Origin of the sequence: Acinetobacter colistiniresistens (assembly GCF_000413935.1) — a bacterium.
Classification (GTDB): domain Bacteria; phylum Pseudomonadota; class Gammaproteobacteria; order Pseudomonadales; family Moraxellaceae; genus Acinetobacter; species Acinetobacter colistiniresistens.
In genome coordinates this window covers 567,938-654,178 of sequence record NZ_KE340379.1, presented here as the reverse complement: position 1 = coordinate 654,178, position 86,241 = coordinate 567,938, and the positions used below count along the sequence as shown (strand labels likewise).

The 86,241-nt window shown below is 40.3% G+C and carries 78 protein-coding genes, 2 pseudogenes and 1 other annotated feature (1 of these 81 running past the window's edge); of the genes and pseudogenes, 31 read left to right on the top strand and 49 right to left on the bottom strand.

All coding sequences use genetic code 11. The features are described 5' to 3' along the window. Positions 1-238 precede the first annotated feature (238 nt). Positions 239-1,870 (bottom strand): inorganic phosphate transporter, encoded by a 1,632-nt coding sequence (locus F907_RS10435; RefSeq protein WP_032861958.1) that lies wholly within the window; start codon positions 1,868-1,870, stop codon positions 239-241. 438 nt (positions 1,871-2,308) lie between these two features. Between F907_RS10435 and metH the strand changes: the two genes are divergently transcribed. Next, positions 2,309-5,995: a methionine synthase gene (gene metH / locus F907_RS10440; protein ID WP_016651981.1), complete on the top strand. Its 3,687-nt coding sequence runs from the start codon at positions 2,309-2,311 to the stop codon at positions 5,993-5,995. 205 nt (positions 5,996-6,200) lie between these two features. Next, positions 6,201-7,154, top strand: a complete 954-nt coding sequence (locus tag F907_RS10445) for a Shedu immune nuclease family protein (protein ID WP_016651980.1) — start codon at positions 6,201-6,203, stop codon at positions 7,152-7,154. A gap of 354 nt (positions 7,155-7,508) precedes the next feature. Here F907_RS10445 and F907_RS10450 read toward each other — a convergent pair whose 3' ends face one another. The 3 genes from F907_RS10450 to def form a co-directional block, all read right to left on the bottom strand. Beyond that, a complete protein-coding gene (locus F907_RS10450; RefSeq protein WP_016651979.1) occupies positions 7,509-7,982 on the bottom strand; it encodes a hypothetical protein in 474 nt (157 codons plus the stop codon). A gap of 173 nt (positions 7,983-8,155) precedes the next feature. Continuing rightward, entirely contained in the window at positions 8,156-9,433 is a 1,278-nt protein-coding gene (locus tag F907_RS10455; RefSeq protein ID WP_016651978.1) for a glutaminase, read from the bottom strand. Between the two features lie 115 nt (positions 9,434-9,548). Beyond that, entirely contained in the window at positions 9,549-10,031 is a 483-nt protein-coding gene (gene def, locus F907_RS10460; protein WP_005273808.1) for a peptide deformylase, read from the bottom strand. A gap of 133 nt (positions 10,032-10,164) precedes the next feature. Between def and F907_RS10465 the strand changes: the two genes are divergently transcribed. Further along, on the top strand, positions 10,165-10,368 hold the full coding sequence (locus F907_RS10465) for a hypothetical protein (RefSeq protein WP_032861955.1): 204 nt from the start codon (positions 10,165-10,167) through the stop codon (positions 10,366-10,368). A 43-nt stretch (positions 10,369-10,411) separates the two neighbouring features. On the opposite strand, the gene F907_RS10470 is transcribed toward F907_RS10465, so the two are convergent. Beyond that, positions 10,412-10,903, bottom strand: coding sequence for a DUF2505 family protein (locus F907_RS10470; protein ID WP_016651977.1), 492 nt, complete (start codon positions 10,901-10,903; stop codon positions 10,412-10,414). A 107-nt stretch (positions 10,904-11,010) separates the two neighbouring features. Then, the gene (locus F907_RS10475) at positions 11,011-11,301 is read right to left on the bottom strand and encodes a hypothetical protein (RefSeq protein ID WP_016651976.1); all 291 of its coding nucleotides are present in this window, start codon (positions 11,299-11,301) and stop codon (positions 11,011-11,013) included. Between the two features lie 248 nt (positions 11,302-11,549). On the opposite strand from F907_RS10475, the gene F907_RS10480 reads away from it, so the two are divergent. From F907_RS10480 to F907_RS10490, 3 genes are all read left to right on the top strand, one after another. After that, positions 11,550-11,990 carry a universal stress protein gene (locus F907_RS10480; protein ID WP_005242829.1) on the top strand — a complete coding sequence of 147 codons (441 nt, stop codon included), beginning with the start codon at positions 11,550-11,552 and terminating at the stop codon, positions 11,988-11,990. Positions 11,991-12,246: 256 nt separating this feature from the next. After that, positions 12,247-13,488, top strand: coding sequence for an OmpP1/FadL family transporter (locus F907_RS10485; RefSeq protein WP_016651975.1), 1,242 nt, complete (start codon positions 12,247-12,249; stop codon positions 13,486-13,488). A gap of 154 nt (positions 13,489-13,642) precedes the next feature. Continuing rightward, entirely contained in the window at positions 13,643-14,005 is a 363-nt protein-coding gene (locus F907_RS10490; protein WP_016651974.1) for a hypothetical protein, read from the top strand. 53 nt (positions 14,006-14,058) lie between these two features. On the opposite strand, the gene F907_RS10495 is transcribed toward F907_RS10490, so the two are convergent. The 3 genes from F907_RS10495 to F907_RS10505 form a co-directional block, all read right to left on the bottom strand. Next, complete coding sequence (locus tag F907_RS10495) at positions 14,059-15,222, bottom strand: alanine racemase (protein ID WP_016651973.1); 1,164 nt, start codon at positions 15,220-15,222, stop codon at positions 14,059-14,061. Between the two features lie 329 nt (positions 15,223-15,551). Continuing rightward, entirely contained in the window at positions 15,552-16,838 is a 1,287-nt protein-coding gene (locus tag F907_RS10500) for a D-arabinono-1,4-lactone oxidase (RefSeq protein ID WP_016651972.1), read from the bottom strand. Further along, a complete protein-coding gene (locus tag F907_RS10505; RefSeq protein ID WP_016651971.1) occupies positions 16,835-18,586 on the bottom strand; it encodes a neutral/alkaline non-lysosomal ceramidase N-terminal domain-containing protein in 1,752 nt (583 codons plus the stop codon). Before F907_RS10505 ends, F907_RS10500 begins: the two co-directional genes overlap by 4 nt. A 65-nt stretch (positions 18,587-18,651) precedes the next feature. Here F907_RS10505 and F907_RS10510 point away from each other — a divergent pair, with 65 nt between their 5' ends. After that, the gene (locus F907_RS10510) at positions 18,652-19,752 is read left to right on the top strand and encodes an AraC family transcriptional regulator (RefSeq protein ID WP_016651970.1); all 1,101 of its coding nucleotides are present in this window, start codon (positions 18,652-18,654) and stop codon (positions 19,750-19,752) included. A 275-nt stretch (positions 19,753-20,027) separates the two neighbouring features. On the opposite strand, the gene tauD is transcribed toward F907_RS10510, so the two are convergent. From tauD to tauA, 4 genes are read right to left on the bottom strand one after another with little or no spacing between them, the layout of a single operon-like run. Then, positions 20,028-20,873 (bottom strand): taurine dioxygenase, encoded by an 846-nt coding sequence (gene tauD, locus F907_RS10515; protein WP_016651969.1) that lies wholly within the window; start codon positions 20,871-20,873, stop codon positions 20,028-20,030. Between the two features lie 16 nt (positions 20,874-20,889). Then, the gene (tauC, locus tag F907_RS10520) at positions 20,890-21,771 is read right to left on the bottom strand and encodes a taurine ABC transporter permease TauC (RefSeq protein WP_016651968.1); all 882 of its coding nucleotides are present in this window, start codon (positions 21,769-21,771) and stop codon (positions 20,890-20,892) included. After that, positions 21,768-22,559: a taurine ABC transporter ATP-binding protein gene (locus F907_RS10525; RefSeq protein WP_016651967.1), complete on the bottom strand. Its 792-nt coding sequence runs from the start codon at positions 22,557-22,559 to the stop codon at positions 21,768-21,770. Before F907_RS10525 ends, tauC begins: the two co-directional genes overlap by 4 nt. 9 nt (positions 22,560-22,568) lie before the next feature. Then, positions 22,569-23,609: a taurine ABC transporter substrate-binding protein gene (gene tauA, locus F907_RS10530; protein WP_171068370.1), complete on the bottom strand. Its 1,041-nt coding sequence runs from the start codon at positions 23,607-23,609 to the stop codon at positions 22,569-22,571. Positions 23,610-24,016: 407 nt separating this feature from the next. Between tauA and F907_RS10535 the strand changes: the two genes are divergently transcribed. From F907_RS10535 to F907_RS10550, 4 genes are all read left to right on the top strand, one after another. Continuing rightward, complete coding sequence (locus F907_RS10535; protein ID WP_016651965.1) at positions 24,017-24,526, top strand: rhodanese-like domain-containing protein; 510 nt, start codon at positions 24,017-24,019, stop codon at positions 24,524-24,526. Positions 24,527-24,587: 61 nt separating this feature from the next. Continuing rightward, complete coding sequence (gene epsC, locus F907_RS10540) at positions 24,588-25,526, top strand: serine O-acetyltransferase EpsC (protein WP_016651964.1); 939 nt, start codon at positions 24,588-24,590, stop codon at positions 25,524-25,526. A gap of 237 nt (positions 25,527-25,763) precedes the next feature. Continuing rightward, positions 25,764-26,696, top strand: a complete 933-nt coding sequence (locus F907_RS10545) for a family 2A encapsulin nanocompartment shell protein (protein ID WP_005273780.1) — start codon at positions 25,764-25,766, stop codon at positions 26,694-26,696. Further along, entirely contained in the window at positions 26,671-28,623 is a 1,953-nt protein-coding gene (locus F907_RS10550; RefSeq protein WP_016651963.1) for a family 2A encapsulin nanocompartment cargo protein cysteine desulfurase, read from the top strand. The genes F907_RS10545 and F907_RS10550 overlap by 26 nt, the downstream gene beginning before the upstream one ends. Positions 28,624-28,670: 47 nt before the next feature. On the opposite strand, the gene F907_RS10555 is transcribed toward F907_RS10550, so the two are convergent. Further along, the gene (locus tag F907_RS10555) at positions 28,671-29,312 is read right to left on the bottom strand and encodes a LysE family translocator (RefSeq protein WP_016651962.1); all 642 of its coding nucleotides are present in this window, start codon (positions 29,310-29,312) and stop codon (positions 28,671-28,673) included. Positions 29,313-29,405: 93 nt separating this feature from the next. Here F907_RS10555 and F907_RS10560 point away from each other — a divergent pair, with 93 nt between their 5' ends. Beyond that, positions 29,406-30,350, top strand: a complete 945-nt coding sequence (locus F907_RS10560) for a LysR family transcriptional regulator (protein WP_016651961.1) — start codon at positions 29,406-29,408, stop codon at positions 30,348-30,350. 108 nt (positions 30,351-30,458) lie between these two features. Further along, positions 30,459-31,802: a chromate efflux transporter gene (gene chrA / locus F907_RS10565; protein WP_016651960.1), complete on the top strand. Its 1,344-nt coding sequence runs from the start codon at positions 30,459-30,461 to the stop codon at positions 31,800-31,802. Between the two features lie 41 nt (positions 31,803-31,843). Here chrA and dmeF read toward each other — a convergent pair whose 3' ends face one another. After that, entirely contained in the window at positions 31,844-32,776 is a 933-nt protein-coding gene (dmeF, locus tag F907_RS10570; protein WP_016651959.1) for a CDF family Co(II)/Ni(II) efflux transporter DmeF, read from the bottom strand. A gap of 58 nt (positions 32,777-32,834) precedes the next feature. Here dmeF and F907_RS10575 point away from each other — a divergent pair, with 58 nt between their 5' ends. Further along, positions 32,835-33,101: a metal/formaldehyde-sensitive transcriptional repressor gene (locus F907_RS10575; RefSeq protein ID WP_016651958.1), complete on the top strand. Its 267-nt coding sequence runs from the start codon at positions 32,835-32,837 to the stop codon at positions 33,099-33,101. On the opposite strand, the gene F907_RS10580 is transcribed toward F907_RS10575, so the two are convergent. From F907_RS10580 to F907_RS0117995, 13 genes and pseudogenes are all read right to left on the bottom strand, one after another. Beyond that, positions 33,096-33,713, bottom strand: coding sequence for an ATP-binding cassette domain-containing protein (locus F907_RS10580; protein ID WP_016651957.1), 618 nt, complete (start codon positions 33,711-33,713; stop codon positions 33,096-33,098). The two genes, F907_RS10575 and F907_RS10580, sit on opposite strands and share 6 nt — an antisense overlap. Next, entirely contained in the window at positions 33,710-34,405 is a 696-nt protein-coding gene (gene modB, locus F907_RS10585; RefSeq protein WP_016651956.1) for a molybdate ABC transporter permease subunit, read from the bottom strand. The genes F907_RS10580 and modB overlap by 4 nt, the downstream gene beginning before the upstream one ends. Positions 34,406-34,409: 4 nt before the next feature. After that, positions 34,410-35,180, bottom strand: coding sequence for a molybdate ABC transporter substrate-binding protein (modA, locus tag F907_RS10590; RefSeq protein WP_016651955.1), 771 nt, complete (start codon positions 35,178-35,180; stop codon positions 34,410-34,412). 434 nt (positions 35,181-35,614) lie between these two features. Then, positions 35,615-35,878: a PAAR domain-containing protein gene (locus tag F907_RS10595; protein ID WP_016651954.1), complete on the bottom strand. Its 264-nt coding sequence runs from the start codon at positions 35,876-35,878 to the stop codon at positions 35,615-35,617. Positions 35,879-35,912: 34 nt separating this feature from the next. Further along, positions 35,913-36,686 (bottom strand): OmpA family protein, encoded by a 774-nt coding sequence (locus tag F907_RS10600; protein WP_016651953.1) that lies wholly within the window; start codon positions 36,684-36,686, stop codon positions 35,913-35,915. Further along, complete coding sequence (gene tagF / locus F907_RS10605; RefSeq protein ID WP_016651952.1) at positions 36,683-37,642, bottom strand: type VI secretion system-associated protein TagF; 960 nt, start codon at positions 37,640-37,642, stop codon at positions 36,683-36,685. The genes F907_RS10600 and tagF overlap by 4 nt, the downstream gene beginning before the upstream one ends. 37 nt (positions 37,643-37,679) lie before the next feature. After that, positions 37,680-41,492 carry a type VI secretion system membrane subunit TssM gene (gene tssM, locus F907_RS10610; protein ID WP_016651951.1) on the bottom strand — a complete coding sequence of 1,271 codons (3,813 nt, stop codon included), beginning with the start codon at positions 41,490-41,492 and terminating at the stop codon, positions 37,680-37,682. A gap of 28 nt (positions 41,493-41,520) precedes the next feature. After that, positions 41,521-42,945 carry a hypothetical protein gene (locus tag F907_RS10615; protein ID WP_016651950.1) on the bottom strand — a complete coding sequence of 475 codons (1,425 nt, stop codon included), beginning with the start codon at positions 42,943-42,945 and terminating at the stop codon, positions 41,521-41,523. After that, the gene (gene tssG, locus F907_RS10620; RefSeq protein WP_016651949.1) at positions 42,945-43,940 is read right to left on the bottom strand and encodes a type VI secretion system baseplate subunit TssG; all 996 of its coding nucleotides are present in this window, start codon (positions 43,938-43,940) and stop codon (positions 42,945-42,947) included. The genes F907_RS10615 and tssG overlap by 1 nt, the downstream gene beginning before the upstream one ends. Then, positions 43,904-45,712, bottom strand: coding sequence for a type VI secretion system baseplate subunit TssF (tssF, locus tag F907_RS10625; RefSeq protein ID WP_005273746.1), 1,809 nt, complete (start codon positions 45,710-45,712; stop codon positions 43,904-43,906). The genes tssG and tssF overlap by 37 nt, the downstream gene beginning before the upstream one ends. Positions 45,713-45,724: 12 nt before the next feature. Next, on the bottom strand, positions 45,725-46,201 hold the full coding sequence (tssE, locus tag F907_RS10630) for a type VI secretion system baseplate subunit TssE (protein WP_005273745.1): 477 nt from the start codon (positions 46,199-46,201) through the stop codon (positions 45,725-45,727). Positions 46,202-46,278: 77 nt separating this feature from the next. Further along, complete coding sequence (locus F907_RS10635; protein ID WP_005151564.1) at positions 46,279-46,782, bottom strand: Hcp family type VI secretion system effector; 504 nt, start codon at positions 46,780-46,782, stop codon at positions 46,279-46,281. Positions 46,783-46,833: 51 nt separating this feature from the next. Further along, positions 46,834-47,343, bottom strand: a pseudogene (locus tag F907_RS0117995) (type VI secretion system contractile sheath domain-containing protein); the annotation flags it as partial. A 49-nt stretch (positions 47,344-47,392) separates the two neighbouring features. On the opposite strand from F907_RS0117995, the gene F907_RS10645 reads away from it, so the two are divergent. The 5 genes and pseudogenes from F907_RS10645 (at position 47,393) to F907_RS10665 (ending at position 52,025) form a co-directional block, all read left to right on the top strand. Next, positions 47,393-48,612 (top strand): IS3-like element ISAba19 family transposase gene (locus tag F907_RS10645; RefSeq protein WP_087486619.1). Its coding sequence is split into 2 segments (ribosomal slippage): positions 47,393-47,669 and positions 47,669-48,612, totalling 1,221 coding nucleotides; the frame shifts between segments, so codons are not numbered across the junction. Continuing rightward, positions 47,668-47,784: a sequence feature (AL1L pseudoknot), on the top strand. Its footprint overlaps the gene before it by 117 nt. A gap of 36 nt (positions 48,613-48,648) precedes the next feature. Further along, a pseudogene (tssK, locus tag F907_RS10650) lies at positions 48,649-49,620 on the top strand (type VI secretion system baseplate subunit TssK); the annotation flags it as partial. Between the two features lie 10 nt (positions 49,621-49,630). Further along, the gene (icmH, locus tag F907_RS10655; RefSeq protein WP_005242904.1) at positions 49,631-50,437 is read left to right on the top strand and encodes a type IVB secretion system protein IcmH/DotU; all 807 of its coding nucleotides are present in this window, start codon (positions 49,631-49,633) and stop codon (positions 50,435-50,437) included. Between the two features lie 10 nt (positions 50,438-50,447). Further along, positions 50,448-51,053 carry a hypothetical protein gene (locus tag F907_RS10660; protein WP_016651946.1) on the top strand — a complete coding sequence of 202 codons (606 nt, stop codon included), beginning with the start codon at positions 50,448-50,450 and terminating at the stop codon, positions 51,051-51,053. 3 nt (positions 51,054-51,056) lie between these two features. Further along, entirely contained in the window at positions 51,057-52,025 is a 969-nt protein-coding gene (locus F907_RS10665) for a M15 family metallopeptidase (RefSeq protein WP_164743266.1), read from the top strand. Positions 52,026-52,166: 141 nt separating this feature from the next. Here F907_RS10665 and F907_RS10670 read toward each other — a convergent pair whose 3' ends face one another. Beyond that, positions 52,167-52,727, bottom strand: a complete 561-nt coding sequence (locus F907_RS10670; protein WP_016651944.1) for an undecaprenyl-diphosphatase — start codon at positions 52,725-52,727, stop codon at positions 52,167-52,169. Between the two features lie 159 nt (positions 52,728-52,886). Here F907_RS10670 and F907_RS10675 point away from each other — a divergent pair, with 159 nt between their 5' ends. Further along, positions 52,887-53,648 (top strand): COG4705 family protein, encoded by a 762-nt coding sequence (locus tag F907_RS10675; RefSeq protein ID WP_016651943.1) that lies wholly within the window; start codon positions 52,887-52,889, stop codon positions 53,646-53,648. A gap of 94 nt (positions 53,649-53,742) precedes the next feature. Here the strand turns inward: F907_RS10675 and posA are convergent, their stop codons facing one another. The 3 genes from posA to F907_RS10690 form a co-directional block, all read right to left on the bottom strand. Next, entirely contained in the window at positions 53,743-57,741 is a 3,999-nt protein-coding gene (gene posA / locus F907_RS10680) for a delta-poly-L-ornithine synthetase PosA (protein ID WP_016651942.1), read from the bottom strand. Positions 57,742-58,487: 746 nt separating this feature from the next. Continuing rightward, positions 58,488-59,177, bottom strand: coding sequence for an LrgB family protein (locus F907_RS10685; protein ID WP_016651941.1), 690 nt, complete (start codon positions 59,175-59,177; stop codon positions 58,488-58,490). Positions 59,178-59,188: 11 nt separating this feature from the next. Further along, positions 59,189-59,623 carry a CidA/LrgA family protein gene (locus tag F907_RS10690; protein WP_016651940.1) on the bottom strand — a complete coding sequence of 145 codons (435 nt, stop codon included), beginning with the start codon at positions 59,621-59,623 and terminating at the stop codon, positions 59,189-59,191. A gap of 113 nt (positions 59,624-59,736) precedes the next feature. Here F907_RS10690 and F907_RS10695 point away from each other — a divergent pair, with 113 nt between their 5' ends. Beyond that, entirely contained in the window at positions 59,737-60,663 is a 927-nt protein-coding gene (locus F907_RS10695) for a LysR family transcriptional regulator (protein ID WP_016651939.1), read from the top strand. A gap of 102 nt (positions 60,664-60,765) precedes the next feature. Then, positions 60,766-61,617 carry a glutathione-dependent disulfide-bond oxidoreductase gene (yghU, locus tag F907_RS10700; RefSeq protein ID WP_081402438.1) on the top strand — a complete coding sequence of 284 codons (852 nt, stop codon included), beginning with the start codon at positions 60,766-60,768 and terminating at the stop codon, positions 61,615-61,617. Positions 61,618-61,725: 108 nt separating this feature from the next. On the opposite strand, the gene F907_RS10705 is transcribed toward yghU, so the two are convergent. Next, positions 61,726-62,043 carry a hypothetical protein gene (locus F907_RS10705; RefSeq protein WP_016651937.1) on the bottom strand — a complete coding sequence of 106 codons (318 nt, stop codon included), beginning with the start codon at positions 62,041-62,043 and terminating at the stop codon, positions 61,726-61,728. Between the two features lie 300 nt (positions 62,044-62,343). Continuing rightward, positions 62,344-62,964, bottom strand: a complete 621-nt coding sequence (locus F907_RS10710; RefSeq protein ID WP_005271697.1) for a thiol:disulfide interchange protein DsbA/DsbL — start codon at positions 62,962-62,964, stop codon at positions 62,344-62,346. A gap of 377 nt (positions 62,965-63,341) precedes the next feature. On the opposite strand from F907_RS10710, the gene F907_RS10715 reads away from it, so the two are divergent. The 4 genes from F907_RS10715 (at position 63,342) to ubiG (ending at position 66,234) form a co-directional block, all read left to right on the top strand. Further along, positions 63,342-64,040: a DUF1826 domain-containing protein gene (locus F907_RS10715; protein WP_016651935.1), complete on the top strand. Its 699-nt coding sequence runs from the start codon at positions 63,342-63,344 to the stop codon at positions 64,038-64,040. Between the two features lie 291 nt (positions 64,041-64,331). Further along, on the top strand, positions 64,332-64,721 hold the full coding sequence (locus F907_RS10720; protein WP_032861947.1) for a hypothetical protein: 390 nt from the start codon (positions 64,332-64,334) through the stop codon (positions 64,719-64,721). Then, complete coding sequence (locus F907_RS10725; protein WP_016651933.1) at positions 64,721-65,521, top strand: AraC family transcriptional regulator; 801 nt, start codon at positions 64,721-64,723, stop codon at positions 65,519-65,521. Before F907_RS10720 ends, F907_RS10725 begins: the two co-directional genes overlap by 1 nt. Continuing rightward, a complete protein-coding gene (gene ubiG, locus F907_RS10730; protein WP_016651932.1) occupies positions 65,518-66,234 on the top strand; it encodes a bifunctional 2-polyprenyl-6-hydroxyphenol methylase/3-demethylubiquinol 3-O-methyltransferase UbiG in 717 nt (238 codons plus the stop codon). Before F907_RS10725 ends, ubiG begins: the two co-directional genes overlap by 4 nt. A 401-nt stretch (positions 66,235-66,635) precedes the next feature. On the opposite strand, the gene F907_RS10735 is transcribed toward ubiG, so the two are convergent. Genes F907_RS10735 through F907_RS10755 form a run of 6 tightly spaced genes read right to left on the bottom strand, consistent with a single transcriptional unit; the run spans position 66,636 to position 74,234 of the window. After that, positions 66,636-66,965, bottom strand: a complete 330-nt coding sequence (locus F907_RS10735; protein ID WP_016651931.1) for a hypothetical protein — start codon at positions 66,963-66,965, stop codon at positions 66,636-66,638. Positions 66,966-66,994: 29 nt separating this feature from the next. Further along, on the bottom strand, positions 66,995-67,321 hold the full coding sequence (locus tag F907_RS10740) for a hypothetical protein (RefSeq protein ID WP_016651930.1): 327 nt from the start codon (positions 67,319-67,321) through the stop codon (positions 66,995-66,997). A 38-nt stretch (positions 67,322-67,359) separates the two neighbouring features. Beyond that, a complete protein-coding gene (locus tag F907_RS10745) occupies positions 67,360-67,866 on the bottom strand; it encodes a hypothetical protein (protein ID WP_032861942.1) in 507 nt (168 codons plus the stop codon). 8 nt (positions 67,867-67,874) lie between these two features. Beyond that, the gene (locus F907_RS19230) at positions 67,875-68,870 is read right to left on the bottom strand and encodes an RHS repeat domain-containing protein (RefSeq protein WP_308464602.1); all 996 of its coding nucleotides are present in this window, start codon (positions 68,868-68,870) and stop codon (positions 67,875-67,877) included. Positions 68,871-68,893: 23 nt separating this feature from the next. Next, positions 68,894-73,852 carry an RHS repeat protein gene (locus F907_RS10750; RefSeq protein ID WP_016651927.1) on the bottom strand — a complete coding sequence of 1,653 codons (4,959 nt, stop codon included), beginning with the start codon at positions 73,850-73,852 and terminating at the stop codon, positions 68,894-68,896. Positions 73,853-73,883: 31 nt separating this feature from the next. Further along, the gene (locus F907_RS10755) at positions 73,884-74,234 is read right to left on the bottom strand and encodes a hypothetical protein (RefSeq protein WP_016651926.1); all 351 of its coding nucleotides are present in this window, start codon (positions 74,232-74,234) and stop codon (positions 73,884-73,886) included. A 697-nt stretch (positions 74,235-74,931) separates the two neighbouring features. On the opposite strand from F907_RS10755, the gene F907_RS19225 reads away from it, so the two are divergent. From F907_RS19225 to F907_RS10765, 4 genes are all read left to right on the top strand, one after another. Beyond that, positions 74,932-75,081 (top strand): hypothetical protein, encoded by a 150-nt coding sequence (locus F907_RS19225; protein ID WP_228129551.1) that lies wholly within the window; start codon positions 74,932-74,934, stop codon positions 75,079-75,081. A gap of 16 nt (positions 75,082-75,097) precedes the next feature. After that, on the top strand, positions 75,098-75,427 hold the full coding sequence (locus F907_RS18445; protein ID WP_081402437.1) for a hypothetical protein: 330 nt from the start codon (positions 75,098-75,100) through the stop codon (positions 75,425-75,427). A gap of 18 nt (positions 75,428-75,445) precedes the next feature. After that, complete coding sequence (locus F907_RS10760) at positions 75,446-75,772, top strand: hypothetical protein (RefSeq protein ID WP_016651923.1); 327 nt, start codon at positions 75,446-75,448, stop codon at positions 75,770-75,772. Between the two features lie 387 nt (positions 75,773-76,159). Beyond that, positions 76,160-77,431 (top strand): tyrosine-type recombinase/integrase, encoded by a 1,272-nt coding sequence (locus F907_RS10765; protein WP_004699746.1) that lies wholly within the window; start codon positions 76,160-76,162, stop codon positions 77,429-77,431. A 21-nt stretch (positions 77,432-77,452) separates the two neighbouring features. Here F907_RS10765 and F907_RS19460 read toward each other — a convergent pair whose 3' ends face one another. Continuing rightward, positions 77,453-77,560, bottom strand: a complete 108-nt coding sequence (locus F907_RS19460; protein WP_407636686.1) for a hypothetical protein — start codon at positions 77,558-77,560, stop codon at positions 77,453-77,455. Between the two features lie 120 nt (positions 77,561-77,680). On the opposite strand from F907_RS19460, the gene F907_RS10775 reads away from it, so the two are divergent. After that, a protein-coding gene (locus F907_RS10775) for an IS3-like element ISAba22 family transposase (RefSeq protein WP_085944217.1) occupies positions 77,681-78,846 on the top strand; the annotation gives its coding sequence in 2 pieces (ribosomal slippage) (positions 77,681-77,939 and positions 77,939-78,846; 1,167 coding nt in all). 199 nt (positions 78,847-79,045) lie between these two features. Here the strand turns inward: F907_RS10775 and trxB are convergent. The 8 genes from trxB to F907_RS10815 form a co-directional block, all read right to left on the bottom strand. Further along, positions 79,046-79,996: a thioredoxin-disulfide reductase gene (trxB, locus tag F907_RS10780; protein WP_004699744.1), complete on the bottom strand. Its 951-nt coding sequence runs from the start codon at positions 79,994-79,996 to the stop codon at positions 79,046-79,048. Positions 79,997-80,014: 18 nt separating this feature from the next. Next, a complete protein-coding gene (gene arsH, locus F907_RS10785; protein ID WP_004699742.1) occupies positions 80,015-80,719 on the bottom strand; it encodes an arsenical resistance protein ArsH in 705 nt (234 codons plus the stop codon). 5 nt (positions 80,720-80,724) lie between these two features. Continuing rightward, positions 80,725-81,765, bottom strand: a complete 1,041-nt coding sequence (gene arsB / locus F907_RS10790; RefSeq protein WP_004699740.1) for an ACR3 family arsenite efflux transporter — start codon at positions 81,763-81,765, stop codon at positions 80,725-80,727. 7 nt (positions 81,766-81,772) lie between these two features. Further along, positions 81,773-82,246, bottom strand: coding sequence for an arsenate reductase ArsC (locus F907_RS10795; protein WP_004699737.1), 474 nt, complete (start codon positions 82,244-82,246; stop codon positions 81,773-81,775). A gap of 6 nt (positions 82,247-82,252) precedes the next feature. Beyond that, on the bottom strand, positions 82,253-82,573 hold the full coding sequence (locus tag F907_RS10800) for a metalloregulator ArsR/SmtB family transcription factor (RefSeq protein ID WP_004699734.1): 321 nt from the start codon (positions 82,571-82,573) through the stop codon (positions 82,253-82,255). A 59-nt stretch (positions 82,574-82,632) separates the two neighbouring features. Further along, complete coding sequence (gene arsC / locus F907_RS10805) at positions 82,633-83,067, bottom strand: arsenate reductase (glutaredoxin) (protein WP_004699732.1); 435 nt, start codon at positions 83,065-83,067, stop codon at positions 82,633-82,635. 146 nt (positions 83,068-83,213) lie between these two features. Further along, on the bottom strand, positions 83,214-83,576 hold the full coding sequence (locus F907_RS10810) for a copper-binding protein (protein WP_004699729.1): 363 nt from the start codon (positions 83,574-83,576) through the stop codon (positions 83,214-83,216). Positions 83,577-83,609: 33 nt separating this feature from the next. Then, positions 83,610-86,241 carry the 3' portion of an efflux RND transporter permease subunit gene (locus tag F907_RS10815; RefSeq protein WP_004699728.1) on the bottom strand. 503 nt of this gene lie beyond the right edge of the window, so 2,632 of the gene's 3,135 nt are visible here — the last part of the coding sequence; the start codon falls outside the window, past its right edge; it ends in the stop codon at positions 83,610-83,612.

The following is an 86,241-nucleotide window of genomic DNA, read 5'->3' as shown; positions in this document are numbered from 1 at the left end:
TATTCAGCTATTCAGCTATTCAGCTATTCAGCTATTCAGCTATTCAGCTATTCAGCTATTCAGCTATTCAGCTATTCAGCTATTCAGCTATTCAGGGCAGCATACGCTTACCTATTTCGAAAGACCAACTGATACCCAAAACCAGCCAATCTTAAAGAAACCCCGATAACAGGCATAAAAAAAGCTTTGCCGAAGCAAAGCTTTTAAATTCCGTCTTAAACGCAACAATTTATTAGCATTATGAAACGAACTGTAAGAATAACCAGTATAAGCCGCCCGATAAAGCAATCGTCGCTGGCAAAGTAAAGATCCACGCTGAAAGGATGGTTTTCACCGTTGCGAAATTCAAGCCTGATTTATTCGCAACCATAGTACCCGCAACCGCACTGTTTAATACATGTGTCGTTGATACAGGCATACCTAAGCCATCTGCTGCTGCAATGGTACTCATCGCGACAAGCTCAGCCGACATCCCCTGACCGTAAGTCATGTGGTTCTTACCAATACGCTCACCAACAGTCACCACAATACGCTTCCAACCCACCATGGTACCAAGACCCAATGCCAATGCAACTGCGACTTTCACCCAGTTCGGAATGTATTGAAGGAATGAATCCAAGCTACTACGGTATTCTTTGACCACTTTCGCTTGGTCTTTATCCATTTCTGGTAAAGCTTCTGCTTTATCTAAACGCTTGAACGTCGTGGTACTTAAATACATGTCGTTACGCATTTCACTGACAACTGCTTCAGGAATCGCCTTAAGATCGCCATAACCGGCAACACGGTTACCCAAGTGTGCAGTCATGCTTGCAAGTGCAGGTACAACTTCATCTGTTTGTTCTTTGGTTTGGATATATTTGGTTAATACATCACGTGCCTTTTCATCCGTCAGCTCATTTTGGTTAACATTCAACACGGTTGCTGTCTGTGCAGAAAGCTGTTCAAAAGACTGTAATTGCTGGGCATCTAAATTTTTATTTAACGAATAAGCCAATGGCACCAAACCGATCAAGATCAACATGATCAGGCCCATACCTTTTTGACCATCGTTTGAACCATGGGCAAAACTTACACCCGTACAGGTGAAAATCAGGATGGCGCGAATGAGTGGTGGTGGTGGCTTATTGCCTTCAGGCGGCTGAAACAGCTCCATTTGGCGTTTAAAGACTTTCTTCACCAATAAGAATAAGATGGCTGCAAATGCAAAACCAATCAATGGAGAGAATAATAGCGCCTTACCAACTTTAATCACCTGATCCATATCAATACCACTGCTGGTCGCACCAACTGAAGCATTCAAGAAATGGTTCATGATACCCACACCTAAAATCGAACCGATTAAAGTGTGTGAACTTGATGCAGGAATTCCTAAGAACCACGTACCCAGATTCCAGAGAATTGCTGCGATTAACAATGCAAAAACCATCGCGAAGCCAGCGCCGCTGCCGACATTCATGATCATTTCTACAGGAAGTAATGCAATAATACCGTACGCAACTGCGCCACTTGCCACCATAACTCCAAGGAAGTTACAGAAACCAGCCCACATCACTGCTGCTGGAGCAGGTAATGCATTGGTATAAATAACCGTCGCTACAGCGTTTGCCGTATCGTGAAAACCATTTACAAATTCAAAGCCTAAAGCAATGAAAAGTGCCGTCGATAAAAGAATAACTGAATATAAACTTAAAGGCGGTACATATGCCAAATCAGCGCTGAGCTGAAAACCGATATAAATCAGTGTTGCAACAATAATTGTCAGGAACACCGGCATAAAAAATTTCGGTGTTGGTACATGTACATTCGTCGATTTTGCCTGAGAGCTGGCAAGCGGTGAATCCGAAACAGGAGGAAGATTAGAATTCATGTAGACGGTTAGGGGATAATAAAATCCCCTGTATTGTTTAATTAAATTATGACAATTATATGACAAAGGACTGTCACATAAAGCCAAAATTTCATGTTTTCCTCACATTTTTTTGTATTTTCTTACAGTAAATCTGCCCTATATTATATTTTAGTTAATAAAAAACAATACATTATAAAAATAAAAACACCATAAGAACTGTTTGTCTGATTTTGCAACAAATGCTACGAAATATGACATCGAATTGTCACATTTCGAACAACCTGTTTTCTTTTTAAGCATTATCCAATTCAATTATGACAACTTCGTGAAGCTTTTATGACATTTCATGAATGAACTAATGGAATCATCTTGCTGACTGCTGAAAATACGCGCTTTGGCGTAGCTTCTGTTACAATGCCCCTGCTTTTTATCTTCATCAGCTACTGGGGTTCCTGAATGTCCACGCTTACCACCCTACAATCACTTCTTGCCCAACGTATCCTGATTATTGATGGCGCAATGGGAACCATGATTCAACGCCATAAATTAGAAGAAGAAGATTATCGTGGTGAACGTTTTGCAGATTGGGCATCAGACCTAAAAGGCAATAACGACTTATTGGTATTAACACAGCCAAAAATTATTCAAGGCATCCACGAAGCCTACTTGGATGCAGGCGCAGACATTATTGAAACCAACAGCTTTAACGGCACCCGTGTTTCAATGTCGGATTATCACATGGAAGATCTTGTTCCAGAGATCAACCGTGAAGCGGCACGTTTAGCGCGTGCAGCATGTGACAAATACTCAACCCCAGAAAAACCACGTTTTGTGGCAGGTGTACTCGGCCCGACCTCACGTACCTGTTCAATTTCACCGAATGTCAATGATCCAGCTTTCCGTAATATTACTTTTGATGAACTCAAAGAAAATTACATTGAAGCTGCCCATGCCCTGATTGAAGGCGGTGCTGACATTCTCTTGATCGAAACTGTATTCGACACCTTGAACTGTAAAGCTGCAATCTTTGCGGTGAAAGAGGTATTCAAGCAAATTGGTCATGAACTGCCGTTGATGATTTCAGGCACCATTACCGATGCATCAGGTCGTACCTTAACAGGCCAAACCGCAGAAGCGTTCTGGAACTCGGTGCGTCATGGCGATTTACTCTCGATTGGTTTTAACTGTGCCTTGGGTGCAGATGCCATGCGTCCACATGTGAAAACGATTTCTGATGTTGCAGATACCTTTATTTCTGCCCATCCTAATGCGGGTTTACCGAATGCCTTCGGTGAATATGATGAAACGCCTGAACAAACGGCAGCATTCATTAAAGAATTTGCTGAAAGTGGTTTGATCAATATCACGGGCGGTTGCTGTGGTACCACACCTGACCATATTCGTGCCATTTACAATGCAGTCAAAGACATTCAGCCACGCCAAGTGCCTGAAACTGTTCCTGCCTGCCGTTTAAGTGGTTTAGAACCATTTAACATTGATGAAAATTCACTATTCGTGAATGTTGGTGAACGTACCAACGTGACGGGTTCAAAAAAATTCCTACGTTTAATCCGTGAAGAGAACTTTGCCGAAGCTTTAGAAGTGGCTCAGCAACAGGTTGAAGCTGGCGCACAGATCATCGACATCAACATGGATGAAGGCATGCTCGATTCGCAAAATGCGATGGTGCACTTCCTCAACCTCGTCGCATCTGAACCAGATATCTCTCGTGTGCCGATCATGATTGACTCATCGAAATGGGAAATCATTGAAGCGGGCTTAAAATGCGTTCAGGGTAAACCAGTCGTCAACTCAATTTCCTTAAAAGAAGGCTATGACGAGTTTGTCGAAAAAGCACGTTTATGTCGTCAATACGGTGCTGCGATTATTGTCATGGCCTTTGATGAAACTGGTCAGGCTGATACCGCTGCACGGAAACGTGAAATCTGTAAACGTTCTTATGATGTTTTAGTCAATGATGTCGGCTTCCCTGCTGAAGATATTATTTTTGACCCGAACGTATTTGCAGTGGCAACAGGGATTGAAGAACATAACAACTATGGCGTCGACTTTATTGAGGCTACAGGTTGGATCAAACAAAACTTGCCGCATGCCATGATCTCAGGCGGTGTCTCTAACGTATCGTTCTCTTTCCGTGGTAATGAGCCCGTGCGTGAAGCGATTCACTCGGTATTCCTTTACCATGCCATTAAACAAGGCATGACCATGGGGATCGTGAACGCTGGTCAAATGGCGATTTACGATGATATTCCCAAAGAACTGAAAGATGCGGTTGAAGATGTGGTTCTGAATCAGAACCAAGGTGAGTCTGGCCAAAATGCGACAGAGAAGCTGCTTGAAGTGGCAGAAAAATTCCGTGGTCATACTGGCGCACAACGTGAAGCGGAAAACCTTGAATGGCGCAATGAATCGGTAGAAAAACGTCTTGAATATGCTTTAGTCAAAGGCATCACCACGTATATCGATGAAGATACCGAAGAAGCCCGTTTAAAAGCCAAACGCCCACTCGATGTGATTGAAGGCGCATTGATGGATGGTATGAACGTAGTTGGTGACCTGTTTGGTTCAGGTAAAATGTTCCTGCCGCAAGTCGTGAAATCTGCACGTGTGATGAAACAAGCCGTGGCATGGCTGAACCCGTACATCGAAGCTGAAAAAACAGGTAGCCAGTCGAAAGGTAAAGTGTTGATGGCAACTGTAAAAGGTGACGTACATGATATTGGTAAAAATATCGTGGGCGTGGTCTTGGGTTGTAACGGTTATGACATCGTTGACCTTGGCGTGATGGTTCCTGCGGAAAAAATCCTGCAAACTGCGATTGATGAGAAATGCGACATCATCGGTTTGTCTGGTTTAATCACCCCATCTTTGGATGAAATGGTGTTTGTTGCCAAAGAAATGCAACGTAAAGGCTTTGACATTCCACTGTTGATTGGTGGTGCAACCACATCGAAAGCACATACCGCAGTGAAGATCGATCCACAGTATCAAAATGATGCAGTGATCTATGTGGCTGATGCTTCGCGTGCAGTTGGTGTTGCAACTACCCTATTATCAAAAGAAATGCGTGGCAATTTTATAGCAGAACATCGTGCTGAATATGCCAAGATCCGTGAGCGCTTAGCCAATAAGCAACCGAAAGCAGCCAAACTCAGCTATGCCGAATCGATTGAAAATGGTTTCAAGGTAGATGACAACTATGTACCTCCGATTCCAAATAGTTTAGGCACGCAAGTCATTACCAATTATCCATTGGCAACCTTGGTTGAATATTTTGACTGGACCCCATTCTTTATCTCTTGGAGCTTAGCGGGTAAATTCCCGAAAATCCTGACAGATGAAGTCGTTGGTGAAGCAGCTACTGATTTGTATAACCAAGCGCAAGAAATGTTGAAAGACATTATCGAGAATCGTCGTTTTGATGCGCGTGCGGTGTTTGGTCTATACCCTGCACAACGTACAGCTGCGGATACAGTCAGCGTGTTTGATGAAGCTGGTCAAAAAGTGACGCATACTTTTGAGCATATTCGCCAGCAATCTGACAAAGTGACAGGCAAACCGAACTTATCTTTAGCGGACTTTATTAGTACTTCTAAAGACAATACCGATTACCTCGGTGGTTTCACTGTGTCGATCTTTGGCGCTGAAGAATTGGCAAATGAATATAAAGCTAAAGGTGATGATTACTCTGCAATTTTGGTTCAGTCTTTGGCTGATCGTTTTGCCGAAGCATTTGCCGAGCATTTGCATGAGCGTATCCGCAAAGAATTCTGGGGCTATAAAGCTGATGAGACTTTGGGCAACGAAGAATTGATTAAAGAGAAGTATGTCGGTATTCGTCCTGCACCAGGTTACCCTGCTTGCCCAGAGCATTCTGAAAAAGCGGTGTTATTTGACTGGTTAGGTTCAGAAGCGAAGATCGGCACCAAGTTGACTGAACATTTTGCGATGATGCCACCTTCGTCTGTCAGTGGTTTCTATTATTCGCATCCTGAAAGTGAATACTTTAATGTAGGCAAGATTTCTCAAGATCAGCTTGAAGATTATGCAAAGCGTAAAGGCTGGACCCTGGATGAAGCGAAGCGTTGGTTAGCGCCGAATTTAGATGATTCGATTGCTTAAGTTAGAATTTTAATCTCCCTTTACGAAGCAGCGCTTCTCACCTCTTTAAAAAAGAGGGGAACTTTTGCGTATCAAATGAATTACGTGACAGCTCCTCCCTTTTCAAAGGGAGGTTTGGAGGGATTAAATAATTTTGAACAATAGTAGTTATTTAGCTTCTTTTGAATATAAATTATAAATATCTTAGTAAATTTAATTATAAATAATGAGCCTGTCTGATAAGAAATTGACTATTCTACGAGATAAACAAACTGTTATTACACGAGCAATTTTTTGGAAAGTTGAGAGAAGTGATTGCAATGAAATTCATTTAAAATTAGGAAGATACAAAAAGCCTAAATTTTTCTTAGATTCCCAATCATTAGAAAATGAAACTCCAAAGAGTGAGTTAACATTAGATCATGAAGAAATGACTAATTTAATGAATTTTTTACAAGCTCATTACGAACACTTTAAAATTGGTGAAAAAGAATATATACCAATACCTAATGATATAAACACCCAAGCAAAAGTAAAAATCCAGCAACTAATTAATAATATTGAGATTTCCGACTTAATAGAAATTTTAATTGAAAATCAAATTGATCGTCATGATTTAGAACTTAGCATTAGCTATACAAACAGATTAAAAGCTATAGATGAGTTCAACCAACTACTAGAGTACGATGAAACTGAAAATGTATGGCAAAAATGGTTTGAAAATAATAGCTGGGTTTTAGGTAGTGACTTTGTTAAAACAATAGATGAACGATCAATAGATACTAGAAATATTTCTGACTTTTTGATGCAAAGCTATGATGGTTTTATTGATATTGTAGAAATAAAACGCCCTGATGGAAATTTAAAATTTTGGCAATCACAATTAGACCATGGAAACTATATTCCTCATAGTGACTTGATCAAAGCTATTACTCAATCATTAACGTACATACATGAGATAGAGCAAGAATCAAATAGTGTAAAATTTTTAGAGCGCACTGAACATATTAAAACAATTAAACCTAGGTGTACTTTAATCTATGGTCGCTCTAATGATTGGAATAAAGATCAAATCAAAGCATTTAGAATATTAAATTCAAGTTATCACAATCTAAGTGTCATAACTTTTGATCATGTATTAGAAAGGGCAAAGAGGATTCTCGGCCAAAAAAATTTATAAATAAATATTTATAATAATCTATAGACTTTCAACTCTATATCAAATTAAAAAGAGATCAAAGGTAATCAACCTAAGATCTCTTTTCATGATCATTTCTTCTCACCAAAGAGAAGTAGAGTTTCTAGTGAACAACATAATAATTCTGCTTTACATGTGTATTATCCACTATTAAAATTTAACGGTAGATAAAACCATGAGCTCTAACGCTCTCAAAATTCACATCGCTATCTTGAATTGCTTCTAAATCTTTTTATGTTAAATAGGAGGTTTTCATCTCATAAATTCCGCTCAAGAATAATAAATCCCAAATAGCTAAATCTTTATCTCGAATAGCATATGTACTCAGTCTCAAAACTAACAATCATCAAAGAACAACTTATATTTTAGAAGTTTTCCATTTTTAAAAACAAATTCTATTGAATCATTTCCACTTTCAGCCAGCCCACTATAAACAACATTCTTATTTTCAGCGTCCGTCCACAATTCATATTTTTTGAATTGTTGCATAAAACTCTTTTGATCTATCCCACTACGAATCTTTTGTCCATGAAATACTAGCGCATTGTTCTGACTAAAATAAACCTCTTTAATGACACCCGTGTCTAAAAGTTTAAAACTGCCATAATCATATTCATCTGGGAAATAGCCACCGTTACATTCATCTGGTTTTCCTTTAACAACACTTTTCGGTTTACCCAATGAACGTAGTATAGGCACCTCCCAATTATTGTACGTTTTACCCTGAATGACAGGTTGAGCAAATGGAGCTGCAAACAGTGGCTGTGAAACCAGACACATCAATGCTAAACCCAATATTTTATTTTTCATTCTAGATATTCTTCAAAAACTAATCGGCTCAGTATAAATAAAATTTGAAGTAAATACGCCCCACAAGCGACAATTCATCCAACGATATTATTTAATACGATGTTTAAACCTCACATCGGAAAAACATCGCACTAATTTAGAACCTATATCATTTCAATATAGGCTCTCTACTTCTACAGCTCTTTATGCTTCTCAATCAAATCTTCAAGATTCTGATAAACATGCAACACCCGATCTTTATGCGTTCGCGCATGATCCAAACGCTGCTCAGGATCAACCAACAACAAGGTGTGACCATCATCAATCAAACGATCAATGCCTTCCAAAAACATCCGTTTCCCGACATCATGGATCAATGAAATCTGAGTTAAATCAATCACAATAGAACTTTTATTGACAGGTTCACATTGCAAGGTCCGTAACAACATTTCCGCTTCAGTAAATTTCAAGACACCGCGAAGCACATACACACTTAAAGAAGCATCTTTACCAGTGCGATAATGACTCTGCACAATGGTTTGAGCTGAAGGTGTGCCTTCCATCAAATGCAAGCCCATATCACGAGAGAGCCGTTCCAAGATATCAATGCCACGTACACTATTGCCATGTTCATCGAGGCGAGGAGAAAAAGCAGCAATACTGACCTGCCCGGGCAACACGCCCAAGATTCCACCTGCGACACCACTTTTGGCAGGAATACCCACCGTTGTGAGCCAATCCCCCGCGGCATCGTACATCCCACAGCTCATCATCACACTCAGAACTTGGCGTACCACGGCACGATTCAATAAGCGTTTACCCGTTTTAGGATCGACCCCGCCATTGGCAAAAACACTGCCCATCCGTACCAGATCTTTGACCGTCACCAAGATCGCGCATTGGCGAATATAACCATTCACAATATCGACAGGATCAGATTCTAAAATCCCCACGGTTCGCAACATATAACCAATTGAGAGATTACGATAAGCCGTTTTCATCTCAGATTCATATACCGCATTATCAAATTGCAGTTCACGTCCTGCCAGTTCACTCATAAATCGACGTAAAATTTCTGCGCCTGATACATCTTCTTTTGCTGGTATTAATGAATGCGTGGTGATTGCACCCGAATTAATCATCGGATTTTTAGGACGGCGGTCTTTACCCAATGAAATTTCATTAAAGGCTTCGCCTGAAGGTTCAACTCCAACTTTCTCTAATACCGCGTCTATACCAAGCTGTTGTAGCACGTAGGCATACGTAAATGGTTTAGACATCGATTGAATGGTGAATTCAATCTCATCATCCCCAATGGAATAAATCTCACCATCAACTGTGGATAAGGCCAGTGCCAGTCGATTCGGATTGGCATTGGCTAACTCAGGAATATAGTCTGCGAGATGCCCACTATTATCGATATCGCAGGCATCTATCACATGTGCCAAATAATCAGGAAGTGGAGTTTTCATGGTCATCTAGCCTTTAAATGTTTCAAGTTTTAATTTAGATGAAAGTTATAATACAGATCACTGATCATATAAAAATTATAGCTTTTGTAATGATTTTATGAGCTTACAAACATAACTAACTCAAACGCTCAACAAATAAAATACCATCCAAATGATCCACCTCATGCTGAACAATACGCGCAGGAAAACCCTCAAAAGTGGTTTCAATCACTTCACCCTGTAAGGTGTAATAGCGAACTTTGACCGCTTGTGCCCGTTCTACCTGCCCACGTTCATCTGGCACACTGAGACAGCCTTCCTCACCTAAACAAGACTCTTGAGAAAACGCTAAAATTTCAGGATTGACCATCACCACCGCATCCATTTCAGGCGCATCGGGATAACGCGGATTGGGACGCGATGCCACAATAATCAATCGCTTCGAGATATAGACCTGTGGTGCGGCAATCCCAACACCATTACGCTCCAGCATGGTCGCATGCATGGCAGAAGCCAATTGCAATAACCATTCACTGTTAAATTCCCCGTTCGCGACCGTTGCCGCTTTAATTTTTAGAACTTCTTCACCACGTTGTGCTACAGGTAGAATTACACTCATCCCACGCCCTTATAATTGTTTTGACCAAATAGTGAATAATATCGTATTGGATATTTTATCGCGTTACCATAATTTTCATTTAAGAATCTTGTCATAATATATGCGCGATAAAAATAACCGATGGCAAACCACAATGAATGCAACGCAACTCTTTCTTGGTGTGATCTTTAGCTCAATTGGCTTAGGCTATTTTATGTATGGCAAAAAGCAGAAAATGACCGTGCCCTTGGTCTGTGGTTTAGTTCTGATGCTCTTTACCTACTTCATCGATAGCAACACCGTGGTTGGTATCATTGGTGTGATTGTTTCAATTATTCCCTATTTCCTGCGCTTCTAAAAACAAAAACTCTCCACTTGGAGAGTTTTCTATTGATGGAAAATTAAAGGTGCTTCTTTAACTCATCAGCAACAATCTCGATTTCAAGCGTACTGAATTTACGGATCTCCCCTTCGGCATGCTTTTCCAACATCCCGCCAATCAAGGGGACTTTGACTTTAACAGTCCACGTTAAAGCGATATGTACTTTCTCACTATCCCCAGTCACACTACGTTCGCCCTTCGCTTCCAAAGGCAGATTTGCACCAAGCTCAACTGTCGAGGTTAAGTTTTTCAAATGGGTAATATCTGCACGTTTTAGACGAAATGCATTTTTTAATAATTTTTTGGCGACCTCTGGAATATTCACATCCAGATTATATTCACGGCGTAGCGTATAAATATCGCCCTTAATATTCGATTCAATAATTTCCAAGTTTTCACCCGGAATACGTTTGCATACAGCTTCATGCAATGAAGTATCCGCCACCAGTCTTGAAAAATCTTCAATTGAAACACCATGAATTGTTTCATTCACCGTAAATTGATGTGCCATTTTTAAATGTCCATTTTGTTTTATTAGGATTTCATCATTGCGCAAAAGTATAGCACCCAGACTTAGATCTCAAAATCTGGGTGCTCAAAAATAGATGACTGTTCGGATTAGTTATTTTGATTGTAATGATGTCGGATACCTAATTTAACCGTGACCCGCTCCATGCGACTGATATATAGATAATGGTCGCCATATTCAATTACCGCATAAAATTGTTCCGCACCATCATCCAAACCTGTTGCTGACCACGTGGTTCCTTGTGGAAATTCATCTAACCATGTGGCTTTATAAAAGTCTGAAACGGACTCAAAGTCTAGATAAAAGGATGGATTTGCCATAATTTTGGCTGCCATCTGGTCAAATTTTTGTTGCTTAAATGCGTCTAAACTAAGTAACACGAACCTTCCTTATCGTTTCAAATCAAGCTTAAATTTCATTGTTCAATCTAAAGTTAATCTTAAGCAAAATTACAAAAATACAGTGATTTTCTGATCGCTCTATTTTGCGCGGGAATACGCTGTTTTTCTAGATTATTTTCAGTTTTATCATACATTTTCCGGTACTGCGGATTTGCTCACGCGGACTCAATATGTTATCAACATATTATGCTTTATTATTTTTTATAACCATAAAGGAGCAATATAAAATGTCATATCAGAATATATTAGTCCCTGTTGACGATTCTCCAATTTCTTATGCAGCGGTTGAACATGCACTGTCTTTAGCAAAATTATCAGGGGCAAAAGTCACGATCTTGAGTGTCGTTGTCGTTGATCCTTTTGTGGGTGTGGATTTCTATCAGTTTGCGCCTGCGGTAACAGATTATTTTATGCAAGCCGAAGCGCATGCCAAAACCCAGCTACAAGATATTTCCCAATCCTTTATCCGTGACGGTATTGAAGTTAATACCAAGATTCATCACGGTTCAGCCAGTGAAGGGATTATTTTTGTGGCCGATGAAGTCGGTGCAGATTTGATTGTGATGGGGTCTCATGGCCGTACAGGAGTAAAACGTTTACTGCTTGGTAGCGTGGCACGTGCCGTTTTAACCGAATCACATATTCCTGTGCTGATCGTTAAGCAATAAGCGCCTGCTTTAACTGAAAAACCCTGTGTCTCGATACGGGGTTTTTTATTGCCTGAAATCTCCCAACCAGACCGATTAGCCCCCCATGTTGATCATTTACAACCCTATACCATGATCTAAAAAGATGCTTCACTTGTAGCTGGACATTCATTTTAAAATCAAAATAGTGTGTGGAATCAGCTCGCTATCATTCAAAAATGACTGTTCATCAAGAACACTTTTAATAATAAGACATAATATTGCAAGGATGATCAATATGAAACTCAATCCAATGGTGATTGCCCTCTGTGGGATGTGTATCACAACATTAAACCACGCTGCAGCACTGGATCAATCAGGACAATCCATTCTCCCTTTTCTGGAAAATGGCAATTATGTCGAGGTCAATGCCACTGCAGTAGATCCAAGTATTTCGGGGAAAATTCGTAATCGCCCAGAACTGGTCAATGATCCTCAGAATCTTAACTCAGGCAATATGGGCAATAGTTTTCAATATTATAGTGCCGCACTCAAACTACAGCTAACGAATCAAATTAGCTTTGGACTGCTTTACGATCAACCGTTTGGTGCTAATATTACTTATCCTATGCAATCGAATAATACCTTTTCGGATAATCAGTTTACCCAACAAGGGACATCGGTCAATGTCGATACCGAAAGCATCAGCATGATTTTGGGTGTGAGTCCTTTTCGCAATTTTCAACTCTATGGTGGTGCCGTCTATCAATCTGTCAAAGGTGATGTAGCACTACGTGGTAATTCATACGGCGAAGCCTTTAATGGCTATGATGCCAAATTTAAAGCCAATCATGCGGTCGGTTGGTTGGCCGGTCTGGGTTATCAAATTCCAGATATCGCCTTAAAAGCAGCGGTGACCTATCGTTCTAAAATCGACCATGATATGCAAGCAACTGAAACTATGTTGGGTCAACCTTTGGAAGTCACCACAGCAAGTAAAACCAGAATTTCCACTCCACAATCCGTCAATATTGATTTTCAAACAGGCGTATATAAAGACACGCTACTCTATACCAATCTACGTTGGGTCAACTGGAAAGATTTTCACATTCGTCCCGCTCAATTTGGCGCAGTGACCGAATATCTAACAGGCTTGATCAGCGAAGGAAGCTATACAGGCGGTTTTGATCTGGACAGCTATCAAAAAGATCAATGGACGGTAAATGTCGGACTTGGGCATCAGTTTACTGAAAAATGGAGTGCATCGACGGAAGTCAGTTGGGACTCAGGTACAGGCGACCCTGCATCTACCTTAAATCCAACCAAAGGCTCTTGGGGGCTTGGCTTAGGTGTTCAATTCAACCCTGCTCAGAACTACTTTATTGCAGCTGGAGTTAAATACTTCTGGTTAGGCGATGTCGTTGCCGAAGATGGTACTTATTACATCCCTGTGCCTGGCATTAAACCGATTGCAGAACAGGCTGATTTTAAAAATAATAGTGCCATCGCTTATGGTCTAAAAATTGGCTATCGTTTTTAGCAAATCATTTCAATCGGCTATTCAGCCACGTAGGAACATGATTCGCTTCAAATCCTGTTCCTACTTCATGATTTCCTATGCTTGAAGAAAACAGTTAGATTAGAATCTCGGCAATATTATTCTGATAATGAACTCAATCGCGAGCAAAAATCCAATGCAAAAAATGTCCCTTGTCTTTTTTATATTTAGCTTACTTTTTCCTTTCACTACTTTTGCCAATTCAACTGAACCGCAAGAAAGTATGGATATTTTTATTGGCACCTTAACCATAAAGGATAAAAAAGCCACTTTGACGCGATGTGATAGTGTAGAAAATGAATATGTGCTGAAAGATGCAGATTGGTCTAAGGAAAAGGCGGTATCAAGTTTTATCTCCAAAGCCTCAAAACTCAAACAGCCCATTTATGCAGAAGTGATTGCAGCCTATAAAAGCGAAAAAGATACCAATGTTTTACTGGTCGATTCCATTGAAAATCTGACTGAAGCGAAAAGCTGTCATTTGGCAGATTTCTTTTAAGGCTCAAAATCGTTAACAAACTTTTAGGGCGGCTATTGGCAATCGCAATGCCGTTACTCACTAAACGTTTGCCATGTCTCAAAAGCATGTTTGCTATACAGCTTTAACTTGGAAAACTGAGGAATAATTGCTTCACTTTGTGTCGGTCTTAAAAACACAAAATCATCGACTTGAATATCACAATCCTTCGGCACATTGACCAACTCCTGATTACTACTACGACCATACAATGCATGGGTATGCGCTTGGTCAGGATAGACATAATCAGCCAGCCAATAGCCACCATAAATAAACAGCGCCTTACACTTATGTGGCAATTTATCCAATAATGACATCGATGGCAGTTGAGTAAATGGCAGGATTTTTAATACCGGTGCAGCAATCCATAAGGCGGGTTGCAAGGCTCTTAAAAAATCACTGTCAAAATCACTCGGTTTGAGCAGCATTGAACCAAAAGACAAATCATTGCAGACACTTTCAGTCGTATGAAAGCTAAAGGTTGGACTGCCTCCGCCATTAAAACACAAATCCTCTTGCCACAACGTTGGGAATTGCTTTTGGATCAGTTGCTGATAACTGGCATAGGTCTGTTGTGAGCTTTGATAAGCCAATTCAGGCTTTTTAATTATGGCTGGGATTTTGCTGACATGCGCATCATAGCCCATCAAACCAGAAAGTTTTAAATACTGTGGATACTGCTGAATCAACTTTAATATTTCGACCATTTGCGCTGTCGACTGCACGCCACCACGATGTAAACCGACATCAATCTCAATATTTACATCCAAGCATAGCGAATAGAGCTGAGCAATCTCTAGGTATTGCTGTAAACGTTGCTTGCTATCAATCAGCCACTGAATATTGGCATTCGACCATTCTGGATGCTGTTCAAAGAAGTGACGTACGGCTTGAGCGGGCATCGGCTTACCCAACAAGATATCGGCTTCAGCAAAATTTTCTAAGATTGAAACGATATGTGGTTGATGAAACACCATAAAGCGCTGTGTATCAATCTGCTCAGATAACAATTTGAGTAAGTCTAGGCTCGCTAATGACTTCACCACCAAGCGCGCTTTTAAATGCGGTGCATGAGACAATCGTACTTGCACATGCTGGATATTCTGTTTTAAAGCCGCTGCATCGATGATGAGTTGCGGAGTCGCAATCCCCTGTTTTTTTAGATCGAGATTGAGTTGTTTAAAATAATGATCCAACATGTCTTTCCATCCTTTTATCTAATAGGGATATGCTAACTCCACGGAGTCCTGTTTTATTCTCATCCTATTTCAAAATAAGCCACTTCGTCTTGTGCATGACCAAAGCTTTATTCGCTTTGGTTTGCTCAGGCTCGACCTGAGAAGCTTTAAAGCTTCGAAAGAGAAAACCACCTTGTACAGCTACATCACTGCTCCCTGCAAAACTCGACGACTACCCTCTCATATCAAAATAATCACAGAACCTTTATATAATGGATGTAGTCCTGCCTCAAACAGTTGCAGATGAGGTTTTCGAGCATCAAAATAATGAGAAAGCTTTGATATCAAAACTAACCTAAAAACAGCTTTTCCAAATAGGGATTTAAAAACTTAGCTTCTGGATCAAGCTGCCGACGCAAAGCCATAAAATCATCCCACTTGGGATATAAAGCCCGAAGCTGTGTCTTGTTCATTTGATGCATTTTACCCCAATGTGGACGCCCCTGATATTTTTGCAAGATTGGCTCAACCACATCAAAAATCAAACGCGGGTCTTGCTTATGATATTGATGCACCGAGATCGAAATGGAATCCTGCTGATAAAAAGGACTGAGCCAGATATCATCGCCTTTAACAAAACGGAATTCGAGCGGAAAAAAGGTCGCAACTTTATACGTTCTTAAGGCATCCAACACTTCATCCAGACACTCAATTCCACGATCAACAGGGATCTGATACTCCATTTCATTGAACTTGGTATTGCGCGGTGTTGGAAATATCTTGCTCGACCAATCGACATAAGTGGTTGGTTTAACAAAAATGCCGAGTAGCTTCTGTAAGTACGGATTCAACGAAGGAAAATTTTTGGTCAGCTCTGAACAAAAAGTCAGTAAGGCATCATCTGATGGAAAATTTTCCTTACGAGGCAAAACAGCTTCATCCGTCTCATCCAAGGTTTTCAACATCAACTGCTTTTCATGGGAAAACACAAAGCACTCAATATGTCGATGCTGATGTTTCCATTGCTGAATGTGTTGCATCATGTCCTCTACAGGACAAAGTTCAATGTGTTCTTTGAGTTTATAGCGTGGGCGATTTTGCATGGTGATCTGGGTCAAGATGCCTAAGCACCCCAAAGAAACTCGCCCTGCGGCAAAAACTTCAGGATGTTCTGTGCGACTACATTTTAGGATTTCACCCGAAGCCGTCAATAACTCAAATGCTTCAACATAGGCCGAAATACAATGCAAATCTGCACCTGTGCCATGTGTGCCTGTAGAGACCGCACCCGCCAGACTTTGCTGATCAATATCGCCTTGATTCATCAAAGCCTGATTGATGGATTGCTGTTGTAAATGCTGATCTAGGTCAAATAAGCGTGTACCCGCATAAATACTGCTCTGACATCGATTAAGATCAGTCGATGCAATTCCCGCAATATGGTCCAAAGACAATAAGGTTGCATCGGTACACACCAACGGCGTAAAAGAATGCCCAGCACCGACTACCCGTATTTTTTTCTGCGCCTGAACAATCGACTGTAGTTCTTGAATATTGGCAGGTTGCAAAATCAGTTGCGGCATAGATTTTTGAAAACCAGACCAGTTTGACCAAATGCCTTGTGTTAAATCACTCATACTGCCTCTCCTTGGCTAACGGCAGTTTTTAAATTGCCATGATTAGTGCGTTTTGCGAGTTCCTGCACAGGAATATGCGGTGGTCGTGTCATTTCATCGTAATGACGTTTATCTTTTTCTAATAATAACTGTTCTGCTAAGCCTTGGAACTTGCTCTGACAGGCTGCCAATGTCCATTGACCAAATAAGGTATGCCCACCTTCATACGCCTGCACTTGGTATTCTTCATAGGTGGTGACATAGCCCATGTAATCATTGCAGTACGATGCTAACCAAACTCTTTCAATCGAAGAAGCCTGTGCAACAAGCATCTGTTTAACCGTATCAACCACACGCTGCCCTGCAATAGTCGTAAATTCTCCTGGGCAGCAAATCAAAGCCAATTGACCTAATCGCACAATTTGTAAGGGAACCACACTTGGGACTAAAGGACTCTGCTGAATCGCCCCTGCTTTCACTTGTCGGTTCATTTCGGCAATCAGCGGATCAAGCATACTCGGCGGAAAACCAATCGGTTGACCTAAAATCTTTTTGGCACCTGCTTCCAGTAAAATCTGTTTCGGCCCTTGAGATGCATACAGCTGTTGATAGTCTGCAAAGTCTGCTGCTTTGGGATGCTTGTTTTTTTGTTTGCGAAATTGATCGGCTAAAAATTGCATCCCCATGATTAAAGGTTTGGGTGCACCTAGACCATCCACAGGTGTGCCTGCAAAAAATGCAGTGCCATGACAGGGCTGGCTGGTCTTTGCATGCTTTTGCCCTGCTACGAACACCTCTGGAATCTCAATATTACTCAGATCAACATAGGACAAAACAGCATCGACCTTGCCTTCAACCTTTTCTAAATTTTTAGCAATATCCTGCTGTAAGGTACTCAAAGCCAGTTCACTTTGATAACGCCCATTTTGTTGCGCGTAATGATATTCCTGCTCACCTTTAATTTGATTACGAATCTTCAGCTGATCTTTACCATGAAAATGTGGCGATACATCGCCAGCGGTTGCTTGGGCAAAAATCGTAACTGGATTTTCAATTCCTTGTTTAATTAAAGCCTTCTCAGAAAATGCAGCCGCATAACCTTTGTTATCACCGTCATAGGCTTTTAAGGAGTTTCCCAAACAAGTCGCATGTACCCCAAATAATGAAATAAAGGACTGCAATTTTTGTTCACGATAAAAACCAAGCAATTGCATTTCACGGTTTAAAGCCAAATGCGTTTCAGTGTCAGTGCGTGGCTGAACCTCTGGGTTACGATTATACGCTTTGATTGAGCGATTCCATGCGACAGGTATTGGTTCTGGAAAATGCTGCGTCCCCAAGAAAATCTCAGTGTCTTGTTCCGATGCAATCGCATTTTGAATACTCAGTACAATTGCCTCGACAATTGCATTGAGATGCTCAGGCACAAAACCAGGTGTCGGCAGATTATATAAGGCTTCATAACCGCAGCCACCTGGCCCAGAGTGGGTATGGGTCGCCATTAACACCAATTGATTTTCATCAAATTGTGAACCTAGGATCTGCGTGAGTCGTGTTACTGTTTGATTTCGTATGGCATGGGTAATACAACCTAAATCAAGACAACAAAGCAGTAGTCGATGATCGGATGAATCGACGATGCTCACACTACGGGCATATAAAGCCGTACGCTGTTCATAGGCACGATGCGACCATTGCCCATAACCAAACATGGCATAGCCTTTTGCTGTAACTTTGATTTGCTGTTTATCCCAGCCCGCTTGATACATTGGCGCGTCCCTTTCTCAATTCTTTTTCTAACTGTATTAAAGCCTGTTGAAAGTTAATCAAAATTATGCGATACCCAACAGGGTTAAAGACACTTTTCTTTGGGGGGCAAAACGGACTTATGCCTAAACAATTCATCAATAGCGCTGAAGCACAGCAGTACATCCCACCAACTATTCTGGCCAGTCTGATTCACTATGCTGAGCAACAGCAGTGGGAGTATGCTGCATGGTTTCAGGATTCAGGTTTAGATATTGCTCAAATACAGCAAACCCAAGGCGTGGTTCGCTTCCCTCAACTATGTGATGTGATACGTCAGGCCATTGCCGCCTACCAACAACCCGACCTTGGTTTAAAACTTGGCAGTAGTGAAGGTTTAATTTCAATGGGGATTCTCGGTTTCGCCATGCAGTCCTGCAAAACCGTTGCAGATGCCTTAGATATTGCACTTCGTTACCATCGTATTTCAGGTAGTGTCTTGAATATCAACTTTTCCATCCAAGGTGATCTCTGCGAGTTGGAAGTGACTGAATCCTCTCCCTGCAATGAACTAACAGCTTTTTTCTATGATGAATTATTTAGCAGCATCATCACCTGTTTAAATGCGATGCTAGGCGATCATGATGATGTGGTGAGTCTTGAGCTCAGCTATTTTCCAAGCGAATACCAAGCACAATATAACGATATTTTTGGCTGCCCAATCCAATTTAACCGTGATAAAAATATCATGCGTTTTAGTCGTCGCCTATTGCAGCGCAGCTTAAAAAATTACAGCCCTGCCAACTATGCAACTGCGATCCACATCTGTGAACAGGCCTTAAAAGAAATCGACCAGCTCAATCAAGTCGGTTACGCCCATTTACTTGATCATTTAATTGAACAGCATTTACCTGAACGTTTTGAGATGCAGCATGCTGCTGAACAATTGCACCTCAGCGAGCGGCATTTAAGACGGCAATTATTGGCAGAAGGTTTGAGTTTCCAACAAATTCGGCAAAATGTGTTAGAACGTAAAGCCAAACAACTCCTAGAACAGAACCTGTCTATGAGTGAAATTAGCCTGCAATTGGGTTTTAGCGAATTACGTGAATTCCGACGTGCCTTTAAACGCTGGACTGGGCAAGCGCCTTCGGTTTATAAACAAGAGAGCATTTTACTTAATGCCTAAGAATAAAACGGTCTAGAAATTTCCAAGCGCAAATGCAGATAAAACCGAACCGTAAATGCTTTTTCTTGTAATTTTAAATTCTCGCAAATATTCACTACCGCGCTCGGCGGCATGGATGCCGCCAGTTTGGCTGTGATACAAGGAAGTATCATCAGCCAAACAAAGGATTTTTGTTACTTTTCATCCCTGAAAAATCAGAGAGAAAACGGATGCTTATCTAAAATAAGATGAGATCTCTGAAAGATTCCACCGAAACAAACAATTAAAACTAAATTCTAACTTGCTGCTTGATAAAACGGCACATCACCGTTAATCGTGGCACGATGCATAATCCGATGCGCCTCACCATAATCAAATAAAGCCTTATGCTGCGTGCAACGATTATCCCAAATCGCCACATCACCCGCTTGCCACTGCCAACGCAAATGGAACTGCTCATTGGTTGCATGTACAAATAAATATTGCAGCAATTCAGCACTTTCAGCCTCATCTAACTCATTAATACGCGTGGTAAACCCTTCACTTACAAACAAAATCGGCTGACCTGTCACAGGATGTGTTCTCACCACAGGATGAACAACAGGAGGATTGCGTTTAAAGGTTTCTTCCAGTTTTTGACGCTCAACATCATTATGCGCAAAACGCTCAATCGGGAAAGACTGACGAATGTCATGCGTTGCGGTTAAGCCTTTTAACTTTTGCTGCAAACCTTGATCCAAGGCTGCAAATGCCGCCGCCCCACTTGACCAGAGCGTATCACCGCCCACAGGTGGAATCTTGATGGCTTGTAAGACACAACCCAACGGTGGTTTCTGGCTGAAAGTGACATCGGTATGCCAAAGTTCATTGTCACGCAAATCTTGTTTCCAACTATCCAATACAATAATTTCAGGCACATTTGCTACGGATGGATAAATGGGATGAATATGCAAAGAACCAAAACCACGCGCCAACTCTGCTTGTGCCTGAGGTGCAAGTTGCTGATTGCGGAAGAAGATCACATGATGATCCAGCAAAGCTTGTTGAATTTGTTGCGTAGTATTTTCATCAGCCGTATTTAAATCAACATCGTGAATAATTGCACCGATTGTTGGTTTAATAACTTCAATATTTAAGGTCATCGTCTACTACTCACACTTATAACTGTTGGCCATACCAAGGAGATAATTGCTTCTGTAACCAACGCAAAAACAATTCAAAACTAACTGCAACAATGGCAATCACAATAATGCCGAGAACAACCGTGTCGGTAATCAGAAACTGGGCTGCTGACTGCACCATAAAACCAATACCACGATCAGCTGCCACCAATTCCGAAGCAACCAAAGTTGACCAACCCACACCTAAACCAATACGAATACCCGTCAAGATGTGCGGTAAAGCAGTTGGTAAAATTACATGCCAAAACACTTGTGACTGGCTCGCGCCTAAAGACAATGCCGCTCGCTCACGATTGAGCTGATGGCTAAGTACGCCATGGGTGCTGCTGATAATCACAGGTGCAAGGATCGAAAAGAAAATCAAAAGCACTTTAGTGGTTTCACCAATCCCGAACCAGATCACCAATAATGGCAAATAAGCCAAGGGTGGAATTGGACGCAATAACTCAACCAATGGATCAAGCACCCCACGCACCCACTTGTTTAAGCCCATCCATAAACCGAGTGGCACACCAATGGCAATCGCGGCAAGTAAAGCCAGCAAGACACGTGAAATACTCGCGGCCAAATGCTGCCATAAAGTGGCTTTCATAAAACCTTGCTGGCTGACTTCAAGGAACTTCTGCCACACCGCTTGTGGGCTTGGTAAGAATAGGCTTGGGACAATTTTTAATGCCGTAATCAGATACCAGATCACCAAGACACTGAGTACGCTAGAAAGACTGAGCGCTAAACTACGATACCGAACCACGAAAGCCCATATTGGACTTAAAACCGAGGCAGGCTGTGACTGGTTGATCTGCTGAGGTTCTTCTGCCTTACCCAGTTCATAGGCCGTATTTTTTGCTTGACCCGTCATACAGCCACCTCATGTCCTGCCTGTTTCTGCACACGTAAACGTTCAAACAGTTGCTCACGTAATTGGATAAATTTCGGATCGGATTTAATCGTACGAATCGATTCACCCTGCTTATAACGCTCTGCAAAATCTAGCTTTAAAGTTTCGACAATCTTGCCGGGACGAGCCGTCATCAGCACCAATTGATTGCTCAGCAACAAAGCCTCTTCAATATCATGCGTGATCAGGAAAAAGGATTTATTTTGTTCAATCCATAAATCTAGTACCAGCTGTTGCATGGTTTCACGGGTAAAGGCATCAAGCGCAGCAAAAGGTTCATCCAACAAAATAAACGCTGCATGACTCACCAATGCACGTGCGATACCGACCCGTTGTTTCATACCGCCCGACAATTCCCAAATATTGGCTTGAGCGACATGGCTTAAACCGACAATCTTCAGGATTGCATCGACTTGCTGTTGAATGTCTTGTGCTTTCAAACCTTTAAGCTGCAAAGCAAAACCGATATTTTCGGAGACATTTAACCACGGCAATAAAGCATGATCTTGGAACACCACCGCACGACGTGCGTCAGGAGCAGTCACCACTTCATAATCCAGTTTGATCTGACCTGAACTCGGTTTTTGGAAACCTGCCAAAATATTCAGCAATGTCGTTTTACCACAACCCGACTCACCCAGAATCACAGTTAACGTCCCTTCTTCAATCGTTAAATTGATATCTTGCAATACAGGCACAGTCTGCTTTGGAAAAGTTAAATGAAGATGCTCGGCAGCTAATACACTCATTTCGATCTCCTATGGCTGTAGAAAGTGGGTCGTGACATTGTCTTGATAATCAGGTTTGACTTGATCAACCTTGCCTTGGCTCTTTAAGAAAGTTGCGGTATCAAAGATATTCTTGGCAAATTCACCCGATAATGTGGCTTGCTGTTGCTGACGATCCAGATAGGTATTGCCTGAAAGAAGTAATGGAATATCTTTGCTGTCCGATCCCGTCAATTGGGCAATTTTCTGGATGTTTTCTGCATTTTGCTCAAATGCTTTTGGGTCTTGGTTATAGCTTTCAATCTGCTTTAAGCTGGTTTGCACAAAAGCTTTTAAGAACTCTGGATTTTTCTCGGCAAAGTCTTTACGAACCACCCATAAATCATAGGTGGGTGCGCCCCACTCGCCGACTTGTTTCGAGTCTGTTAAGACATGACCACTGGCTTTGACTTTGCTCAATGCAGGTTCCCAAACATAAGTCGCATCGATATCACCACGTTCCCAAGCGGCTGTAATTTCCGGTGGGCGTAAATTGATGATCTTGACTTGATTATCTGCAATATTCCAATGCTTGAGTGCCGACAATAAGCTGTAATGCGTGGTTGAAACGAAGGGTACGGCAATGGTTTTACCAATCAAATCTTGAGGCGTTTGAATCCCAGATTTATTACTCACCACCAAAGCTTCTGAACCACCCAATTTTGCTGTCACCAAAAATACTTCAATCGGTAAATCGCGACTTGCTGCGGCTGCCAATGGGCTAGAACCAATGTTACCAATCACCACATCACCTGAAGCGAGTGCATTGACCACATCTGATCCTGCATCAAACTTACGCCATTGAATTGCCTGTTGGCTATCACGCTCATAATCACCATTGGCCTGTGCCACTTTGGTTGGATCAACACCCGTTTGATAGGCAATCACCACTGCCTTGTTGTTTTTAGACTGAACAGGTGCAGCATCTTTTTGATTTTGATAGACAATAAAAGCAACAATCGCCACAAGGACGATCGCTGTAACAATTAACGGCTTGGTGTTCTTGATGCCCATAATTAGATGATCTTTCAACAATATAGACTTATGGTATGCGCGAGGCTTTATGATTAAAAATAAGAAAAAGTGAGTTGCTTATTCTTTTATAAGATAAGAATAAGGCTTAGACAATTGTTGCTGCTTTTATCATCAATTTTGATATTTTTACTGTTCTTGCATTTTATTTTCCAAATCACCCTTTTAAATATTTATCATTCAACTTAATTGAAAAGTAAAATATTTAATCCTGATAACGCTATATTTAAACTAAATAAGTAAACTCATTTTATAATACAGTTAAAAACCATATTATGAATCAGCTTATAAAATCCTATTATTGATCAAAAATAGATATATAAATAAATTTTGCTTATTTTCCTGAATATAAAAACAGTCCTAAGATAAAAAACATCATCCCGCTGATATATATAAAGGTTATAAAAATGAACGCTCAATTTGATTCTGCTCAAGCTGTGGAATCCAACTTTAGTTCTCACGGTTCTTCAAACGATCCACTAGTCATCCTGCAACGTGCACAACACTATGCAGAAGAAAATGAGCTTGATTTTACAGGCAGCATTCCTCCTGCTGAAGCATGGTTTCTTGTTCAACAGGGCCATGCAGTTTTAGTGGATGTCCGTACCAACGAAGAACGTAAATTTGTCGGTTATGTGCCTGAGAGTATCCATGTGGCATGGGCAACTGGAACGTCATTTAACCGCAATCCGCGTTTTCTAAAAGAACTCGATAGCAAAGTCGGTAAAGACCAAATCATTCTATTACTCTGCCGCAGTGGAAAACGCTCGGCATTAGCAGCGGCAGCAGCGTTTAGTGCAGGTTTTGCTCAGGTCTATAACGTACAGGAAGGCTTTGAAGGTGATTTAAATGAACAGCAACAACGTAATCAAAGCAATGGCTGGCGCATCCAACAATTGCCTTGGTTGCAAGATTAGGGCTGCTTTCTTGAACAGTCCTTTACGATTTATTTAAGCCCTGTTTTTACAAGGAACTCTCGTGAGCCAATGGAAAATACAGCCTGTTGTCGAAGGCTTACAGCAAGCACGACATGAATGGCGGGAGCGCCAACATCGCATCAAGGAATTTGGTGGACGTGAACTCCCATCTAAGGATGCGCTGAAGTCAATTTTAGATGATCTGTGTGGGATCTTATTTCCAATGCGACTTGGGCCGAGCGATCTACGCCAAGAAACCGAGGATTACTATATTGCCTATACCCTTGACCGTGTCTTGAATGAACTGTTTGCACAGGTCAAGTTGGCTTTAAATTACGAAGCCAAAAGTCGAGTCAAACCAGTCCCTGTTTCAAGTAATGAGCGTCTGCTGTACGAACAGCAAGTTGCTTTGGCACAGACCATCGTACAAGACTTTGCCAATACCCTGCCTGATATCCGTCGCTTGTTGGATGCCGATGTCTGTGCAGCTTATGAAGGTGATCCTGCCGCACATAGTGTTGATGAAGTCCTGCTCTGCTATCCGGGGATTTTAGCGATTATCCATCATCGTGTGGCACATCAGCTCTATCACAGCGTCCCCCTGCTCTCACGAATTATTGCTGAATTGGCACACTCCGCTACAGGGATTGATATTCATCCAGGTGCCCAAATTGGTAAAGGCTTCTTTATCGATCATGGCACAGGTGTGGTGATTGGCGAAACCTCAGTGATTGGCGAATATGTGCGCATCTATCAGGCGGTGACGCTCGGGGCAAAACGCTTCGAACTGAATGAGGATGGTGCCTTGAAAAAAGATTATGCCCGTCACCCAATTGTTGAAGACCATGTGGTGATTTATGCAGGAGCAACCATTTTAGGCTGCATCACCCTTGGTAAAGGGTCAATTATTGGCGGCAATGTCTGGCTCACCCATAGCGTTGCAGCAGGCAGCCAAATTTTACAGTCACCCAGTGAATCATTGCATAACAGTAAAGTTTAATTAAGTGAGGCTGATATAAACTCCATCAAATAAATCACCTTATTCAGGTTTTATATTTATTATTTATAAATATATTCTTATGAGTCATATAATCATAATTTAGTATTATTTATCTCATATTAATATTTTTCAAAATAATAAATCAGCTCTAGTCTAATTAAAAAAATGATGAAGCAACAATGAAATAAAACCAACCCTTTTATTCACAAAGCCAAAAAACAACAGGAAAATTGATTCATGGCAAAAACCACTGACAAAGCCCAACTTGCACTTGGTGATCATGCAGCCAGACAGCTTGCCAATGCCACCAAAACCGTTCCACAACTCTCGACCATTACCCCACGTTGGCTTACGCATTTATTGCAATGGATTCCTGTTGAAGCAGGTATTTATCGCGTTAACCGCGTCAGCAATACCGATGATATCCAAGTCGCGTGCACACAACGTGACGAAGCCACTTTGCCACAAACTTTTGTGGATTATGATCCACAAGCACGTGAATATTTCTTGAATGGTGTTTCAACCGTTTTGGATATCCATACCCGTGTTGCCGACCTTTACAGTAGCCCACACGATCAAATCAAAGAACAATTACGCTTAACCATTGAAACCATTAAAGAACGTCAGGAAAGCGAGCTGATCAATAACCCTGAATATGGTTTATTGGCCAGCGTGGCCGATGAACAACGTATTTCGACCTTGAATGGTCCACCAACTCCCGATGACTTTGATGATTTACTGCGTAAAGTCTGGAAAGAACCCGGCTTCTTCCTTGCACATCCAGATGCCATTGCGGCTTTTGGGCGTGAATGTACCCGTCGTGGTGTTCCACCCCCAACCGTGAGTTTATTTGGTTCGCAGTTCATCACATGGCGCGGTGTTCCATTGATTCCATCGAATAAGATTCCTGTGGAAGATGGTAAAACCAAAATCTTGTTACTGCGTGTGGGTGAAAAACGCCAAGGTGTAGTGGGCTTATTCCAACCAGGCTTGGCAGGTGAACAATCTCCTGGTCTTTCTGTGCGCTTCATGGGTATCAACCGCAATGCGATTGCGTCTTATCTGATCTCACTGTACTGCTCATTAGCAGTATTGACTGAAGATGCGTTGGCTGTGCTCGAAGATGTGGAGGTGGACAAGTATCATGACTACCCAGTTAACTACAAGTAATTTACACGGTAGTCCAACAGGTTCTGAAGGGGTCGGTGTTAGCCCACCGTCCAACTTCCCAGATGAAGCAACACTTTCACGGCTTGCCTCTGAATTTTTTGCAGCGCCGCCAAGCTCAAGTAGTGGTCATTCTTCTGGTTTGAATCTGGATTTACCTCATGTTAGTGCACCCCCTCATCAACCACAGCCCGCTGAACCTTTAGCTGCGCTCAGTGGTCGTGCGCCCAATATTGCTTATGAGAAAAGTTTAAACCCAGAATATCCTGAGCATATTCCAAACTATCCTGACTATCCTGAACGGCGTGCGATTGCCTCTGCACCAGTCATCGGTGGGGCCAATTTACCTCGTCCACCGATTGAACCAAATTTTCCACAGGCCATTCATAGCGCACCGAATGTGCCTTTGCTTGAACCTTCTCGCCCTTCAACTAGCGATTCATCCCCTTTTTATTTTTTAAATGATTTTACAGCCCCGAGTTCATCCAGTACTGAATTTGATGCTGCCAATTTTGCCACGGCACAATCATTTCAATTACCTCATGGTGATGCCTTAAAAAGTCTGTTGCAGCAAGACTCGCCAGCTTCTACTCAAGCAAAAGATAATGCGTCTTCAGGCTTTTACTTCTTGGATCTGCCACAAAGCAACGCGGGTTATGGCAATTACCAACCATCACAGCTGCAGTTTGTTGCCAATGCCTCTCAGCCCTTGGATATTCAGGCCATCCGTCGTGACTTCCCCATTCTGCAAGAACGCGTCAATGGCCGTCCTCTGGTCTGGTTTGACAATGCCGCGACCACACAGAAGCCACAAAGTGTGATTGATCGTATTGCCTATTTTTATCAGCACGAAAATTCCAATATTCATCGTGCTGCACATGAATTGGCAGCACGTGCAACCGACGCCTATGAACATGCGCGTAATGTGGTGGCCCGTTTTATTGGGGCAAAATCATCCAAGGAAATCATTTTTGTTCGTGGTACCACCGAAGGCATCAATCTGATTGCCAAGACGTGGGGTGAACAAAATATTGGTGAAGGCGATGAAATCATCGTGTCTCATCTTGAGCATCACGCCAACATCGTACCGTGGTTCCAACTCACCCAAAAAATCGGCGCCAAACTGCGTGTTATTCCTGTGGATGATACGGGACAAATCATTTTGGAAGAACTACCAAAACTGATCAATGAACGAACTAAACTGATCTCAATTACCCAAGTCTCCAATGCCTTAGGTACGGTGACACCTGTGGCTGAAGTGATCAAAATCGCGCATGCCAAAGGTGTCCGCGTCTTGGTTGATGGTGCTCAATCTGTTTCGCATATGCCAACCGATGTCCAAGCGATTGATGCCGACTTCTTTGTATTCTCAGGACATAAAGTGTTTGGGCCAACAGGTATTGGAGCTGTCTATGCCAAACCTGAAATTCTGGAGACCATGCCCGTCTGGGAAGGCGGTGGAAATATGATTCAGGATGTGAGCTTTGAACAAGTGGTTTACCAACCTGCCCCCAATAAGTTTGAAGCAGGCACAGGTAATATTGCCGATGCTGTGGGTTTAGGTGCAGCACTGGAATATGTGGAACGCCTTGGCATTCATAATATTGCCCGTTATGAACATGACTTGCTGGAATATGGTCAACATGCTTTAAGCAGTGTCGCGGGTTTAAGACCAATTGGCACGGCGAAAAATAAAGCCAGCGTGATGTCCTTTACCCTTGCAGGTTATTCGACAGAGCAAGTGGGTAAGGCACTGAATCAACATGGCATTGCAGTGCGTTCCGGGCATCACTGTGCTCAACCGATTCTACGTCGTTTTGGTGTAGAACAGACCGTGCGCCCATCTTTGGCCTTTTATAACACCACAGAAGAAATTGATTTGCTGGTATCAGTCCTACACCAACTTGCAAGAAATAGGCGAAGCACTTAAATCTACTCCGATAAAAAAGACTGCCTCAGTGCAGTCTTTTTTTATGTTTAGGCAAAAGCAACGCTCCAGATTAATCGTAATGCAACTGCACTCAGAATAACCCCCATCACCCGTTCAAAATACACCCCAAATTCCAAAAAGCGTTTCCGTACAATCGGTTGTGCAAACATGATGCTCACCAAGATAAACCATGATGCATTGACCAGACACATCCAAATGCCATAACCGATTTGAACCTTTAACGGTGTTGTTGGACTGACGATGGTGGTAAAAATTGCCAGAAAGAAAACTGTCGCTTTGGGATTTAGCGCATTGGTTAAAAAACCCATATTAAAGGCTTGGATGAGGCTCGGCTTACCCATCACCTCGCCAGCCAAAATATCCAGATTGGCATTCGGCTGACTGCGTAAACATTGCCAACCCAAATAAATCAAATAAGCTGCACCTGCAATGCGTAAGACGGACATCAACCAAACGCTTTGCTGGATCAGTACGCCCACCCCGACCAAGGTATAAAATACATGCACCGAGATGCCCACACCGATACCAATCGCAGTGATACAGCCAATTAAATAACCATATCGAACACTCTGTCGTACTGTAATAATAAAATCAGGACCCGGTAAAACAACGGCCATAAAATGGATCAATGCCAAGGCTAAGAATTCATGTCCATACAACTGCCACATTTCATTTATCTCCACACCATGACAATAGGAAATGATTGTATTTCGATTTTTAAAGCGCGATAATCCTATTAAAATCCAAATAACTTTTGCTTCATGAGCACAAATCAAAGTCTGGTTCTGTTAAATGAAATGGCAACCTTTGTCAAAGTTGTCGAAACAGAAAGTTTTTCTGAAACAGCGCGTCAGCTCGGTTCAACCCCTTCTGCTGTAAGCCGTGCCATTGCTCGTTTAGAACGTGCACTGGGAACCCGTTTATTGCATCGCACGACCCGTAAATTGCGTTTAAGTGAAAGTGGTCAACAGGTGTATGAGCGCTGTCTGGACATGGTTAATGCTGCACAAGCAGTGATGGAAAGTTCGGGGCAATTTCATATTGAACCACAAGGCGTGATTCGCATCAGCGTGCCCAAAGCGGTTGGGCATTTTATGCTACATCCGCATCTTCCCGAATTCTTGGCGATGTACCCCAAAATTGATATTCAATTGCTATTGGAAGATCGATACATCGACTTGATTGATGATGGTGTAGATCTGGCGATTCGTATTACCGAACAGCCGCCGGGTGGATTGATGGGGCGAAAACTGATTGATATCGACCATTTAATCTGTGCAACGCCTGAATATTTGCAGAAAAATGGCAGACCCCAACATCCACACGACTTAAAGCAACATCAATGTATCTATTTGGGTGAACAACCTAATGATTCAAAGTGGAAATTCCAGCAAGAACAGAAAGCGATTACGGTACCAGTTCGTGGTCGTTATGCTGCCAATCATACTGGTGTGCGTCTCAGTGCCGCTTTACAGCATCTAGGCATTGCCAGTTTGCCTTATTTCGTGGCTCGGCACGCTTTAGAACAAGGCACACTGGTTCAGGTTTTACCTGATTGGCATTTTAAAACCCACTACAGCGGCGGTGCATGGTTACTCTACCCGCCAACACGGCATGTGCCACCAAAACTCAGTGTGTTCATTCAGTATCTGGCGGAAAAATTAGCCGCAGAACCAGTCTTATTTCAACATAATCATCCGAGCTAAAACCATAACTTTCATCATTTTGAATTATTAACTCACTAAAATTTATAAATCCAATACTCAATTTTATTTATCATCTAGAAATAAAAAGAAAACTCTTTGGAATACATCATGCAATCAGCTGATCCTAAAAATCCAACGCCAACGATTCCGTTCAGGCAAGCCTTTTTGTTCTGGCTGAAATTGGGATTTATCAGCTTTGGCGGACCAGCTGGTCAAATCGCGGTGATGCATCAAGAACTAGTGGAAAATAAACGTTGGATTTCTGAAAAGCGATTCTTACATGCGCTGAATTACTGCATGTTACTTCCAGGCCCAGAAGCACAACAGCTCGCCACCTATATTGGTTGGCTCATGCACCGGACTATGGGCGGGCTTGTTGCAGGCATTCTATTTGTTCTGCCCTCTCTATTTATCCTGATCGCGCTATCATGGATTTACGTGCAGTTTGGTGATGTGCCGATTATTGCAGGGCTATTTTATGGAATTAAACCTGCTGTCACGGCGATTGTCTTTCATGCCACTTATCGTATTGGCAGTCGCTCATTGAAGAATCCATTTCTATGGGGGATTGCCACAGCCGCATTTATTGCCATCTTTGTGTTTAATGTTCCCTTTCCTTTCATCGTTTTAGCGGCTGCTGTTTCTGGCTATGTGCTGAGTAAGCAAAAGCCAAATTTATTTAGCTCTCAGGCTACTCATCAAAATAACCCCAAAAATTATGGCGCGGCATTCATTGATGATGATACACCAACACCTGCCCATGCAATTTTCCACTGGTCAACTTTTATTAAAATCGTGGTCATTGCAGCCTTGCTCTGGTTCATTCCAATCACACTTTTAACCCTAAGCCTCGGTTGGCAAAATGGCTATACCCAAATGGCATGGTTCTTTAGCAAAGCAGCCTTACTCACATTTGGCGGTGCTTATGCAGTTCTGCCCTATGTGTATCAAGGTGCGGTCAATCATTATGCATGGCTGAGTCCCACCCAAATGATTGATGGGTTAGCACTCGGTGAAAGTACTCCTGGCCCGTTAATCATGGTGGTCGCTTTCGTGGGTTTTTTAGGTGCTTATAACCATGCGTTATTGGGGGCTGATCAGCTCTTTTTAGCAGGTGTAATTGGTGCTGTAATCGTGACTTGGTTTACCTTTTTATTTTCATTTGTATTTATTTTAGCGGGTGCACCCTTTATTGAATCCACGCATAACCAACTTAAATTTACTGCGCCACTCACTGCCATCACCGCAGCCGTAGTCGGCGTCATTTTAAATCTGGCCTTGTTCTTTAGCTATCATGTGCTCTGGCCAAATGGCTTTGAACATGCATTTAATTATGAAGCGGCCTTTATTACCGTTGCGGCACTGATTGCTTTATTCAAATTTCAGCTCAATGTGTTATATGTAATTTTTGCATCGGCCTTTTGCGGTTTAATTTTATATATTGGCGCCTAATTGAATGCATTGAATTGAGTAGCTCAAAATGCTACTCAATCTTAAATATGATGAATTTCCACAGAAGCATGCACAATTTCCTCATGAATCGCCAATTCCGCTTTAACCTGATCAGGATTGAGATCAGTCATGGTGGTTTCCAATCCTAAAATACAAGAGAACTTGCCTTTCCCGACCTTCCATACATGAAGATCGGTAATTTCAACCTGTGAAAACTGGGCAATCACCTCACGTATTTCTTCAACCACAGGATGCCCCATTTCTGCATCCAATAAGGTTTTTCCTGTTTCCTGCATCAAGCCCCAAGACCATTTTGCAACCAGCAATGCCCCGACAATCCCTAGCAAATCATCCAGAAAATTCCAGCCAAAATATTTGGCCGCAAATAAGGCAATAATCGCCAGAACCGAAGTCACGGCATCAGCAACCACATGTAAAAATGCGGCTTTTTGATTTAAATCATGATGATGATCATGACCGTGATGATGCGCTTCATCATGATGGCTATGCGAATGGTCATGACTACGGTCATGTAATAACCATGCACAAATCAGATTAACCATCAGTCCTACAATCGCAATTGGAATCGCCTCATTAAAATGAATGGTGACAGGGTTAAATAAACGCGCGAGAGACTGAATCCCCATCAACAGTGCCACCACCATCAGTAAAATAGAGCTACTATACCCCGCTAAAATTTCAATTTTCCACGTACCAAAACTAAAGCGTTGATCCTGTGCATAATGTCGAGCCATACGATAAGCAAAATAGGCCAATCCCAATGCCAACATATGTGAACTCATATGCCAGCCATCTGCAAGCAATGCCATTGAATTAAAAAACCAGCCCCCAAGAATTTCCAGCACCATCATCACAGCAGTTAAAATCGTGGCAATTAAAATTCTTTTTTGTACTAACGGATTTCCCTGATCAAACTGATGAGAATGACGTCGTTCTAGGTTACTATGCTGCATTTATTTTAGTCTTCCAATATACTCCCCCTAGTATATATTTTTTTAGGAAAAAAAATGTATGTCTCACCTACATCAAGATAAGAAAATTTTAAATCGTCTTAAACGGATTCAAGGACAGTTCGCAGCAGTCGAGAAATCGCTCACAAATCCTGAAAGTTCTTGCATAGAAGTTCTACAGCAGGTTGCGGCAGTCAAAGGTGCGGTGAATGGTTTAATGAACCAATTGATCGAACAACACCTAAAAGAACATGTATTAAAAGGTGCTGATCATGTGGATGAAGAAGAAGTAGAAAAGTTTTTCACCTTATTACAACGCTATCTATAAATACCAGATTTCGTCCGTGAGTTGTTCAATCTCGGACTTATCATGACTGACATAGAGCATCGGGATTTTAATATCTTGTTTGACGCGTTGAAAAAAAGGAATGATCTCGGCTTTATGCGCCGTATCCAATGCAGACAATGGCTCATCTAAAAGCAGCAATTGTGGCGAGTACAACAAAGCTCGCCCCAAGGCCACCCGCTGTTTTTCACCACCTGACAGCTTAATCGGCATGCGTTCAAGTAAATGTTCTAATTTAAGTAACTCAATAATATAATCCACTTCAAATTGGCGTTGCTGTGGTGCAATGTGTTTGAATCCAAAGACCAGATTCTGCTTGACGTTTTGATGAGGGAAAAGCTGGGCATCCTGAAAAACCATACCGACTCGACGCTGTTGCGTACTGAGATTAATTTTCTGGCTTTGATCAAACCACGTCTGATTCTGGATTTTAATCCAACCTGATTGGGGACGAATAAGGCCTGCGATACTATGTAATATCGTGGTTTTTCCTGAACCTGAAGCCCCAAATAAACCAATCACAGGCTGGTCGGATTGAAAATGTTGATCCAGACAAAATTGCCCTTGTTGCAGTTGTATATGACAGTCCATCATACTGAATATCCACGCTTATTTTTTTGATAACGGTTAAACCACTGTGCAAACCACAAGGCAAAGAAAGCCACCGATAAAGACAGGATAATTAGCCGCCACACCACTGCTTCTGTATCAGGCTGCTGCATCAAACTATACATTGCTAAGGGCAACGTTCGGGTTTCACTGGCAATGTTACCAACAAAGGTAATGGTGGCACCGAACTCCCCTAAACTGCGACAGAAACATAAAATACTGCCGATTAAAATACCGCTGCTGGCCAATGGTAATGTCACCTGCATAAATGCACCTAATGAGGATGCACCTAGCGTTTTCGCCGCCAGTTCTAAACGTTGGTCCACCAGTTCAATCGCCAAGCGAATCGACTGCACCAATAAAGGAAAACCCATCACTGCTGACGCTAGCACGGCTCCCTTCCAGTTAAAGGCAAACTCTATCCCCAAAGGCGCAAGATACTGCCCTAACAGCCCCCGGTTACCAAATAACTGCAACAACAAGTAACCAGGCACGACTGGTGGTAAGACCAACGGTAAGAATACCAAAGTCTCAAACAGCGATTTGCCCCAAAACTCTTTGCGGGCCAATATCCAAGCCACTACAGTTGCAGGGATTAAGCTAAACAGCAGACATGCTGCTGCCACTTTGCAGGATAGCTTGAGGACTTCAATTTCTTCTGGGCTCAGGATCATCATTCAATTACTGCAACACGCTAAACCCATATTTTTTAAATATCGTTTTGGCCTGTCCACTTTGCAGGAATTTATAGAATTTAATCGATTCTGCATTCTTCTTGGTTAAACCCACTGGATAAATAATCGGTGGATGAGTATTTTCAGGGAATACGCCTGCCACTACCACATCTTTACTGATTGCTGCATCGGTTGCATAGACGATTCCGACCTGACACTCACCACGGGCAACAAAGTTGAGAGCTGCACGTACATCTTCAGTTTCAACCAACTTTGGGGCAACTTTGTCCCACCAACCCAATGATGTCAAAGCCTGTTTGGCATATTTTCCAACAGGTACACTTTTGGTATCCCCTGTACAGAGCTTGCCTTGAATGACCTTGGTCGGGTCAAAATTCTTATCCATTTTCAACTTAATGGGGTGATCTTTAGGCGTAATCACAACCAAACGATTGCCTAATAAATTAATCCGATCTGCTGCTGCAACCAGCTGTTTATTCTGTAAATAATCCATCCATTGCACATCGGCAGACATAAATACATCTGCTGGTGCCCCTGCTTCAATTTGCTTGGCTAAAGTTGAAGAACCTGCATACGAGGTTTTGACCTCGGTTTTATTTTTTTGCTCGTAGATTGTATCAAGTTCATTCACTGCATTGGTCAGACTTGCTGCTGCATAAACAGTCACAGCATCTGCAGCAAAGGTATGTGTCTGAATCAATAAACTCGCCCCGAAAGCGACAGTGTATAGGTACGTTTTTTTCATCATTGTTGGCATTATGTCGTCCTCAAATTTCGATATGTTTTTAAAAATATATCGCCTAATAAAGATACACGAAAAATAACAATTCGCTAGTCTTGCTATCCTTAATTCATCATCTGTTTATATAGAAACACAATGATCTAACAATTGACATCAAGATCATTATTTGGTGCAAAAAAACAGTTTCCCGCTAATTTAGTGCATCTCCATATAAATTCCGATATAAGCGATAGATCAAACATTCACTCAATCGTTATTTGCCGAAAAATATAGTGATTAGCCGTATTTTGCTTTCCAAAATAAAAAGGCACCTATCCAAACACCAACTGAATGATGCTGAATAGATGCCTTTGTCTATCTCTAAAGATAGCCAAGATCGCTACCCTATTTCTGTTTCAGCAAAAGATATGCCAAAGCTTTTTGTATACACAATAGGATTGAACTGTAATTTACCCTTTAACAGCTAAATTCTGTTTCGGTAACAGTTTACAACCGCAAGACAATGGGTCATTGACTCTGGCCGCGGCTTTACCCATGACTTGCATATTCGGGTCGCCTGCCACAATTGTTGCTACAGTTTTATGCTTTGGGCAGGTTGCCTTATCACCCACACAGGCAATCGGAATCCCTTCGATGAGAAAACTACTGTTGCCACTAATCACTTGTCCACCACCTGTGGTTGGACAACCGACAACAATATAAGGTGTTGCCATAATCACATCCCTCGCATTTAGATTTTTAATTTAACTAAAGCACTTCAAATTCAATTCGACGGTTTTTCCGACGACCATCAGCAGTTGCATTGTCTGCAACGGGCTGGCTAGAGCCTTTACCTTCAGTACTTAAACGATCTGCGGCAATATTCTTACCAACTAAATAACTTTGCACCGCAACAGCACGTTCTTGACTCAATACGGTATTTTTATTGGCATCACCTGAACTATCAGTATGGCCAATAATTTTCACTTTCTTGGCACCCACTTTATTCAGCGCAACAGCCATTTCATCCAGAATTTTCTTGCCTGCATCCGTCAAGATTGCACTGCCTGATTCAAATTCAATGATCCGATTTTTCAAAGCATCATCAATAATTTTCTGCTCCGCCTGATTCACTGAAAGTTGTGCATTAAAACGATACGGTTGCTGTACCAAAGCCTGAAAACTGCTTGTGGTCGGTTGAATCTGATTCGGATCAGTCATCTTACCGGTTAAATCAACCTGAGTGCCTCTCACACGCAACTGACCTTGTGAAATCTTCTTCAAATCAGGTGTGATCACACGGGTCACTGAATCACTCCAGCCACTCGGCGCAGACACTGGACGTACCTGAATTTTGTCCACGACTTGATCTGCCCCATAGACAGACTGCATTTTCACCAAGATCGCCTGCTTGCTCTCCTCATTCGGAACCACTCCTTCCACCACAATCGGTGCAGCATGGAGCAGATGACTTTGACCTAAAACACATAAGCCAAACAGTAAACTTACCCAGATAGATTTCGGATTATTTCTCATATTCATTCATCTAAAAAAGTTTGTCTGAACAGCTTCAAACCTTGATTAAGGCTCAACTGACGCTGACAAAGTGATTGTTCGAGTGTGGCAAGCCCTGCATTCTGCTCGAGATAAGCATCAATCCATTGTGCCTGGATTAAAGATACCCAGTGCTCGCTCTGCATGTTTTGTGTAAAAATATCGCTGAGTGCCATAATATCGGCACCTTGGAAACCAATGAATAAAATCGGCTCATCACGATGCAAGATACCAATCAGAATTTCTGTATTGTTAATGCCCAAGAAGCGTCCAACCATACCGACCCAGAACGCTGCAATTTCGTAGCAATACATTGGATTATTGATCGGAAGAATCAGCACTTTATTTAAACGGCTGGTGCCATTTTTTAAGATCGGTTGTAGCAAAAGCCCCAATCCGATCATGCTCTGTGCCAATTCATAGACATTGATTTTCATCAATTGGGCAAATGAATGCATGGTGTGGTTTTCATAAAAACCATGACATTCGTCAGCGCTAAAAATCTGAACCACATTGGGTAAGTTATTCAGCTTCTCCAACATAATATTGGTATCACGAATACTGCGTAATACCCGATTGCGCTGAAATAAATCGACCAATACCGATTTGTAGTAAAACGGGGCCAATAATAAATTTTGATAAGGCTGCTCAACTTCAAGCAACTGACTCAGTACCATTGGAAATGCACGCCCTGAGCTGTCTTGACTTGCAATCAGGTTGGCAGCCAAAAACATCGGTTCAGCCGGATTGGCAATAAAGAAATCCAGTGCTGGCAAAGACTCATAACGCTGTTTAAAGTCAGGCGCACGCATCGCATGTTCAAGTGCTTCCGTAATCCACTGATCCAACACCTGAATTAATGCATACTGTCCTTTAGATTTCAGAAAGTCCCCGCGAGCGGGTGTCTTTCCATAATACAAAGGTGTTGTCCTTACTTGTTGCATCCAAGTGCCTCCTGCTGTTCCCAGATCATCCCTAACATTACGGCGTTACTCCTGGCTGTGCAGGCGCTGTTGTTGGTGGTTTCGCTGCGGCGGTGGCGGCAGGCGTTGCTTGCGCAGAAACCACACGTACCGCTTTGTCAGTGACCACTTTGTCCACCAGTTGTAAGCCTGCATAACCTCGGCTAGAGCCAATACTGCCCGAGCTGTTGCCACTAATCAGTCGGAAGTTTACTTTCAGCGTTAAAGAGGGTTCAGCTTTGCTGGTCCAAGTCATTTCAAAACTACCATTTTGTTCTTTGCGCTGTGCCGCATCAATCAAACGATTAATCCCGTATTCACCTGGCTCTTCAAAAATGGTATGGGTTTTACCTTCCAAGTCCACTGCAGTAATTCGTGCACCCGGGATAGCACCTTGATTTGGCCAAACGAAGTTCACCCACTGTTGGATTCCGTTTTCAAACACCATACGCTGACCATCAATGTCGATGGTGTACGACAGATATTGTGGGTTCGGCAATGGATAGAACTGGAAGTTGGACTGATTCGATACCGGTGCAGCCGCAGGTTGATCTAGACTGCCTGTCGCCATGCCATTGATTGGTGCCACATATTGCTGGAATGCCATGACAAATTGTGGATTCAAGCTAATCCCTAAGTCCTTCCATGTTTTCGAGGTTAAGACATAACCACGACGAATCACAAATGGATCTAATGCTTCTTTCACAAAGCGTGCGATGCTACCCGTTTCACCAAAGATTTGACCAATTTCATTGCTGGTCGCTTGTAGGGTCACACCTGCGTTAAATGGATATTTTTGGCTTAAATTGGTTTTGAAAGGTTGATAGGCCTGAATCCCCCACAATTTATTGAGCTCATCTTGGGTTGGCGCAATCAAGCTGGCAAAAGATTGTGTCAGTGGTGTCATTAACAATTTCTGTAATAACTGTTGATCGGTATCCTTCAGACCCACCATCATTTTCTCATCCACATATTTCTGTGTGGTATTAAACACAGACGTCTGATCATTGATGGTCTGTTTAACCAATGCCATGGCACTTGGGCCAATTTCACCTGCAGTTTTCAAATCATTAAACTTACTGCGTACTTGTGCCAGATTGTTCATGTACTCATCAAATAATGATTTATCCTGTAAATCATCACGCTTACGTACCAGTTGATAGAACATTTGATATTCTTGAGAAATTGCCCCTTGAGCCTTGTTCACCGCCTGAGCTGCGGCCTTATCATCTGAATTGTTCAGTACTTTGCGTTTGAACCACGCCACAAAACCTTTTTCAGGAACCGCAAGTTCAGCCTGTACGATTGGATTATCCCAGTTGGTTTCAATTGCAATACGCTGTAACAGGGTTCGAATTGGTGAGTTTTGTGGTTCACCCAGAATATCAATACTCTTCACTTGCTGAGTGAACTGATCAGCCTTGGCATAATAAATACCGTTCAGAAATTTCTTCCATTCCGTCACATATTCTTGCTTATACAAGGCCACTAATTGCTTACGAATCTGTTCAGGACTACCTGAGAAAGTTAAGTCATCAGATTGGCGACTATTCAGCACCCAATCTTTGCTGTCTGTTGGTTTATTCGCTGCTTCCTCAATTGCTTTTTCAACATACTCATCCCATGCTTTTTGGGTAAAGACACCAGGTAATGCGTAGCTGCCCAGTACAATCGCTCGGTTTTGCTCCCCGACAATCTGTCCAACTGTCACTGCTGGAAAGCGCACTGCTGCACGCATCTTGATTTCGTTATAGACGCGATCACGCGCAGGCATACCACGAATCACTGACAATAAAACTTGGCGAGTTTGGTCAACCACCTGAGCATCTGTTTCAAGTACAGGGAAACCGTCTTGATTGGCCAAAGTCATGGCATAAGAGAGAATCTTCTCTGCATCCTGAATCATTTCGCCACGCGGCATTTGACCACGATTGGCATCCAGCCAAGAACGCCAGAAACGAGAAACCTGATCACTTAAATGACTGGTATCCATATATTCATGATTACTCATCATCAAGTAGGCTTTTAATGCATTATAAGCGTCTTGTGGATTGCTATCTGAAGGCTCTAAATACTGCTGTGTTTTCGCAACTTGTTTGATTTCAACATTGACGTGATTGGCTTTTAAAGTCGCCTCGTTATTTTTAACACGCTGTAAATATTGCGCAATATTTTGCTGTGTTGGGGTCAAAACAATTTGCTTGATGCCTTTGAGGTATTCAGCTTTTAAACTTTCGCGTAACTGGTTGCCCTGATATAGACCAAAGCTAAATTTCAGTGGGCGATTTTCATCGAACTGATCCAACTGCTGTAACCGTTCTTGTAAAATCAATAAAGCTTCAAGCTGGGTTGATAATTGCTGTCCAGAGGCTTTCTCTAAATGCACCACTTTATCTAAATCAGCCTGCACATCGGCAATCAACTGTTGGTTATTGCGATAAGACCAGACCCAAACCCCAAGTACCAGAGAGACACCCACCAATGCAGCAATAAAGGCGATATAACGCTGACGTTTTTTCGCTGGATTGATGTGTTGCTTGACCAGATCTTTATCTCTCAAAATAACATTGGAGAATAAGCCCTGTAAGAAATAACCATGATTCGGTGCAACAGAAAAATTCCCTCCTTCCTGACCATTCCCCGGAATTTGCTGGAGTTGAAATTCTTGTGCAATGTTTTCCGTCATTGGGCTTTCAATCACACCTTCTTGTAAAGCACTGGTGAAATAGAAACCTCTAAAAACGGGCTGGAACTGATATGGATTATCTTCAAACAAAGTGCCAATAAAGCTTTTCAATGCTGGCTTTAAAGTTTTGAACTCCAATGGGAACGTCATCACACTTGGAGAAATATTCTGTGAATGACGGCGGCTCAAGTGTGTAGTACTGACACTCTTTAAACCGTCATACAAAATGCTGTAATGCTTATCGAATAATTCAACCGCATTCTGCGATGAATTCTGCTCATAGGGTAAAGTTGCACCCCAAGCCTGATTGTATTCTTGCGACTCATAGCAATCAAAAAATTCGGTAAAGCCTGCAATCAAATCCATTTTAGAAAAAACCAGATAGACAGGAACCACCACTTCCAGTTTTTCGGTTAAATCCTGAATTCGGGCGCGCAAATTTTTTGCCAGTTTCAAAGAGTTTTCAGGACTTTGGCTGATTAGCTCAGCAATACTCACGATCAAAATCAGGCCATTAACAGGCGCTTTAGAACGGTTTTTCTTTAAAATATTTAAAAAACCCAACCATTCAGAATGATCTTCTGAATACACCGAATAACGCCCAGCGGTGTCCAGCAAAATGCCCTCAGTTGAAAAGAACCAGTCACAGTTACGGGTGCCACTTAAGCCCGCCGAAACCATTTTCTGATGTGTTTCTTCAAATGGGAACTTCAAGCCAGAATTATAAATTGCAGAACTCTTACCCGCTGCAGGGTTACCAATCACCATATACCATGGTAATTCGTATAAAGCCGCATTGCCCTTTTTATCACCCAATTTGGATTTACGAATCAATTGAATTGATTCTTTCATCTGCTGCTGAATTAACTGTAGTTCGGCTTTGTCTTTGTGCTGACCATATTCCGCTTGGCTATCTTGCTCGATGGCATTGGCAAGTTCCTCACCTTGTTCGGCATGACGTTTTCTTTGAATCAGCCAATAAATCCCATAAACGATTAAACCCAATGCATAGGTCGCCGCCAATGCCCAAAAGATATGCCGAGGAATAGACGAATATGAAGAAATCAGTGCAACGAATAAGGATAAAGCAATAATAGCTTTAGGATTCGTGATGTACTGCCACAGATAACCTAAAATGATATACATTGAGTTCTCGAATTCTTAATAAAGTTAATTAATCAGCAATTGCTACACTTTCCTGATCTTGCATGATCTCAGGAACAGCTTGGATAAATGCTTGTAAATTGTGTCCATAAACAAAGGCAACATGTGACTCAGAAAAATGCGCCCCCAACATTATTCCAAAAAGTTTTGCTACGTTTTGGCTATGCCCAAAAATAGGTTTACAGTACAAGTAATGATGTGCCTCAACTGGACTTTGCTTAAAAAACTGTTCCAATTTTTTGGCCACTTTTACATCCGTACTATCCTCAACCACCAATACAAAAGGTTCTTCTGCTTGATACTGAGGTAAATCATCAAGCTTGAGCTCTTTGAAAATTTGATCGAGATTATTTTGGTTGCTCACCAACTTAAAGGTCTTTTCAGGCTGTAACTGTTCCAACTGAACTGCTGGATGCGCTAAGCAACTACTGCTGACAAATTCCGCAGGGATATAAGCCCTCGCTCCCCAAGACTTTTCATCAATAACTTCTTGGTCTATCTCTGAATCTGCCGCAATCACCAATGAAATTTCATGGGCTTGATTCTGAATCCGATCGAGCAATTCAAGCAGATGCTGCTCTGTTGAAGCCGCACTGAGGTAGTGATATTCAATATGGAACTTTTGCGGAATCATACCGAGATCGTAAAAAATGGCCTGAATACTTTCATTACTACTCTGGTCATTCCAGGTATGTACAACATCTTCAGATAATAAAATGTGCAGATTTAGCTTATCTAAACGATAGATCTGCTCCACCTGAAGCGCTTCACGCTCTTCATCCCCTGAAAAAGTTGGATCAATCCATGCAGGATGCATACGGTATTCATGTAAATTCTGGCTTTCATAAAACAGACTTGAACGCTTTAAGTGATCAGAAATCAATGCTAAAAGCTCTGTGTGCTGTTCAATCTGATGGTGAATCAGCGCCATAATGCGCTGCTGTCGAACCGATAGGAATTGCAATTCTTCCTCATCCGTACTTTGAACTCGTTGATCAAGCTCTTCAATTCGATAAGAGAGAATCGGTATCCCATGAAAATTCACCAGATCTTGATCTAACTGCGGACTGCTAAACTGCTTAATTCCATCAAGAATCGAATCATTTTCACCCAAAGCGCTATATGCACCTGCCGCATAGAGATTCAGTGCTAACCATTTACTTTCTAAAACTGGCGGTTGTAATTCAGTTGAATGCTGCTCTTGCTCTTGTTCAGCCTGCAAAGCACGTTGTTTTTTCTCTTTATAATGTTGATATGTCTTATAAAGCAGCCAGGGTGACAGCAACACCAAGGTAATTACAACGGGTAAGATAAGGAAATAATTAATTAAATCAGCAGATTCTGGTTGATATTGGATATCACGCCAATAAAAAACCACCACCAAACCAACCAAGATAAAGCAAGCGATGAGTGTGGCTAAAATTTTCTTCATCATTATGCGGCTCCTAAAAGTGCATAACGCGTTTCGGTGTTATGTTGTAATTGTGCTGATGGCATTAAAAATGCCCCTTGCCCCAAACCAATCTCCTGTGCTGAATCCAAGCAAATCGGGCGCACTTCTTCTTTATCCAGAATAAGTCGAACATCAATAAACAAAGTTGGGCTACACCACGTTTGAACCAGATGTTTTAACTTTTTATTTAAAGGTTGATCTGGTAAAAAAGCTAAATATTGTTCACGACTTAATGGGCCAATTTGAATCTCGATTTTGCCATCAATCTGCTGAACCGTATCGCCGCAAAAGGTATTGATGCCCAATAAACTTGGATTGTTTCCACCTAAACAGGTTTTTTGCTCATCCCCGAGCTGAAATCTTTCTTTGATAAATTCCTGTATATGCACCTGTGTATCAAACACACAACCAAGTACCGTTTTTAAAGCATGTGCGGTATTGTTCTGCCCCTGCATTAAACCTGAAAACTCAGCAAAATATTCATCCAAATCATGCTGTTCATGTTGCGAACGAATATAGCCATTCAAGGCATGCAAAATATCGAGATAATGGTTTTCTTGCTCTATTTCATAACGAATGGGTAGATTATAAGCAATACTCGCATCGACATATTTCGTGGTGAGTTTATGGTTAAATAAACCCAAGAAAGCCTTAATCTCCAGACGTTGTTGCCGAGAGCTCTGTTTTAATTTATTGGTATAGGTATAAGGCAACGCACCTTGCGTTCCAGTTAAACCAACAACTAAATTGGTTAAATGGATCCGCTCTTCTTGATAACTCAGTGCTTCAATTTCAGTCGCGGGGAAACTTAAACTGAACGAGGTATCGAATTGAAAATCATTAGACCAGTCCTGCTGCCGCTTTGCTACAGGTAAATGACGTAATAGTCGAGTCGACTGCACAAATTCAAATGAACCTGCCTTTTTAAAGACTTGGTCGACTACAGAAGAGTCTTGCCACCAACGTTCTGTACGCATTGGTATATCTCCTGTTGATTAAGACTGTCTTTTACGACAACATCGACAAAACTATTAATCTGAACTTTCAAATTAAAAATATGACTCAGTAACTGACTGAAAATATACAGACTATGCCCTCGGAACACATTCTTATTGACCGAAAGCTCAGCCTTAACCCCGCGGATGAACATTGGGAACGGTTTTGCATTCATAAGTTTATTGGTGGTTGAAAAATTGAGCTGTTTTAAGGCATCAATCAATAAAATATTTTCTTTGGAATGCGGTAAATTATATAAAGCCAATAGCTCTTTGACATGACTCAAGGCATCCCCTTTCATCAAGGCCAAGGTATTCAGAGATAAATGGGAAATAATGCGCCATTGTTCGTTTTTATTTCTATCAAAATAAAAAGGCGAAGTTGGACGTTTTAAAATTAATGCACGGCGCGCCAGACTACTGTCATTTAAATTTAGAATATTATTGCTTTGGCTCAAAGCTTCATGCGGTAGATCACCATTGGAACAGAGCAACTGGGTACTAATGAAATCTGATTTAATTTCATAAGGTTTCAAATGTTTTGAAACAATCGAATAGCCCATTTGCATGGCTTTGCTTTGTGAGGGCAAATAATTGAGTGAATAGAAAAACTGGACTTTATCGTTATGGTAATGACTCATTGCAAAAAAAGGCAGAACAGCAAGATGCGTTTGCTCCTGATTGGTTTTTTCACGCACCATGTTCATCTCAAGCACAGAATATACGTGATAAAGCTCTGGATGATGCGCATCAGTCACAAGTGGATACTGCAATTGGGTATGTGAAACCTTTTGCGGTTCAGCCTGCTTTTCAAATAAATTAATTGCAGGTGTCGTAAACAGCTTAAAATTGGCAATATTTAATTCTGAATAATTACGCACCACAGCTTGATCATTCAAATTGAGCTTGAGATGGATCAAAATTTCAAATTGATTGTGTTGTTGAAGCATACCCTTTAAGCAACTCAAATCAAGATTCAGATAGTTGAATTTCTCAGGAAAGCAGAAATATTCCATCAATAAACGATAGGCATGATGTGTATGCTGGTCGACTGGTAACAGGCTTTCCTGTTCACTAAAACCCATCACTTCAAAAGGATTACTGACCTCGACTACACGCTGTCCGACACGGATCGCAAAACCAGTATCTTTACGAAAAATACTATCTAGAACTTGTAAAGGAAAGTTTGAAATTGCATCTAAATAGATCGGCAATTTTTCATCCAGAATCCATTTCTGTGCATCATTGAAAACTTCAAACTTCAGACTTAAAGTTGCATTCTGATTCAAATGCATATGGGTACTTGGCGAGGTTTGAAACTCAAGTTGCATCAATGAAATCGGCAATAATCGAACTTCATTGGTCGTATTAAACTCACACTGTACCCCCTTAAAACTGCGTGACTTTAATGCGGTTTTCAGTGGGATAACATGCGCAGAGCTCAGCTGTTTTAGTTTATTAATATCTTCAAAACTGACCACTGTGCATGCTGGAAAATGACGTAAATATTGAGGAAACATCACCTCAAATAAAGAATGCGTAAAAACGTCGTAACTGTCTTCTAATTTTTTATCAATACGCGCTGCAATCAAGGAAAAAGCTTGAATTAAGCGCTCAATATGCGGGTCGTCAATTTGTTCTTGATTGAGTGAAAGTCGCTGCGCAATCTTTGGGTACTTCTGCGCAAACTCTCTGGATTGCTGACCGAATTCTTGTAGTTGTTTTTCATAATACGGTAAAAGTTGCTCTATCACAGGTCGCTCACACTAAGTTCTGGCAGAAATAACATATTGTTGTGTTGTAGGCTTAAGTAAAGCGTCAAAGAACACGGGCTCGTACAAAGGATGTATATTTAAATAAGCTTGGATACTTAAACAAAGTGAACCCATATTGTGCCCATCCAATAGCATTTCAACTTTGATCTGCCGCAATCTCGGCTCATGTGCTGCAATGGACTGCTCAATCGACTGGCAAATTTTATCTCGATCCAATGGATTGGCTGTGGATAAACCAACAAAATCAATAATTCCAAACTGCAAAATTGATCTCTTTGCGAGTGGATATTCATCCATATCACAATCAAATTGTGCGATCCGACTATTCAACAAGTCTTCCAAATCACGAGCAACCGACTCTCGTAACTGCTGAATCGACATCCCTCTTAAATAATCTTCTTGCTCTGGTACTAAACGATCAAATAATGTTGATCTGAATCCATAAGGATATAGATGATCTAAATTCATTTTTATAAGAACAGCATCTTGGAAAAATAGAGGCTAATAGGCGACTATTAACCTCTACCAGAACATCACAATCTCGATTACGCAGCGTATGAAGCTGTGTTATTAGAAAGTGACCATTTCTTCGTCACAGCACCTTTCGCAGTACCGTTAATGTCTTGTTGGTTATAAGTCCACTCAACAGCAGCGTATTTCAAACCAAATGTTTCAGTTGGAACACCTTCTTCGTTTACAGTCGGTGTTACGCTAGAAACTAGAACGTGTTTCAATTTGATTTGTAAGTACTTGATGCGTTTATCACCATTGGCACGGTAGTAATCGATCTGTACTTCGTCAAATGTATAACCCGCAGAACACGCTTCCCAAAGTTTAGGACTAGTTGCATCCAAGTCTTTAACAAAGATCATGTCTGAGTGTTCAACACGTTCAGCTGTATGGCCACCTACGCTACTTGAAGTCGCAGATTTAGGTTGACGAATGTTATGAGCCCAAGAGTTAACTTCAAGCCAACCTTTGTGTTCAGAATCGCGAGATTCTCCGTCTACCTTGTACTTACCACGAAACTCAACATATATATCTTTCATTTAAAATTTACCTCTATTTTATTTAAAGTTATTATCTAGCTGATCTCATTATTAATTTGAGGACTGAGGTAGTTCAGTCACGAGTCGTAAAGAAACCGACAACTCATCCAGCTGGAAATGTGGTCTTAAGAAAACCACAGACTTGTAGTGACCCGGTTGAGCTGGGTCTTCTACAACTTTTACAGATGCCTCACGAAGCGGATATTGTGCTTTTGCTTCTTGAGATGCACCAACATCGAGCAAGACATATTGCGAGAGCCATTCATTTAAAAATGCTTCAACATTGCCTGCAGATGCAAAACTTCCCACTTTGTCACGCATCATTGCTTTTAAATAATGTGCAATGCGCGATACCGCCATGATGTATTGGATTTGGCTAGAAAGTGCAGAGTTTGCATTCGCCGTATCACTGTCATATTTTTTAGGTTTTTGAGCCGACTGTGCGCCAAAGAAAGCTGCATAATCCGTATTTTTACAATGTACCAGCGGAATAAAGCCCAGATCACTCAGTTCTTTTTCACGACGGTCAGTGATTGCGATTTCAGTTGGACATTTAAATATGAACCGTACCGGGTTTGTCGGAGAGTCAATATTCTGAGAGACTATCCCGATGACAAAACCAAACTATACCCCCGAAATTAGAGAAAGAGCGGTTCAATTACTAATTGAATCTGAAAAAGATTATCCTTCTACTTGGGCAGCAATCACAGCTATTGCTCCTAAAATCGGTTGTACTCCTGAAACATTGCGTGTTTGGTATTTAAAGCATCTGGATCAACTAAATCCTGCCAAAGTACAACAGATATCTGACCAAGAAAAAATGAAGCAAATGGAACGTGAAATTAAAGAATTAAAACGTGCCAATGAAATTCTACGTAAAGCAGCCGCTTTTTTCGCCCAGGCGGAGCTCGACCGCCCACACAAATAATGGTGGATTTTATCCATAACAATAAAGATCGATATGGTGTTGAAGCGATTTGTAGAATTTTACCGATTGCACCTTCAACCTATTACCGAACTTTAGATCTCACTGACAATCCAGAACATCGAGCGAAACGAGATCTACATGATGAGTATCATGCTGAACAAATTAAACGAATTTGGAAAGAAAGTTCAGGTCGATATGGTGTACGTAAAGTTTGGCAAAAATTGAAACGTGAGGGTTATGTTATTGCACGTTGTACAGTTGCTCGATTGATGCAAAAGCTAGGTATACAAGGTGTTTGGCGTGGTAAGAATAAACAAACCACCCGTAACCGAGATGACCAAAAACGGGCAGATGATTTAGTGAAACGTAATTTTAATGCTGATCATCCAAACCAACTATGGGTGGGTGACTTTACGTATATTCAAACTCATTCAGGCTGGGTATATACCGCATTTGTTATTGATGTGTTCTCACGAGCAATTGTTGGATGGAAAGTATCTACACGGATGAATACAGATATGGTGCTTGATGCATTAGAGCAAGCATTGCATGATCGAGGCATGCCAAAGAATGTGATTCATCATTCCGACAGAGGTGTGCAATATCTTTCCATTCGCTATACCAATCGTTTAGAAGCAGCAAATTTACGAGCATCAGTCGGTACAACGGGTGATTCATACGATAATGCTCTGGCTGAAACGGTGAATGGCTTATACAAAACAGAGGTGATTGAATATTTAAAAGCAGATTGGCAAGGTTTAGCAGATGTACAACTTGCGACACTAAACTGGGTAGATTGGTTCAATAAAAAGCGTGTACACAGTGCACTGGGTTATGTATCGCCTTTTGAGTTTGAAGCAATGTACTATGATAAGATTAACCCGTTAGGTCAGGTGGCTTAACTTAAATAAAAAAGTCTCCGACAAACCCGGTACGGTTCACACGACCTGTTTACCGATGCCAGCCCTGCTGAGCTGAATCTATTGCGTCGTCGTGCTGAATTTAAGTTGTTAGAGCAACATATTCAGCCGAGTCAGAATTTAGATGGTTTCTTATATATTCCTGTCGGTAAAATTAAGCGTCAAAGCTCGGGTCACTTCGAGTTAGACAATAAGTTTATTCCACCGATTTTGCATATTGCGGCTTCTGAATCTCTGATTAATAACCTAAAGCGTACGCTCAATGTCATTAAGGCCAAAATTAAAACCATTCAGAGCAATAACCGTGAAAACGAACAAAAACTGATTGAATTCCGTTCAGGTGATATCGTTTCCTTCTGGTTGATCAATGCCTTAAATACCGCCTATGCTGGATTGAACCATTTACTCCAATATCCATTGATTCACCCAGAACGTTTATTTTCAGAATTATTGCGTTTAACAGGTTCATTGCTGACCTTCTCGACCGCTTATGATGTCGATCATCTGCCTCATTATAAACATCACCAGCTACAAGATAGCTTTCAGCAGCTTGACCTGATCTTAAGAGATTTATTGGATACCATTATTTCAAGCCGCTACTTCAGTATCGCCTTGAAAGAAACGCGACCGTCCTATTGGGTGGGCAGTCTTGAGTCAGACAAAATTACCCGTGATACGCGTCTTTATATTGCTGTGTCGAGCAGCATGATGCAAACCCATGAGCTGATTCAAATCGTACCTTTACGTTTCAAAGTGGGTAGTACCATTGATGTAGAACAGCGTGTCATTGCTGCACTTCCTGCTGTTCCACTCCATCATTTAATGCAAGTACCCACTGCAATTCCTGTACGTTCTGGTGTCAGCTATTTTGAAATCGAGCCACATCACGAACTCTATCAACGTATGCTTGAGTCAGAGTCCATCTGTGTTTATGTACCAGCTGGATTCCAAGATATAAGTATTGAACTCATTGCGGTAATGAATAGTTAAGAGAACAACAATGACTCAACCCACTGGCATCCCCTCTTTATTTGATGATGGAAAAATTGGTTCAGGTTTACCTACCGCTGATCAGCCACAGAATAAAGCGCAAGCAACCAACTTGATTGACCTATTACATGATGGGTTCTATCTGGTTTTTTTACTTCGTAATCGTTATATCCCGACAAATCCAAGTGATTTTCGCGAAAAGATTGTCGATTTACTCAATCGTTTTGAGCAACAAGCCAAGCGTTTACAATTTTCTGCTGACGATATTCATGATGCCAAATATGCTTTTTGTGCTCTGATTGACGAAACCATTGCTACACAACAAGATGCTGCTTATTTTAATTTGCAAAATTCTTGGCTGATCAGTCCATTGCAATTGAGCTTATTTGGCTCTCAATTGGCTGGTTATCGTTTTTTTGAAATCTTGGAACAACTCCGTAGTCGCGGTAAAGAGCGCTTAGCGTCGCTTGAAGTATTCCACTACTGCTTGTTACTTGGCTTTCAGGGCAAATATCGTCTGGAATCAGTAGAAAGTTTAAATCATTTGGTCGCGCGTGTTGGCGATGAAATTGACTACCTCAAAGGCAAGAAAGCGGCATTCTCGCCATTCGCAGCAATCCCTGATCATATTAAACATATTATCCATCACGAGTTGCCATTTTTCTGGATTTTGATCTTTTTATTAATCTTTGCTGCCCTGACTTTTGCAGGCTTGAAATTCATGCTGTCCAAGCAGAATCACAATGCTCTAAACCCTTATCAAAATGTGATTTCAGCACCTGCTGAAGAAGCACATATCACCATCCATTTACCTTAGTTGATAACGTATGACTCAGGAAAGAACAACTTCTTTACGCATATTACAGACCAATAAGAAAAAAACCTTATCTCCTGTAATTTATTTACTGATTGGATTTCTTTCAGGGATTATTTTTACCTCGCTGATTTTCTTTCTCTTTGTTACGGACTCAAATACAGCTGAAGCAGTACCATTGGAACAAGAACAGCGTGTGGACGAAAACGCAAATATCCAACCTCATGCAAAAGTGCCACCTCATAGTGCTGAAGAACCCATGCCTGTTCATCATGAAACAGCCGAATCAGCAGAAGACAATGGGTTTGCTCAGCCAGGCAGTAATGATTTAAATAAATTTTTCCAGCGCACGCCTCCACCCGCTGCGCCTGTCCGTACTGGTCAACAAATTTCACCTTTTGCAAATGAACCGAATAACAAAGCAGTCCACCCGTCGGTACCCGCAAAACCTGTAGCAACTAAAAATGAAGTACCGACGACCAATAAAATTGTTAAACCAGCATCTCAGCCAGTCAAAGCAGCATCTCCAAAAACGGTAGAACCTGAAGCCGAAGCACCTGATGCAACAGTGCAAATCAAAGTCACTCAGAAACCATTTGCTGTGAATGAACTGAAATAACACATGATCTGGTTTATCTTTTTCTGCTTCATTGCGGTTGCAATCGGATTAACGCTGCTCATGTCTCATGAGTTGCGTTATAAATCTAAACAGTTCCTGCAATCCTTATTGCCAAGTAGCAAAAAGAAAATCGTAAATGCCATGCAGTTTGCGGAGAATATGCACCAAGCAGCTTCACCAGACAGACTGCAATCACATTGGCATTTGCAACAATGGTGGATTTTAGTTGCGGGTTTCTTTTTATTTGCAAGTATCCTCATTTTTGCTTTTACACGTCCGATCAACTCCACACGTATAGAGGCAGAATACCTTAAGGAAACAGATCCACAAATTTATACCCTACTCAATGGTGAAATGTTAAGCCCGCCACCAGAAGTAGATGAAACTCTTATTCAAGATGCAATTATTGAAGCCACCCGTCTTGAACAAGCTTATCAGGCGCAACATCCAACTGATCCAAGTATTGATGCGTCTCAGATTGAAATTCCACTGACTCATTCACATGGCAGTTTAGATTCATCCTTGGTTGATCGTAAATGGGATAAAATTAATCCACGTTATAAACAGCGCTTGCTCATGGTGTTCAAAATTATGAAAGAGCAACATGGTTATGAACTAGTTTTACTTGAAGGCTATCGCAGTCCAAACCGCCAAAATATGTTAGCAGGTAATCCGAACACAACACGTGCCAAAGGCTATCAAAGTTATCATCAATTTGGCTTAGCCGCAGATGTTGCCTTTAAACGTAATGGTAAAGTGGTCATCTCGGAACGTGATCCATGGGCAATGCGAGGTTATGAACTTTACGGCCAAGTTGCTGAATCTGTTGGCTTGACATGGGGTGGTCGTTGGAAATCCATCAAAGACTATGGCCACACCGAATACCGTATGCCAGGCTTAAGAAAAACCAAAGAAATGGCCGATCAACTGACGGCTGAAGGACAATTAACCACTAAATCTGAAGATTCTTAATTCATCTCATTATTATTCCACTGCCTTAAAACAGATAAACCTGTGCATTTTTATATAGTTGCACAGGTTTTGGTTTTATATTCAATTATAATTAATATATAAAATCGACTATCCAATCTCTACCTCAGCTTAAATATCCTTTCATTTAGCCAGGGAAATAGCAACGGGTTTTCTGAATTTTAAAATAAACTCTTTGAAAACCAGATTCATAGTTAATACAAGTATAAAAGCAATAACAAATGAACCTAATATATCAAAAGGAAAGTGAACCCCAATATAAACCCTTGACCAGCCGACAATAACACCCAGTAAAAGTGCCATACTGCCAATTTTTCGGTAGCCCGAAAGCAAGTATGACCAAGCAATCGTCATGACTGTTAAGGTATGCTGACTTGGAAATGATGAAGATGAGCCATGCCCTGTCAAGATATGCCCAATCCCAAGATCAAAAGGACGCGGATGGTAATACACGGCATGAATCAGTTGCGTCACTAATAAAGAAGCCAACACTGTAATCAACGTTTTTATAAACTGCCCTTTATATGCCTTATCCTTAAAAAATAAAGAGACAATTAAAAATATAAATAAAACTGCGATCAAATTATGTGATGAAAATAATGCAATTTTATCTAAAATAGGGTTTTGTGTTGCAGTGGCGTTTATCCAGTTAAATAAACGAATATCGATAGCTTCAATTGACATCGCCAATCGTTCCATGATGATTTGACGCTGAAAATATAAAAAGTCCACCTTAAACTAAAATTAAAGCTTTTAAAATTTTGAATAAAATTACAATTTAAGCTTAAGTCTGAATTAATAAAAAAAGTCTAAATTTTACTCATCTTCGAACCGGAGTGAATAATGGATAACAATACGCTCAGTCAGACATTCAGCAAAGTGCCTGAAGTGACTCTCATCTTCTGGATCATAAAAATTGCAGCAACCACGCTAGGTGAAACAGCAGGTGATGCTTTATCTATGTCCCTTAATTTTGGCTATATCTTAAGCACTTGTATTTTCTCTATTATTTTCATTGGCTTTGTTGCACTGCAAATGAAAGCCAAACAATATAAACCTTTTTTATATTGGGCAACCATCATTTCAACCACCACGCTCGGCACCACCATCGCAGATTTTGTTGATCGCTCTCTAGGAATTGGCTATTCAGGCGGCAGCACCTTACTTCTTATTTTATTGCTTGCATCTCTGGCAATCTGGTATCAGAGTAGTGGAAATATTGCAGTCAATAGCGTTCAGTCTACAAAGAGTGAAGCTTTTTATTGGATCACCATCATGTTTTCGCAAACCTTGGGCACCGCTTTGGGAGACTGGACGGCTGATACACAAGGATTAGGTTATACCGCCTCGGCATTGATCTTTGGTTCTCTGCTCTTAGTCTTAGCAGCACTCTATTACTGGACTCAAATCTCAAGAACCTTTCTCTTCTGGTCTGCCTTCGTTATCACCAGACCTTTAGGCGCTGTCTTAGGTGATTTCCTTGATAAACCACTAGATCACGGGGGACTTGATTTAAGTCGATTCGGTGCTTCATTCGTATTATTGGCATTTATTGTATTCTGTCTTATCTTCTTTAAATCAAAACCAGCCTCAACAGCACATTAGCCCTTGTTATCAGCACGTTCTTTAAAGCCATCTAAGCAAAAGGGATAAGCACTTTCACTGCTTATCCCTTTCATATATTTGGCTAATTATAAACTTATTGATGTCTCCAAGGCACAGCAGGTGAACCAATCCAAGCTGATTTGGCTGGTATGTTCTCACCTTTCATCACCAAAGTCAGTGGACCCAATACCGCATGATGGCTCACATTGGCATTATATAAAATAATACTGCGCGCATTCACCACCACATCATTGCCCACTTTCACCTGACCAATTTTCATAATCCGGTCTTCAAATAAATGCGTCTGTGGACCAGAGAAACTGTTAAATTCAGCTCGGTCTCCAATCTCAACACAATCAAACTCGGTGATATCTGCGGTATCCATATACACATCCTTACCTATACGTACCCCTAACAGGCGCAGGAAGAACGGTAACATTGGTGTGCCTCTGAGGTAGTTCAGGAAGTTCGGGATTGCAACCGCTTCATATAAACTGGTCACCCCCTCACTTAACCAGACAAACATGGTCCACATCGGTGCTGAACGTGGTTGGTAACGACCAATTAAAATCCATTTCAATAACGCCACGATCACAAAGCAGCCCACACCATAGAGCAGCCCCGCCAAAGTCAAGGCCAATAGCCCTGTCGCGATACTGTAGTTATTAATCACATCAATAATTTCCAGTACGATCATATAACCCACACCAATCGCCAGCGCTGCCGGTAATACGATCCGCAGACCTTCAATCAAACCACGCATCAGACGTCGCTTAACACTCGGTTGAAAGGTCAGGTGGTCTGGGTACTGTTCTGCTGCCTCACGTGCAGGCAGAAGTAAAGGTGGAGAACCAAACCAGGTTTGACCTGAGTACATTTCTCGGTTATCTGGTGTTTTGGATTGCACCCCGATCAACACATTGTCCGGTAATACCGTCCCATCCGCGATATAGGCACTATTCCCTACAAAGCTGCGGTTACCAATCTGGGTCGATTTTAAGGTCATCCAGCCGCCCTTGATTTCCTCATCCCCCAACATCACGGCATCGGCAATAAAGCTTTCCTCTCCCAAAGTCAGCAGTTCAGGAATTACCCCTGTTGCTGTTGAGATTTCGGTGTTTTTACCGACTTTGGCACCCAACAAACGGAACCAGGTTGGTGCGTAGATAGTGGCAAATAAACCATGCAGGGTTTGTAAACTGGTTTCTAAAATCTGTGATGCAAACCATTTACGATAATAGGTGCCGCCATGGATGGCATAGCTGCCCGTCTCTAAACGCGGCAAGGCTACTTTACGTAATGCCGAGGAGATCAGTGCGGTAATCACCATCATCATCGCACTGGCTGGAATCGCCAGAATGAAATAGTACAACGCAATCTGTAAGTGGTTGTTCGGATCAATATTGAAAATATTGACATCTAACCAGTCCACCAATAGGAAGCTTGGAAAGATTGGGATAAAGAAGATACAGGCAATGAATAATGCACTGATTGCATAGTAGGCATATTCTGAGATTTTACGGATAAACGACAGTTTCGGGCGTGCAGCCAATGGCTCCAAGCTGTCCACATGGCCAATTTTCTTCGCAGGTGTACCCTCCCAGATTTCACCTGCTGGCACCGTGGTGTCATATTCAATCGCAGTTAAGGCATTCACATGGGCACGGGGTTCTAATACGGTATTTTCTTCCAATACCGCATAGGAACCGACATAACTGTCTTGTTTCAAATGAACTGAACCCAATACCAGATGGCCATGTTCAACTTTAGCATTCTCCAGATTGACATTGGAACCAATGCTGACCCCATCTTCAATGGTCAATAAAGAAGGCATCCGGATATGTACGGAACTGATGCTGACATCATGGCCAATCTTTGCCCCCAGTGCTTTGAGGTAGAGATTCAGCAAGGTTGAACCGGATAAGAGATATACCGGTGAAATGCTGCTGATTCGGTCTGCCAGCCACCAACGGAAATAGGTCATTCCCCAGAGTGGGTAACGCCCTGCTGGTATCCCGAGTAATAACACCCGTTTTACACTAATCGACAGTGCAAAGCTGGCGAGAATCACCATGACATAGACCAGCAGTGACAATAGAATCGCCGAGGGAATCGTGTCTCGTGTACCGCCGGTAAAATAATGGTAGGTAAAGAACGGAGCCAGCCACTGTAAGATATTGATCGAGATCAGCACAGGTATCGTCACGGATTGTGCCAGACCACACAGCCATTTATAGCGGGTATTTCGTGGATTATCCTGCCCGAGCTGGCTATCAAATAATGACGGTTCAGGCTGTTCCAGCATCAGTGCGGCAATGGCACCAACTCTGCGGGCCTGATACAGACTTTGAATGGTCAGGTGACTGTATTCAGGGTGTGCGCGTAGGTTGGAAATCAGTACAGCAGCCAACAGTGAGTGTCCACCGAGATCGTCAAAGAAGTCTGCATCTAATTTAATCGGGATATTCGGGAATAAGCGATTGAGTATGCCAAATAAGATTTCTTCGGCCTGATTCTGCGGCTGATCTGATTCGCTCCGATCAACCACACTGGTTAATGGACGTGCTTTCAGGGCTTTGCGGTCAATTTTTCCTGACAATAAACGAGGTACTTCCTCAATCACTTCAAAGCGGTTGGGCACCATATAAGGCGGCAAGCGCTGACTGAGGTGATGGCGTAGCTGTTTAATTTCGATGGCGTGTTGGGCATCAAGTTCAGGAGCAATGAAGGCAATCAACTGATCAATGCCATCTTCAGCACGTAGAATCACGGCTGCGGTGCCAATGCCATCCAGATCACATAACGCCGCTTCAATCTCACCGAGTTCAACTCGGAAGCCGCGAATCTTCACCTGATCATCGGCACGGCCTAAGCAATGCACCTGACCAAACTCATCGATTTTGGCCAGATCCCCTGTGCGATACAGGCTTTCTTCGTCTGGATTGCTGGCCCATGGATTTTGGATAAATTTATCGGCAGTCAGATCAGGGCGTCCTAAATAACCGGGTGCCACACTCGGTCCAAAGATACACAGTTCCCCTGTTTCTCCTTGCGGCAACAGTTCGCGTTCTGCATTGATGACCAACATGCCATAGTTGGGTAAGGGCTTGCCAATCGTGACGGGTTTGCCACGCTGCAATAGTTCCAGACTGGCAGATACCGTGGTTTCAGTTGGCCCATAGGTATTAAACATTTGGTGGTGGGGTAATGCCCAGCGATCAACCAGTGAGTCCGGGCACATTTCTCCACCCAGATTGATGATGCGCAGGTTCGGTACATCTTCCGGGAATAAAGCCAGTAAGGTTGGTACGGCATGTAAAACCGTGATCTGTTCTTGTTGCAAGGTTTTACATAAGCGTTCTGGATCACTGACCAGTGATTTAGGTGCAATCCACAATGTTGCACCGACCAGATAAGACAGCCAGATTTCCTCAAAAGACATATCAAAAGCCACCGAGAAGCCTTGATAGACCTTGTCTTGCTCCTGAATGCCCAAGATACTGTTTTCACTGCGCAGGAAGTGGCAAATATTCTTCTGGGTAATGACAATCCCTTTCGGTTTCCCTGTCGAACCTGAGGTATAAATAATATAGGCAGGTTGTTCCGGTGTAGTTCTGGCGAGTTCAACCGTCTGATCAAGTGGGCGTTGTAATTCGGTATTGGTCCACTTGGTTTGTGGAACTTCGGCCAAATGTTCATACCACTCATCGGTGGTGATCATGCCGACCGCCGCCGCATCTTCAAGACAGACTGCAATCCGGTCTGCCGGGGTATCCATATCAAAAGGCAACCAGGCAGCACCACTGAGGCAGATCGCCAATTGGGATTTTAATAATTCAATTCCCCGCGGCAACCACAAGCCAACGATATCCCCCGCTTTAATCCCGTTCAGGGTTAAATGCTGTGCCATGACCAACGCCTGCTGATATAACTCGGCATAACTGATCTGTTGTTCTGCTTCGATCAGGGCAGTTTTTTGAGGGAGACGTTGTGCAGTCTGGACAAAAATATCGGTTAAAACTTCTTCCTGCAAAAACTCTGGGTGGTGTTTACCACGAATAATATTTTTTTCGTTTATCGCAATTTGATTCATTCAGTTGATACGCTCGTTAAAATTATGATTTAGCAAATAATCAGTTCAGTCAGATAGTTGTTTAAAATTACTTATTAGAGAAAAGAATTCTTAATTTTATTGAATTTCACCCGTAGAAAATAGATCACAACACGTCGACGAGATTACATTTTATTATATTAAGCTGCAAGGTAAAAGATCAAAACCGCCTAAGCTTTAATAATAAATAGAGATCTCTTATACACTCACTCCGTTTAATCTTTTTATAATAAAACTTATGCAGCTTCAGATATTAAAAAATGCACGAAATATCAAAATTGTATAACTTAGAGCGCTTTACACAAAAATTAAAAACACTTATAAAACAAAATATTATTTATTCCAAACCAAAACAAGTGCTATCTAACAGCAGCTTCAGAAACAATACATCATGTATCTGATCAATTTTATACCAGATTATAAAAGATGTTTTTTATGGATGTAATGGCTCTTTTTCTCCATTTTCTATTCTTTCTATTTTTCTAATACACATTAATTAACAAGTGCAACAGTTATTGATCAAAAACAGCCTTTACCAATATATAACGCCACTTAAAAAAAGATTAATTCAAGTTCCCTTTAACCTAACACCTTAAGGTTTCAAAAAACTAAATTAAATATTTATAAAAAATTAATAATAAGCAAGCCAATGAAATGAATTATGCAGTACACTTCACAGGCTCACACTCAATCACTTTAAGGATCACCCGAATATTACTAAAAGGTGCTTAGATCAATAACCATAAATGAATCGCTGCTGGGCCAATCAAAACCATTAAAATACCAGCAATGACCATGGTTAAACTTGCGATTACCCCTTCCTCACGATTACGTTGTTGAGCTCTCACCGTGCCAAAACCATGCGCTGCATTGCCAAATGCAGCACCATTCGCCACATTAGAACGGATTTTGGTGAATGCTAAAATGGCGTCTCCACAAATCATTCCCACCAAACCGGTAATGACGGTAAATAAAGACACCAATGCTGCTGAACCATGAATATCTTCTGCCAAAATCATGGCAAAAGGTGTTGAGATAGAACGTGCCATCAAACTATTGGTGACTTCAGGACTAAAATGAAATAACTGTGCCATCTCATAAGCCGACATCACACCAACACTCATCCCCACAACAATGGCGACTGATAAAACCCCCAAATTTTTGCGAATTGTCTCGCGATAACGATAAATCGGCACGGCGAATGCAACCGTTGCAGGGCCAAGTAAATTGACAATCCACTGAGTATCTTCAGCATAAGTCTGATATGAAATCCCGAAAATCATCATCAAAATAATCGTGAGTATCGGCACACTCAGCGCTGGGGATAGCCATAATTTCGGATACTTTTGATAGAGCCGCTTTGCAATTACATAGGCCAGCAAAGTCCAGATCAAACAAAGAATTGACCAAATATTCATCTTGACTACCTTTAAATATGCTTCTGCTGGAAATGCTTACGTATTACAAGCAAATAATTTTTCATGCGATGGTAATAGTGAATGGTAAGCGAAGTACTTAACATGACCAGAATCGTACCCAGTGCAATGCTCAATACAATTTGCCAACCTTCTGTCATAAATAAGTTTTTGTATTGAACGATTGCGACAACCACAGGGATAAAAAACAGTAATAACTCACCCAAAACAAATGCTGCTCCTGTTGCGACTTGATCAATGTTGATGAATTTAAAAAACAGGCTGAAGAGCAGCAAGAACATACCTAAAATTCCCGCAGAGATTGGTATACCTAACTTTTGATGCAGGACATAACCTGCACTCCAAAATCCAGCCAGAATTAAAATTTGTTTAAACAATTGCAAAAGTGAGTTTTGTGTGGATATTCCAGAAACAGCTTCGGTACGCATTTTATGAAATCAAATGGTGAACTACATAATTATTATCTTATCCAGCCAGCAGCGTGATGATATGAATTATTCATGTTAAAATTATTCATAAATGGAATAATTAAAAATTTGTTATGCTTTCCTTCAAATCATTACAATGCTTTGTCACCTTAGTAAAAACGAAAAGTTTTACTCGGACGGCAGAAGCGTTATGCCTCACTCAGCCAACCATTAGTAAAATTTTGCAGCAGCTCGAACAACAGCTGCAAGTACAACTGCTCGTGAAACCCGAACATGGTCGTAAAAGACAACTTGAACTGACTGAAATTGGGAAACGCATCTATCAACACGCTGTGGAACTGCTGCAAGCCGAGCAAAATATTTTCCTAGAAATTGAAAATTATCAACAATTAAAAACAGGTACCCTAAAACTTGGCGTTCCGCCATTAGGTGCTCAACTACTCACCACTGCCCTTTTTGATTATCACCAACAATGGCCTAAAATTGAACTCTCTTTTCTTGAAGTCGGGTCCAGAGCGATTGAACTCGCTTTGCACAACAATGAATTGGATGTAGGTGTATTGTTACAACCTTTCGATCCACAGATTTTTGATAGCATTGAATTGTGTAATTACCCTTTAATGGTTTTGTTACGACGAGATGCAATTTGGGCGTCACGGAAAAAAATCACTTTAGAAGAATTGCGACACCAATCCTTCTTGATGTTTCCTGAAAATTTTTCCTTAAACCGTATTATTCTGGATGCGTGCCAGCAGCATGGCTTTTATCCAAGTATTGCCTGCCGTACCAGCCAGTGGAATCTTCTGGCGGATATGGTGTTACAACGCATGGGAATAGCCCTACTGCCAAAATATTATACCGATATGCTGGATTGCAATTTATTTGCAGCCATTCCGCTTGAAAAACCAAATATTCAGTGGCATTTAGCGATGGCATGGAAAAAAAGCCTTCCCATCTCACCCGCTGTTCAGGCTTGGCTTGACGTCATTCGTCAGCACTTTCAAAATATTAGGCCTGAAATAAATAAAATACAGGAATAATATACGTAGAAAAAAAGATAAAGCGCTACCACAAAAAAGCTACCCAATTTTGGATCAGCTCGCCTAGACTGGATAGATCTCATGATCAACTGGCCCATAATAATGAACGATTCAAACTATATCCCACCCCGAATTTGGCAATGGACTGGAGAAAAAACAGATTTAAATCAGCCGACAGCAGGCAGTCGTTATCAACATACTTTACCGATTGGGAAGCATCCCCTTCAGCTCTATTCCTTGGCAACGCCTAACGGACAAAAAGTCACGATTTTACTGGAAGAACTGCTCGCATTAGGGCATCAAGATGCCGAATACGATGCTTGGCTCATTAAGATTGGTGAAGGACAACAATTCAGTAGTGGCTTTGTCGATATCAATCCAAACTCTAAAATTCCCGCGTTGGTCGATCATAGCCAGACCCCACCTTTAAGGATTTTTGAATCAGGTTCAATTTTGCTTTATTTGGCTGAAAAGTTTAAAGCCTTTATTCCGAACGATATTGCAGCACGTACCGAATGTTTAAACTGGTTGTTTTGGCAAATGGGCAGCGCACCTTACATCGGTGGAGGTTTGGGGCATTTTTATGCTTATGCGCCTGTGAAAATTGAATATGCAATCAACCGCTTTGCCATGGAAACCAAACGCCTACTGGATGTTTTGGATCAACATTTAGCACAACATGAATATTTGGCTGGACGCGAATATTCGATTGCCGATATTGCAGCTTTCCCTTGGTATGGCAGCATTGTCAAAGGCTGGGTTTATAATGCCAATGAATTCTTAGGTGTAGATCAATATCAACATGTACAACGTTGGGCAAATGCTATTCTGGCACGCCCTGCGGTACAGCGTGGACGCATGGTCAATCGCACCTTCGGCGACTTAGCAACCCAATTGCATGAACGTCATGATGCAAGTGATTTCGAGACACGGACTGAAGACAAATTAGGTTAAATCAGCATGCTTAGATTTATGAGATTATTATTTGCATGATATCGAATTCAACATGAATCAGAACGATAGCCCCAAAAAAGCCCTTGGATAACAAGGGCCTTTTAGTTCTTATTGAGCAGCATTCACTCCAACAATAAACTGGCTACAATTCGAACCTTCAGATGCATTGCCCAATTGCTTTTCAGAGAACGTAAATTTAGATGCAACAGACCCATAATCTTTCCGTAGGCTTTGTCCAGTTAACTCACCTAATTGTTTGACCTGTTCTGGTTTCAAGATCTCATGTTCAACCGCTTGATTGACCATAACACAAGCTGTAGTCATCGCGTCGTAACGCGCGGCTGTTTTCGAATAGCCTAGAGAACCTAAGACGCCACCAACAATTAAACCGATAATGACAGATACCGCAACATGCATTTTATTCATTTTAAATGACCTAAAAATATAGCTAAATTTCAAAACAATTCAGTAAAAATAAAATCTATTTAGCAATTAAAACTAAACTAATATCAAAAATTGAAACCAAACAACCAATACAATTCAAAGTGTGAATATTTGAAATAGATCACATTTTTCATGTTTGGTTTTGCGCAGAATAATCAAATTAATCTAATATAAAAAAGAAAGAATCCTTCAATTTTACTGATAGATAACAAAACAGGAAATTCAAAAGGGTTCAACAAGGTATTAAACTAACTCAATGACAAGCAATTGTAATTTTAAAAATTACTTCGCTTTACGCTCTTTATTGACAAGATATTCGACCACTTTAACCACCTTATCATCACCCCCTTGCACAATATATTTTCCATTTACAACAACAGCAGGAACACCAGTCAATTGATATTTTTGTGCCAACTGGTTTGATTCAGAAATTTTTGCGGTGATTGCAAAAGAATCATACATACTATTAAATTTTGCTTCAGGGACACCATACTTCACAAAGAATTTAGCAAAGGCATCCTTCTGCAGAATTTTTTGATTTCCCACATTATTAATATGAAATAGCGGTAAATGAGTTCGCTTACGTACACCCAAAGCTTCACTCACGTAGTAGGCACGCGCCCCCTGCTCCCACATCGGATTCATTGCTGCCGGAGTACGAAGGAAATACACATCACTTGGAATTTTCTTTAGCCAGGCCTGCATATAAGGCTCTAATTTAAAACAATAAGTACACCCGTACCAAAAGAATTCCCGTACTTCAATTTGATTGGCAGGTGCTGAGGTTTTTACTGGATTTGAGACAACTTTATAATCTTTGCCTTCGACAAAATCGTTGGCCATCGTTTGTGTTGAAAATACCGCCGCTACTGCAAACACGCTAGTTAAAATTAAATTCTTCATTCGTTCTCTTATCCTCACCATCATTTTGTCTCATTAAAATGATTTTTAAATATTAAAGCTGCTCCAAAGCATCTTTCCTTTGGAAAGGCAGATGCGATTTTGCTATCAATCTACAATTGGAGAAAGCTATCATTAACCTTGCATATTCTTCATACACACACGAAAAATTCAACAATACATCACAAAAACAAACATATATGTATAACAAATCACCATGCTAAACAGAGGTGAATAACCAAGAAAATACTTATTTACTTCGCTGAATGTAAATTGCCCACCAAAGCCGATTAAATCTATCGAATCGCTTGAAAAGCAATATTTCTATAGGAACTGGGTGTATATTATTAGCCAGAGTAAATGATTTATTTAATTTCTATATGAGCAAGACATTTTCTGACAGTGATCAAATTAAGGTAGTTTCTAGTTTTTCTGAACTGGTAAATACTCATTTTCAAGGAGAGATGAATGCCATTTGCTGGTCTAGAAATTTGATGGGTGACTTTAAAGAAATTGTGACTAAACTTGAATTAAAAGAGAAGATTACCGAAGTTTCCATTGAGGATCTTATAGCACTGAAACTTTCAGAAAAAGGCAATCAGGCAAGAGAAATAATCTTAAGCGATATGCAACTTCTCTCTGATTTCGGGGCGTCACCTTCTCTGAATCTTCTTGAAAGTTACGAACGTGACCTAGAATTCGATTTCATCTCAACAGACGTCTATTCTTACCATATTGATCGCTCTCCCATCGCAACGGATACTTTTTTATGCACTTATTACGGTGTAGCAAGTGATATTTTGCCGAATGATCAGGTTGAACAAAAGATTCTAATCCCAGACATCAGAAACAAACTCAAAAACCTATATGACGGGCCAGAAGCAGAATTTGAACATTTCTTGGAAGATTATTTCTTTGATTTACATTATCAACCCAAACCGGATGCCCGACCTGTGAATTTAGGCTCAGGATATCTTTGGCGCTTGGCGGTAGACCATCCCACACAACAGGCCTTGCCCTGCGTGCATAGAGCACCTGCTGAAAAAGAGGGTGAGTATAGACTGCTGCTGATCTGTTAAATATTTACTTGGCTTATACAGCGAACTTGATTGTTATAAAATTTGAGTATGAGATCTATCCATTGATGAAATAGACGAGAGTCATGTAGTCGAAATTTTAAATCATTTTCAATACTTAGCCTCATGTGTAAAATCCCCTATGCGCATAAAACACAATTTTTCTCTCATTAGCATCGTCTTTTTTTAAAGCTTATATTGGCTGGATTGAAAAGTTTTTTGACTCAAACAAGCAAGTTAATTCCACAAAGGTCGATATAATAAGAAGAATCATTATCATTTATGGTCAATCTCATGTACATCAAGAACATTGAAACATTTCCCATCATTACCCTTAGCTATAAAAGTAAGGATCAGCAATCTCTAGATGAACTGTTTGAGACCTTTACGGCCCTGCTGGCTAAAAATGAAAAATTTGTTTTCATTAGCGAAGGTGCATTTGATGAGGCAGAACAGAACAATGACCATGAATCCCGAAAACGCATTGCTGGGTGGGTAAAAGCCAAACGAGAAACATTGTCTCGCTTTGTTTTAGGCTTAGTCCATATTGAACCCGATCTTGCACAAAGAACCAAAGCCGAACAGTTTTCAAAAGTATATTTACAGTTTTCAGGTTATCCAATGTATGTCGTATCAAGTAAAGAAGAATCAGATCAACTTGTCTACCAACTTTTGCATCCATAATGGAGATCAATAAGCTACATGACATTCATGCTTCCACTCTGATGAATGATCCAGTCACCGTACTCAAAGTTACTGCTGATGTGCCAGATTGGGAATTAGGCTTACATCAGCACGACTATGGCCAGTTGATGGCAACTCAATCAGGCTTAATTACGATCTCTACAGTTACAGGGATATGGGTTGTACCTCCTAAAACAGCCATCTGGATTCCGCCCAATATTTCTCATTCATCAACGGGTATTGGTCTTTCAAGCTGTTTTATGGTGTTTACTCAAAAAAACCTTTTCGATCATAACGAATGCCACGTTATTCAAGTCAGTGATTTTTTAAATAGCCTCTTTCTAAGAACCGAGGAAATTAAACCTAACTTCACTCCCCATAGTGCTGAAGCACGACTAATGCAGGTTTTAGTAGACGAAATTATCAGTGCACCTCAGCAATCGCAATATTTACCACTTCCGTCGGATAAGCGACTGAAGATGATTACAGACTCACTCCTCCACCAACCCGAGCAAAAAACCAGCTTGGCTCAATGGGCAAAACAATGTGGTATGAGTGAAAGAAGTCTCACGCGTACTTTTAAGGGAGAAATGAAACTTTCTTTAAATCATTGGCGTCGACGACTGCATATTACTTTAGCTCTTCAGAAGTTAAATGATGGCCGAAGCATTACTTATATTGCCAATGAGTTAGGTTATGTTTCGGATAGTTCATTCATCACCATGTTTAAAAAAGCAATGAAATCCTCTCCTAAAAAATTTTATTCCGAGCGACAAATCAAACTGGATAATCAAACATGAAGCCATCAAACCATGATCCTCAAGAACTGGAAAAGTTTGAAGCGATATCCGATCGCTGGTGGGATTTAAAGGGTGAATTTGCTCCTCTGCACACCATTAATCCTTTACGTTTGGGATGGATAAAGTCGATTGCAAACGGTATTCAAGATAAAAAGATTCTTGATGTTGGTTGTGGTGGCGGAATTCTAGCTGAAAGTATGGCCCGGTATGGTGCAGATGTGCTTGGAATCGACCTCGGGGAGCAAAGTATTCAGGTTGCCCGTAATCACGCGATTATGGAGAATATTCATAACCTTGAGTATCGCACTATTGCTGTAGAGGAATTGGCAAAAATAAGCCCACAACAATACGATATTATTACCTGTATGGAACTTCTAGAACATGTTCCTAACCCTGCTGCAATTGTCCAGTCTTGTGCACAATTAGTAAAACCTCATGGATTAGTATTTTTTTCAACGATCAACAGAAATCCAAAGTCTTTTTTATATACGATTGTCGGGGGTGAATATCTTTTTAAATTAATGCCCAAAGGCACGCATAACTTTAATAAATATATTAAACCGCATGAGCTTAGAAGCTTTTCAGAAATTGCTGGTTTAACGCAGATGAATACGATTGGTCTACATTATAGTCCAATCGGCAAATATTTCTGGTTAGCGCCAGACATCACCGTAAACTATATGACCAGTTGTATAAAAACTAGTACATCTTAACAGCTAAGTGTTGTTGGCTTGATATTTTTAATATGCACCCAATGATGAATTCTATAAAAAAAGCCACATCTGGAGAATGTGGCTAAAAGTATTGCTTTGCTTGCTACGGTTATTACCGTATTGTTAGGTTAAGACTAATTTCTTAATTCAAACTGAATTTTGGCCAAAATAGAGTCCCAAATTTTGTGCTTACCCACAAACGTCTCAATGGGACTAAATAAGCTAATGGTATATAACTAGCCCTAAATGATTTAATGAAAATAAATTCAATAGTATATAGTTTTTATTAATTGGATTTCATTTCAAATCAGTATTAACTCCATATAGCAGCGTGAAATCTTTCAACTTAAAAAAGTAATTAAATATACCAATTAATAGAACTCTAAAATGCAATTAACCTGCTATTTTGATATATCTAATCGAGTCAAAATTGGTTCTCTGCCATCACATCCATTCACCCAACCTTGAACGGGTGTTTGACTTTGCAGTGCAGTTAACAAGGTTGCGTACATGACTTTAAATAAAGGATGGTCGACTTTAAGCTTTAACTCACTTGAAGAAGTGCATCCCTCACCAGATGCAACAGGGCTTTTTAAAACAACAATTACATACGCTCCGCTATCATGTACAACAAGTGTATTAATTTTTGATAGTCCAAAAGAGCTATTTGCAAATGCAGAACTACTCAATAAAAAGCTAAAACACAGTGTCAAGAATATTTTTTTCATCATTTAACCCCTAATAGCATTAATTATTTAAATCACTTTCTCAAATCTAATCTTGTGATAATGGGATATTGACCATAGCAGCCATCAGCCCAACCACTAATTACCGTTTGTGCGTGAAATGCAGATAAAAGTGTTGCATACATTTCTTTAAAGAGATAATGATCTCTCTTAAGAACCACTGCATTTGAAATACCACATTTTTCGCCGGTGGCAACAGGACTTTTTAATTCGATAATAAATACATTCCAACTATCATGGATTGTAATCGCAGCAATTTTAGAGTTATAGAACCCACTATTTGCAAATGCAGAACTAGAAAAAAATAAATTTAAGAATAGTATCAAAATTATTTTTTTCATTTTAACCTTCTCATTTCAATTAAACCTCTTCAAAACCTCTAATAAAAAAATTTCAACATAGATATAATATTCTCATCAACTTCTACAATTAATACTCTCACCAGAAAATTTCTCTTATTAAAACCAAGAAAAACCCCCTGATTTTTTAAATAAAAGTCAACCACTTCCATTGAAAATTTTATTTCAATATAATTAATACCAACAATAAAATTAAAATTAATTGAAAAATTATCTAAAAAAACATTCTTATAATCCTCTAAGTTCTTTTCCCAGCTCAAAGTATTAAAAATTGGCAACCCTTTTTCAATCCGACTTTCTATCAGATAAGAATCTTCTCTTTTTATAACATGATCAGCAGATATAGAAACTACCGTTATACTATTTAAAAGGCCATTATTTAAAATCCCAACTTCAATTAATGACGTATTACCATTACCAGCTCTCCAATATAAATCCGACAATAATTTATCATAAAAATACATTGAACAAGGAACATACTTATCAAACTCAAAAAAAACGTCTTTTCCTTGAGTTTTGCTTTCCATAGTTAATATCATTTATTATATACCGCATGCATTAACACAGGTAATCTGTCACCACTTCTCATAGAAAATCTCAACTCCCACTGCCCTACATCAATTAATTTCTCATATTTTATTCCTTGAGTCGCGGCTTGACTAACTGCGGACTGTAAACTTAATAACATAGCTTGATTATTAATCATCCTAATCGATCCTAAAGAGTTAGAAGGGGTATTTCTTGTTAAATATTCGAGCATATGTTTTGTAGCATTAGGGTGTACCCAAAAGACCCCTCTGGTCGTCATTAATTCAAATGATTTAGGTATATATGTTCCTGGCATAGCAGCAGCAGTTGGTTTAATGAAATCCCATACTAAAATATTTTTATTTAATGCAATTTGATACGACAAAGAAGGTACGAATTTTTCACTAAATAAAGCAGCTTTTGATACTAAATTAAATTTTGGAAGTGGTGCTAATGTCATTAAATCTGAAGCAAAATTTTGAGAAATTAGATCTGTTAATCCTCCTCCAGTACTTGAATAAAAGTTTGTTCCATCATCAACCCAAACTCCATTTCTAACAACAGCAGCTTCGCCATTAGCATCCGTAAAATGATAAGTATCATTCCACCCATACTGATAACGATTCGTTTGACCATGCCCCCCACTTAAAAATGTAATCGGATCTGGTTGGTAGAAACGTCCCAATACAGGGTTATAGTGTCGTTGCTTTAAGTAAACCAGATCTCCTGCATCTTGCACGCCACCTACAAAGGCATTCGGATTCTTAAGATTACTTGGTTTCTTTAACTGTAATTGTTGTCCAAATGGCGCGTATTGATAGGATTGGCTGACGATTCCCTGTTCATTGATAACTTTTAAGGTTGAACCATCAAAGTTTTGTACATGGTATTGAATTCTGTCCTTAGCCAGCGTGAGCTGACTAAGAAGTAAGATCAAACTCAACACTACCAACTGCACAGCAGACGACCATACTTTTAGTGGACGCATATCATTATTTTTCATAAAGCTTTTCATCATTCGTCCTCTCAGTCATCTTCAAGAAGCATATCTAAGATTGGTGGTAACCAAGCTGCCATATCTTCTTTCGGATCTGGTTCGGTTGGCTTAATATTTGGATTCAATACTCCTTTTGCACCTAATTGTTCATATTCATAACCATCTTTATGTCCATCACCATCTGTATCTGGGTTATTTGGGTCAGATCCAATGAATCGTTCTAAGTAATCTGGTAATCCATCATCATCACTATCGATATAGCTATCCAATAAGTTAGTGATACCCAATTCAGCAGCCTCAAAATCATTCACAAAATCAAAGCCTTTATTATCATCTGGATAGCGCTCTAAAGTTGCGACTAACTTATCTGCAACATAGACATATGCTTTGCTATAACCTGTTTTATGATTTATGTCATAAGCCAAATTACCGTCAAGACCATACACATAATCGGTTATGCCATCATCTCTAATCGCTCGAACACGTAAGCCATCCGCATTATAAATATAAGTCTCACTGCCATTTGTATTCATACGACCATAAGAGTCATAGGTTAAGGTACGGATACCATCATTTGTAACATTGCCCATGGCATCGTAACTAAAGCTATAAGCTGACCCAGTTACGTTATTCAAACGTGACGTATTATTTGCATAATTATAGGTGTAAATAGCTGGAGTAACATTTGCACTTTTGGAGGTGATATTGACTGAGGTGATATCATCATTATTATAACTATATTGATAATAAGCTTGATCCAAATCTACAGAACTCATTAAACCTGTACCGTAGCGGTTAATCGTAGCGTTATAGATTGCCCCACAATTATCGTTCAATTTATTGATACGATTCAAAGCATCATAACCATAACCAATATTAACAATGCATTTATCTAAGCCTATTGCAGAAACATTGCTTGGTAATCCATTTTCACTATATGAATATGTCCACATGACATCAGGATTGGCTTGTACTGAAGTCAATTGATGTAAAGCATTATAACCAAGTGACTGAATAACATTTGGAATTGTAGTTATTTCACCAAAAGCATTCTGACTAGTTAAGTTTACTGACTTTCCATTTGGATAAATAATTGAAGTAATCTGACCTAATGCATTGTAACCGTAACGCGTCGTATATGATTGATTGAGATCATTCCCTGCGACTATTTGTGTATGACTTTCAACACGCCCATAGTTATCACGGTCAAAAACCTGTGTCGTATTACCATTACTATTAGACTTTAAACGACCCGCTAGACTATATAAATACGTTGTAGTGACACCTCTCCAGTTTCGTGTAGCAATCGAGTCATTCAATGGCGCATAGCCAATATTTTCAACTGAACTATCTGGATGTGAGATAGCAATAATTCGTCCTGTATCATCATAATTAAATGCTTTTTGCCCATTAATTCCATTATCTTTTTCTGTCGCTAAAGTCGCATTCGCATTATAAGTATAACTTTGTACAGAGTTGCCAGAGACCGCAACTCTAGGTTTTAAAATTGCCAGTTCATATTCTGTTGTTGTTTGGAAAACGGAGCCATCGCCTCCTTTACGTGAAACCCAAGTTTTTAAATCACTACCAAAATCTCCCACGGCCAAGAAATTAGATTCTGTAAACCCTGAAACATCCGTGGTTCTCGCAATGGCTCCTGTACGACCACTACAAGATTGATAGCAGTATGTGACCGTACTACCATTATCATTGACACTGATTGGGCGATTGAACATGTCATAACTAGTGGTCACTCCAGAATTTGTTCCACCCAAACTTGAATTTGATTTGAACAATAGATTTCCAAAAGCATCATATTTATTACTATTTACTATTGATTTATCAGATGCTCGATCCTCGCTCCAAATAAGCAGACCATCACCATTATATTTTTCAGTTTTATTAAATGAAGCACCACCATTAACTGTCTTAGATATGGTTAAACCATCATAATTAATTATGGTTTCAGCTAGGCCTACGATTGGAGTCTCAACTTTCAAACGTCCAGCATCGTCATATTGGTTTTGTGAACGAACACCATCTGCATCAGCATGAAAGATGATATTACCAAACTCATCAACAACATTCGTTTCCACCCCTCCACTTGCTAGCTTGATTCGAGTTGGTACACCTTTTTGATAAGCTGCAAATTGAGTAACTTGTTTCCCATTTCCAACATCAACTTCAATTGGCAAACCGATATGCTGATCACCAAAAACATAGCTGGACATACAACCGATAAAGTTAGACCACTGGAAGTTAGCCAAATCACCTAGACAACTGGAGAAAGAACGTGTTTCATATTTATATTTGGTAATACGGCCAGCTTGTGCATCACTTCGCACCGAACCCTGCGTATCGTAATCCGTTGTTTGGATATTAAAATTACCTGAATTCTTTTGCTTAGCTAAGCCAATGATCCACGGTAAATTTCCTGCATCAACATTACTATTTGTATAATCTGCATTGAAGTATGTGATAGACGTATCCGGTAACTGAATAGAGTTAGTTCCATTCATTCCTGTTGATGAAATTGTCTGAGCATTCCCATACTGATCAAAATTACTATAAGCAGTTCTGTACTCACCAAAATGACTAATGTTTTTTTGAGCCAAACGTACTAAATAAACATCTTCATAATCAGTATAATTATTACCAGTCGCTTTTGGTTTTTGACCAATAAGAGATTTTGTTGTCCAAAAATAACTTTCATCACGGTCACCAATTTTAATTTTTTTCAGTAATCCATGTAAATAATTTTCTGCACTACCACCAGCGAAAGCATGCATTACATAGGTATAAATTTTGGAAAGTCCTGTTACCGTATCTTTTGTTGTGACAGTTGTAGTTTGCTCATGTGTTGTATCATCGCGGCTGTAACCATAATTGATTTGATACGGATTTACATCTATTCCAGAATAAACCGAGGTTGTTACTCTAAAAGCTTTATCTTCAACAAAGCCCGGACGAGATATATTGATTAATGCATATGCCCAACCTACGGACTTTCCATTAATCAATCCAGCACTAGAGCTTTTAAAATATTTAACATTAGTTAAATCACTATAAAACCACATATAGCCTTGTGCTGTAACACCGTTATTCGATTTCGGGTGATTACCAACTATCCGATATGGCCCTCCATAACTATATACAATGGCATCACCAATTACATCTCCAACACTTTTTAGATATACATTAGCCGCTTGTTTATTCTGAATTTGTCCTACAGTATTACCACCACTGGAAGACAAATAATTATTTAGGTAATCAGACTGGGCTAAACTACCACCACCATAAACATATGCTTTCCAAGTCAGATACTTACCATTAACAAAGCGTTTAATATTAGCTAAAACAATATCACCTGAGACATTTGAAAAGTCATTCTTATTTTCAGATACTATTGAGCCATTTTTATACTTAGCATATGACAATAGTAAAGCATCATTGGTAGAAGTATCTCTACCATCCAATTGATGTTTTACGCGCTCAAGAAATAATTTTGATGAGCTATTATAACCTTGATAGGTTTGGTTGGTATTTTCTACTTTGTGGTAAGTCATCAGATAAGATTCACCATACTGATTTTCTACTTTTGAAGCATATACACTTACTCGACCAGCAATATATTGACCAGAAAACACTGTTGGAAAACCAGTCTGGTTCTCTCTATTTTGAACTGGGAATGAATACGTCACCCCATTTGGTGATCTAACTTTAAAGTCATTTCCAGCATTTTCACATGAAATAAACCAGTTATCTTGTGATACATAGCGAGCTGACTGTGGATATCCAGTTACTCCACTTTTTATTGGATAAAAGGTTACATTTTTCTGTCCTGGTAAATATAGATTTATGGCTCTTTGCCGTGGATCAACAATGGCATCAAGACCAAAATCATCTGTTCTAGTATCTGCAGGTAATATTAGCCAATCTTGACTTTTAGTTACGCTTCCATTTGGCACCCACTTTAACTGCATTAAAGCCAAAAGTGTATTCGCATAAGCATTTGTATTGACTAAAACTTCAAGCTGCCTCGTATCGAGAGGCGCACCATTAGCACCTTTTAAAACAATTGGTAAACTTGATGTATTATTATAAAACCTTATAATCGGATCACCACCAAGAAGGTCACTATTAAAAGAATTGATAACATCAACCACAAAATCAATAGTACTTTTTGATCCTTTAACAATAGATTTTGTATTATATGAATATACTAGTTCAACCTTAGTGACATTATTTTGATTAAAAGAAATATTTAACAAATCTTTTGTAATGTTTAAGTTAGCAACAAGCGCATTAATATTATTTTTATTTCCAGAAGCCAAATTATCTGTAAAGTTTTTTGCACTTGCTGATATTGTAGCAGTATTATTTACAACACTTCCTATCCCGTTATAGACCCCGCTAGAGTAATAAGAGTTAATTGCTCTATTCTGATCTACTTCGCTTTGTTTAGGCGTAGCCTTAGTTAAAGCAAAGGATATTTTTTTTAAGTAATTAGCATTTACCAATTCTAAATAAGATTTAATCGTTTCATTTTTATATCCTGCATCAATAATCGATGTGCTATAAATTGGGGAGCCGGCATAACTCTTATCATTTGAATAATCTCCATTACTTTGGCATATCCCACTCCCATCCATATCACCTTTTAATTTTGTCGATGCGCCAGTCATCATAACTAAGCGTGGTGACTCCAACTCCCAATTTCCCATTGAACGGAAGCCATTATTTACCTTTCCATACGAACGTGAAAGCGTAAAATTTAGACCACGATCACCCTTTAACGTTACTTCAGGCACATCAAATACAAGATTCCCACTCGTTAAATCAACATAGCCATTTGGTGTTTTCTCTTGGCCTGTGTCTCCAACACTTTGGTCAGATGGAAATGAAGTCATTGCAACCGACCAATCAATTGCTCCTGCATAAAGCATAGAACTCAATAGACTTAAAACAAAACTTAAAATTATTCTCATGAACAGCACCCATGCTAATTATTTGAATCAATCACTTATGGTTTCTCAGTATAATTGCTTCTATATCTTCACCATCAGGCCATCTTGTACATTTATTCGTACCAGTAACACTAACGGTTTTGTTCGTAGCTTGAGCCATCATCAGCATAGCGAGTTGTCTTCTCCCAGTAGGGCTATTTTCATTTTTTATCATCATATAACTTGTATTTTTTGCACAATCAGGAATATCACTTGAACGATTACCACTTAAATAAATATAAACAAGCCCATCTGAGTCACGTACTACAATGGCCTCAATTTTCCCAGTGTATTCACTTGCAGAAACATTATTTATGAAAAAAATTGAAGAAAACAATAAAATAAGTTGACTTAGATATCTCATATATTACCCCTGATATTGCATTTGATATTTGTAGTAATTACTTCCATAAATTTTTATCTTGCTATTTTGATAGCATTTAAAATAGACTTTTTTATCAAAAAAATATCTATTCTATGAAAACTACGCTTAAGCCATCACCATCATCTCAGCGATTCTAAATATTCACACCTTCCGTTGGCACTGATTTATCTTAAGCTTTTCCTGACGTAAAAATTATCAACAGTTTTTATCCGTTGAACCATTTTCATTTTTATAACCATATACAAACTTGTTGCACATGTAGGTCTTTTACCTATTCTTTCACCTCAAATGTAAAACTGAACCTTCCTTATCTCGGACACTGATTATTTAAACCTGATCAGAGTAAGCACTAGCGCAAGTAGTGTTAACACTTAGAACACTTGCAATAAATAAAAGGAATATTGAGATTCTTCCACTTATAAAGCCTGTTTACTTTTCCTTATCTTTTGTATATAAAAAATATAATATTGTCAAATATTGTATCAAAAACCAAAAAAAATGGAGTAAATATGAACAAATATTGCATTTTAATTACATTGTCGCTAATTTCTACGTTTTCTTCAGCACAAACTGATTGTGGACCTTACAAGGTTTCTATGGTTCAAACTCAAACTAATGATTTATTAGTATTACTTAGATCTCAAAATGGAAAAGAGTCTTGGAAATTTATTGGTCTATGTCTGCGCCATCAACAAAACCTTACTTGGGTATATTAATGCAAGCCTATGCAATGAAAAAAAATATCAATTTGCGTTATTGGGAAGATAATTACAATTGTGATGAAACTGATTATTCTAATACACCAGCAATGGTGAGAATGTATTAACCACAAGGAAACTAAAGTGTTTAAAAACATAATATTTATTTTAATTTTAGCAATTAGCTCTACAACATTTGCAGCAGAAAGTATTTCGAATCGCAAAATCATAGATATAGGCTGTCATATTTCTTCTGATACATGTTTTGTTACTTTATCAGGCCCAGTATTTGGGTCTCTTGAGAATTGCACTTATACACCAACAAATGAATTTCGATTTTCTGGGGGAACTACCAGTGGAAAAAGAACTTATGCTTCTCTACTTACAGCATTTATTTCAAAGAAAACCGTTGATGTGTATATAACTGGTTGTTATGGTGGATGGGCAACTCTTGAATTCTTTCACATCCGCTAAATTGGAAAAATTTAAAAAATGAAACAAATACTAATGTATATAATATTATTAGCCGTAGGAATACAATCTATTCATGCAGAAGCTATATATACAACTGGGACTCTCACTAGAATTACGAGTATAACAGAAGGATTGTTAATTAAATTAGAAGCAGGGAATCTTCCTGATGTGTGCAAAAATAAAACAGCATATGGTTGGATGTTAATTCCACAATCTAGAAAAACAATTATAGCTGTAACACTTTCTCAATGGTACCAGAAGAAAAGAAGTGTGACTGTCTACGTTGATGGAGATTACTCTCACAATCCAAATTATTGTACAGTACAACAAGTAGAACCACAGTAAACAGAGATATTACGATAATACATATTTATGAGTTAAAAAACATGATTTTATAAAATTGTTTAATCGTATTAAATGCAATAAGCCCACTAAAAAATCAAGCTAAAGTCTGAATAATCCGATCCATTCTAATTATGTTCTATTTAGTCCAGTTTTTATGTGTATTACTATATAAGGTAAGACAAAAACACAAAAAAGCCCTTGTTTTCACAAGGGCTTTTTGAATTTGGCGGAAGCGGTGTCCGTCTAACACCAATCCTAAGAAGTCCAATCCAATATTATAAATTAATATTTTTCAATTAATTACAATTACACCCATCCAACTCAGTCTTGTCTAATCCGACTATTTCCAGTATTTTATGAGGGGTAATTTGAGGGGTAGACAATAACATGCCAAAGAAAGCTAAAGAACTATCTGCGCTTAGTGTAGCAAAAATTAAAGAGACTGGTCGATATCACGTAGGTGGTGTTGATGGTCTTTGTTTAAACGTCGAAGGAACTTCCCGTGTCTGGATTTTACGTGCGGTGGTGGGAAAACATCTGGATAAAGATGGAAAATTAAAACCTCATCGACGTGATATTGGTATTGGTCCATACCCTGAAGTTTCTTTAGCTGAAGCTCGTGCTAAAGCCACTGAATTAAAATTACAAATACGAAGTGGTATTGATCCAATTGTCCATCAACAGGAACAGCTTGCAAAGCTTCATGTTCAGCAACTACGGAACAAAACATTCATGGAATGTGCAAAAGTTGTTATTGCCAATAAAACCCGTGAACTCAAAAATGAAAAACATATTGGACAATGGTCATCAACACTAGAAACTTATATTTACCCAACTTTGGGCAATCTTACTATTAGTAACATTACCAAAGCCGATATTGCTGAAGTTTTAAGACCTATTTGGGTTGAGAAAAACGAAACAGCCAAACGTATCCGTGGTCGTATAGAAACCATTTTTGATTATGCCAAAGCAATGGGATATTTTGAGGGTGACAACCCTGCCGAATGGAAAGGCAATCTTGAACCTATATTAGGTAATTTAAAGCAGGAATCACGCCCTCACCCATCCCTGCCCTATGAACAGGTTGCTGAGTTTATCCAACACTTAAGACAGAAAAAAGGAATTTCACCAAAAGCTCTGGAATTTGCAATTTTAACCGCCTGTCGCTCTGGTGAGATTTTTGGGGCGAAATGGCAGGAAATTGATTTTAAGAATAAAGTCTGGATTATTCCTAAAGAACGTATGAAAGCAGAAAAGGAACATCATGTGCCTTTGTCGAAAGAAGCGATAAGTTTGCTTGAATCAATTCAAAATCATACTCTAATTCAAGATTTCATCTTCCCTGCGCCACGGAGTGGTGAGATGCTTTCTGATATGTCTTTGACGACCCTAATCAAACGACTGCATGAGCAAAAGCTTAAAGAAAATGGCTTAGGCTATATTGATCCCAAACAAAACCGAGTCATTACAACGCATGGCTTTCGGTCTACTTTCCGTGATTGGTCGGCAGACAAAACAGATTACCGTAGAGAAGTGTGTGAACATGTTCTCGCACACAAACTTCCAGATAAGGTTGAAGCTTCTTATTTACGTGGAGGCTATTTAGAAAAACGTAAAGGCTTAATGGCTGATTGGGCAACATATATCATGCACAAATAGCCTGAAGCCATGTGGTACAGCTCAAAAAAGTACAATCCCAATTACAAAAACACTTAATATAAAAATAAGAGATAAAGGAATTTTATCTCTTATAAATCTGAATTTTAATTGCTCATCCATCCAACTAATTTGATGTTCCCAAAAGAATTTGTAATGAGCATACCAATTACTAAAAAGGATCTGTGATGTGTGCTGAAAAAACAGGAGGTTTTAACTTGGTAAACTAAACACACTCATCAGGAGTTTACCATGAGCAAGAAACACAAGACTTACACCACAGAATTTAAAGCTGAAGCCATCAAATTAATTGAAGCCAATCAAGGCAATGTCTCGGAAACAGCTAGACAACTTAGCATTTCAATGCAAACTCTTTCAAATTGGAATACCAAAGCAAAGGCTGGAACTTTAGCAGGTACAAAACAGTATTCACCTGATCTAAACGCTCTACTCGAAGAAAATAAAAAACTCAAACAACAGCTCAAAATAGCTGAAATGGAACGTGAATTTTTAAAAAAGGCAGCAGCGTACTTTGCCAAAGAAAGTCAGTAAGGTACGCCTATATGAAACAAAAAAGATATTCTTTTCCAATTACCTTAATGGCTCGATTACTTCATGTTTCAGTTTCATGTTTTTATGATTGGCTCAAGAGAGGCGTGAGCAAAAGAACGATTCAACGAAATCAACAGACGATATTGGTGAAAATAGCCCATGAGGAGACAAGGCAGAGCTATGGTTATATTCGATTAACCAAATACTTACAAGCTCAGGGCATAAAAATGAGTATGTACGCTGTACGTCAGATAAAAGCGCTGAACCACCTGTATTGTAAGCGACACAAGCGTTTTAAAAGGACTACGAATAGTGACCATAATCGAGCGATCTATGAAAACCTGCTGGAGCAACAATTCTCAATGACTAGACCAAATCAAGCATGGTCAAGTGATATTACGTACATATGGACTGTTGAAGGATGGCTGTACTTAGCAGCGGTAAAAGACCTTTACACGAAGCAAGTGGTTGGCTATAGCTTAAATGAGCGCATGACAGCACAGCTTGTTTGTAATGCGCTAAATATGGCTATTCACAATCAAAAACCAACCAAAGAACTGATTGTGCATTCAGACAGAGGAAGTCAATATTGCAGCCATGAATATCGAAATATACTTGAGCAATATGGTTTTCAAGGTTCAATGAGCAAGCGCGGAGACTGTTACGATAATGCACCGATTGAAAGCTTTTGGGGAATACTGAAAAATGAGTTAGTGCATCATTACAACTATCAAACCAGAGAAGAAGCCAAAGCAGATATTATAAAATACATTGAATTATTTTATAATCATCGAAGAATTCAAAAGGGTTTGGGTTTTAAGACACCAAATCAAATGGCCGAAGACTTTTATAAGTTGGCTGCCTAGAATCTCCCAAGGGAAAGTCTCCTGATAATTCAGCGTATATCACTGCTTACTTATCCCACACTCGCTTTAAGTAAGCGAATCCGAAATAGAGAAACGCTGGCGTAACACTATAAGTAGCTAAATAAAAAAACAATATAGAAAATCTAACTCCACCCATGAGAGGTGGAGTTAGCTTGATTTATTTCAGTGAATGTATTGATTATTCTTGATTGTCTAAATACTTTTCAGCATCCAATGCTGCCATACAACCCGAACCAGCCGAGGTAATCGCTTGACGATAAATACTGTCTGCCACATCACCCGCAGCAAATACACCCTCGATAGATGTAGCTGTTGCATTACCCGTAGTTCCACTTTGGACTTGGATATAGCCATCACGTAGGTTCAATTGACTTTCAAACATTCCTGTATTGGGTTTATGTCCAATCGCAACAAACAAGCCTTGCACTTGAACATCTTGGATACTTGCATCTTGAGTGGATTTAATACGTACCGCCGTTACACCTGTGTTGTCACCTAAAACCTCATCAACTTGATGGTTCCAAATAATGCTGATTTTGCCCTCTTTTTCTTTGGCAAAAAGATGGTCTTGCAAAATCTTTTCAGAACGCAGACTGTCACGACGGTGTACCAGTGTCACATGTGCAGCGATATTTGACAGATATAAAGCTTCCTCAACCGCAGTGTTACCACCACCAACCACCATGACATTTTGGTTTTTATAGAAGAAACCATCACAGGTTGCACAGGCACTCACACCCTGCCCCATGAAAGCTGCCTCTGACTCAAGACCTAGATATTGAGCCGTTGCACCTGTTGCAATAATCAGTGCATCACAAGTATATTCACCCATGTCACCTTTGAGTACGAATGGGCGAGTTTTGAGATCCACCTCATTGATGTGATCATAGACCATTTCTGTACCAAAGCGTTCTGCATGCGCCTGCATACGCTCCATGAGTACAGGACCAGTTAAGCCCTCAGCATCGCCAACCCAATTATCAACTTCAGTCGTTGTTGTTAATTGCCCGCCTAATTGTAGTCCAGCAATCAATGTTGGTTTGAGGTTGGCACGAGCTGCATATACGGCTGCACTATAACCCGCAGGTCCCGAACCTAAAATAATTAAACGAGAATGTTGATTTTGCATTTAATTTTCTCCAGCATTCTACAAACTTCGCTGATTAACACGTTTTGATAATTCTTCAGCAGATTCTTTACGCTCAGAATAACGATCAGTTAAATACTGACTTTGCCCCCGTGTCAGCAAGGTGAATTTATACAGCTCTTCCATCACATCCACGATACGGTCGTAATACGATGATGCTTTCATTCGCCCATCTTCTTCAAACTCTAAAAATGCTTTTGGAATTGAAGACTGATTCGGAATCGTGATCATCCGCATCCAACGCCCTAAAATACGCATTTGATTGACACTATTGAAAGATTGCGAACCACCACTGACTTGCATTAGTGCCAGTGTTTTTCCTTGAGTGGCACGAATCGCACCACCTGCCAATGGAATCCAATCTATCTGTGACTTAAAGATCGAACTCATTGAACCGTGACGTTCAGGCGAACACCACACCATGCCCTCTGACCATGCCAAAAGCTCATGTAGTTCTTTTGCTTTTGGGTGTTCCATATCCGCATCTTCTGGCAAAGGTAGCCCTTTCGGATGAAAAATTTTAACCTCAGCACCAAACTGTTCCAAGATTCGACCTGCTTCCATCACGGCTAAACGACTATACGAACGCTCACGGTTAGAACCATATAACAACAAAATACGTGGCGCATGATCTAACGATTTAGCTTGAACTTTTTCCAAAGTTGGCTGTTCAAGTAGCTCCATATCAACATTAGGAAGATTCATTACAATTACACCGATTTAAAATACTTTTTTCTGAGCCATAGAGACACACTCACTAAAGCGATCAATACAGGTACTTCAACTAAAGGACCAATCACGGTGGTAAATGCCACAGGTGAAGCCAAACCAAAGGTTGCAATCGCTACAGCCAAAGCCAACTCAAAGTTATTACCAGCAGCCGTGAAAGAAATTGCTGTGGTTTTAGGATAGTCATTGCCCATCCATTTACTCATAAAGAAGCTGATGAAAAACATCACAATAAAATAAATCGTGAGTGGGATTGCGATACGCAGAACATCCAATGGTAAGCTCACTACATCACCACCTTTTAGGCTAAACATTGCCACGATGGTAAAAAGAAGTGCCAATAAACTGAGTGGGCTGATCTTGGGTAAAAAGACATTTTGATACCAATCTAAGCCTTTGGCTTTGACCAAAACCAAACGAGTCAAGAAACCAAGAAGAAATGGAATCCCCAAGTAAACCAACACCGCATGGGTAATCGTCCAGAAATCAACATTGATCACTTGCCCTGCAATACCGAAATAGGGTGGCAAGAATGTGAGGAACAGCCAAGCATAGGTACTAAAAAACAGAATCTGGAAAATACTATTGAATGCCACCAACGCTGCTACATATTGGTTATCACCACAGGCTAAACCATTCCACACCAAGACCATTGCAATACAGCGAGCCAAACCGATCAGGATCAAGCCTGTCATGTACTCTGGATAGCTATGTAAAAAAATAATTGCTAATGCAAACATTAATACAGGCGCAATCACCCAGTTCTGCACCAAAGACAAAGTTAAGGTTTTCTTGTCTTTAAACACTTGTGGCAAAGTAGCATAGTCCACTTTGGCTAAAGGTGGATACATCATCAGAATCAAACCAATCGCAATTGGAATATTGACGGAATCCACACTCATTTTGTCTAAAGTAACGGAAGCTTGCGGAAAGAACACACCTATCGCAATCCCCAATGCCATGGCGATAAAAATCCATAGAGTGAGGTTACGATCTAGAAAAGATAATCTTTGTTGAGCCATGATGTTCTCATTCAATATGCGAAATTTGATTGATTGCTGCAATCAAATCTGGGCGAGACATATGAGTTGTATCTAGTGCCAATAAAGCGTCTAAGCGGCGGTTGATATGATCAACAGTAACTTGGAATGCTTTTAATTTTTCTTCTTTCGGCAAATCTAAATGTGAAGGATCAGCCAAGCCCCAATGTGCCTTAATCGCTCCACCTAAATAAAGTGGACACGCTTCTTGAGCTGCTGAATCGCAAACAGTAATCACGACGTCAGGTTGATATTGTTCGCAGTCATCAATGGTTTTACTCCACAAACCATCTGTTGAGAGACCAAGATTTTCTAAAGTTTCTATAGTCAATGGATGTACTTGCCCTGATGGCTTACTACCTGCACTGTATGCTTTCCATCCTTCAGGCGCACGACTGTTAAAAAGGACTTCTGAGAGGATGCTACGGCAACTATTTCCAGTACACAAAAAAAGAAATTTCATATTCTATTACTCACAATAGCTATTTATTTGGATATTTTGGGAATCTTTATTTACTATGGTTTGACTGCTTACCAAAAGATTCAGAACGTCATGGCACCACATTGGTAATTGCGGATTAATGCTGTAATACACCCATTGGCTTTGTCTCCTGTCCTGTAAGAGACCAGAAGAACGCAATAACGCTAAATGCCTAGAAATCTTTGGCTGACTCAGTTGCAACTTTTCAGTCAAATCACAAACACATAATTCTTTATTCTCAGCGACTAAAGTCACGATATTTAGTCGAGTTTCATCTGATAAGCATTTAAAAAAATTAACTTGGTCCATTCTTAACTCCCATTCACTTATTTGGATATGCGGATAATCACATACAAAAAGTAAAATTTTTAATTCACTCGTTGACCATTTTCATCAATCACTTTTTCACCATCCTCTTTCGTAAAGGCACCCTTCTGAGGTAATGGTAGAATATCTAAGACAACTTCAGAAGGACGGCTTAAGCGAGTGCCTAATTCAGTAACAACAAATGGTCGATTAATCAATATTGGATGATCAAGCATAAAACTAAGTAACTGCTCATCACTCAAATCACTACGATCAAGGTCTAAATCCCGATAAGGATCTACATTCTGGCGAATGGCCTCTCTTACTGTTAATTTTGCATCCTGAATCAATTTAACTAATTCGTCATGACTAGGTGGTGTAATGAGATATTCAATCACAGTTGGCTCAATCCCTGTATTACGGATCAAAGCCAAAGTGTTGCGAGATGTCCCACAAGCTGGGTTGTGATAAATCGTCACAGTTGATGAAGTTGTCATCGAATTGAGCTCTTTTGATAATTTATAATATCTTTATATTCGAATTACCATATATATGCAATACCATATGTTTTGTTTTTTATTAGAGAATAAGGCTCTTTTGAAAAGAACCTCATTACTATCAAAATTCTATCTACTAAATCATCCTATTTTTTTAACTTAGCAGCTACGACTGTGTATGTTTCTCCCTCAGCCTTTAATTCAAAATCAACTTTTTGCCCTACTGCAAGCCCATTCAATAATGCAGGATCAGCAACTTTAAAGCCCATGGTCATCGCAGGCCATTTAATCGCAGGAATTGCCTCATGATCGAGTGTCAAAATATTTTCTTTCGTATCAATAGCCGTAATCACTCCAACTGCTTGAGTTGTCGTTGCTGTAGATGATTCTTTACTCATCTGCTCCATAGGCGCTTCCGCTTTCTTTTGCTCTGACGCCTCATTTTTACTACATGCACTTAACGCAGTAACAGTGGCAACAAGAGCGACAATTTTAATAAATTTAAACATAATAAAACCTCTTTGAACGAAATAAGAAAACTATCAAGATTTTGATAGTTTTCTTTTGATTAAAAGCTGATATGCAGCGGGAATAACAAACATTGATAAAAGTGGAGCTGAAATCATGCCCCCAACCATAGGTAAAGCAATACGACTCATCAATTCAGAGCCCGTTCCAGTTCCTAAAAGGATAGGAATCAAACCCGCCAGAATGACAGCTACAGTCATCGCTTTAGGGCGAACCCGTAGTACTGCCCCTGTACGAAGGGCATCATTGAGTTGCTGCTCAGTTAAAGATGATAAATTTTGTTGAGCATGTTCTATCGCCTGCTTTAAATAAAACAACATGACCACTCCAAACTCTGCGGCAACACCGGCAAGTGCAATAAAGCCTACTGCAATGGCAATTGAGAAATTATAACCACTGAAATACATTGCCCAAATACCACCAATTAAAGCGAATGGTAGAGTCAGCATAATCAGAGCAGCATCTTGTACTTGTCTAAAAATCAGATACAGCAATAGAAAAATGATCATCAAAGTGATTGGTATTACTACCTTTAGGCGAGCATTTGCTCTTTCCATAAATTCAAATTGACCTGAATAACTAATACTCATACCCGCAGAGCGTTTCACTTGTTGGTCAATAGACTGTTTCAAATCCCGAACAACGGAGGCTAAATCACGTCCTTGTACATCAACATAGACCCAACCACTTGGACGAGCATTCTCACTTTTTAACATCGGAGGACCATCTGTGATTTGAATGTTGGCAACACTACTCAAAACAATTTGCTGACCTGATTCAGTCAGAATTGGTAAATTTCTTAATGCCTCAAGTGAATCTCGAATTTCTCGCGGATAACGTACATTAATAGGATACCTTGCTAACCCTTCAACAGTTTCACCAATATTTTCCCCACCAATTGCTGATGACACAATTTGCTGTACATCGGTGATATTGAGACCATAGCGTGCAGCTTCCATTCGATTAATATCGATATCAACATATCGCCCACCAGTGAGTCGTTCAGCTAAAGCTGAGCTAACACCGGGCACTTTTTTGGCAACCTGTTCAATTTGTTGTGCTACCCGATCAATATCTTGCAAATCATTTGCTGAAATCTTGATCCCGATTGGGCTTTTAACCCCGGTCGCCAACATATCAATTCTGTTACGAATAGGCGGCACCCAGATATTTGTTAAACCCGGTACTTGAACAGCTTTATCCAGTTCTTTTATCAACTTATCTGGTGTCATACCTGAACGCCATTCAGATCGTGGTTTAAACTGAATCGTGGTTTCAAACATTTCTAAAGGTGCAGGATCTGTAGCCGACTCTGCTCGCCCAGCTTTACCAAATACAGTGGCAACCTCTGGAACAGTTTTAATCATTCGATCAGTCTGTTGAAGTAATTCAGAAGCTTTTGCTGCGGACAATCCCGGTAAAGCTGAAGGCATATACAGTAAATCACCTTCATCCATATTAGGCAGGAACTCTCCACCTAATTGCGTTAAAGGAAAAAGACTGATAAGAAAAATGAGTAACGCACCTAATAACGTTGTCTTTGGATAAGCTAAGACTTTATCTAACATAGGACGGTATATTTTGATGAGAAAACGGTTTAATGGATTCCGTTGTTCAGATGGTAACTTCCCGCGAATCCAGTATCCCATCAAAACTGGAATCAATGTAATAGATAGCCCCGCAGCAGCAGCCATGGCATAAGTTTTAGTAAATGCCAATGGAGAGAACAATCGTCCTTCTTGTGCTTGCAAAGTAAAAATGGGAATAAAGGATAAAGTAATGATGAGTAAACAGAAAAATAAAGCAGGCCCAACCTCACTGGCAGAACGTGTAATGATGTCCCAACGCTCTTGTATTTCTAAAACTCGATCAGGATGTTCATGTTGCCAAGCTTCGATATGCTTATGTGCATTTTCGACCATAACCACAGATGCATCAACCATAGCACCAATCGCGATTGCAATCCCACCCAATGACATGATATTGGCATTTAGTCCCTGATAATACATCAATAAAAAGGCTGACAAGATTCCCAAAGGCAAAGAAACAATCGCAACCATTGCTGAACGTAAATGCCAGAGGAATAGCCCACAAACCAAAGCCACTACAATAAACTCTTCAATTAATTTATGGCTGAGATTCTCTACCGCCCGATCAATCAATTGACTGCGGTCATACACAGAAACAACTTGTACACCTTTCGGTAGACTTTGTTGTAATTCAGCAAGTTTTTCTTTTACAGCAGTAATGGTTTCACGTGCATTTTTACCAGCACGTAAAATCACAACACCTCCAACAGTTTCCCCTTGTCCATTGAGTTCAGTAATTCCACGACGCATTTCAGGACCGAGTTGAATCGTTGCAACATCTCCAAGAGTGATTGGAACACCTAAATCGTTTGTACGTAACGGAATCTGCCGAAAATCTTCTAATGTTTTTAAATAACCTGAAGCTCTCACCATATATTCAGTTTCAGCCATTTCTAGGACTGAACCGCCAGTTTCCTGATTTGCCTTTTGAATTGCTTCAATTATGCTTCGCTGAGTTATACCGAATGCTGCCATTTTGGTTGGGTCTAAAACAACTTGATATTGTTTAACCATCCCCCCAATTGTGGCGACCTCAGCCACATTTGGTACTGTCTTC

Excerpts from the sequence above, each read along its gene's own strand:
- F907_RS10435 (WP_032861958.1), bottom strand. The coding sequence starts at position 1,870 with ATGAATTCTAATCTTCCTCCTGTTTCGGATTCACCGCTTGCCAGCTCT.
- metH (WP_016651981.1), top strand. The coding sequence starts at position 2,309 with ATGTCCACGCTTACCACCCTACAATCACTTCTTGCCCAACGTATCCTG.
- F907_RS10445 (WP_016651980.1), top strand. The coding sequence starts at position 6,201 with ATGAGCCTGTCTGATAAGAAATTGACTATTCTACGAGATAAACAAACT.
- F907_RS10450 (WP_016651979.1), bottom strand. The coding sequence starts at position 7,982 with ATGAAAAATAAAATATTGGGTTTAGCATTGATGTGTCTGGTTTCACAG.
- F907_RS10455 (WP_016651978.1), bottom strand. The coding sequence starts at position 9,433 with ATGAAAACTCCACTTCCTGATTATTTGGCACATGTGATAGATGCCTGC.
- def (WP_005273808.1), bottom strand. The coding sequence starts at position 10,031 with ATGAGTGTAATTCTACCTGTAGCACAACGTGGTGAAGAAGTTCTAAAA.
- F907_RS10465 (WP_032861955.1), top strand. The coding sequence starts at position 10,165 with ATGAATGCAACGCAACTCTTTCTTGGTGTGATCTTTAGCTCAATTGGC.
- F907_RS10470 (WP_016651977.1), bottom strand. The coding sequence starts at position 10,903 with ATGGCACATCAATTTACGGTGAATGAAACAATTCATGGTGTTTCAATT.
- F907_RS10480 (WP_005242829.1), top strand. The coding sequence starts at position 11,550 with ATGTCATATCAGAATATATTAGTCCCTGTTGACGATTCTCCAATTTCT.
- F907_RS10485 (WP_016651975.1), top strand. The coding sequence starts at position 12,247 with ATGAAACTCAATCCAATGGTGATTGCCCTCTGTGGGATGTGTATCACA.
- F907_RS10490 (WP_016651974.1), top strand. The coding sequence starts at position 13,643 with ATGCAAAAAATGTCCCTTGTCTTTTTTATATTTAGCTTACTTTTTCCT.
- F907_RS10495 (WP_016651973.1), bottom strand. The coding sequence starts at position 15,222 with ATGTTGGATCATTATTTTAAACAACTCAATCTCGATCTAAAAAAACAG.
- F907_RS10500 (WP_016651972.1), bottom strand. The coding sequence starts at position 16,838 with ATGAGTGATTTAACACAAGGCATTTGGTCAAACTGGTCTGGTTTTCAA.
- F907_RS10505 (WP_016651971.1), bottom strand. The coding sequence starts at position 18,586 with ATGTATCAAGCGGGCTGGGATAAACAGCAAATCAAAGTTACAGCAAAA.
- F907_RS10510 (WP_016651970.1), top strand. The coding sequence starts at position 18,652 with ATGCGATACCCAACAGGGTTAAAGACACTTTTCTTTGGGGGGCAAAAC.
- tauD (WP_016651969.1), bottom strand. The coding sequence starts at position 20,873 with ATGACCTTAAATATTGAAGTTATTAAACCAACAATCGGTGCAATTATT.
- tauC (WP_016651968.1), bottom strand. The coding sequence starts at position 21,771 with ATGACGGGTCAAGCAAAAAATACGGCCTATGAACTGGGTAAGGCAGAA.
- F907_RS10525 (WP_016651967.1), bottom strand. The coding sequence starts at position 22,559 with ATGAGTGTATTAGCTGCCGAGCATCTTCATTTAACTTTTCCAAAGCAG.
- F907_RS10535 (WP_016651965.1), top strand. The coding sequence starts at position 24,017 with ATGAACGCTCAATTTGATTCTGCTCAAGCTGTGGAATCCAACTTTAGT.
- F907_RS10545 (WP_005273780.1), top strand. The coding sequence starts at position 25,764 with ATGGCAAAAACCACTGACAAAGCCCAACTTGCACTTGGTGATCATGCA.
- F907_RS10550 (WP_016651963.1), top strand. The coding sequence starts at position 26,671 with ATGACTACCCAGTTAACTACAAGTAATTTACACGGTAGTCCAACAGGT.
- F907_RS10555 (WP_016651962.1), bottom strand. The coding sequence starts at position 29,312 with ATGTGGCAGTTGTATGGACATGAATTCTTAGCCTTGGCATTGATCCAT.
- F907_RS10560 (WP_016651961.1), top strand. The coding sequence starts at position 29,406 with ATGAGCACAAATCAAAGTCTGGTTCTGTTAAATGAAATGGCAACCTTT.
- chrA (WP_016651960.1), top strand. The coding sequence starts at position 30,459 with ATGCAATCAGCTGATCCTAAAAATCCAACGCCAACGATTCCGTTCAGG.
- dmeF (WP_016651959.1), bottom strand. The coding sequence starts at position 32,776 with ATGCAGCATAGTAACCTAGAACGACGTCATTCTCATCAGTTTGATCAG.
- F907_RS10575 (WP_016651958.1), top strand. The coding sequence starts at position 32,835 with ATGTCTCACCTACATCAAGATAAGAAAATTTTAAATCGTCTTAAACGG.
- F907_RS10580 (WP_016651957.1), bottom strand. The coding sequence starts at position 33,713 with ATGATGGACTGTCATATACAACTGCAACAAGGGCAATTTTGTCTGGAT.
- modB (WP_016651956.1), bottom strand. The coding sequence starts at position 34,405 with ATGATGATCCTGAGCCCAGAAGAAATTGAAGTCCTCAAGCTATCCTGC.
- modA (WP_016651955.1), bottom strand. The coding sequence starts at position 35,180 with ATGCCAACAATGATGAAAAAAACGTACCTATACACTGTCGCTTTCGGG.
- F907_RS10595 (WP_016651954.1), bottom strand. The coding sequence starts at position 35,878 with ATGGCAACACCTTATATTGTTGTCGGTTGTCCAACCACAGGTGGTGGA.
- F907_RS10600 (WP_016651953.1), bottom strand. The coding sequence starts at position 36,686 with ATGAATATGAGAAATAATCCGAAATCTATCTGGGTAAGTTTACTGTTT.
- tagF (WP_016651952.1), bottom strand. The coding sequence starts at position 37,642 with ATGCAACAAGTAAGGACAACACCTTTGTATTATGGAAAGACACCCGCT.
- tssM (WP_016651951.1), bottom strand. The coding sequence starts at position 41,492 with ATGTATATCATTTTAGGTTATCTGTGGCAGTACATCACGAATCCTAAA.
- F907_RS10615 (WP_016651950.1), bottom strand. The coding sequence starts at position 42,945 with ATGATGAAGAAAATTTTAGCCACACTCATCGCTTGCTTTATCTTGGTT.
- tssG (WP_016651949.1), bottom strand. The coding sequence starts at position 43,940 with ATGCGTACAGAACGTTGGTGGCAAGACTCTTCTGTAGTCGACCAAGTC.
- tssE (WP_005273745.1), bottom strand. The coding sequence starts at position 46,201 with ATGAATTTAGATCATCTATATCCTTATGGATTCAGATCAACATTATTT.
- F907_RS10635 (WP_005151564.1), bottom strand. The coding sequence starts at position 46,782 with ATGAAAGATATATATGTTGAGTTTCGTGGTAAGTACAAGGTAGACGGA.
- icmH (WP_005242904.1), top strand. The coding sequence starts at position 49,631 with ATGACTCAACCCACTGGCATCCCCTCTTTATTTGATGATGGAAAAATT.
- F907_RS10660 (WP_016651946.1), top strand. The coding sequence starts at position 50,448 with ATGACTCAGGAAAGAACAACTTCTTTACGCATATTACAGACCAATAAG.
- F907_RS10665 (WP_164743266.1), top strand. The coding sequence starts at position 51,057 with ATGATCTGGTTTATCTTTTTCTGCTTCATTGCGGTTGCAATCGGATTA.
- F907_RS10670 (WP_016651944.1), bottom strand. The coding sequence starts at position 52,727 with ATGTCAATTGAAGCTATCGATATTCGTTTATTTAACTGGATAAACGCC.
- F907_RS10675 (WP_016651943.1), top strand. The coding sequence starts at position 52,887 with ATGGATAACAATACGCTCAGTCAGACATTCAGCAAAGTGCCTGAAGTG.
- posA (WP_016651942.1), bottom strand. The coding sequence starts at position 57,741 with ATGAATCAAATTGCGATAAACGAAAAAAATATTATTCGTGGTAAACAC.
- F907_RS10685 (WP_016651941.1), bottom strand. The coding sequence starts at position 59,177 with ATGAATATTTGGTCAATTCTTTGTTTGATCTGGACTTTGCTGGCCTAT.
- F907_RS10690 (WP_016651940.1), bottom strand. The coding sequence starts at position 59,623 with ATGCGTACCGAAGCTGTTTCTGGAATATCCACACAAAACTCACTTTTG.
- F907_RS10695 (WP_016651939.1), top strand. The coding sequence starts at position 59,737 with ATGCTTTCCTTCAAATCATTACAATGCTTTGTCACCTTAGTAAAAACG.
- yghU (WP_081402438.1), top strand. The coding sequence starts at position 60,766 with ATGAACGATTCAAACTATATCCCACCCCGAATTTGGCAATGGACTGGA.
- F907_RS10705 (WP_016651937.1), bottom strand. The coding sequence starts at position 62,043 with ATGAATAAAATGCATGTTGCGGTATCTGTCATTATCGGTTTAATTGTT.
- F907_RS10710 (WP_005271697.1), bottom strand. The coding sequence starts at position 62,964 with ATGAAGAATTTAATTTTAACTAGCGTGTTTGCAGTAGCGGCGGTATTT.
- F907_RS10715 (WP_016651935.1), top strand. The coding sequence starts at position 63,342 with ATGAGCAAGACATTTTCTGACAGTGATCAAATTAAGGTAGTTTCTAGT.
- F907_RS10720 (WP_032861947.1), top strand. The coding sequence starts at position 64,332 with ATGTACATCAAGAACATTGAAACATTTCCCATCATTACCCTTAGCTAT.
- F907_RS10725 (WP_016651933.1), top strand. The coding sequence starts at position 64,721 with ATGGAGATCAATAAGCTACATGACATTCATGCTTCCACTCTGATGAAT.
- ubiG (WP_016651932.1), top strand. The coding sequence starts at position 65,518 with ATGAAGCCATCAAACCATGATCCTCAAGAACTGGAAAAGTTTGAAGCG.
- F907_RS10735 (WP_016651931.1), bottom strand. The coding sequence starts at position 66,965 with ATGATGAAAAAAATATTCTTGACACTGTGTTTTAGCTTTTTATTGAGT.
- F907_RS10740 (WP_016651930.1), bottom strand. The coding sequence starts at position 67,321 with ATGAAAAAAATAATTTTGATACTATTCTTAAATTTATTTTTTTCTAGT.
- F907_RS10745 (WP_032861942.1), bottom strand. The coding sequence starts at position 67,866 with ATGGAAAGCAAAACTCAAGGAAAAGACGTTTTTTTTGAGTTTGATAAG.
- F907_RS19230 (WP_308464602.1), bottom strand. The coding sequence starts at position 68,870 with ATGAAAAATAATGATATGCGTCCACTAAAAGTATGGTCGTCTGCTGTG.
- F907_RS10750 (WP_016651927.1), bottom strand. The coding sequence starts at position 73,852 with ATGAGAATAATTTTAAGTTTTGTTTTAAGTCTATTGAGTTCTATGCTT.
- F907_RS10755 (WP_016651926.1), bottom strand. The coding sequence starts at position 74,234 with ATGAGATATCTAAGTCAACTTATTTTATTGTTTTCTTCAATTTTTTTC.
- F907_RS19225 (WP_228129551.1), top strand. The coding sequence starts at position 74,932 with ATGTCTGCGCCATCAACAAAACCTTACTTGGGTATATTAATGCAAGCC.
- F907_RS10760 (WP_016651923.1), top strand. The coding sequence starts at position 75,446 with ATGAAACAAATACTAATGTATATAATATTATTAGCCGTAGGAATACAA.
- F907_RS10765 (WP_004699746.1), top strand. The coding sequence starts at position 76,160 with ATGCCAAAGAAAGCTAAAGAACTATCTGCGCTTAGTGTAGCAAAAATT.
- trxB (WP_004699744.1), bottom strand. The coding sequence starts at position 79,996 with ATGCAAAATCAACATTCTCGTTTAATTATTTTAGGTTCGGGACCTGCG.
- arsH (WP_004699742.1), bottom strand. The coding sequence starts at position 80,719 with ATGAATCTTCCTAATGTTGATATGGAGCTACTTGAACAGCCAACTTTG.
- arsB (WP_004699740.1), bottom strand. The coding sequence starts at position 81,765 with ATGGCTCAACAAAGATTATCTTTTCTAGATCGTAACCTCACTCTATGG.
- F907_RS10795 (WP_004699737.1), bottom strand. The coding sequence starts at position 82,246 with ATGAAATTTCTTTTTTTGTGTACTGGAAATAGTTGCCGTAGCATCCTC.
- F907_RS10800 (WP_004699734.1), bottom strand. The coding sequence starts at position 82,573 with ATGGACCAAGTTAATTTTTTTAAATGCTTATCAGATGAAACTCGACTA.
- arsC (WP_004699732.1), bottom strand. The coding sequence starts at position 83,067 with ATGACAACTTCATCAACTGTGACGATTTATCACAACCCAGCTTGTGGG.
- F907_RS10810 (WP_004699729.1), bottom strand. The coding sequence starts at position 83,576 with ATGTTTAAATTTATTAAAATTGTCGCTCTTGTTGCCACTGTTACTGCG.